The sequence below is a fragment of the Pedobacter nototheniae genome (genome assembly GCF_004335085.1).
GTDB classification, from domain to species: Bacteria; Bacteroidota; Bacteroidia; order Sphingobacteriales; family Sphingobacteriaceae; genus Pedobacter; species Pedobacter nototheniae.
This window is the reverse complement of sequence record NZ_RQRS01000002.1, coordinates 1-115,343: the sequence shown is the minus strand read 5'-3', so window position 1 is coordinate 115,343 and position 115,343 is coordinate 1. Positions and strand designations below refer to the sequence as shown.

104 protein-coding genes and 1 tRNA gene are annotated in these 115,343 nt (G+C 35.0%); 65 read left to right on the top strand and 40 right to left on the bottom strand.

The genetic code is table 11. The annotated features are described in order from the left end of the window. Positions 1-65 precede the first annotated feature (65 nt). From mraZ to EHC72_RS02350, 16 genes are all read left to right on the top strand, one after another. Positions 66-533 carry a division/cell wall cluster transcriptional repressor MraZ gene (mraZ, locus tag EHC72_RS02425; protein WP_131535895.1) on the top strand — a complete coding sequence of 156 codons (468 nt, stop codon included), beginning with the start codon at positions 66-68 and terminating at the stop codon, positions 531-533. After that, positions 523-1,428 (top strand): 16S rRNA (cytosine(1402)-N(4))-methyltransferase RsmH, encoded by a 906-nt coding sequence (gene rsmH / locus EHC72_RS02420; RefSeq protein WP_131535894.1) that lies wholly within the window; start codon positions 523-525, stop codon positions 1,426-1,428. The genes mraZ and rsmH overlap by 11 nt, the downstream gene beginning before the upstream one ends. After that, complete coding sequence (locus EHC72_RS02415; RefSeq protein ID WP_131535893.1) at positions 1,425-1,847, top strand: FtsL-like putative cell division protein; 423 nt, start codon at positions 1,425-1,427, stop codon at positions 1,845-1,847. The genes rsmH and EHC72_RS02415 overlap by 4 nt, the downstream gene beginning before the upstream one ends. Further along, positions 1,837-3,939 (top strand): penicillin-binding protein, encoded by a 2,103-nt coding sequence (locus EHC72_RS02410; protein ID WP_131535892.1) that lies wholly within the window; start codon positions 1,837-1,839, stop codon positions 3,937-3,939. Before EHC72_RS02415 ends, EHC72_RS02410 begins: the two co-directional genes overlap by 11 nt. 201 nt (positions 3,940-4,140) lie before the next feature. Continuing rightward, the gene (locus tag EHC72_RS02405) at positions 4,141-5,598 is read left to right on the top strand and encodes a UDP-N-acetylmuramoyl-L-alanyl-D-glutamate--2,6-diaminopimelate ligase (protein ID WP_131535891.1); all 1,458 of its coding nucleotides are present in this window, start codon (positions 4,141-4,143) and stop codon (positions 5,596-5,598) included. Beyond that, entirely contained in the window at positions 5,598-6,845 is a 1,248-nt protein-coding gene (gene mraY / locus EHC72_RS02400; protein ID WP_131535890.1) for a phospho-N-acetylmuramoyl-pentapeptide-transferase, read from the top strand. The genes EHC72_RS02405 and mraY overlap by 1 nt, the downstream gene beginning before the upstream one ends. A 54-nt stretch (positions 6,846-6,899) precedes the next feature. Further along, positions 6,900-8,288 carry a UDP-N-acetylmuramoyl-L-alanine--D-glutamate ligase gene (murD, locus tag EHC72_RS02395; protein WP_246029358.1) on the top strand — a complete coding sequence of 463 codons (1,389 nt, stop codon included), beginning with the start codon at positions 6,900-6,902 and terminating at the stop codon, positions 8,286-8,288. A 13-nt stretch (positions 8,289-8,301) separates the two neighbouring features. Beyond that, a complete protein-coding gene (locus EHC72_RS02390; RefSeq protein ID WP_170311706.1) occupies positions 8,302-9,495 on the top strand; it encodes an FtsW/RodA/SpoVE family cell cycle protein in 1,194 nt (397 codons plus the stop codon). Positions 9,496-9,641: 146 nt separating this feature from the next. Next, entirely contained in the window at positions 9,642-10,016 is a 375-nt protein-coding gene (locus tag EHC72_RS02385; RefSeq protein WP_131535889.1) for a four helix bundle protein, read from the top strand. A gap of 189 nt (positions 10,017-10,205) precedes the next feature. Then, a complete protein-coding gene (gene murG / locus EHC72_RS02380; protein ID WP_131535888.1) occupies positions 10,206-11,312 on the top strand; it encodes an undecaprenyldiphospho-muramoylpentapeptide beta-N-acetylglucosaminyltransferase in 1,107 nt (368 codons plus the stop codon). A 3-nt stretch (positions 11,313-11,315) separates the two neighbouring features. Next, positions 11,316-12,671 (top strand): UDP-N-acetylmuramate--L-alanine ligase, encoded by a 1,356-nt coding sequence (gene murC / locus EHC72_RS02375; protein ID WP_131535887.1) that lies wholly within the window; start codon positions 11,316-11,318, stop codon positions 12,669-12,671. Then, complete coding sequence (locus tag EHC72_RS02370; RefSeq protein ID WP_131535886.1) at positions 12,664-13,761, top strand: cell division protein FtsQ; 1,098 nt, start codon at positions 12,664-12,666, stop codon at positions 13,759-13,761. Before murC ends, EHC72_RS02370 begins: the two co-directional genes overlap by 8 nt. Before the next feature lie 44 nt (positions 13,762-13,805). Further along, positions 13,806-15,164, top strand: coding sequence for a cell division protein FtsA (gene ftsA, locus EHC72_RS02365; protein ID WP_131535885.1), 1,359 nt, complete (start codon positions 13,806-13,808; stop codon positions 15,162-15,164). A gap of 131 nt (positions 15,165-15,295) precedes the next feature. Continuing rightward, positions 15,296-16,927 carry a cell division protein FtsZ gene (gene ftsZ / locus EHC72_RS02360; RefSeq protein WP_131535884.1) on the top strand — a complete coding sequence of 544 codons (1,632 nt, stop codon included), beginning with the start codon at positions 15,296-15,298 and terminating at the stop codon, positions 16,925-16,927. Between the two features lie 169 nt (positions 16,928-17,096). Further along, positions 17,097-18,338 (top strand): aminotransferase class I/II-fold pyridoxal phosphate-dependent enzyme, encoded by a 1,242-nt coding sequence (locus tag EHC72_RS02355; protein WP_131535883.1) that lies wholly within the window; start codon positions 17,097-17,099, stop codon positions 18,336-18,338. A gap of 258 nt (positions 18,339-18,596) precedes the next feature. Continuing rightward, positions 18,597-18,773 carry a histone H1 gene (locus tag EHC72_RS02350; protein WP_131535882.1) on the top strand — a complete coding sequence of 59 codons (177 nt, stop codon included), beginning with the start codon at positions 18,597-18,599 and terminating at the stop codon, positions 18,771-18,773. A gap of 63 nt (positions 18,774-18,836) precedes the next feature. Here the strand turns inward: EHC72_RS02350 and EHC72_RS02345 are convergent, their stop codons facing one another. The 4 genes from EHC72_RS02345 to EHC72_RS02330 form a co-directional block, all read right to left on the bottom strand. Beyond that, on the bottom strand, positions 18,837-19,115 hold the full coding sequence (locus tag EHC72_RS02345; protein ID WP_131535881.1) for a hypothetical protein: 279 nt from the start codon (positions 19,113-19,115) through the stop codon (positions 18,837-18,839). Between the two features lie 196 nt (positions 19,116-19,311). Continuing rightward, entirely contained in the window at positions 19,312-20,199 is an 888-nt protein-coding gene (dapA, locus tag EHC72_RS02340) for a 4-hydroxy-tetrahydrodipicolinate synthase (protein WP_131535880.1), read from the bottom strand. A gap of 72 nt (positions 20,200-20,271) precedes the next feature. Further along, positions 20,272-22,284, bottom strand: a complete 2,013-nt coding sequence (gene ligA / locus EHC72_RS02335; protein WP_131535879.1) for an NAD-dependent DNA ligase LigA — start codon at positions 22,282-22,284, stop codon at positions 20,272-20,274. Between the two features lie 148 nt (positions 22,285-22,432). Next, positions 22,433-23,116, bottom strand: coding sequence for an ACP phosphodiesterase (locus EHC72_RS02330; RefSeq protein ID WP_131535878.1), 684 nt, complete (start codon positions 23,114-23,116; stop codon positions 22,433-22,435). A gap of 227 nt (positions 23,117-23,343) precedes the next feature. On the opposite strand from EHC72_RS02330, the gene tyrS reads away from it, so the two are divergent. The 3 genes from tyrS to EHC72_RS02315 all read left to right on the top strand — a co-directional run bounded on the left by tyrS (position 23,344) and on the right by EHC72_RS02315 (position 25,664). Then, positions 23,344-24,630 carry a tyrosine--tRNA ligase gene (gene tyrS / locus EHC72_RS02325; protein ID WP_131535877.1) on the top strand — a complete coding sequence of 429 codons (1,287 nt, stop codon included), beginning with the start codon at positions 23,344-23,346 and terminating at the stop codon, positions 24,628-24,630. A gap of 107 nt (positions 24,631-24,737) precedes the next feature. Further along, positions 24,738-25,205 carry a type II RES/Xre toxin-antitoxin system antitoxin gene (gene parS, locus EHC72_RS02320; RefSeq protein WP_131535876.1) on the top strand — a complete coding sequence of 156 codons (468 nt, stop codon included), beginning with the start codon at positions 24,738-24,740 and terminating at the stop codon, positions 25,203-25,205. Next, the gene (locus EHC72_RS02315) at positions 25,206-25,664 is read left to right on the top strand and encodes an RES family NAD+ phosphorylase (protein ID WP_131535875.1); all 459 of its coding nucleotides are present in this window, start codon (positions 25,206-25,208) and stop codon (positions 25,662-25,664) included. It abuts the gene before it with no gap. On the opposite strand, the gene EHC72_RS02310 is transcribed toward EHC72_RS02315, so the two are convergent. Genes EHC72_RS02310 through EHC72_RS02300 form a run of 3 tightly spaced genes read right to left on the bottom strand, consistent with a single transcriptional unit; the run spans position 25,650 to position 29,447 of the window. Next, positions 25,650-26,633, bottom strand: coding sequence for a LuxE/PaaK family acyltransferase (locus tag EHC72_RS02310; RefSeq protein WP_394346874.1), 984 nt, complete (start codon positions 26,631-26,633; stop codon positions 25,650-25,652). The two genes, EHC72_RS02315 and EHC72_RS02310, sit on opposite strands and share 15 nt — an antisense overlap. 28 nt (positions 26,634-26,661) lie before the next feature. Next, positions 26,662-27,012, bottom strand: a complete 351-nt coding sequence (locus tag EHC72_RS02305; RefSeq protein ID WP_131535874.1) for a hypothetical protein — start codon at positions 27,010-27,012, stop codon at positions 26,662-26,664. A 2-nt stretch (positions 27,013-27,014) separates the two neighbouring features. Further along, positions 27,015-29,447 (bottom strand): penicillin acylase family protein, encoded by a 2,433-nt coding sequence (locus EHC72_RS02300; RefSeq protein WP_131535873.1) that lies wholly within the window; start codon positions 29,445-29,447, stop codon positions 27,015-27,017. Between the two features lie 187 nt (positions 29,448-29,634). Here EHC72_RS02300 and EHC72_RS02295 point away from each other — a divergent pair, with 187 nt between their 5' ends. The 10 genes from EHC72_RS02295 (at position 29,635) to EHC72_RS02250 (ending at position 45,701) form a co-directional block, all read left to right on the top strand. Then, positions 29,635-32,526, top strand: a complete 2,892-nt coding sequence (locus tag EHC72_RS02295; protein WP_131535872.1) for a TonB-dependent receptor — start codon at positions 29,635-29,637, stop codon at positions 32,524-32,526. Between the two features lie 239 nt (positions 32,527-32,765). After that, the gene (locus EHC72_RS02290; RefSeq protein ID WP_131535871.1) at positions 32,766-35,228 is read left to right on the top strand and encodes a glycoside hydrolase family 31 protein; all 2,463 of its coding nucleotides are present in this window, start codon (positions 32,766-32,768) and stop codon (positions 35,226-35,228) included. A gap of 60 nt (positions 35,229-35,288) precedes the next feature. Next, a complete protein-coding gene (gene glgB / locus EHC72_RS02285) occupies positions 35,289-37,253 on the top strand; it encodes a 1,4-alpha-glucan branching protein GlgB (protein ID WP_131535870.1) in 1,965 nt (654 codons plus the stop codon). 113 nt (positions 37,254-37,366) lie between these two features. Continuing rightward, positions 37,367-37,735, top strand: a complete 369-nt coding sequence (locus tag EHC72_RS02280) for an RNA polymerase sigma factor (protein WP_131535869.1) — start codon at positions 37,367-37,369, stop codon at positions 37,733-37,735. 208 nt (positions 37,736-37,943) lie between these two features. Further along, on the top strand, positions 37,944-38,828 hold the full coding sequence (locus EHC72_RS02275) for a lysophospholipid acyltransferase family protein (protein WP_131535868.1): 885 nt from the start codon (positions 37,944-37,946) through the stop codon (positions 38,826-38,828). 72 nt (positions 38,829-38,900) lie between these two features. Further along, positions 38,901-39,473, top strand: coding sequence for an MliC family protein (locus EHC72_RS02270; protein ID WP_131535867.1), 573 nt, complete (start codon positions 38,901-38,903; stop codon positions 39,471-39,473). A 638-nt stretch (positions 39,474-40,111) separates the two neighbouring features. Continuing rightward, a complete protein-coding gene (locus tag EHC72_RS02265) occupies positions 40,112-43,006 on the top strand; it encodes a DUF11 domain-containing protein (protein WP_211660264.1) in 2,895 nt (964 codons plus the stop codon). A gap of 29 nt (positions 43,007-43,035) precedes the next feature. Then, positions 43,036-43,728, top strand: a complete 693-nt coding sequence (locus EHC72_RS02260; RefSeq protein WP_131535865.1) for a hypothetical protein — start codon at positions 43,036-43,038, stop codon at positions 43,726-43,728. A gap of 31 nt (positions 43,729-43,759) precedes the next feature. After that, positions 43,760-44,704 (top strand): T9SS type B sorting domain-containing protein, encoded by a 945-nt coding sequence (locus EHC72_RS02255; RefSeq protein WP_131535864.1) that lies wholly within the window; start codon positions 43,760-43,762, stop codon positions 44,702-44,704. A 16-nt stretch (positions 44,705-44,720) separates the two neighbouring features. Next, a complete protein-coding gene (locus EHC72_RS02250) occupies positions 44,721-45,701 on the top strand; it encodes a PorP/SprF family type IX secretion system membrane protein (RefSeq protein WP_131535863.1) in 981 nt (326 codons plus the stop codon). A 744-nt stretch (positions 45,702-46,445) separates the two neighbouring features. Here the strand turns inward: EHC72_RS02250 and gap are convergent. The 3 genes from gap to pfkA are packed head-to-tail and all read right to left on the bottom strand — an operon-like array spanning position 46,446 to position 49,286. Then, positions 46,446-47,447 (bottom strand): type I glyceraldehyde-3-phosphate dehydrogenase, encoded by a 1,002-nt coding sequence (gap, locus tag EHC72_RS02245; protein ID WP_131535862.1) that lies wholly within the window; start codon positions 47,445-47,447, stop codon positions 46,446-46,448. A gap of 8 nt (positions 47,448-47,455) precedes the next feature. Further along, positions 47,456-48,298 (bottom strand): hypothetical protein, encoded by an 843-nt coding sequence (locus EHC72_RS02240; RefSeq protein WP_131535861.1) that lies wholly within the window; start codon positions 48,296-48,298, stop codon positions 47,456-47,458. Position 48,299: 1 nt separating this feature from the next. Further along, on the bottom strand, positions 48,300-49,286 hold the full coding sequence (gene pfkA, locus EHC72_RS02235) for a 6-phosphofructokinase (protein WP_131535860.1): 987 nt from the start codon (positions 49,284-49,286) through the stop codon (positions 48,300-48,302). 111 nt (positions 49,287-49,397) lie between these two features. Between pfkA and EHC72_RS02230 the strand changes: the two genes are divergently transcribed. Further along, the gene (locus EHC72_RS02230) at positions 49,398-50,087 is read left to right on the top strand and encodes an NUDIX hydrolase (RefSeq protein WP_131535859.1); all 690 of its coding nucleotides are present in this window, start codon (positions 49,398-49,400) and stop codon (positions 50,085-50,087) included. An 87-nt stretch (positions 50,088-50,174) separates the two neighbouring features. On the opposite strand, the gene EHC72_RS02225 is transcribed toward EHC72_RS02230, so the two are convergent. Next, positions 50,175-51,038: an N-acetylglucosamine kinase gene (locus EHC72_RS02225; protein ID WP_131535858.1), complete on the bottom strand. Its 864-nt coding sequence runs from the start codon at positions 51,036-51,038 to the stop codon at positions 50,175-50,177. Between the two features lie 220 nt (positions 51,039-51,258). On the opposite strand from EHC72_RS02225, the gene EHC72_RS02220 reads away from it, so the two are divergent. From EHC72_RS02220 to EHC72_RS02205, 4 genes are all read left to right on the top strand, one after another. After that, on the top strand, positions 51,259-52,284 hold the full coding sequence (locus tag EHC72_RS02220) for a threonine aldolase family protein (protein ID WP_131535857.1): 1,026 nt from the start codon (positions 51,259-51,261) through the stop codon (positions 52,282-52,284). A gap of 108 nt (positions 52,285-52,392) precedes the next feature. Beyond that, a complete protein-coding gene (gene accC / locus EHC72_RS02215; RefSeq protein ID WP_131535856.1) occupies positions 52,393-53,877 on the top strand; it encodes an acetyl-CoA carboxylase biotin carboxylase subunit in 1,485 nt (494 codons plus the stop codon). A 114-nt stretch (positions 53,878-53,991) separates the two neighbouring features. Continuing rightward, a complete protein-coding gene (locus EHC72_RS02210; protein ID WP_131535855.1) occupies positions 53,992-54,579 on the top strand; it encodes a riboflavin synthase in 588 nt (195 codons plus the stop codon). Between the two features lie 161 nt (positions 54,580-54,740). Then, complete coding sequence (locus EHC72_RS02205) at positions 54,741-55,202, top strand: DUF4268 domain-containing protein (protein WP_131535854.1); 462 nt, start codon at positions 54,741-54,743, stop codon at positions 55,200-55,202. Here EHC72_RS02205 and EHC72_RS02200 read toward each other — a convergent pair. Further along, a complete protein-coding gene (locus EHC72_RS02200; protein WP_131535853.1) occupies positions 55,199-56,350 on the bottom strand; it encodes a tetratricopeptide repeat protein in 1,152 nt (383 codons plus the stop codon). The genes EHC72_RS02205 and EHC72_RS02200 overlap by 4 nt on opposite strands. A 134-nt stretch (positions 56,351-56,484) precedes the next feature. Here EHC72_RS02200 and EHC72_RS02195 point away from each other — a divergent pair, with 134 nt between their 5' ends. The 3 genes from EHC72_RS02195 (at position 56,485) to EHC72_RS02185 (ending at position 57,752) form a co-directional block, all read left to right on the top strand. Continuing rightward, a complete protein-coding gene (locus EHC72_RS02195; protein WP_131535852.1) occupies positions 56,485-56,781 on the top strand; it encodes a hypothetical protein in 297 nt (98 codons plus the stop codon). 25 nt (positions 56,782-56,806) lie between these two features. Then, on the top strand, positions 56,807-57,394 hold the full coding sequence (locus tag EHC72_RS02190) for a porin family protein (protein WP_131535851.1): 588 nt from the start codon (positions 56,807-56,809) through the stop codon (positions 57,392-57,394). A gap of 82 nt (positions 57,395-57,476) precedes the next feature. Next, positions 57,477-57,752: a hypothetical protein gene (locus EHC72_RS02185; protein WP_131535850.1), complete on the top strand. Its 276-nt coding sequence runs from the start codon at positions 57,477-57,479 to the stop codon at positions 57,750-57,752. A 62-nt stretch (positions 57,753-57,814) separates the two neighbouring features. On the opposite strand, the gene EHC72_RS02180 is transcribed toward EHC72_RS02185, so the two are convergent. The 6 genes from EHC72_RS02180 to EHC72_RS02155 form a co-directional block, all read right to left on the bottom strand. Beyond that, positions 57,815-58,729 carry a YihY/virulence factor BrkB family protein gene (locus tag EHC72_RS02180; protein ID WP_131535849.1) on the bottom strand — a complete coding sequence of 305 codons (915 nt, stop codon included), beginning with the start codon at positions 58,727-58,729 and terminating at the stop codon, positions 57,815-57,817. 72 nt (positions 58,730-58,801) lie between these two features. Beyond that, positions 58,802-59,200 carry an META domain-containing protein gene (locus EHC72_RS02175; protein ID WP_131535848.1) on the bottom strand — a complete coding sequence of 133 codons (399 nt, stop codon included), beginning with the start codon at positions 59,198-59,200 and terminating at the stop codon, positions 58,802-58,804. 94 nt (positions 59,201-59,294) lie between these two features. After that, positions 59,295-59,507 carry an alkylphosphonate utilization protein gene (locus EHC72_RS02170; protein ID WP_131535847.1) on the bottom strand — a complete coding sequence of 71 codons (213 nt, stop codon included), beginning with the start codon at positions 59,505-59,507 and terminating at the stop codon, positions 59,295-59,297. A gap of 49 nt (positions 59,508-59,556) precedes the next feature. After that, positions 59,557-60,078: a GNAT family N-acetyltransferase gene (locus tag EHC72_RS02165; RefSeq protein WP_131535846.1), complete on the bottom strand. Its 522-nt coding sequence runs from the start codon at positions 60,076-60,078 to the stop codon at positions 59,557-59,559. 2 nt (positions 60,079-60,080) lie between these two features. Beyond that, the gene (locus tag EHC72_RS02160; RefSeq protein WP_131535845.1) at positions 60,081-60,458 is read right to left on the bottom strand and encodes a VOC family protein; all 378 of its coding nucleotides are present in this window, start codon (positions 60,456-60,458) and stop codon (positions 60,081-60,083) included. A gap of 77 nt (positions 60,459-60,535) precedes the next feature. Further along, complete coding sequence (locus tag EHC72_RS02155; protein WP_131535844.1) at positions 60,536-60,901, bottom strand: hypothetical protein; 366 nt, start codon at positions 60,899-60,901, stop codon at positions 60,536-60,538. Positions 60,902-61,135: 234 nt separating this feature from the next. Here EHC72_RS02155 and EHC72_RS02150 point away from each other — a divergent pair, with 234 nt between their 5' ends. Then, the gene (locus EHC72_RS02150) at positions 61,136-61,480 is read left to right on the top strand and encodes a single-stranded DNA-binding protein (RefSeq protein ID WP_131535843.1); all 345 of its coding nucleotides are present in this window, start codon (positions 61,136-61,138) and stop codon (positions 61,478-61,480) included. Between the two features lie 68 nt (positions 61,481-61,548). On the opposite strand, the gene EHC72_RS02145 is transcribed toward EHC72_RS02150, so the two are convergent. Together EHC72_RS02145 and EHC72_RS02140 are read right to left on the bottom strand one after the other, a co-directional pair. Beyond that, the gene (locus tag EHC72_RS02145; RefSeq protein ID WP_131535842.1) at positions 61,549-63,603 is read right to left on the bottom strand and encodes a TonB-dependent receptor; all 2,055 of its coding nucleotides are present in this window, start codon (positions 63,601-63,603) and stop codon (positions 61,549-61,551) included. A gap of 72 nt (positions 63,604-63,675) precedes the next feature. After that, positions 63,676-64,986, bottom strand: a complete 1,311-nt coding sequence (locus tag EHC72_RS02140; protein WP_131535841.1) for a PQQ-dependent sugar dehydrogenase — start codon at positions 64,984-64,986, stop codon at positions 63,676-63,678. Positions 64,987-65,330: 344 nt separating this feature from the next. On the opposite strand from EHC72_RS02140, the gene EHC72_RS02135 reads away from it, so the two are divergent. Together EHC72_RS02135 and EHC72_RS02130 are read left to right on the top strand one after the other, a co-directional pair. Next, complete coding sequence (locus tag EHC72_RS02135) at positions 65,331-67,550, top strand: NADP-dependent isocitrate dehydrogenase (protein ID WP_131535840.1); 2,220 nt, start codon at positions 65,331-65,333, stop codon at positions 67,548-67,550. 168 nt (positions 67,551-67,718) lie between these two features. Next, the gene (locus EHC72_RS02130) at positions 67,719-68,126 is read left to right on the top strand and encodes a hypothetical protein (protein ID WP_131535839.1); all 408 of its coding nucleotides are present in this window, start codon (positions 67,719-67,721) and stop codon (positions 68,124-68,126) included. Between the two features lie 46 nt (positions 68,127-68,172). On the opposite strand, the gene EHC72_RS02125 is transcribed toward EHC72_RS02130, so the two are convergent. Continuing rightward, on the bottom strand, positions 68,173-70,023 hold the full coding sequence (locus EHC72_RS02125) for a DNA polymerase III subunit gamma/tau (protein WP_131535838.1): 1,851 nt from the start codon (positions 70,021-70,023) through the stop codon (positions 68,173-68,175). Positions 70,024-70,202: 179 nt separating this feature from the next. Here EHC72_RS02125 and EHC72_RS02120 point away from each other — a divergent pair, with 179 nt between their 5' ends. The 4 genes from EHC72_RS02120 (at position 70,203) to rplI (ending at position 72,148) form a co-directional block, all read left to right on the top strand. Further along, the gene (locus EHC72_RS02120; RefSeq protein ID WP_131535837.1) at positions 70,203-70,949 is read left to right on the top strand and encodes a DUF3108 domain-containing protein; all 747 of its coding nucleotides are present in this window, start codon (positions 70,203-70,205) and stop codon (positions 70,947-70,949) included. A 124-nt stretch (positions 70,950-71,073) separates the two neighbouring features. Then, positions 71,074-71,430 carry a 30S ribosomal protein S6 gene (gene rpsF, locus EHC72_RS02115; protein WP_131535836.1) on the top strand — a complete coding sequence of 119 codons (357 nt, stop codon included), beginning with the start codon at positions 71,074-71,076 and terminating at the stop codon, positions 71,428-71,430. Then, positions 71,430-71,693, top strand: coding sequence for a 30S ribosomal protein S18 (rpsR, locus tag EHC72_RS02110; protein WP_131535835.1), 264 nt, complete (start codon positions 71,430-71,432; stop codon positions 71,691-71,693). Before rpsF ends, rpsR begins: the two co-directional genes overlap by 1 nt. An 11-nt stretch (positions 71,694-71,704) precedes the next feature. Further along, the gene (rplI, locus tag EHC72_RS02105; protein WP_131535834.1) at positions 71,705-72,148 is read left to right on the top strand and encodes a 50S ribosomal protein L9; all 444 of its coding nucleotides are present in this window, start codon (positions 71,705-71,707) and stop codon (positions 72,146-72,148) included. A 91-nt stretch (positions 72,149-72,239) separates the two neighbouring features. On the opposite strand, the gene EHC72_RS02100 is transcribed toward rplI, so the two are convergent. Continuing rightward, complete coding sequence (locus EHC72_RS02100; RefSeq protein WP_131535833.1) at positions 72,240-72,944, bottom strand: SDR family oxidoreductase; 705 nt, start codon at positions 72,942-72,944, stop codon at positions 72,240-72,242. A 142-nt stretch (positions 72,945-73,086) separates the two neighbouring features. On the opposite strand from EHC72_RS02100, the gene mtgA reads away from it, so the two are divergent. Next, complete coding sequence (gene mtgA, locus EHC72_RS02095; RefSeq protein ID WP_131536144.1) at positions 73,087-73,809, top strand: monofunctional biosynthetic peptidoglycan transglycosylase; 723 nt, start codon at positions 73,087-73,089, stop codon at positions 73,807-73,809. Positions 73,810-73,942: 133 nt separating this feature from the next. Here mtgA and EHC72_RS02090 read toward each other — a convergent pair whose 3' ends face one another. Next, a complete protein-coding gene (locus tag EHC72_RS02090; protein ID WP_131535832.1) occupies positions 73,943-76,363 on the bottom strand; it encodes an AsmA family protein in 2,421 nt (806 codons plus the stop codon). 120 nt (positions 76,364-76,483) lie between these two features. Between EHC72_RS02090 and EHC72_RS02085 the strand changes: the two genes are divergently transcribed. After that, positions 76,484-76,915, top strand: a complete 432-nt coding sequence (locus EHC72_RS02085; protein ID WP_131535831.1) for an energy transducer TonB family protein — start codon at positions 76,484-76,486, stop codon at positions 76,913-76,915. Between the two features lie 12 nt (positions 76,916-76,927). Here EHC72_RS02085 and EHC72_RS02080 read toward each other — a convergent pair whose 3' ends face one another. Then, positions 76,928-77,407: an ABC transporter ATPase gene (locus tag EHC72_RS02080; RefSeq protein WP_131535830.1), complete on the bottom strand. Its 480-nt coding sequence runs from the start codon at positions 77,405-77,407 to the stop codon at positions 76,928-76,930. A 51-nt stretch (positions 77,408-77,458) separates the two neighbouring features. On the opposite strand from EHC72_RS02080, the gene EHC72_RS02075 reads away from it, so the two are divergent. After that, entirely contained in the window at positions 77,459-77,941 is a 483-nt protein-coding gene (locus EHC72_RS02075) for a hypothetical protein (RefSeq protein ID WP_131535829.1), read from the top strand. Between the two features lie 2 nt (positions 77,942-77,943). Here EHC72_RS02075 and EHC72_RS02070 read toward each other — a convergent pair whose 3' ends face one another. Together EHC72_RS02070 and EHC72_RS02065 are read right to left on the bottom strand one after the other, a co-directional pair. Further along, the gene (locus EHC72_RS02070) at positions 77,944-78,732 is read right to left on the bottom strand and encodes a (Fe-S)-binding protein (RefSeq protein ID WP_025144610.1); all 789 of its coding nucleotides are present in this window, start codon (positions 78,730-78,732) and stop codon (positions 77,944-77,946) included. 67 nt (positions 78,733-78,799) lie between these two features. After that, complete coding sequence (locus tag EHC72_RS02065; protein ID WP_131535828.1) at positions 78,800-80,095, bottom strand: (Fe-S)-binding protein; 1,296 nt, start codon at positions 80,093-80,095, stop codon at positions 78,800-78,802. A gap of 246 nt (positions 80,096-80,341) precedes the next feature. Here EHC72_RS02065 and EHC72_RS02060 point away from each other — a divergent pair. Then, positions 80,342-80,414 (top strand) — tRNA-Phe (locus tag EHC72_RS02060). Between the two features lie 207 nt (positions 80,415-80,621). Continuing rightward, positions 80,622-82,217 (top strand): S41 family peptidase, encoded by a 1,596-nt coding sequence (locus EHC72_RS02055; protein WP_131535827.1) that lies wholly within the window; start codon positions 80,622-80,624, stop codon positions 82,215-82,217. Between the two features lie 53 nt (positions 82,218-82,270). On the opposite strand, the gene EHC72_RS02050 is transcribed toward EHC72_RS02055, so the two are convergent. Together EHC72_RS02050 and EHC72_RS02045 are read right to left on the bottom strand one after the other, a co-directional pair. Further along, positions 82,271-82,873, bottom strand: coding sequence for a Rossmann-fold NAD(P)-binding domain-containing protein (locus tag EHC72_RS02050; RefSeq protein WP_131535826.1), 603 nt, complete (start codon positions 82,871-82,873; stop codon positions 82,271-82,273). Positions 82,874-82,929: 56 nt separating this feature from the next. After that, entirely contained in the window at positions 82,930-83,160 is a 231-nt protein-coding gene (locus EHC72_RS02045) for a hypothetical protein (RefSeq protein ID WP_131535825.1), read from the bottom strand. A 105-nt stretch (positions 83,161-83,265) separates the two neighbouring features. On the opposite strand from EHC72_RS02045, the gene EHC72_RS02040 reads away from it, so the two are divergent. Then, the gene (locus tag EHC72_RS02040; RefSeq protein ID WP_131535824.1) at positions 83,266-83,748 is read left to right on the top strand and encodes a GNAT family N-acetyltransferase; all 483 of its coding nucleotides are present in this window, start codon (positions 83,266-83,268) and stop codon (positions 83,746-83,748) included. A 4-nt stretch (positions 83,749-83,752) separates the two neighbouring features. On the opposite strand, the gene EHC72_RS02035 is transcribed toward EHC72_RS02040, so the two are convergent. Both EHC72_RS02035 and EHC72_RS02030 read right to left on the bottom strand, forming a co-directional pair. Then, positions 83,753-86,161, bottom strand: coding sequence for an outer membrane beta-barrel family protein (locus EHC72_RS02035; RefSeq protein ID WP_131535823.1), 2,409 nt, complete (start codon positions 86,159-86,161; stop codon positions 83,753-83,755). 30 nt (positions 86,162-86,191) lie between these two features. Then, a complete protein-coding gene (locus EHC72_RS02030; protein ID WP_131535822.1) occupies positions 86,192-87,046 on the bottom strand; it encodes a DUF5694 domain-containing protein in 855 nt (284 codons plus the stop codon). Positions 87,047-87,249: 203 nt separating this feature from the next. Here EHC72_RS02030 and EHC72_RS02025 point away from each other — a divergent pair, with 203 nt between their 5' ends. From EHC72_RS02025 to EHC72_RS02005, 5 genes are all read left to right on the top strand, one after another. Continuing rightward, positions 87,250-88,257, top strand: a complete 1,008-nt coding sequence (locus EHC72_RS02025; protein ID WP_131535821.1) for a sensor histidine kinase — start codon at positions 87,250-87,252, stop codon at positions 88,255-88,257. 39 nt (positions 88,258-88,296) lie between these two features. After that, positions 88,297-89,022: a LytR/AlgR family response regulator transcription factor gene (locus EHC72_RS02020; protein ID WP_131535820.1), complete on the top strand. Its 726-nt coding sequence runs from the start codon at positions 88,297-88,299 to the stop codon at positions 89,020-89,022. 612 nt (positions 89,023-89,634) lie between these two features. After that, entirely contained in the window at positions 89,635-90,108 is a 474-nt protein-coding gene (locus tag EHC72_RS02015) for a pyrophosphohydrolase domain-containing protein (RefSeq protein WP_131535819.1), read from the top strand. Positions 90,109-90,219: 111 nt separating this feature from the next. Then, on the top strand, positions 90,220-91,080 hold the full coding sequence (locus EHC72_RS02010; protein WP_131535818.1) for an alpha/beta fold hydrolase: 861 nt from the start codon (positions 90,220-90,222) through the stop codon (positions 91,078-91,080). A gap of 128 nt (positions 91,081-91,208) precedes the next feature. Continuing rightward, a complete protein-coding gene (locus tag EHC72_RS02005) occupies positions 91,209-94,598 on the top strand; it encodes a DEAD/DEAH box helicase (RefSeq protein ID WP_131535817.1) in 3,390 nt (1,129 codons plus the stop codon). A 104-nt stretch (positions 94,599-94,702) separates the two neighbouring features. On the opposite strand, the gene EHC72_RS02000 is transcribed toward EHC72_RS02005, so the two are convergent. Together EHC72_RS02000 and EHC72_RS01995 are read right to left on the bottom strand one after the other, a co-directional pair. Beyond that, entirely contained in the window at positions 94,703-95,521 is an 819-nt protein-coding gene (locus EHC72_RS02000) for an NAD(P)-binding domain-containing protein (RefSeq protein ID WP_131535816.1), read from the bottom strand. A gap of 11 nt (positions 95,522-95,532) precedes the next feature. Further along, complete coding sequence (locus EHC72_RS01995; protein WP_131535815.1) at positions 95,533-96,114, bottom strand: thymidine kinase; 582 nt, start codon at positions 96,112-96,114, stop codon at positions 95,533-95,535. A gap of 216 nt (positions 96,115-96,330) precedes the next feature. Between EHC72_RS01995 and EHC72_RS01990 the strand changes: the two genes are divergently transcribed. After that, positions 96,331-97,545: a hypothetical protein gene (locus EHC72_RS01990; RefSeq protein ID WP_131535814.1), complete on the top strand. Its 1,215-nt coding sequence runs from the start codon at positions 96,331-96,333 to the stop codon at positions 97,543-97,545. Between the two features lie 84 nt (positions 97,546-97,629). Here EHC72_RS01990 and rodA read toward each other — a convergent pair whose 3' ends face one another. The 7 genes from rodA to EHC72_RS01955 form a co-directional block, all read right to left on the bottom strand. After that, complete coding sequence (rodA, locus tag EHC72_RS01985) at positions 97,630-98,892, bottom strand: rod shape-determining protein RodA (RefSeq protein WP_131535813.1); 1,263 nt, start codon at positions 98,890-98,892, stop codon at positions 97,630-97,632. Further along, positions 98,889-100,901: a penicillin-binding protein 2 gene (mrdA, locus tag EHC72_RS01980; RefSeq protein WP_131535812.1), complete on the bottom strand. Its 2,013-nt coding sequence runs from the start codon at positions 100,899-100,901 to the stop codon at positions 98,889-98,891. The genes rodA and mrdA overlap by 4 nt, the downstream gene beginning before the upstream one ends. Then, positions 100,901-101,416 (bottom strand): rod shape-determining protein MreD, encoded by a 516-nt coding sequence (locus EHC72_RS01975; RefSeq protein ID WP_131535811.1) that lies wholly within the window; start codon positions 101,414-101,416, stop codon positions 100,901-100,903. The genes mrdA and EHC72_RS01975 overlap by 1 nt, the downstream gene beginning before the upstream one ends. Next, positions 101,409-102,248, bottom strand: coding sequence for a rod shape-determining protein MreC (gene mreC, locus EHC72_RS01970; protein ID WP_131535810.1), 840 nt, complete (start codon positions 102,246-102,248; stop codon positions 101,409-101,411). Before mreC ends, EHC72_RS01975 begins: the two co-directional genes overlap by 8 nt. A gap of 78 nt (positions 102,249-102,326) precedes the next feature. Further along, on the bottom strand, positions 102,327-103,349 hold the full coding sequence (locus EHC72_RS01965) for a rod shape-determining protein (RefSeq protein ID WP_010601761.1): 1,023 nt from the start codon (positions 103,347-103,349) through the stop codon (positions 102,327-102,329). A gap of 231 nt (positions 103,350-103,580) precedes the next feature. Further along, positions 103,581-105,107 (bottom strand): bifunctional phosphoribosylaminoimidazolecarboxamide formyltransferase/IMP cyclohydrolase, encoded by a 1,527-nt coding sequence (purH, locus tag EHC72_RS01960; RefSeq protein WP_131535809.1) that lies wholly within the window; start codon positions 105,105-105,107, stop codon positions 103,581-103,583. A gap of 190 nt (positions 105,108-105,297) precedes the next feature. Further along, positions 105,298-105,669, bottom strand: a complete 372-nt coding sequence (locus EHC72_RS01955; protein WP_131535808.1) for a winged helix-turn-helix transcriptional regulator — start codon at positions 105,667-105,669, stop codon at positions 105,298-105,300. A 77-nt stretch (positions 105,670-105,746) separates the two neighbouring features. Here EHC72_RS01955 and EHC72_RS22995 point away from each other — a divergent pair, with 77 nt between their 5' ends. Further along, on the top strand, positions 105,747-106,304 hold the full coding sequence (locus EHC72_RS22995) for an MFS transporter (protein ID WP_246029357.1): 558 nt from the start codon (positions 105,747-105,749) through the stop codon (positions 106,302-106,304). Further along, positions 106,189-107,151: an MFS transporter gene (locus tag EHC72_RS01950; protein WP_246029366.1), complete on the top strand. Its 963-nt coding sequence runs from the start codon at positions 106,189-106,191 to the stop codon at positions 107,149-107,151. The genes EHC72_RS22995 and EHC72_RS01950 overlap by 116 nt, the downstream gene beginning before the upstream one ends. A 38-nt stretch (positions 107,152-107,189) precedes the next feature. Here EHC72_RS01950 and purN read toward each other — a convergent pair whose 3' ends face one another. Further along, positions 107,190-107,768 carry a phosphoribosylglycinamide formyltransferase gene (purN, locus tag EHC72_RS01945; RefSeq protein ID WP_131535807.1) on the bottom strand — a complete coding sequence of 193 codons (579 nt, stop codon included), beginning with the start codon at positions 107,766-107,768 and terminating at the stop codon, positions 107,190-107,192. A gap of 350 nt (positions 107,769-108,118) precedes the next feature. Between purN and rpsT the strand changes: the two genes are divergently transcribed. The 7 genes from rpsT (at position 108,119) to rny (ending at position 115,105) form a co-directional block, all read left to right on the top strand. Further along, positions 108,119-108,373: a 30S ribosomal protein S20 gene (gene rpsT, locus EHC72_RS01940; protein WP_131535806.1), complete on the top strand. Its 255-nt coding sequence runs from the start codon at positions 108,119-108,121 to the stop codon at positions 108,371-108,373. A gap of 69 nt (positions 108,374-108,442) precedes the next feature. Further along, positions 108,443-109,144 (top strand): RadC family protein, encoded by a 702-nt coding sequence (radC, locus tag EHC72_RS01935; protein ID WP_131535805.1) that lies wholly within the window; start codon positions 108,443-108,445, stop codon positions 109,142-109,144. Positions 109,145-109,225: 81 nt separating this feature from the next. Next, complete coding sequence (locus EHC72_RS01930; protein WP_131535804.1) at positions 109,226-110,065, top strand: endonuclease/exonuclease/phosphatase family protein; 840 nt, start codon at positions 109,226-109,228, stop codon at positions 110,063-110,065. 128 nt (positions 110,066-110,193) lie between these two features. Beyond that, entirely contained in the window at positions 110,194-112,593 is a 2,400-nt protein-coding gene (gene pheT, locus EHC72_RS01925; protein ID WP_131535803.1) for a phenylalanine--tRNA ligase subunit beta, read from the top strand. A 31-nt stretch (positions 112,594-112,624) separates the two neighbouring features. Then, positions 112,625-112,915, top strand: coding sequence for a hypothetical protein (locus EHC72_RS01920; RefSeq protein WP_131535802.1), 291 nt, complete (start codon positions 112,625-112,627; stop codon positions 112,913-112,915). 32 nt (positions 112,916-112,947) lie between these two features. Beyond that, a complete protein-coding gene (locus EHC72_RS01915; protein WP_131535801.1) occupies positions 112,948-113,238 on the top strand; it encodes a cell division protein ZapA in 291 nt (96 codons plus the stop codon). A 295-nt stretch (positions 113,239-113,533) separates the two neighbouring features. Beyond that, entirely contained in the window at positions 113,534-115,105 is a 1,572-nt protein-coding gene (rny, locus tag EHC72_RS01910) for a ribonuclease Y (protein ID WP_131535800.1), read from the top strand. Positions 115,106-115,343: the final 238 nt, after the last annotated feature.

The window sequence follows — 115,343 nt, the reverse complement described above, 5'->3', positions numbered from 1 at the left end:
TAAAAAGTGGTAAAATGTGGTAGAACTATTTACTTTTACACTACATAAAAAGTGTAGATACCACTATGACTCAACTTTTAGGAGAATTTGATTGCAAACTTGACGCGAAAGGTCGCCTTATGGTGCCTGCTTCGCTTAAGAAGCAATTGCCTGAAGCGGAGCGTGATGGGTTGGTAATTAACCGGGGTTTTGAGAAGCATTTGGTTATTTATCCTAAAAAAGTATGGGATGAAATTGTAGCTGATTTAAGTAAGTTGAATCAGTATGAAAAGAAAACCCGTGAGTTTATTCGCTTTTTTACACGTGGAGCGTCAGAGTTAACACTCGATGCCTCTGGTCGTGTATTATTACCAAAATCTTTATTGGAGTTTGCTGGCATCAGTGGTGATGTTGTTTTGGCTTGTCAATTTAATAAAATTGAAGTTTGGGCTAAATCTGCTTACGATGATTTACTTGATAATGAGCCTGAAAACTTTGCTAACCTGGCAGAGGAAGTGATGGGCGGAAAGAAAGGAGTTGTAGATGGAGAATAGTTATCATGTGCCGGTAATGTTGCAGCCTTGCATTGAAGGATTGAATATAAAGCCTGATGGGGTTTATGTTGATGTTACTTTCGGTGGGGGTGGGCACTCAAAAGAAATTTTAAAACATTTAGGTCCTAACGGAAGGTTGATCGCTTTTGATCAGGATTTAGATGCGCAAAAGAATATCCCTGTAGATGATCGATTTATTTTTATCGATCAAAATTTCGGATTTCTTAAAAATAACCTTCGCTTAAAAGGTTTCAGACAAGTAGATGGTATTCTGGCAGATCTTGGTGTTTCATCACATCAGTTTGATCAGGCAGATCGTGGTTTTTCTATTCGTTATAATGCTGATTTGGATATGCGGATGGATCAGCACGGAAAATTAACCGCTGCAGAAGTTTTAAATACTTATCCTGAAGCGCAGTTGCATAAAATTTTTGGCATTTATGGCGAGGTTAAAAATGCAAAATCTTTAGCGCGTGCTGTTGTTACTGCCCGTCTAGATAAGCCTTTTACGGATATTGATAGCTTTAAAACGGCTATTTCTGGTTTCATTCCAAAGGGAAAAGAAAATAAATATTTAGCGCAGGTATTTCAGGCTTTACGTATAGAGGTAAATGCTGAAATGCGTGTTTTGGAAGATTTTCTGTTGCAAACCGCTGATGTGTTGAAACCTGAAGGTCGTTTGGTGGTAATGTCTTACCATTCATTGGAAGATAGGCCAGTTAAAAACTTTATGGCGAAAGGAAAATTTCAGGGAGAGGTAGATAAAGACTTTTTTGGTAATCAGCAAAAGCCTTTCAATGTAATTACACGTAAGGCAATTGTAGCAACGGATGCAGAAATTGCGCAAAACAACCGGGCAAGAAGTGCAAAGTTAAGAATTGCAGAAAAGATATGAACAGGTTTAGGGAAGATATAGAAGAAGAGGAAGTAGGGCCCGAACCAGAGTTGAAGGCACCTCCAAAAAGGGCTAAAACAGCTGAAGAGAAAATGGATAGTAATTCATTTATCAGTAAGCTTTTTAATGATGGATTAGTAACGAAAGAGGCGGCAACAAATGCTTTGCCTTATTTGTGTTTTTTAGCCTTTTTGGGTATGGTTTATATTGCTAACAGCCATTTTGCTGTAAACAATGTGCGCCGCATAGATAAATTAAATAAAGAAGTAAAAGAATTAAGATGGGAGTATAAATCTTTAAAAGCCGACCTCATGTTTAAAAGCAAATTAACAGAGGTTGCTAAAAAGGTAGATACCCTTGGAATAAAAGAATTAATTGAGCCACCAAAAAAAATAATTGTTAAAAGCGATGAATATTAGAGCAAACATATTGCTTCGTGTATATCTGGCATTTGGCTTAATTGTGCTTTTTGCTTTGGCGGTATTTCTTCGCCTTGGTCAGGTGCAATTTGTACAGGGGCATAAATGGAAAGCTATGGCTGATAGTCTTTCTACAAGATATGTAAATGTTGAAGCTACACGCGGCAACATTTATTCTAACGATGGCAGTTTGTTGGCTACTTCGGTGCCTGAGTATGAGTTGCGTATGGATATGTATGCCGGTGGAATTCAGGATGATAAAGTTTTTAATGAAAAGGTGGATTCTCTGGGTATGAAATTATCTCAGCTCTTTCAGGATAAAACCCCTAAGGAATATGCCCGCTATTTGCGTACAGGCCGACAAGATAGTGCCCGTTATTTGTTAATTCATCGTAAGGTTGGTTATGCGGATTTAAAAACTATCAGAACTTTTCCACTTTATAATATTGGTAAGTTTAGTGGAGGTTTAATAGCTGTGCAACAAAATAAGCGCATTTTGCCATTTAAGGCGCTTGCAGCACGTACCATTGGTTATAAAAATGAAAATGTAAAAAATGGCGTTGGTTTAGAAGGCGCTTATAAAGAATATATTAATGGTGAAACCGGAAGAAGGTTAATGCAGCGTATTGCCGGTGGCGTTTATATTCCTGTTAACGAAGAAGCAGAGGTGGCACCTAAAGATGGAGCCGATATTATTTCTACCATTGATATTAATATGCAGGATTTGGCGCAAAGTGCGTTAGAAAAACAGCTTATTAAGAGTCAGGCAGATCACGGTGCGGTAATCGTAATGGAAGTTGCAACGGGCGAAGTAAGAGCGGTAGCAAACTTCTCAAAGGTATCTGAAGGTGTTTATAAAGAGCAGTTTAACTATGCAATTGCAGGTAACCAAGACCCTGGTTCTACATTTAAGCTGGCCTCCTACATGGCTTTGTTAGAAGATAAATTGGTAGATACAGGAACCTTAGTTGGTACCGGAACTTACCAAATTCCTGGGCACACTATCAAGGATTCTCATGGAAGTATTGGAGTGGTTACAGTGAAAAAGGCTTTTGAGCTATCTTCCAATGCTGCTATTGCTTATCTAGTAAACAATAGGTATAAAGACGATCAGTCTAAATTTACCGATCACTTATATAATTGGCATCTGAACGAAAAAATGGTGTTGCAAATTCCTGGTGAAGCACAGCCAGTTATTAAAACTCCTAAAAATAAAAGCTGGAACAAAAACATGACTCTTCCGCAAATGGCTTATGGTTATGAAATGCAGCTTACACCATTAAAAATGCTTTCGTTTTATAATGCTGTAGCAAACAATGGTAAGTATATAGCGCCAATTTTTGTTAAGGAAATTAGAAGATTAGGTAATCCTATTGAGCAGTTTAAAGCCAGGGTTATTAATCCCAAAATATGTTCTGATTTGACATTGAGTAAAATCAAAAAGATGTTAGAAGGGGTAGTTGTTGAGGGTAGTGGTAAGCAGTTTGTGTACAATCCTTTATATAAAATTGCTGGTAAAACTGGTACTGCTCAGGTGGCTGATGGCAATAAAGGTTACAAAGCTAAAAGACAATATCAGGCTTCTTTTGTGGGGTATTTTCCTGCCGAAAAGCCTAAATATTCTTTAATTGTAGTAATCAATGATCCCAGTAAAGGTTCATATTACGGTGGAGCAGTTTCTGGAGCTGTTTTTAGAGAAATTGCCGATAGAATTTATGCCAGTGATATGCAGATGTATAACGATGTGCAAACAACTTTGGTAGGTAATACTGGTAATCCACCAACTAAGGCAGGACAAAGCAAGGCCACTCAAAAAGTATATAAAGCATTTGGATTTAAACCACTTTTTGCGTCAAAATCCGAATACTATAATACAATTGATACCAGTGCTGGTACCGTATTTCAAGAAAATAATGAGCATAAAGGCGTAATGCCAAATGTGGAAGGCATGGGCTTAAAGGATGCTCTATACCTTTTAGGAAATGCCGGATTAAAAACAAAGGTAATTGGCTCGGGCAAAGTAGTTACTCAATCTGTACTAGCCGGCACAAAGGTTGGTAAAGGCTTGGGCGTAGAAATAATGTTAGAATAAATAATGATAGAATAATTGAATTAGAGAATGACCGAATTAGAGAATGATAGAATTGGCAAATGCCTGTAAACATTCACTCATTCAAAATTCATTCATTCAATAATTAGGAAAAAAATGATAGGACTAGAGAATGATAGAATTGGCAAATGCCTATAAACATTCACTCATTCAAAATTCATTCATTTAATAATTAATATAAAAATGAAATTACAGGATTTACTTTATGGTGTAACGATACAAGAGTTGGTTGGCAAAACCGATAGAAGTATTCATGCGCTAAATTTTGATTCTCGTAAAATAGAAAAAGACGATGTTTTCTTCGCTATAGTGGGTACTGTAGTTGATGCGCATTCGTATATCGATCAAACCATTAATTTGGGCGCTACAGTAATTGTTTGTGAAGTTTTGCCTGAAAATATCAATCCTCAAGTTACCTACGTAAAAGTTCAAAACTCTTCGGTAGCGCTAGGAATTATGGCTGGCAATTTCTTCGGAAATCCTTCAGCTGCTTTAAAACTGATTGGCATTACCGGAACCAATGGTAAAACAACTATTGCAACCATACTATTTAAGCTTTTTAAAGATTTAGGCTATAAAACTGGTTTATTATCTACCGTAGAAAATTATATTCATGATGTGGTTGTTGCCGCCACGCACACTACACCAAATCCAATTGCATTAAATGCTTTGCTAAAAGATATGGTAGATGCAGGCTGTGATTATTGCTTTATGGAAGTAAGTTCTCACGCAGTTTCGCAGCATAGAATTGAAGGCTTAACATTTGCTGGCGGAGTTTTTTCTAACCTAACACACGATCATTTAGATTTTCATAAAACCTTCGATAGTTATTTAAAAGCTAAAAAGGCATTTTTTGATGGTTTACCTAAATCGGCTTTTGCCTTAACCAATATCGACGATAAAAACGGTATGGTGATGTTGCAAAATACAAAGGCCTATAAAAAAACGTATGCACTTAAACAGCTTGCAGATTTTAAAGCAAAAATAATAGAAAATCAATTTAGCGGTTTGCACCTCGATATTGATAATGAAGATGTTTATTTTAAGTTAGTAGGTTCTTTTAACGCATATAATTTGCTTGCCGTTTATGGTACTGCTATTCTTTTAGAACAAGATAAACTTAAAGTTTTAACCTTACTGAGCCGTTTAAGCGGTGCAGAAGGTCGTTTTGATTACATTACTTCGGCTGATAATATTATCGGTATTGTGGATTATGCACATACGCCAGATGCCGTACAAAATGTTTTGAGCACTATCGCAAATATCCGTAAGGGTACTGAGCAGGTTATTACCGTAATTGGTTGCGGTGGTGATCGTGATAAAACAAAACGACCAATTATGGCTCAGGTGGCCTGCGATTGGAGTGATAAGGTAATTCTTACATCAGATAATCCACGTACAGAAGATCCTCAAAGCATCATCACAGAAATGGAAGCTGGTGTATCGCCAACAAATAAACGTAAAACGATATCCATTTTGGATAGAAAGGAAGCAATAAAAACCGCTTGTCATTTGGCAAAAAGTGGAGATATTATTCTTGTAGCCGGAAAAGGTCATGAAAAATATCAAGAGATAAATGGCGTAAGAAACCATTTTGATGATAAAGAAATATTGATTGAACAATTAAACCCAATACGCTAATGTTATATTTATTATTTGAATACCTGCATAAGCATTATGACATTCCTGGATTAAGGTTGTTTCAATACATCACGTTCCGTGCATCTATTTCTATTATCCTATCCCTAATTATTACAACTGTTTATGGACGTAGAATTATCGATTTTCTACACAAAATGCAAGTGGGAGAAACAGTAAGGAATTTAGGTTTAGAAGGACAAATGCAAAAACAAGGTACCCCAACAATGGGTGGTATCATGATTTTGCTTGGTATTTTAATCCCGACAATTTTATTCGCCAATATTACAAACGTTTATGTTATCCTGATGATTGTAACCACCATTTGGATGGGCGCAATTGGCTTTTTAGATGATTATATCAAAGTATTTAAAAAGAATAAAGAAGGTTTAGCCGGTCGCTTTAAAGTGGTTGGTCAGGTTGGTTTAGGCTTAATTATTGGCTGGACAATGTATTACAACCCAAATATTGTGGTTAGAGAAACCGTTCAGGATAATGTTAAAAATACTTCTTCAGCGCCAATGGTTTTGCGTCAAAAAGGAGAAACCTTTTATTATACACAAGACGTAAAATCGACCAAAACCAATATGCCCTTTTACAAGAACAATGAGTTCGATTACGCAAAGGTACTTAAGTTTTTAGGTGATGGGTACGAAAAATATGCTTTCATTGTATTCCTTGCTTTCACCGTTTTTATCATTACGGCGGTATCAAATGGAGCAAATATAACCGATGGTATTGATGGATTGGCAACCGGAACATCAGCCATCATTGGCACTACACTCGGTATTTTGGCTTATGTTTCAGGTAATACTGTTATGGCCGATTACCTCAATATTATGTATATCCCCAACTCGGGCGAGCTCATGATTTTTGCAGGTGCCTTTGTGGGGGCTTGCGTAGGTTTCTTGTGGTATAACTCTTATCCAGCTCAGGTTTTTATGGGCGATACCGGAAGTTTAGCCATTGGAGGTATCATTGCAGCGTTTGCCATTATGATCCGTAAGGAACTTTTGATTCCTATTTTATGTGGTCTCTTTCTGGTTGAGTTGGTATCGGTAATTATGCAGGTTTCCTACTTTAAATATACCAAGAAGAAGTTTGGCGAAGGTCGAAGAATTTTCCTGATGTCGCCTTTACACCATCATTACCAAAAGAAAGGTTACCACGAAGCTAAAATTGTTACCCGTTTCTGGATTATAGGAATTATGCTAGCCATTATGACCATTGTAACATTGAAATTAAGATAAAAGCAGAAGCTTAAAGTAAAAACATAATAAAGTAAGAGAGATAAAATTGAAATAATGGACACCAATAACATCACATCAAACACAACTAAGTTAGCAATGGCAGGGCAGGGCCGTGTTGTTATTTTAGGCGCTGGCGAAAGTGGTGTTGGTGCAGCGAAATTAGCTCAAAAACAAGGTTTTGATGTATTTGTATCCGATTTCGGAGTAATTACAGATAAATACAAAGCTGCTTTAGAAAAGCTATCAATCGCTTTTGAATCTGAAAAACATACGGAAGAATTAATTCTGAATGCAGATCAAGTAATAAAAAGCCCAGGCATACCGCCAACGGCATCCATTATTAAAAAACTGGTAGAAAAAGGAATTCCTGTTATTTCAGAAATTGAATTTGCAGGAAGATATACCAATGCGAAAACCATTTGTATTACAGGTTCCAATGGTAAATCGACAACAAGTTTGCTTACTTATCATATTTTGAAAAAAGCAGGACTAAACGTTGGTTTGGCTGGCAACATTGGGCAGAGTTTTGCAGCTCAGGTGGCAACTGAAAATTTCGACTGGTATGTTTTAGAAATATCAAGTTTTATGCTCGATGATATGTTCAAATTTAAGGCTGATGTAGCTGTTCTGCTTAACATCACACCAGATCATTTGGATCGCTACGATTATAAGCTTGAAAACTATGCTGCATCAAAAATGCGGATTATTCAAAATCAAACAGAAAATGATGTTTTTGTTTACTGTGCCGATGATGAAGAGACTTTAAAAGCTTTAAAAAATATTACCCCTTTGGCTAAAACATATCCATTTTCAATCATTAAAAAAGTTGAAACTGGAGCGTTTTTAGAGAATAATACAATACACATCCTTATAGAACCAAATAACGAACTAACCATGTCTATTTCAGATTTAGCCTTACAAGGCAAGCACAACATTTACAATTCTATGGCTTCAGGCATTGTATCTAAAGTTTTAGAATTAAGAAATAGCTCCATCCGCGAAAGCATGGGAGATTTCAAAAATATTGAGCACAGATTAGAACATGTGGCTAAAATTTCAGGGATAGATTTTATTAACGATAGCAAGGCAACCAATGTAAACTCTACCTGGTATGCTTTAGAAAGTATGAGCACCGATGTAGTGTTAATTATGGGCGGCGTAGATAAAGGAAATGACTACAACATGCTTAAAGATTTAGTTAAAAGCAAGGTAAAAGCTATCGTTTGTTTGGGTAAAGATAATAAACGCATTCATGATGCTTTTGAAGATGATGTAGACGTAATTGTTAATACTTTTTCAGCTGATGAGGCAGCGCAAATTGCTTACCACTTGGCTAAACGTGGTGATACCGTTTTACTATCACCAGCATGTGCAAGTTTCGATTTGTTTAAAAATTATGAAGACCGCGGTAATCAATTTAAAGCGGCTGTAAAAGAACTATAAAGGAGGTTGTAATATGTTGCAGGCACTACTTAATAAAACAAAAGGCGATAGATGGATTTGGTTAATCATCATCCTGCTTTCGCTTATATCTGTAATGGCAGTGTATAGCGCAACGGGTACTTTAGCTTATAAAAAAGGAGAGGCAGTTGAAAAACTACTATTAACCAAGCACCTTATTTTTGTGCTACTCGGTATAGGGATGATTTATATAGCCCACCTGCTCGATTACCGTTATTATGCAGGCATTTCTAAAGTGCTGATGATTGTAACAATCCCGCTTTTACTTTATACATTAATATTTGGGACCAATTTAAACGATGCATCTCGCTGGGTTAAAATTCCAGTAATTGGTTTAACTTTTCAAACGTCCGATTTAGCTAAACTAGCTTTAATTACCTTTTTAGCAAGGATGCTAACCAAAAAACAAGAGAATATAAAAAATGTAAAAGAATCATTCATCCCAATTATGGGCTCTGTGTGTGTGGTTTTCGTTTTAATTGCTTTAGCAAATTTATCAACAGCGTTGATGTTATTTGGAGTAAGTATTTTACTGCTTATTATAGGCAGGATTAGTATAAAACAAATTGCGATAGTTTGTGCCGGCGGATTGGTTTTGCTCATGTTCGTGTTCTTTTTGGGACCAAGAAGAAAAACGTACATGTCTCGTATTAATTCGTTTATGCATCCAGAGATGCAGCACTCAGATAAAACTTTCCAGGCAGATCAGGCAAAAATTGCTTTAGCTACTGGTGGTGTTTTTGGTAAAGGACCAGGTAATAGCACGCAGCGCAATTTCCTTCCGCACCCATATTCCGATTTTATTTTCGCCATTATTATTGAGGAATGGGGAACACTGGGGGGAATTGTAATTATGATGCTTTACCTGGTGCTCCTATACCGATGTATAAAAATAGTAACGCGGGCACCCAAGGCATTTGGCGCCTTACTGGCGGCAGGGTTAAGTTTTAGCTTAACCATACAGGCGTTTGCAAATATGGCCGTTGCAGTAGGTTTAGGGCCAGTAACTGGTGTGCCATTGCCATTGGTAAGCATGGGAGGTACATCTATGATTTTTACCAGTGTAGCCTTTGGGATTATTTTAAGTGTAAGCCGTGACGTGGAAGAAAATGCCAGTATCGGAACGAAAGAAGATAAAGAGAAAATAAAAAATAAAGTAATTGTTGGAGAGATTCCAGCGATAGCGTAAGGTTATAATTATTGAATGATACAATTAGAGAATGATTGAATGAGTGAATTTTGAATGAAGTAATTACTAAATATTCACACATTCAAAACTCACTCATTTAAAATTAAATAGTAACATCCCACGGTTTAAACATTAAATAATAAGCTATGGAGAATGTAAGTAAAGTAGATTTTGTAACAATGGTAAAAGCAAGAACAAAGAAGTTCGTGCTAGATTCTATTAAATATTATCAATTATTACCTAAAACAGAAGAAGCGAAAATAATAGGAAGGCAGTTTATAAGATCTTCATCTTCAGTTGGAGCAAATTATAGAGCTGCTTGTAGAAGTAGATCAAAAGCTGAGTTTTATGCAAAACTTAGTATAGTTGTAGAAGAGGCTGATGAAACAGCATTTTGGATTGAAATTTTAATAGAATCGGAAATAGCGAATCTTGTTAATGCTCAACCTCTGTTAAAAGAAATAAATGAAATTTTAGCAATTGTGGCTAAAGCAAGAAAAACAGTAAGTAATAATAAATGAGAGAATGATAGAATTTTGAATGACAGAGTTAGAGAATAAAACATTAGTTGTTGAACATTCACTCACTCAAGATTCACTCATTCAATAATTAAATAATAAAAATGAATAATGATAAAACTTGAAATGTAAGATTGTTCTGTAAACATTCACTCATTCAAAATTTACTCATTCAATAATTAAATAATAAAAATGAATAATTCCCCAAAAATTATCATATCAGGTGGTGGCACTGGCGGGCATATTTTCCCCGCCGTGGCCATAGCCAATGCGCTTAAACGCATTGTGCCCGCTTGTGAAATTTTATTTGTGGGCGCCACAGGTCGCATGGAAATGGAAAAAGTTCCTGCTGCCGGATATAAAATTGTTGGTTTAAATATTAGTGGAATCCAAAGAGGCTCGATTGTTAAAAATCTTGCCTTGCCGTTCAAAGTAATAGGAAGTGTGCGCAAAGCCATCCAAATTATTAATGAATTTAAACCCGATGCAGTAGTTGGGGTAGGTGGTTACGCTTCTGGCCCTTTGTTGTATGCCGCATCTTTAAAAGGTATTCCATATTTAATTCAGGAACAAAACTCTTATGCAGGTGTAACCAATAAATGGCTCGGTAAAAAAGCCTCAAAAATTTGTGTTGCTTTTGATGAGATGCAACAGTTTTTTCCTGTCGATAAAATACTGAAAACAGGCAATCCCGTGCGTACGGATGTGGTTGATATTAAAGGTAAACATTATGCAGGTGCAGAGTTATTAAAACTCGATCCACAAAAGAAAATTATTTTGGTTACAGGCGGAAGTCTAGGAGCCGGAACCTTAAATAAAAGCATTGAAAAACACTTGCCAGAAATTCTTGCAGAAGATGTGCAGGTGATTTGGCAAACAGGTAAGTTTTACTACAAAGGAATTATTGAAAGATTAGGCTTAGATTATCATCCTAATGTGCGAATTCTGGAGTTTTTAAATAAAATGGATTTAGCTTATGCCGCGGCTGATGTAATTATTAGCAGAGCTGGAGCTGGAACTATTGCAGAACTCTGTTTAATTAAAAAGCCCGTTATTTTAGTGCCTTCGCCAAATGTGGCAGAAGATCATCAAACAAAAAATGCAATGGCATTGGTTAAAAATAATGCCGCAATTTTAATTAACGATCGCTCGGCAGAAGATACACTGGTTGCTGAAGCTTTAAAAATGCTTAAAGATAAATCGCTTTGCGAAAAATTATCTGAAAACATTGGTAAAATGGCCTTGCCACAAGCTGATGAGATTATTGCAAATGAAGTTTTAAAACTGATTAAAAAATAAAAAATGGAATTAGACAAAATAAATAGAGCTTATTTCGTGGGTATCGGTGGTATCGGTATGAGTGCGCTTGCTCGTTATTTTGCTAAACGTGGCGTGGCTGTTTGTGGTTATGATAAAACCAGAACAAAGCTTACCGAAACATTAGAACAAGAAGGCATTTTAATTTCCTACTTGGATGAATCGGGTACATTGCCATGTGCATTTTTGGATAAACATGATGATACACTGATTGTTTATACACCAGCAATTCCTAAGGATTCGAAAATCTTAAATCATTTTATAGATAAAGGTTTCAGCTTAAAGAAACGTTCCGAAGTTTTAGGCATAATCAGTAAGGGCATGTTTTGTATCGCAGTTGCGGGTACACACGGTAAAACCACCACATCATCAATTGTGGCACATCTTTTAAAAGATACAGGCTACGATTGCACTGCTTTTTTGGGCGGCATTACCAGCAATTACAACAGTAATGTATTGTTTGGTAATAATAATGTTGTGGTTGTTGAAGCTGATGAATACGATCGTTCGTTTTTAACGCTTCACCCTGATGTAGCTGTAATTACCTCCATGGATGCCGATCATTTGGATATTTATGGTGATAAAACTCATTTAGAAGAATCATTTCATCTATTTGCTAATCAATTAAAAGAGGGTGGTAAATTATATGCCCACGAAGGGCTTCCATTAAAAAATGGAATTACCTATGCCGCAAGTTCAACAGCAATTGCCAAATCAGAAAACCTTCGGGTAGAGGGCTCTAAGTTTGTTTTTGATTATTCGGATGCTTCGCATAATATAAAAGATTTAAGCCTAATGTTGCCAGGCAAGCATAATGTTGAAAATACTACCGTTGCAATTGCAATTGCTTTACAGCTTGGTATTGATGCTGAAAAGATAAAACAAGCCGTTGCAAGCTTTAAGGGAGTGAAACGCAGATTTGAATATGTGGTTAATAACAATCAGCAAATTTATATTGATGACTATGCACACCACCCAGAAGAATTAAAAGCTTGCTTTAATGCGGTTAGACAGCTGTATCCAGATAAAAAGCTTACAGTTGTGTTTCAACCACACTTATTTAGCCGTACGAGAGATTTTGCTGATGATTTTGCAAAGATTTTAAGTACTGCCGATGAATTGATGCTCTTGGAGATTTATCCAGCTAGAGAATTACCCATAGAAGGAATAAATTCAACTTATTTGCTTGATAAAATTACCGCAAGCAATAAGAAAGTTTGTACAAAGGAATTTGTACTTGAACATGTTAAAGAAGCAAAGCCCGAACTGATTTTAACAGTTGGCGCAGGCGATATTGATACATTAATAGAACCATTAAAAAACACCCTAAACAATGCTTAAACGGATCAACTGGAAAGCTATATTTTTTGTGTTCGCTTGGCTGATAAGCTTAAGCGGGGTGGTGGTGCTATTGAGTTTTATCAACGTTAAAAAACAAACTGTAAAATGTACCAACATTAAAATTTTAATACCCGGTGCCGATAATTTTATAGAACGTGAAGAAATTGATGAGATTTTAAAGGAAGATCAAGGTGTACTTTTAGGTAGAAACCTTGAAAATATTAATATCCATCAAATTGAGAAAAAGCTGAGATCTAATCCATATATCGGCTTTGCCAAAGTATATGTTGATATGGATGGTGTAATGCATATCGAAGTAAAACAAAGACAGCCAATATTACGTATATTAAATAATGCCGGACAAGATTTTTACATTGATAATGATGGATTAAAAATGCCTATTTCATCAAACTTTACTGCAAATGTATTGGTTGCTACTGGAAACATTACCGAAGTTTTTGGAAGTCGTGTAGATACTTTACATACGCAATTGGCAAAGGATTTGTATAAAACGGCACAGTATATTAAAAGAGATACTTTGTGGGATTCACAAATTGAACAAATTATTGTTGATGCTAAAAGCGATATGGTTTTGATACCTCGAGTAGGTGACGAACACATTATACTTGGCGATGCAGATTCACTTGATGTGAAAATGAAAAATCTGAATATTTTTTATAAAAGAGCAATGCCACAGGTTATCGCAAGACAATATAAAACCATTAACATTAAGTACACCAATCAGGTTGTTTGTGAAAAAAGAGATTCAACAGCTGTAAAAAAAGCAAAGGTAATTTCAAACGCAGAGGTTACAAAAATAAGAAATCAGGTAACAGACTCTTTAATTAATAATGTAATTGAAACTGCCATAAAAAATAATGAAATACCAACTGAAGCTAAAAAAACAGTGGCAACTAAACCAAAAACGGTCGAAAGAAACGAAGTTCCAAAGCCCAAGCCGGTAGAAAAAACAACAGTTGCAAAACCTGATGTTAAAAAGGATAAACCAGTACAAACAGTTGCAAAACCCAAGCCCGTAAAACCTGAAACAACACAGAAGAAAACGGCAACAGAAAAAAAGAACAAATAGATCCCTAGAAAAACAATATATATAACTCAACAAAATTAACGAATATGGACAAGGCAAAATTTACCAGTCAGTCGCCCATTGTAGTAGGCTTAGATATCGGTACTACAAAAATCTGTGTTATTGTAGGCCGCAGAACACAACACGGTAAGGTAGAAATTTTAGGAATAGGAAAGGCAGAATCGGCGGGTGTTACACGTGGAGTGGTATCTAACATTCAAAAAACCGTACAAGGCATTGCGCAGGCAGTAGAAGTAGCCAGCGGACAATCGAATGTAGAAATTCAGGTTGTAAATGTCGGTATTGCTGGGCAACACATTAAAAGTTTGCAGCACCGCGGTATTTTAACGAGAAGAGAATTAAATAACGAAATTGGAAAAAAAGATATCGATAAATTAATCGATGATATGTTTAAGTTGGTTATGCCGCCCGGAGAAGAAATTATCCACGTGCTACCACAAGAATTTACCATTGATAATGAGCCAGGAATTAAAGATCCAATTGGTATGGCGGGTGTTCGCCTTGAAGCCAATTTCCATATCATTTCGGGGCAGGTTACAGCTGTGAAAAATATTATCAAATGCGTAAACAATGCAGGATTGCAAACTCAGGATTTGATTCTTGAGCCATTAGCTTCTTCTGAATCGGTGTTGAGCGACGAAGAAAAAGAAGCTGGTATTGCTTTGGTAGATATTGGTGGGGGTACTACAGATATTGCTATTTTCCATGAAGGAATTATTCGTCATACTGCCGTTATTCCATTCGGTGGTAACAGCGTAACAGAAGATATCCGTGAAGGCTGTTCTGTAATGCGCAACCAGGCTGAGTTATTAAAAACACGTTTTGGATCAGCATTAGCTGAAGAAAATAAAGAAAATGAAATTATTTGTGTACCGGGACTTCGTGGTCGCGAACCAAAAGAAATTTCAGTAAAAAATCTGGCTTATGTTATTCAGGCCCGTATGGAAGAGATCATAGAACATGTTTACTATGAAATTAAATCTTCAGGATACGAGAAAAAACTGATCGGTGGTATTGTAATTACCGGTGGTGGTGCTTTATTAAAACACTTAAGTCAGCTGGTAGAGTATGTTACCGGTTTAGATTGCCGCATCGGTTACCCGAATGAGCATTTATCTAAATACGAAGACATGCCAAAAACCATTTACGATGACTTAAAAAGCCCAATGTATGCAACCAGTGTTGGTTTGTTAATTAAAGGTATTTTAAAAGCAGAAGAGCTGATTGAAGAAATGAAACAGCCAGGTGTGTTTGTAGAAAAAGCTAAAGTAGCGAAAGAAAAAGAAAAAAGAGGACCTGGTTTGTTCGATAAATTATTGGCAAAAACAAGAACTTTCATTCAAGATGATATGAACGTTAGCGATGAAGATTATCTAAAAAGCTAATTTATTTTTCAACAAAAGGTGAGTTTTCCACATTTTTAACACTTGTGGAAAACGTGTGTTGAAAAAGTGTTAATATTACATTGAGTAATGAACAGGAATTAAGAATTTTTAAACAACTGATTCATAAGATTATGCAGTTCGAAATGTTAAAAGATAAGTCATCAATCATCAAAGTTATTGGTGTTGGAGGCGGTGGCGGCAACGCAGTTAACCATATGTACCTGTCGGGTATTACTGGTGTAGATTTTATTATTTGTAATACAGATGCTCAGGCCCTCGAGTCTAGTCCTATACCTAACAAGGTACAATTAGGCGCTAGCTTAACAGAAGGTATGGGTGCTGGCTCTATTCCTGAGGTTGGTAAAAACTCGGCTATAGAAAATATTGACGATATTAAAGCAATGTTAGGTAGTACAACCAAAATGCTATTTATTACAGCAGGAATGGGCGGTGGTACTGGTACAGGCGCAAGTCCGATTATTGCAAAAGCCGCCAAAGAACTTGATATTTTAACTGTTGCTATTATTACTACACCTTTCTCTTTTGAAGGAAAAAGACGTCGCCTACAGGCTGATGAAGGTATGGAAGAACTAAAGAAGTATGTAGATTCTTATTTAGTGATTTCAAACGATCGTTTGCGTGAAATTTTTGGAAACCTAACTTTAGGTTCCGCTTTCGGTCAGGCCGATGATATTTTAACAACTGCAGCAAAAGGCATCGCCGAAATTATTACAGTACCAGGTTATATAAACGTGGATTTTAAAGATGTGCGTACCGTTATGAAAGATAGCGGTGTAGCCATCATGGGTAGTTTCGCTTCAGAAGGTGATGATAGAGCTTTGCAAGCTGTAGAAGGCGCATTAGCATCTCCGCTACTTAAAGATAACGAAATTGAAGGAGCCCGTTATATCTTATTAAATATTAGTTCTGGTGTGCGTGAGGTAACTATGGATGAGGTTTCTATCATTACCGATTACATTCAGGAAAAAGCAGGTTTATCTGCTGATTTAATTTGGGGTAACTGTACGGATGAATCTTTGGGCGATAGACTTTCAGTAACTATTATTGCTACTGGCTTCCAAACCTCAGAAGAACGTGTTAACGAAGAAAAAAATAAAAAGAAAATTTCTTTATTAACTCCTGAAGAAGCTCCATTAGTGCGTGTTGTTGAGCCTGTTAATTCTTTTATTCAGCCAAAAGCTACGCCATCTTACGAGCCAGTTTTAAAAGCTAAAGAAGAAGCATCTCAAGCTGATTTATTTGGAGGCTTATTTAACAAGCCAGAGGCACCTAAAGCGCAAGAACCTGAAAATAATATTGTTCGTCACACTTTAATTGAAGAAGAACCACAAGCAGAAGCACCAGCAGAAAGCGGGTTTGAATTCGAAGTAAAACTAGCAGAAACCAATTATGTTTTTGAAACTCCAGTTGCAGAGATTCCTGCAATGCCAGAGCCTGAACCAGAAATAGAAATGCCTGCTGTTGGCTTAGATGATGATAAGAACGACGAATCAATGGAAGAGCAGCTTAGAAAATCTAAAGAACGTATTTTACGTTTAAAAGATTTAAGTATGAAACTGCGTACAACCAATGGTTTACAAGAGTTAGAAAACGAACCTGCTTATAAACGTAAACAAATGCAGTTACAACAAGTTCAGCATTCATCAGAATCTCAGGTTAGTCGCTTTACATTAAGCAATGATCAAGATGGAGGGACTGAAATTAGACCTAACAATTCTTTTTTACACGACAACGTTGATTAAAACCAACCAAATATAATTTTAAAGCCCCGATGTTAAATCGGGGCTTTTTTGGCATAAAATTAGCTTATAAGATTCCCGAAATTGACGTAGCGAAGAAAGAAGGATGTTGATTTTGAGCCAAATAAACGTTAAATTTGCAACATTTTAAAGTACATAAATACATATTACATTGGATATATTTGATAAAATAGCAAAACACATGGGACCTCTTGGTCAACACCAAAAATGGTCTCATGGGTATTTCTCTTTTCCAAAACTAGAGGGAGAAATTGCACCACACATGCAATTTCGTGGAAAAGAGCATCTGGTATGGAGTTTAAACAATTATTTAGGTTTAGCGAATCACCCTGAGGTTAGAAAGGCAGATATGCAGGCCGCTGCAGATTTTGGCATGGCTTACCCTATGGGCGCTCGTATGATGAGTGGTAACTCTAAATACCATGAGCAATTAGAACAAGAATTGGCTGCTTTTGTAGGCAAACCAGATGCATTTTTATTAAATTATGGCTATCAGGGCATGGTATCAATTATTGATACTTTAGTTGATAGAAATGATGTTGTTGTATATGATGCTGAATCTCACGCATGTATTGTTGATGGTTTACGCCTGCACATGGGTAAACGTTTTGTTTATAAACACAATGATATTGAAAGTGCCCGCAAGCAATTAGAGCGTGCTACCAAATTAGTTGAAGAAACTGGAGGCGGTATCCTTTTAATTACTGAAGGTGTTTTTGGAATGAGTGGTGCGCAAGGTAAACTAAAAGAGATTGTTGAACTTAAAAAGGAATTTAACTTCCGTATTTTAGTTGATGATGCACACGGTTTCGGTACAATGGGTAAAACTGGTGCAGGTACACACGAAGCCCAAGATTGTATAGATGGTATTGATGTATATTTCGGTACTTTTGCAAAATCAATGGCTGGTATTGGTGCATTTGTAGCTTCTACAGAGCAAATTACTAACTTTTTGAGATACAATATGCGTTCTCAAACTTTTGCCAAGGCTTTACCAATGCCAATGGTAATTGGACTTTTAAAACGTTTAGAATTATTAAAAAGTCAGCCTGAATTAAAAGATAAACTTTGGGAAATAGCAATGACCTTACAAAAAGGTTTACGTGAACGTGGTTTTGATTTAGGTGTAACGGATTCTGTTGTAACTCCAGTTTTCTTAAAAGGCGAATTGAGTGATGCTACAGCTATTACGTACGATTTACGTGAAAATTATAGTATTTTCTGTTCTATAGTTGTTTATCCGGTAATTCCGAAGGGAATGATTGAATTGCGCTTGATTCCAACCGCAGTACATACTTTAGAAGATGTACAACGTACGCTGGATGCCTTTAGCGAAGTAGCAGAAAAACTTGAGAGTGGTTACTATAAAGAAAATCAGTTTGCTACAGCATAACTAGAAAATAAGATTAAAAAAGCCCTTTAAAGTTAATTTAAAGGGCTTTTTAATTATAGTTATTTGTAAGTTGTTGCTTATTAGTGTTTTGCTTATTGTTTTTTTGGCTTTAATGTTTATAAATGACTAAAATGTGGAAAAAAAGCACTTTTGACGAGTTTTTTTATTTTGGCAAAAATTTTTTTATTTGATTAAACACATTAAATTAGAGTAAGTATTATTAAATCTTAACTTAAACACTTAGAGGAGTTATTAAACATGAAAAAATTTGAAGAAGTAAAAAGTCTGATCACAGCTTTAGAAGCAGATGCTGATAAGTTTTATAATAAAGGAAACAGTGCTGCCGGTACACGTATTCGTAAAGGAATGCAAGATTTAAAAAATTTGGCACAGGCAATCCGCTTAGAAGTTCAAGAAACTAAAAATAAAGCTTAAGACCTAAAAAATATTTGGAACCCAATAAAAACCCCCTGAATTTCAGGGGGTTTTTATGTTTTATTACGATCTGATATACTGAAAATCGTCAGAATTTATTCCTTCTTCAAATCGTACCAATTTGCCTTTTTTAAAAAAGAAGAACTTATATCGATCCGTAAGTTGATAGAACGTTCTGTAGATGTTATCTCCGTTTTCGGTTGCAGAAACTAAAGTCGCTTTGTTTTTAGTCATGAAATCCGATTCGGACATTCCTATTGTAAAATTGGCATCTGTGCCATAAATTACTTTGCAGCCAGAAGCTGCCACTGCCAGTAAGCAGATTAAAATTAACTTTTTCATTATTGTGTTTATTTGTGTGTGTATTTAAATATAAAACAATAATAATAGGTTGGCGAATTAATATTAGAAAAATAAGTTACTTGAAGATTTTCTTGTAGTAGTATTAAATTATGAAAAAGTTGGAACCTAAAAAAAGCATCTAATGAATATCAGATGCTTTTTAATAGAAGTTATTTTGAGTTATTTCGATTTTGAATTATGCTAGTTGGGTTAATTTTTCAACTTCGTTTATAATTGAATTTTCCAAAGAATTAGAAACACCCACTAATGGCAATCTAACCGTATCTCCACAAATATCTAAATGTTTTAATGCTGCCTTAACACCAGCGGGGTTGCCTTCTGCAAAAACCATTCTGGTAAAGTCTACCAAACTTAAGTGAGCTGGAATGGCTGCTTTAAAATCGCCTGAAAGACAAAGATTAACCATTTCAGAAAATTGTTTAGGTAAAGCATTTCCAATAACTGAGATAATTCCGGCAGCACCCATGGCAATCATAGGTAAAGTAATAGGATCATCACCAGAAATTAGAAGGAAATCCTTTGGCTTATCTCTCATAATTTGGTTAAACTGATCAAAACTACCAGAAGCCTCTTTAGTGGCTATAATGTTTTTAAAATCGTGTGCTAAACGGCAAGTTGTTTCCGGGCTCATGTTGCTTCCGGTACGCCCTGGTACATTATATAAAATTAAATCCAACGGACTAATTTCACTAAGGTATTTATAGTGTTGATAAATACCTTCTTGCGTAGGTTTGTTGTAATAAGGACTAACCGATAATATGGCACTGTAGCCTGTAGTATCAAAAGTTTTAATATCTTCGGCCACAGCTAAAGTGTCATTACCGCCAATACCGGCAACCAAAGGCAATCTATTATTGTTAATTTCAGCAGTATAAGCCCAGATCTTCTTCTTCTCATCCTTGGTCAATGTAGCGGTTTCGCCGGTTGTACCTAAGGAAACGAGATAATCTATCCCTCCATTTATCAAATGATTAATCAAGCTTTTTAAGCCATTATAATCAACTGATCCATCTGTGTTAAAAGGTGTAATTAAAGCTACACCTGTACCCTGAAATTTGTTCATTATATATTGTAATTATTAAATTTTTGAATGAGAGATAGAACGAATGCTTTTATAGTTCCATCATTCTCTCATTTATTTTATCATTTCTAAAAGTTCAGCATCACTTATCATTGGAATATTTAGCTTATTTGCCTTTTCCAATTTTGATGGTCCCATATTATCACCAACAACCAGGTAGTTTAATTTTCCTGAGATGCCGCTTAATATTTTCCCTCCGTTTGCCTCAATTATATCTTTTAGTTCATCGCGACTAAAGTTTTCAAAAACGCCCGAAATTACGAATGTTTTTCCAATAAGTTTATCACTTGCCAGTGTAATTACCTTTTCTTCAATTTCAAAAGCTAATCCTGCTGATTTTAATAATTCTATTTGCTTTAAATGCTCTGTTTTTCCAAAATACTCAACAATGCTCTCTGCAATGCGTTGTCCTATTTCATCAATAGCAATTAATTCTTCTATCGTGGCAGTAGCCAATTTGTCGATATTTTTAACGCCAGCAGCTAATTTCTTCGCAACGGTTTCTCCGACATAGCGGATGCCTAATCCAAATAATACCTTTTCGAAAGGCATTTCTTTAGATTTTTCTATTCCTGCAAGCATATTTTCAATAGATTTTTCGCCAAAACGATCTAAAGTTTTTAACGCAGCAGATTTTTCATAAAGTGTATATAAATCACTGATGTGATTTACAAGTCCATTTTTATAAAACGTTTCTATAGTTTCATCGCCTAAGCCATCAATATTCATGGCTTTTCGGCTAATAAAATGTTGAATTTTACCAACGATTTGCGGTGGGCAACCTTCATCGTTAGGGCAATAATGAACTGCTTCGCCTTCTTTTCTAATTAATTCTGTTCCACATTCTGGGCAGTTGTGTAAATAATGCACTTTGGCTGCACCTGGTAAACGTTTATCTAAATTAACTTTGATAATTTTAGGAATAATTTCACCACCTTTTTCTACAAAAACCGTATCGCCCTCATAAAGATCTAAACGTTCTATTTCATTAGCATTGTGTAAAGTAGCCCTTTTTACTGTTGTACCCGCCAGTAAAACAGGTTTTAAATTAGCTACGGGTGTAACAGCACCTGTACGCCCCACTTGATAGGTAACCTTATCTAAAACGGTTTCTACTTCGGCGGCCTTGTATTTATAGGAAATTGCCCATCTGGGAGATTTAGCCGTAAAGCCCAATTCTTGTTGTTGAGCATAACTATTAACCTTAATTACGATGCCATCAATATCATAGCTTAATTTAAAACGTTCATTTTCCCAATGGTGAATAAAGTTTAAAACATCATCAATATTATTAACCAATTTGTTGTGCTCGCAAACGTGAAATCCCCAATCTTTTACTGCATTTAAGCTTTCCCAATGGGTTTTAAATTCATTTTTATCAGTATAAAGAAAGTAAATAAATCCGTCTAATGGACGTTTAGCAACTTCTGTGCTATCTTGCATTTTTATCGTTCCCGATGCAAAATTTCTAGGGTTGGCGTAAGGGATTTCGCCTAATTCTTCTCGTGCTGCATTTAACTTTAAAAACGCTGCCTTATGCATAAAAATTTCTCCACGAATTTCGAAATGTTCAGGAGCCGCTTTAGTTTTTATTTGATGTGGAATAGTATGAATGGTTTTTACATTATTGGTTACATCATCACCCTGTGTACCATCACCTCTGGTAACAGCTCTTAAAAGTTTTCCATCCTGATAGGTTAAACTGATTGATAAACCATCAAATTTTAACTCGCATACGTATTCAAAATTATCTCCAATTGCTTTACGTATCCGTTCATCAAAATCGCGTAAATCCTGCTCATTATAAGTATTGCCCAAAGATAACATTGGGTATTTGTGCTTAACCGTGATAAAGTTTTTGGTGATATCTCCACCTACACGTTGAGTTGGGGAGTTTGGATCAGCAAAATCAGGATTTGCTTTTTCCAGTTCAGCTAAATGTTTCAGTTTTTTATCAAACTCATAATCGCCTATGGTCGGCATAGCCAATACATAATAATTGTAATTGTGCTGGTTAAGTTCTGCAACCAGGGCACCCATTTCTTCTTTAACTGTAAATAGCGACATGAAACAAAGATAAAAAAAGGAAGGATTGATTTAATAACTAAAACAAACTACTAATTCGTTTAATGATTATGATATGGATATTATATCATAATCCCGTTTTCAGATTATAAAAACTGAAATAAATTTAAGGGAACGGAAAAATATTTGCTTATGTGATACTTATTAATTTGCTTTCTATTTCATGAAATATCTTCATATAATCCTTTTCAAGTTGTTGTTTATAAAAAGTTATTTGAACGGTTAAATCTAACAACTGCTTTTCATCAAGGCTTTGTGGCCAAAGGCGCATGCAAATTCTATTTAAAGCATAGCTAATGTTATCCAGTTTTTGGTAACTTAATAAATAGCGGCTGCTGATAAATTTTTCAAGGAAATTAAAAAAAACATCTGGTTGTTTAAAATTACAGTGCTCAAGAAAATCAGCTAAAGAATCTTTTTCTACTCCGTTTAAATGGTCGTAGAAATGAGGCACATGAATTAAATTATGCTCTATTAGTAAATGGTCTAAAAGTAATTCTAAACCAATATGGGCCAAAAAAGACGGTCGAACAGGTGTACCTTCAACAACGGGCTTAATTAATATTTTTAGTTCTGCTGTTTTTTCTAAAAAGAAATCCGATGAGTGGAAAAATAAATCTACTGCCAAATGCCGTTTCCAACCTCTTAATAAGTTCTCTTCATTAGGATTTCCTTTAAATAAAAACTCATTTTTTTGGGGATACAAATTGGCTTCTTTTGAAGCATTTTTAATAAGATCGGGCAAAACGGTACCCATCACAACATTTGAGTTGGTCGATAATCTGTCAAAATAATAGTGTGATAGGAAATTCATTCTTTATAATTAATACTTCGGATTAAGCCAAGTTAGTTTTGGCAAGATAATATTTTAAACGTTTAATTTCTTTTAGTGGAGCAGCAAAAAAGTAAAAATTACAGTAGTTAGTCTTTCCTATTATTATAGAAGACAATTTGTTTCGAGTATTCTCTTACTAACTAAAAACTCCAAACTTCTTTAACCTTTCAGCTTAATAATTATCTTTGCCCAATTAATTTTATACCATGACAAATTTTGTTGAAGAGTTACGTTGGAGAGGCATGTTGCACGATATTATGCCGAATACTGAAGAAAAGTTAAATGAAGGTATGACTTCTGGTTATATCGGTTTTGACCCGACTGCAGATTCGCTACATGTAGGCCATTTAACTCAGATCATGACTTTAATTCATTTCCAAAAGGCTGGTCATAAGCCATATGCGTTAGTGGGTGGTGCTACAGGAATGGTTGGTGATCCATCCGGGAAATCGGATGAGCGCAATCTTCAAACAGAGGAAATGATTGAGCATAACCTTGCGGGAATGAAACGTCAGCTTGCAAAATTCCTGAAATTTGAAGATGCGGGGAATGGTGCTGTAATGGTTAATAATGCAGATTGGTTTAAGGATATGAACTTATTTACCTTCATCAGAGATGTGGGTAAGCATATTACCGTAAACTACATGATGGCAAAAGATAGTGTTAAAAGACGTTTAGAAGGTGATTCTGGACTTTCCTTTACTGAGTTTTGCTACCAGCTAATTCAAGGATACGATTTTTACCATTTATGGAAAAATAATAATTGCTTAGTACAAATGGGCGGTTCTGATCAATGGGGTAATATTGTAACAGGAACAGAGTTAATTAGAAGAAAAGATCAAGGAACTGCTTACGCTATAACTACGCAATTAATTAAAAAGGCCGATGGTACCAAATTTGGTAAAACCGAAAGCGGAGCCGTTTGGTTAGATGCAGAGAAAACATCACCATATAAATTTTACCAGTTTTGGTTAAATGCTACTGATGACGATGTTAAAAAGTGGATTCGTATTTTTACTTTAAAAACGAAAGAAGAAATTGAGGCGCTAGAAAAAGAACACGACGCTGCACCGCATTTACGTATTTTGCAAAAAGCATTAGCTGAAGATATTACTGTAAAAACGCACTCGGTTGAGGCTTTAGAAACTGCTATTAAAACTTCTGAATTTTTATTTGGAAATGGATCACTTGAGTTTTTAAAAAGTCTATCATCAGCGCAGGTTTTGGAAATGTTTGAAGGTATTCCTCAATTTAATATTTCTAAGGCTGAGTTGGCTAATGGCATTGATGTAGCATCTTTATTGGCAGAGAAATCAGCTGTGTTTCCATCAAAAGGAGAAACTAAAAAATTAATTCAAGGTGGTGGTGTATCTGTAAACAAAGAAAAAGTTGGAGATGCAAATCAAATTTTTAACAAAGAACACTTAATAAATGATAAATTTATTGTAGTACAAAAAGGTAAGAAAAACTATTTCCTCTTAATTGCTGAGTAAAAAGCTAATAATGTATAGATTAAAAAATCTCAATATAATTATTGAGATTTTTTTTTGTTTAGTAAATTACCAGACAAAATGCATATATTTAGGGATAATTGTCTGGTATGAAAAACAAAAATATAGTAGAAGAACCAGCTGTGGCTTATACTGCTATGGTTTCAAAGCCCTTAACTGTAATAATGGGAAATCAATTTGCTGATCCAAGCGATTTTGATTTACTTAGCGTTGCCCGTAAAGGCATACAGAAAAAATCTTTAACGGCTCTTGCAAAGCAGATATCTTTAACAATTGAAGAAATTGCTGGTGTTTTGCATATATCTGGGCGCACACTTCAGCGTTATACGCCAACTACTTTGGTTAAAACAGAGTACGCCGATAGGGCGATAGAATTGGCTCGTTTATATGAGCACGGTATTGATGTTTTAGGAGATACAAAAACATTTAACACCTGGATGCGCAGTCCAAATAAAGCCCTTAATGATGAAATTCCATTAAATTTATTAGATACTTCAATCGGCTTTGAGCTTGTGTTAAAGGTTTTAGGCAGGATAGAATATGGTGTTTTTAGCTAAATGATTTTATATCGAATTTCTAATTGCAAACATGCAAAAGACGTTAGTGGAACGGGAGCCAAGTTATTTGGTGGCCGATGGAATTCTGTAGGAACGCCAATGCTTTATATGGCAGAAAATAGGGCTTTGGCAGCATTGGAAGTTTTGGCTAATAAAAACTCAATGAACTATTCAAAGAATTTATGCTTAACAATTTTTAATCTACCAAAGGTTGATTTTGAAAGTGTTGAAATAAAAAGCTTACCAGATCATTGGAAAACTTATCCTGCACCTATGCAACTTCAAAAAATTGGGGATAGTTTTATAAGAGAGAATAAATTCTTGTTGTTAAAAGTGCCATCAGCAATAATTGATGGCGAATTTAACTTTATAATGAATCCATTTCATCATTTAGCTTCCGAGATGACTGTTTTAGAAGTTAGTCCTTTTAGTTTTGATTCTCGTTTACTGAACCAATAAATTGCAGCCTCTAATATCAGCGTTATCAAAACGACCTAAAACCTCAAAGCTACCGTCGTTATTTATTCTACCTAAATCTTGAGTGGCTATAAATGAACAAGAATTAATATTAGCCAAATCGATTACATTAATGCCCCCGGTTTTTCCTTTTTCAATTAATGTTAAGGGATCATTTGTATCTCGAATAAGAACCTGCATCCAGTTTGGACAATTAAAAACACCCTCACCTAAAGAGTAAGCTTGAGAGAGTAACTCTGTCATTCCATATTCGCTATGGATAGATTTAATGCCAAAACCTTTGGTAAGTTGTTCGTGCAATTCTTCACGTACCATTTCTTTGCGCTTCCCTTTCATGCCACCAGTTTCCATTACAATTAAATCAGGGAAATTAACGTCGTGTTGCTCAATAAAATCAAGTAAGGCATATGTAACCCCAATTAATACCGTTTTTTGGTTTTTTGATTTTAAATCTAATAAGGTATTGAGTAAATCATCATGATTATAAAGAAAATAACCACTTTTTGAGTGCTTACTTTTCTCTATTAAATCATTAACCATATAAATTAATGAAGAACCAGATCTCTGTTGGTAAGAAGGAAGTAAAGCTAAAAAGCAATAATCTTCTATGTTACCGTAAAACTGATTAAAAGCTTGGAGATAACTCTGTTCATATAGTTTTACATCCGTTACATGATGACTACTTGTAACCATTCCGGTAGTGCCAGAGCTGCTAAAAGTAATTTCAATAGGATTCGTGCTACTTAAAATATTGTGGCTTTTAAAAAAGCTAATGGGTAAAAAGGGAATCTGCTCAACCCGATTAACCGATTGAACATTTACACCTAAATGGTGGATATACTCTTTATAAACAGCACAATTATTTGCCTGAAATTTAAAGGTTTCTAATGCAACGACGTTAAACTGGGCCGTATTTTGAATGGAAAATATATCTTCTGAATGCTTTATCACAAGGCAAAAATACGAAGCATAATGCTATTTAAGCGTCAGATTTTTTCACAAGCATCGCTTTGCGGAATTGATAGCCACAATAACCACTTATTCCTGCTGCTAAACCACTAAGTATACCTGTAACCAAAAGTAATAACCACCAAATTTTTACACCCGTCATAATCGCTACGCGACTAGCCAAAACGTTATCATTAGGTAAACTTTTAAAAAGTGAATAACCTATCCATAGAAAAAATATGGCAAAGAAAGACTGCCAGAAAGCTATTTTGCCAGTTTTACCAATAATGCCGCAAGTGGCAAACGAAATAACGATAATAACCCACCAGGGTAAAACCATTTGTAAAAGGAAACAAATTATTAATATTACGATGAAGACCATTTTTATTTTTTAGATATTTTTAAACGAGAAATAATTGTGCCCGACTTATCATCGGGTGTTTGCATGTAAAACAGATCGTATAATTTGCCATTTGCCCAGGTATCAACCATGTTGTCATAAAATTTACTTCCTGGATTACCAGATTGTCCGCCTGGATAAACTCCATGTCCTTTAGGTGTTTTGCCCAGTTCAATAACCATTCGCCATGATGGACCGTTGCTTTCGCTGATGGCATTTATTGTGCTTTTTGCCCCGCCAATCATTAAAACTTTCGATCCAAAACCTGGTATTTTGGCCAAATGCGGAACATTGGTTTGTTTTACATTTGCCCAGTTCCAATCTTGGTTAATTGGACCAAAACGTTTTTCTAAACTATCGCAGCTGTATTTAAAAGATTCATTAACCAAATCGGCAAGGGTTTCTTTTTTACTGGTTTTAACATTATCGTACCATTTAGCATTGGGTTCTTTCAAAACCATTTCTACCGTTCTATCTCTTGATGGATAGCGCATTGGAACACCTTCTACTTCAAATTCATCATTCCAGATGTCAAATGATAAACGTTTTGTCCATATTTCGAATACACTGGCTGCAATTTGATTGGCATCGTATCTTTTATTCCACTTATTTAAATAGCCAAGTGCTTCTTTTTGCGTGGCATTTAATTGTTCGGTATTAACTAACGGAAGTATGGCAGGTAATAAATTTTGAGCCATAATACTGTAATTGTCCGTTTGCATTAATCTAATGCTATCAGCTGTGGCGTGGTTCATTACGGCAAGGCGATCATTAATTCTTTTCCCTCTTTCGTACGGAGAAAACTCCCAATTAATGTAATAAGGATAGGTTTTATCTGTTGAAGATTGATTTGCTGAACTTACAAAACCTCTTGGCGGATTTTTAACTGTTGGATTTTGCGCTGCAGGAATCCATCCTTGCCAATCGTAAGCTGGATCCGTTCCATCCAAAATAAACTTACCCTGATCTTTCCATTTTAACGGAAACTTACCATTAGGTGTAATGGCGATATCATTATCTATACTAGCAAAAACAAAGTTTTGTGCAGGAGCGGTATAAAAAGTTAGGGCTTTTCGATAATCGTTATAATTTTTACCACGATTTAAATAATAAAAAGTCATCAACTCATTTGATTCTTCATGCGCAATCCACCTTAAGGCATCGCCAACAGGAACATTATTTGCTCTACTGTATTTTGGTTTTTGAAAATAAACAACCGGACCGTGGTGTGTATAATAAACGGTATCAATTTCTGGTTTGGAACCACGAATGTTGATGGTTTCTAAACGTTTAGTGGTTTTATTCCATTTATTGTTGTACCAATACTCGTTGTGCGAATTATCTTTAAATTTAATCTGATAAAAATCCAGCACATCGGCAGCCACGTTGGTAACGCCCCAAGCAATTTTTTGGTTAAAGCCAATAATTACACCTGGTGCACCAGGAAGCGATACGCCATAGGTATTAACGCCCGGGGCATGCAGTTGTATTTGATACCAGATAGAAGGTAGGCTTAAATCTAAATGTGGATCATTAGCTAAAATTGGATAACCAGATTTTGTTTTTGAGCCAGAAAGTGCCCAATTATTACTGCCAATACCTTCTACTTTTTCTTTTGTTTTTACATCACCAGTTATAGCTTTAGTAAAAGATTCAGGCGTTTTTGGAATTGGTAGGGGGCTGAAATCCCATTTGGTGCCAACCGGGATAATTGGATCTTCACGAAAAGGATAATCTGGGAAAAGATCTTTTGTTACTTCAGGACCAAACTTCCTCAAAATATTAGTCATATAAAATTCATCAGATCCCATTGCTAAAACTGCCGACATTTGCTTTAATAGTAAGGCGCACTTTATGGGTGTCCAGTCTTCTGGTTTAAAATCTAAAATTTTATATTCAATAGGATAATTTGCCTGATTTAGTGTTTTAATATAAGCATTAATTCCTTCGGTATAGGCCTCGATCATTTCTTTGGCCTTTGGATCAGCCATCATTCCTTTTAAAGAATTTTCTGCGCCATAAACCATGCCCATGCGGCGCTGATACCGATCTACTTCAATGGCTTTATTGCCAACAACCTCACTTATTCTTCCTGCAGCAAAACGAGTTTGAAAATCCATTTGCCATAGGCGGTGCATTGCCGTAACGTAGCCCTGCGCAAGATAAAGATCGTGATCGTTTTGAGCAAAAATATGCGGAATCATCCGGTCGTCGAAAACAATTTGCACCTCATCAATTGCTCCTTTAATTTTCGCTTTATGGTTAAACATAAAATGATTGTTCTCCGCATTTTGCCAAAAACCCATAAAAGGATTCAAAAATTTTAGTAAGGGTGGCGTACTGCCTATTTTAGTATTGAAGAGGAAAGCTATTGCGATTGGAATGATGATGCAAAAGACAGCTTTAATTTTATTCATATGGTTAGCGAAAAAATCCAGGCATCATTTAATTATGAGCGGATAGATACAAACTGCAAAATACAAAAAAATATCTATCTAGAATATATTTACATTTTCAAAATTATTATGCATACATAATTTGTTAAAACGAAAAAAAGCAGTTAAGTTTATATAACTAAAAACCAATAACCAAACTATAATATTTATGAGCAGAATTTTTACAAAGATCTTCTTTGTGCTTTTTCTTGTATGCGCAACGGGGATTGTGGTACACGCACAAAGCATTACGGTAAGTGGAACCGTTAAAGATAAGCAATCTAAAGAGGCGTTGGCCGGGATTAGTATTACCATAAAAGGTCAATCTGGTGGTGCAGCCACAAATGGTAATGGTATATTTTCTTTTACCACCACAGCAAAGGTTCCTTTTACTATTGTAGCCTCATCAGTAGGTTTTGGTACGGTAGAGCAACAGGTAACTGGTAGCACAAGCAATGTTAATATAGAAATGGAAACTGCTGTTGTTTTAGGCGGTGATGTAGTTGTATCTGCATCCAGAACACCAGAACGTATTTTGGAGTCTCCTGTTTCTATTGAAAGGTTAAGTGCTGCTTCGATAAGAGAAATTGCTGCTCCGTCATTTTATGATGCTTTGAGTAATATGAAGGGCGTAGAAACCAGTATGCAAAGTTTAACGTTTAAATCTATTAATACACGTGGATTTAACTCAAATGGAAATACTCGTTTTAACCAATATATTGATGGAATGGATAATCAGGCACCAGGATTAAATTTTTCTGTTGGTAATATTGTTGGTATTACCGAGCTTGATGTGGATAATGTAGAGCTTTTGCCAGGCGCTTCATCTGCATTATATGGTGCTGGCGGAATTAATGGAACTTTATTAATGACTTCAAAAGATCCTTTTAAATATCCTGGAGCTAGTTTTCAATATAAAACAGGTGTAAACCACGTAAACGATGCAAATAGCAGTGTACAGCCTTTTAATCAATTGGATGTTCGTTTGGCAAAATCATGGAACAATAAATTTGGTGTAAAAGCAGCTTTCTCTTTTTTACAAGCTAAAGATTGGTTCGCCAATAATTATTCAAACTATGATCGTGTAGCAAATAGTGTTAAACCTGGCGATCGTAACTCAGATCCAAATTATGATGGTGTAAACAGTTATGGTGATGAGGTTAATGCAAACCTTCGTTTTGTAGCTGCTGGAATGGCAGCTAATCCTCAACTTGCACCAGCTATTGCAGGCTTTAATAATGTTATGGGGCTTTTCCCTACATTAAAATATGGCGATTTGGCTACTTTAATTAATACAAATCCTGCGTTTGCAGCATTAAAACCAGGCTTGCCATATCTTGGTTTAGCTTATGGATTAAAGAATGGTTTAATATCAAATCAAGCTGTATCCCGTACCGGGTATAACGAAGCAGATTTAGTTGATTATGATACTAAATCAATGAAATTATCTGGCGGCTTATACTATAATTTTACACCAACAATACAATTGGTAGCACAGGCAAATTGGGGAACGGGTACATCTGTTTATACAGGTTCAGATCGTTACTCTTTAAGAAATTTTAATATCGGCCAATATAAATTAGAATTAAAAGGACAAGATTTCTTTGTTAAAGCATATACGACCCAAGAACGATCAGGAGATTCATATATATCTTCAATCTTAGGTAGTTACATTAACGAGAAAATAAATCCTTCAAAAGCAAGCTGGTTTCCAACTTATACTGCAGCTTATGCAACTGCAAAGGCTCAGGGCGCTTCTGATGCAGCCGCAAATGCAGCCGCAAGATCAGTTGCCGATGCAAACAGAGCATTACCAGGTTCAGCGGCTTTTGAAACAACCAAACAGGCAATTATGAACACAAATATCAGTGCAACAAATTTTGCTACTGGTGTTTATGGGGCAAAATTTGACGATAAAACAAACTTATATCATTATGAAGGAATGTATAATTTTACAAATGCCTTTAATAATGTGATTGAATTTCAGGTAGGTGCATCATCAAGGTTATTTCAATTAAGATCTGCAGGAACAATTTTCGATGATTTAAATCGTAAAATTGATATTAACGAATATGGCGCCTTTGCTCAGGCAGGAAAGAAATTTGGCGAATTTTTCAAATTAACAGTTGCTGGTCGTTACGATAAAAGTACCAACTTTGAAGGTCGTTTTACACCAAGAATTACTGGAGTATTTACTGTAGCTAAAAACAATAACATTCGTTTATCTTACCAAACAGGTTATCGTAATCCTACTACACAAAATCAATATATTGATCTTTCTGTTGGTGGCGGTTCTCAAAGGCTTATTGGTGGCTTGCCAGAGAGTTTAGCAAAATATGGTTTAGGTACCGAAGCTACTAAAGGGTATACAGAAAGTAGTTATAGAGCTTATCAGGCTGCACAAGTTAGTGGTTTGCCAACTGCCGGAATTTTACAGAAATATACTTTCGATAGCAGAGGGGTAAGACCAGAGAGTGTGCAAGCTTTTGAAATTGGTTACAAAGGCTTGTTAGGCCCTAAATTTTTAATTGATGCATATGCATATTACAACCAATACAAAGATTTTATTACTGCAGTAAACGTTTACCAACAAGTTGGCGCAACAACAGATTATGTTAAATATGGCGTTCCAGTTAATGCTACGGGCAAAGTAACCTCTTACGGTGCAGCATTAGGTCTTGATTATCTGATTGGTAAATACAACGTTAGTGGAAACGTTTCTTACAATAAAATTGGTGATTTACCTGATAATTACATCAATGATTTCAATACACCAAAAATCCGTTACAACCTAGGCTTAGGAAATAAGGAAGTAATCAAAAACTTTGGCTTCAATGTTTCTTACAGATGGCAGGATAAATTCTATTGGAATTCTTCTTTTGCAGCTGGCGATGTTCCAGCTTACAGCTCTTTGGATGCTCAAGTTAGTTTAAGAGTTCCATCAGTAATGTCTGTAATTAAATTAGGTGGTTCAAATGTTTTGAATAAATACTATAACACATCTTTTGGTAATCCAGAAGCTGGTGCCATTTACTATTTGGGCTTTACATTTAATCCATAAACATATTTATTTCTCTCCAAAGCCTCCGCACTTTTAAAGTGTTGGAGGCTTTTTTATACCCTTAATTTTTACTGCAGTATTAAACTTAAATCAATTTGAACCACACATAATGTTAAATTGTTTGTTTTTCCTTTTTTATGATTTAATACAACCCTTTTATAAAATATTTGTATTATAGTACTTTCTTAAGCACATTCCGGTTTGAGAGTTGGATATTTTTAAATTTTTGAAAAAATAGGATGGAACCGCAAAACGACAAGCAAGACGAAATCAATGAGTTAATTGAGAAAGAGCAAGAGATACAGCACTTAAATAACCCAGTAGATATATCTGTAAAGCCAATTGTAAAGCAATACCTTGGCGAAGTAAAAAAAGTAAAAAAAGAAGGAAATAGATTCTATTTTTCTGATGGAGATGCCCGCGTCGAAATTAGGGTAGTAAGTGATGATATTATCCGAGTTCGCTTGGCACCACACGGTGTTTTTTTAGATGATTTTTCTTACGCAGTACCTGAAGTAGATCAAAAAGTATCCTTATTTAAAATGCAGGAGCATGATGATAGTTATACCGTATCTACACATTCAGTAACCTGCAAAATTGAAAAAGCTAATTTTCATATTTCCTTCCATGATAATATCACCAATTTATTAATGGTTGATGAAGCCAATTCTATGCATTGGGAAGAAAACGTAGATTTTGGCGGTTACTATATTTTTGCAACAAAAAAATGCCATCCAGAAGAAAATTTCTTTGGCTTGGGCGATAAATCTGGAAACTTTAATCTCCGCGGACGTAGGTTTGAAAACTGGAATACAGATGCCTATTCATTCGGCTGGAACCAAGATCCCTTATACAGAACCATTCCATTTTATATGGGGATCCATAATCAGGCAGCCTATGGAATATTTTTCGATAACACTTTCAAATCTTATTTTGATTTTGGTGGCGAAGATGTAAATAAAACCAGTTTTTGGGCAGATGGAGGCGAATTGCAATATTATTATATCCATGGCCCACACATGATGGATGTTGTAAAACGTTATGCAAGTTTAACAGGTACACATCCTATGCCTCCAAAATGGACATTAGGATATCAACAGTGCCGTTGGAGCTACTATCCTGAAACTAAGGTAAAAGAAATTGCAAAGCAGTTTAGAGATCGTAAAATCCCTTGTGATGCCATTTATCTGGATATCGATTATATGGATGGTTACCGCTGCTTTACTTGGAATAAAAAATACTTTCCTGATCCAAAAAGGATGATTAAAGAACTATCTGATGATGGTTTTAAAACTGTAGTAATGATTGATCCTGGAATAAAGGTTGATGATGATTACTGGGTTTTTAAAGAAGGAAAAGAGAAAAGATTTTTCTGTCGCAGAAGCGATGATTATTATATGGAAGGGCATGTTTGGCCTGGTCGTTGCCAATTCCCTGATTTTACAAACCCTAAAGTTCGTACTTGGTTTGGTAATTTGTACAAGGAGTTAGTAGAAATGGGCGTTGCAGGTTTCTGGAACGATATGAATGAACCAGCAGTATTTGGATCAGGGACTTTCCCTAATGATGTTCGCCATAATTACGATGGTTTCAGGGGTTCACATCGCAAAGCGCATAACGTTTATGGTATGCAAATGGTTCGTTCTACTTACGAAGGTTTGAAAAAACTAATGCGTAATAAACGCCCTTTTACCATTACAAGAGCGGGTTATTCGGGTATGCAGCGTTATGCAAGTGTTTGGACAGGGGATAATATCGCAACTTGGGAGCATCTGAAAATCGGAAATATCCAATGCCAACGTTTATCTGTATCTGGTGTTCCTTTTTGTGGTACCGATATTGGTGGTTTTAGTGGCGAGCCTGATGGAGAACTCTTCTCTCGTTGGATTCAGTTAGGAACTTTCTCTCCTTTTATGCGTGCACACTCTGCAGGAGATACCGCAGAACGAGAACCATGGAGCTTTGGAGAGTTTTTTGAAGATATTAATCGCAAGTTTATAGAATTAAGGTACCGATTAATGCCTTATTTATACTCTGTTTTCTGGGAACATCACCGTTATGGTTTCCCAATATTGCGCCCACTAGTCATGTTGGAACAAGAAAACATTAGTAATCACTTCCGTCAGGATGAATTTACCTACGGTGATAAACTTTTAATTTGCCCTGTTTTAGAGCAAGGTGCAATATCTCGTGTTGTTTACCTGCCAAAAGGTAGCTGGTATAATTATTGGACTAATGAGGTGCTTGCCGGAGAAAGTGAGCACACTGTGGAAGCCAAAATAGATAGCATGCCTATTTTTGTAAGGGCAGGATCGGTTATTCCTGAATATCCAGTGATGCAATATGTGGATGAAAAAGCAATTTCTGAAGTAACCCTAAATATTTATTACAGCGATTATGAAGTAAATTCATTTATGTATGAAGATCATGGCGATACTTTCGCCTATGAGCAAGATATTTATTTGGAAAAGAAATTTACAGTAAAAGGTGATACCCAAAACTTAAAAATTGTACAGCTAAGCGAAGGTTTGTATACGCCTAATTATGAGCTGTATGCATGTAAATTAATGGGTGTTAAATTTCAGGTAAGAAAAGTTATGGTGGATGATAAAGAAATTAAAGATTTTTACACCGACGATAAAAATTGCGTACAATTTAAGTGCAATAAAAACTTCTCCGAAATACAGATTTTCGGTCTGTAAATCTTTTAGCCCCAAATGCTGTTTAGTATTTGGGGCTAAAATTATCTAGCCAAAAAAAATATGTCAGCAGTTAAAAAAGTTCCTGCAAAAAAAGCAGTAGTACCACAAATTGATCAAAGCCAACCAGTTTGGGCTTATAGTTTGTTTAGTAATTACGATGTTGACTTGTTTTTGGTAGGAAAACATTTTCGTTTATACGAGAAGATGGGTAGCCACCTTTTAACGGTAGAGAATACTGCGGGCACCTATTTTTCTGTATGGGCACCAAACGCCATTAAGGTTACCGTTATTGGAAATTTCAATGGGTGGAATCGTGGAAGCCATATTCTAAATAAACGCTGGGATGCATCAGGTATTTGGGAAGGATTTATTCCGAATGTAACCAAAGGAGAAGTTTATAAATATTTTATTAAAGGCTTTGACGATTCGGAGCACGAAAAAGGAGACCCTTACGCAAGGCGATGGGAGCACCCGCCGAAAACCGCTTCTATAGTTTGGGATACCGATTATAGCTGGAAGGATAAAGCATGGCTTAAAAAGCGCCCAAAATTAAATGCATTAGATCAGCCAATTTCCGTTTATGAATTGCATTTAGGTTCTTGGCAGCGCGATCCTGAGGACCCTGAACGGGTTTTAAATTGTAGAGAAGTTGCAAAAACATTGGTTCCATACATTACCGAAATGGGTTTTACCCATGTAGAACTAATGCCAGTAATGGAATTTCCTTATTTCCCTAGCTGGGGATATCAAATTACAGGGTATTTTGGAGCCAGCTCTCGTTATGGCTCACCACAGGATTTAATGTTTTTAATTGATGAACTGCATAAAGCAAATATTGCGGTTATTTTAGATTGGGTACCATCACATTTTCCTGGTGATAGGCATGGATTGTATGAATTTGATGGTACACACCTGTACGAACATGCAGATATGCGCAAGGGTTTTCATCCCGATTGGAAATCATATATCTTTAATTATGACAGAAATGAAGTCAGATCTTTTTTAATTAGCAATGCACTATTCTGGTTAGATCAGTACCATGCAGATGGATTAAGGGTTGATGCAGTAGCCTCTATGCTTTACTTTAATTTTTCGAGAGAAGAAGCAGATGCGGCAACAAACGAATATGGTGGAAGTGAAAATTTAGGTGCCATTCAGTTTTTAAAAGATTTGAACGAAGCTGTTTATGGTAATTTTGAAGGTGTACAAACCATAGCCGAAGAAAGTAGCACCTACCCAGGTGTAACGCATCCTGTTTATGCCGGCGGACTTGGCTTTGGTATGAAATGGATGATGGGCTGGATGAACGATACCTTGAAGTATTTTAAAGTTGATCCCATTGGCAGAAAACACCATCAAAACCAGTTGAGTTTTAGCATGACTTATGCTTTTACGGAAAATTTCATGCTTCCTTTCTCTCATGATGAAGTGGTGCATGGAAAATCGCCGATGTTGTATAAAATGCCAGGTGATGAGTGGCAGAAATTTGCAAACTTAAGAGCACTTTACGGCTACATGTTTACGCACCCCGGTGCGAAGCTTTTATTTATGGGGAATGAATTTGGAGATACAAACGAATGGAACTTCACTCAATCCTTAGACTGGCATTTGCTCCAATATGCGCCACATAAAGGTATGCAGGAAACAGTAAAAGCTTTAAATTTTTTATATCGTAAGGAACCTGCACTACACCACTATAATTTTAGTTATGAAGGTTTTGAATGGTTAGATGCCGATAATAGCAACGAATCTGTATTTGTTTATATGCGTAAAGGTACAAAGGCAAAAGATACTTTAGTTATTGCTTTAAACTTTACGCCAGTTATTCGAGAAAATTATAAAATAGGTGTACCATTTCAAACTAAATGGAAGGAGTTATTTAACAGCGATTCTAAAGAATTTTATGGAAGTGGTAAATCAAATACAGGTGATATCATTCCAAGCAAAGAGGACTATAATAATCAGCAGTTTTCAATTACTGTAGATTTACCTCCACTTGCTGTAGTTATTTTTAAAAGTAAATAATATTGCATAAAAACTTTTAGCCTTGAATTTAGTGATTCTAAATTCAAGGCTTTTTCATAAAATAAAATAAAAAAAAGCCTTTTATTCTTTGTAGTTGTTTGATTATTAGTGTAATGTTAAACAATTGTGTCCTAAATAGAGTTGATGATTTATATAAGGGCAAAACGATTACCATGGTTACAACTTCTACAAATTATACTGAAAAAGAAAACTTCAAACCTTGGTTATCTCACCAAACTTCATTTTTTTATGAGCTTAGAAGTCAGGATTTAAAAGCCTTTAAAACTTTATACCAGCAATATGCTGCAGCATTGTACGGATCTATCTCCAGAACCTTATCAAATCAGCAGCATGCCGAATATGTTTTAGAACAAACATTTATTGAAGCTTGGAATTGCATTTCAACTTTTGATGAATCTAAAACTAAAATCTTTACCTGGTTAAGCAAAATTGCCAAAACTCAATGCTGTAAGTTCTTGTAGCGAAATTCAAATATTTTAATAAACCAATAGGGGTAGAACAATATCTGAGTGTCTCATTTTAAAATGAAACCTTATGATCTGTTCAGAAATATTTATAATGCTTGGCTCCATCGGACTAGTAATTCTAATCATTCTATTTTTAGCAATTTATCCAGTTGTAAACAGTATTCATGATACTGACGACGCAAAGCATTAAGCCATTTTATATATGTTTCTATTTAAATTGGTTGATAAAATAGGTCAATATTTTGCATATTGGATTATTTATGCTGTTTTGTTATTAATTAGTTTGCTGCCTCTTAATTTTTTAAAATACACCTTCGGTAAAGTATTATATAAATTATCTTATTCAGTTTTAAAGTATCGTTACCCAGTTATCATTCAGAACTTATCACGCTGTTTTCCAAAAAAATCCTATGCCGCCATTAAGCAAACAGCTTTAGCATTTTATGCTAATTTAACTAATATGGTAATTGAAACTATTAAACTCCTTAGTATCTCCAAAAAAGATTTATTAAAGAAGGTAAGAATCGATAATATCGAGCTTTTAGATTTTTACTTTAAGCAAGAAAGGGATATAATCGTTATGCTTGGTCATTATGGAAATTGGGAATATCTTAATATTTTACCAGAAATAATTCCTTTTCAGGTTAATGCCGTTTACAAACCGTTGAGTAGTTTGGTTATGAGTAAGCTGATCGATAAGTTGAGAACCAGGTTTGGAATGAAAATGATTCCTGCAAATCAGGCACTCCGAACTTTATTAAGGGAAAATAATAAACCGCAAATGTCGCTATTTCTGGCAGATCAATTTCCAGGAGTAGCTGTAAAATCTACTTTTAGCTTCATGAATCAGCTCACCACTTTTTTTACTGGAGCAGAAAAATTAGCTAAAGCAACAAATTCAGTTGTATTGTATTTAGAAATAATAACAAAAAATAACAGTAATTGGGCGCTTAAATTTTCATTAATTACAACCGATCCAAAGCAAACCGAAGAAAATGAGATCACACAATTATTTATTAATAAACTTGAGCAAAGCATTTTTTGCGATCCAGCTCAATGGTTATGGTCGCATAAACGATGGAAATAACTTTCTACATTAAAATTTAATTTTTGGTCATGTTTTTGTTGTTTAACTCACATAAATTAATGAAAACTTATTATGATGAAAAGAGTATTTACAATAGCAATTATAGGTGGTTTGTTTTTGGCATCCTGCAATAGCGACTCAAAAAAAGGAGAAACAAATAATACCGATACAACTACAGTTAAGGAAGAAACTATAACAGATTCTTTAGTTAATGAAGACGGTTCAAAACTCGTGATGTTTTTTAATAATACGAAAAACACAGCTACAATTCTTTTAAATGGAGAAAAGATCGAATTGGAAGGGCAAAAGCCAGCTTCAGGCATTTGGTATAAAAACGATCATTATGAATTAAGAGGTAAGGGTAGAGATTTAGAATTGACAAAAGATGGCAAAATTGTTTTTACTCATAAAGATGATGTGGTAGAAAGTACAGTGATCGATAAAAATGGGAAAAAGTTGCAAATGTCTTTCAATAATACCTTAAACCAGGCTACGTTTTTGCTTGATGGGCAAACCATAGAATTAAAAGGAGATACAACAGGCTCCGGTATACAGTATCATAATGAAAACTACATTTATACAGAACACCAAGGAAATATGGAGCTAAAAAAAGATGGTAAAATCGTTTTTGAAATAAAGAAATAATTTTGTTTTATTTTAGAAAAACAAGTTCGTGATGAGATAAATTACGGACTTTTTTTTGCCTCATATTCTATTATTTCTCATGGAAATTGTAGATATTCAATTATAAAGAAAGAGAAAAAGGTTAAGGTGTTTTGGGATAAAAAGCGAACCTTAAATGCGTTAATTGCTAAAAGGGTTTACTAAAAAATGAAAATTAGAATAAAAAATAATTTTATTTTCATTTTTATGTTTTCAAAAGGAAAATTAGCCTAGTTTAATACCTGTTTTTAGCTTTTTTTAAAGTGGTTTTTAGCCTAATCACCTAGTTTTTAGGTAGTTTTGAAATGCTTGGTTTTTGATTGATAAGAATGGCTAAAAACAATAATGTTTAATAGTTGTATAAGTAAGAATACATAATTTATTTTTTGTGCAAACGTTTATTAAACAGCAAGTTATGATGTTGTTAAATTTAATATTCACTGCATTTTTATTAATGGATTTTTGATTATTTTCGACTGAAAAATCCCTTTTTTCGGTCTGTTTAAGCTAAATAAAAACCACTTTTTTAAAGTCTTTTACTTAGTTAAGTCGTGTGTTGAAATTGTAGGAAAGCCTTCGTGCTTTTTGAATAATTTTTAGCCACGCAAACACCTCACTTAGTGGATTTTGATCAATTGCTTATGGTTAAAAATCTACTTAATTACTTCTATAACGTATTGCTGGTTTTTTTATTGCTGGGAACAGTTAATAAAGCCTTTGGTCGTTATATAACTAAGCCAGATTTTAGCCAAAATAACAGTGTAAATTTTTTTGCTGTTAAGAATAAGATTACACCTCCAAGCTATTCGAAACATTATATAGCGCCAGCCCCGTGGCAATATTGGAGCAAGGCAAATGAAATTGTGATTACTTCGGATGTGGGCACGGTTACTGGAACAATCTCTAAAAGCGATGGTACGGTTTTATTTAATTTTACGTGTACGCAAGGCACGCCTTATGTTCAGCGCTTTGCTGGATTACCAAAAAATGCACCGGCACATGCTTTAAATACAGTATTAAATGCTGCGGGTTTAATTGTTCAAGCTACAGGATCTATTTCTGTTAATTTAAGAAACGTTGCTTCTGATAATTTGGGTAGTGATGGTGCTGATTCAGACATCAAAGGAAATGCATCTCTTTTTAGCTTTGGTGATGCCGCGATCGGTACTTCTTTCCGAGTAGGTTATTACCGCGATGGAAACCTTTCGGGAAGTACTCACGTGCCAATTTATAGTATTATGGCAGTTGAAAATAACACCATTGTTAAAATTGGAGGAGTAGCTACAGCAACATTAAATGCGGGGCAGAGCTATTTGTTTAATGCGCCGATAGGAACTTTGGTAGAATCTTCAGGCTCTGCGGTGATGAATACATCAGCAGATATTGATGCACCAGGAGGCTGTGGTGATGGTGCATTTAATCCAATTCCGCCAATTGCTTCACTAGGAAAAGAGTATGTAATTGTTAGGGGAGAAGGTAATTTGATTGCCGAGCAAACTACAATAATTGCAACTGAAGCAAATACCAGCATTACAGTAATACATTTTGATCAAAGTGGAGCGCAAAAAGGAACAGCAACTTACGTTTTAGCGCAACCAGGGGATAAAGTAACCTTTAATCATGGGTATTTGAATGGCGCATATAATTCGGCAACTAATACAGGAAGATATTCTTCGACCTGGATTTCAGCAACAAAAAATATAGAAGTTTTCTCTGGTACTGCAGGTGCATCAGGTGGTGCTGGCTGCGAAGTAGATGTAGCTACTCTGGTTCCAATATCGAGCTGTTCTGGATCAAAAAGGGTTGAAACTACAAAGTTTACAGCTTACGTTCAAACAACTAATCTTGATTATTTTGGATATATCCTGACCAGAAGTACAGATAAAATCTTTTTAAACGCAAATGGTACGCCACCATATCCTAACACAGATATTGAAACGATAACAGGAATTGGTACCCGTCGATCTTTAGGAACAACTGGTTTATCTCTAATTAACTTTACAAACAGTAACATAGGTTCGCCAAGTACAATTATTATAACCAGTAACAGTAGGCTTACGGTTTCTATGGTGCAGCAGAGCAGTGCATTCTCTATGTCTAACTTTATTTCTCGTTTTCCGGAAAAGGCAGAACAACCTATTGCAAGTCAAACCGATTGTACAACAGCAACACTTACAGCAACAGCAAATGCAGGTCCATATCAGTGGTATTTTAATGGTGTGGCTATAAATGGAGCAACAGGAAATACTTACGTAGCTACCGCATCAGGAAGTTATGCAGTGGCAACACAATTAGAGTGTGGTATAAGTGCGCCATCCTTACCGGTTAATATTTCACTTTGTAATATAGATAGGTCTATTATTAAAACGGTGGATATTGCTTATCCTGAACTTAATACAAATGTCGTTTTTACCTTAAAGGCAGAAAATTTAGGCAATGGTAATGCAATAGGTGTATCCGTTTCAGATAAACTTCCGGCTGGATATTCTTATGTATCAAATGTTCCATCAGCAGGTACAAGTTATGATCCTGTTTCTGGTATATGGACCATAGGCGATATGGCTGGTGCAGCGGCAGCAACTTTAAAAATTACGGCTAAGGTTGTGCTAACAGGAATAAATACCAATACCGCTACAATAACAGGTTCGCAACCCGATCAGGTAAGTAGTAACGATCAAAGTACTGCAACAACAACAACGGGCTCAGGAGATCGCATTGTTTGTGTAAATACATTAATGAACCCAATTGTTTATAATATGCCTGCAGGCACCTCAGGAGTTACAGTAACTGGGCTGCCAACTGGCATTATAGGAAATTATTATTCAAGTACTAGGAAATTAACCATTAGTGGCACGCCTACCGTAGCTACTTCAGCAATGACTTATACTGTTTCTTCTAATCAAGGTACAATTAATGGCAAAATAACTGTAAATAATAATGTAACAACGCCAGTTTTTAACACTGGTTTGGTAGATAAACGTTGTATTGGCGCTGGTACAAATACTTATGTGGCTACAGCAAGTAATACAAACGGTATTGTGTATTCTATAGCACCTTTGCAGGCTGGAATAATAGATGCAGCCACAGGAGTGGTTACTTGGTCTGCAACATTTTCTGGTACAGCAACTATCACTGCAACAGCAACGGGATGCGATGAGAAAAAGCAAGATTTTATAGTTACCGTTAGTGGCTTGCCAAATTTAACTTTAGGTGCTAATCCCGAAGTTTGTGCAGGCTCTGCAAGCTCCTCATTAACCTATACGGATGCTGTTAACAACCCCGTAACATATAGCATTAACTGGACTAGCGGAGGTTTTGATCCTATTGTAGATCAACCTTTACCAATAGGAAATATTCCATTCAATATTCCTGAAAGCGCAACAGCTGGCACTTATAATGGTGTTTTAACCATTAAAAATGCAATAGGTTGTAGTAATCAAATCAATTTTAGCGTAAAAATTAATCCAAAACCGGGTGCTCCACATGTGTTTGTGCATCCAACTTCACAATATTAAATTATTAAACAAACTAAAAAATCATCCCCATGAACAGTAAAATTTCAAAAACCATTTTAGCATTAACTTTCTTGTTAATCTGCAACGTTTACCGTCTTTCTGCACAAGTAACGGTACTGCCAACCACCCCTGGTGTTAACTTATTTTGCCAAGGATCAGACCTTACTTTACCTGCACCAACCGGTGATGAAAGCTGGATTGTAAAGTATAGTGCAACACAAACTACTATGCCAACACTTGGTGTCGCATTAACTGGTAATAAAATTTCGGCCACCGATTTAAAAACTGGTTATTACTATTTAAGCTCAAAATCTGCCGCAGCTGGTGCCTGCGAATCTTCTATGCAAGAAATTCCTGTTTATGTGCTTAAACCATTGGTTCCAGCTTTTACACCAGCTGGTTTTTGTGTTGAAACGCCAGTTGCCCAAGTGGGTTCGGTTACCAATCCCGAAGATCCAACAATTACTACACTTGCTTACCAATGGTATACCGTTTCTGGTAGTACAGAAAGCATTATTGCTGGTGCAACTAATCCTAGTTATACACCAACTGCGCCAACTGTAGGTACAACAACATACCGCTTAAAAGTTGGTTACGTAATTAATGGCAATAAGTATTGTGCTCAAATTGTAGATCATGATGTAAACATTACAGCTAAACCAACCAAACCAACCATTACTATTGGAACGGTTAACGGTACTGCTGCTGCTGTTACTTTCTAAGGTTTATTGCATTTTATCTAGTAAACTATAAATGAGGCAAAGGCTGTGTTCCTTCCTGTTTTTGGTATTCTTGTTGTTTTTTGTAACAGCAGGATTTAGCCAAGCGGTGCCCAATGAGCTCCAAACCGTCAGCATCCGTAAAGGATCGTCGGCAGTTTTGCGTGCAAATTCGGCAGGGGCAAGCTCGTACCAATGGTTTAAGGATGATATTTTAATAAAAGGACAAAATAAACAGATGCTCATTACGGCAACAGCCGGCGTTTATAAGGTAATGGCATTTAATAGTTTTGGGTGCTCATCCGATGCTTCAGAGAAAATCAGGCTTCTTGTTTTGCCAGAAATTTCTGCAGATGTATCCATTACAAAGCGATCGGAAAATAGAACGGTGCTAAGTAATCAGGTTTTTGACTATTATTTAAATGTTAGAAATAATGGTGTAGATGATGCCAATCAGATTAATGTTAAGGATGCATTACCGGATAATTTGGTATTTGAAAGCCTTGGTGAACCAACGGATGGTACTGCAGTTTACAACACCGCTACAAGAACAATAAATTGGAATATTGCATTTTTAGCCAATCAGAAATTTGCAGAATTAATTATAAAAGTCCGCTCTAAGTTACCAGGTACTGTTAGCAATACGGCCACGGTAACGGCTAATGAGTATGATCCTAACTTATCCAACAACACTTCTACTGATAATAAAGAGATCTCAGGTTTAAGAATACCAAATGTATTTACGCCTAACGGGGATGGGAAAAACGACAGTTTCTATATCGAAAATCTAACCTCTTTTGAATCAAATGATGTAACAGTAATTAATCGCTGGGGAAGCACCGTGTTCCAGTCTAACGGTTACCTTAACGATTGGACAGCTTCAGGATTAAGTGATGGAACATATTTCTATATAGTAAAAGTTAGAAACGGAACATCTGCTTGGTTAGAGTATAAAGGTTATATAACAATTATCAGGTAAGTAAAAACAAAATAGGATGAAGATTTTGAAAAGGATATTTTTTGTTTTGATAATGATGACAGCATCTTTCAAACTTTTTGCACAACAAAATGCGCAGTTTGGGCAATATGTTTTCAACGGAATGTATATTAATCCTGCTTATACCGGATATAAGGAAGAACTTTATGTACAGGCATTTGCTAGGGCACAGTGGACCGGTGTTAGGGGAGCACCGCAAACTTTGTCAATTTCTGCGGATGAAGCCATAAATAATGAAAGTCTTGGAATAGGATTAATTGTAACTAAAGATAAAATAGGGGCGCAAAGTTCCTTAAATGCATCGGCAAATTTTGCTTATAGAATTAAGCTTGACCGTACAGAAACCAATGTTTTAGCCTTTGGCTTGGGTGTTGGTGTAATGCAAACATCGCTAAATGGAAGCATGCTTGATGCTATTGAGCAAGGCGATAACAGAATTCCGGCAGGTTTCGTAAGTCAGGTAATGCCCGATATTCGAGCAGGAATTCATTACTCGAATGAAAAGTTTTATATAGGTTTCTCTGCCGATAATCTTTTATCCAAATCGTTATCTGTTTTTAAAGATTATGAATCGCTTAATGTTAAAGTAGAACCTCATTTTTACTTAAGCGCAGGTATGGCTTTTCCATTGAATGATGACTTTGTTTTTAAACCTACATTTTTAATTAAGGATGATTTACATGGTCCAACCTCGCTGGATTTAAATACATTTCTGTTAGTTAAAGAACGTTTTTGGATTGGCGCAGTGTATAGAACATCGGTAAAAATATATCCTAAATCAAACCTTCAAAATGACTTAAGTAATAAAGCCGCAGTTGGGTTTATCAGTGAACTATTTGTAAGGTCTAACTTAAGGTTAGGCTATGGTTATGATTATAGCTTAAATAAACTGAGTAATTACGATTATGGATCGCATGAAATTTCTGTTGGTTATTATATCGTTACTAAAAAGAGTAGAAGACCGAAGTGTTATTTCTAACGGAAAATTTCAATTAGGATTAAAGATTAATTTGTTAATTAAAATAAGAACGCATCAATAATGTTGTAATAACTTGGTGTGAAATTTTATAAAATGAAACGGTTTAAAGAAGCTAGGAACTAATTAATCCACAGGAACATAAGACGCATTTTGCCCTAAAATAAGAAAAGAGACAATCTATCCAGACTTGTCTCTTTTTTCTAACCAAATATAAACCTGTTATGAGCCAGGCTTTGTCTTAAATTTCTATTCGAGCTTTCGCTTTGCAAGAAATGATTTATCTTTTTAATACTTAATAAAAGAATCTCTTCGTTTATTACTCTACAAATATAGGAAAAAATTTGATAGTGTAAAAAATACACTAAGAAAGTTTTACGTATTTTTTTTGTCATTTTTTAATTGCAAACTTTTTTTAGAAGTATTTTGGGTTCAAAAACAACTGCCTCACAAATATAATATAAAAAGTAAAGTGATAATTGTTAAATATTGTCAAATAATTAAATTTTATATTCAAATAGTCTCAATTTTAATTTAGTATTAGCTATTTGTGAATTTTTAACTTCATAAATTCTTGTTTTTGATTTTTTTAATACGTTTTTTGTTGATATTATTATGATTAAGTTGTTTTTGATATGAAAATTGTCATTATTAATTTTGAAAAAAATATAATTGCACAAAAAAAGGTGTCAATATTTAATATTGACACCTTTTTTATGATATGAAAATGCTTATTAAGCCATTTTACTATTTTAAGCTACCGTAGTATTCTACAAATTTAGCAAGTGCAGAAGAATATCCCCACTCGTTATCGTACCAAGATACAACTTTAACGAAGTTATCATTCAATGAAATACCAGCTTTAGCATCAAAAATAGAAGCGTGGTCATCACCAATAAAGTCTGAAGAAACAACTTCGTCCTCAGTATAAGCCAACACGCCTTTTAATTCGCCTTCAGAAGCTGCTTTCATAGCTGCTTTAATTTGCTCGTAAGTAGCTGGTTTTTCTAAACGTACAGTTAAATCTACTACAGATACATCAGCAACAGGAACGCGGAAAGACATACCAGTTAATTTTCCTTTTAATTCAGGAAGTACCATACCTACAGCTTTTGCAGCACCCGTAGAAGAAGGGATAATGTTAGAGAAACCACCACGACCACCTCTCCAATCTTTAGCAGATGGACCATCAACTGTTTTTTGAGTTGCAGTTACCGCGTGGATTGTGCTCATTAAGCCTTCAACAATACCGAAGTTATCATTTAAAACTTTAGCAATAGGAGCTAAACAGTTTGTAGTACAAGATGCGTTTGAAACGATAGTTTGATCTGCAGTTAATTTATCGTGGTTAACACCCATAACGTAAGTAGGAATGTCGCTATCTTTAGCAGGAGCAGAGAAAACTACTTTTTTAGCACCAGCAGCGATGTGTTTTTCAGCATCAGCACGGGTTAAAAATAAACCAGTAGATTCAATTACCACTTCAACACCAACAGCATCCCATTTCAAATCTGCTGGGTTACGCTCAGCAGTAACGCGAATAGTTTTGCCATTAACAACTAAATTACCATCAACAACTTCAATTGTACCATCAAACTTGCCGTGGGTAGTATCATATTTTAACATATAAGCCATATAATCTGGCTCAATTAAGTCATTTATAGCTACGATATCTAATCCTCTTTTTAATGCAGCTCTGAAAACCAGTCTGCCGATACGGCCAAAGCCGTTTATTCCAATTTTGCTCATTGTTTTTGTTAATTAGTGTAATGTTTTAATAAATTTAATATTGGTTCTTTTATAATTGTTTTAATTTCCAGGTTGTGCCTGGCTGCGGTAAGTTGTAATCTGCCTTCCAATTCTGCAGCTACTTTACCAACAAAATGTAAATCCTGATAACCATATTTTGCAACTGTGGGTAAAATATAGATCTGGAAATATTTTTCAAATCCTTCATCAATCATTTTTATGATGTAAGGATGTTCTGTATTCTGTGTGAAAAAGTCAAAAAAGGACGTTAAAAATATATTCGCCTGCGGCTTATTATATATCCTTTCTAATATTTGAGGGCGATCCAGGTTATAAGCCCGAATAAATTTAAATTCAAGATCTGCAGGTAGCTTTTTGCTTAAGAAATTTTTAAGCAACATTTTACCTAAATAATTTGCTGATCCTTCATCACCAAGTATATAGCCCATGCCAAAGTTATTGGCTACGGGTTTTTTACCATCGAAATAAGCGCAATGTGATCCGCTACCCAATGTGCCTACTATACCTGGTTTATTATGACATGCGGCTTTTGCAGCACCAAATAAATCATCTTCTACAACAACTTTGCTATATCTAAAAAATAAAGATAAAGTGTCTGCTAATTCTTTTTTCCTTTCGGGAGAAGAAGCTCCGGCTGCAAAAAAATAAATCTTTTTAATACTTTCTGCATTGTTTACCAAAACCACCTTCTTATTTAAGATTTGAAGAATGGTTTTAGAATCTACAAAACATGGATTAATACCAGCTGTATTGCAGTGCGCAACTACTTGTCCATTTTGAGTAAGTTTCCAAAATGCAGTTCTCGATCCGCTATAAACAACTGCTACCATATTATATAGAAAGTACTTCTGTCATTTCCATTAAATCGGGTTCCAGCTTAAAAGTGTGTGCAGTTAAAGCATCAGCAATACTGGTTAACTTAATTTCGTTACCATGTAAACCAACCATTTTCTCTGTTTCTCCTGCAATTAGCGCGTTTACAGCTGCATAACCCAAACGACTACCCAAAATACGATCAAAACTGCTTGGGCTTCCACCTCTTTGTAAATGGCCCAGGATGGTTACTTTAGTATCGTAATGGTCAAAGGTTTCTTTAACTTTTTTAGCAATATCATAAGCGCCGCCCTGTTTATGCCCTTCGGCAACAATAACAATACTTGATGTTTTTTTAGTTGAGGCACCTAATGCTAATTTGGTAATCAACTCATCAATGCTGGTTGCCCGTTCTGGTAATAATACCGCTTCGGCACCACTTGCTATTGAACTTCTCAAAGCAATACAACCAGAATCGCGACCCATTACTTCTATAAAGAATAATCTGTCGTGCGCATCTGCAGTATCTCTGATTTTATCAATTGCTTCTATAACCGTATTAATGGCTGTATCGTATCCTAATGTAAAATCCGATCCACTTAAATCATTATCAATTGTGCCCGGTATACCAATTACTTTAACGCCAAACCTTTCCGAAAAGAGTTTTGCGCCAGTAAAAGTACCGTCACCACCAATAACGACTAATCCATCTATGTCGTTCTTTTTTAAATTATTGTAGGCAATCTCCATGCCCTCAGGAGTTTTGAATTCTAAACAGCGAGCCGTTTTTAACACGGTTCCGCCCAAGTGTAAAATGTTACTTACAGAACGGGCGTCCATCGGTTTTATATTATCGCTGATTAGACCCTGGTAACCTTGCATTACTCCGAACATATTTAGTCCATGGTAAATGCCCGTACGAATAACCGCTCTAATGGCAGCATTCATTCCTGGAGCATCTCCGCCTGAAGTAAGTACAGCTATGTTTTTAATATTTGGCTTCATCTTTATAATACGAATATAGTGTGTAATTTTTACACTAAGTAATTTTTTTTATTTTTTTTACTTAATATTGAAAGTACTACCTTTATCTGCTTAAAATAACGAAATTTTACCTTGGAACAAATTTTACCACATTTAGATTCCGTATTCTCTATAGATTGCGTATTGTTTGGATTTGATGGGAAGGAATTAAAAATCTTACTTATCGAAAGGAATGAAGAACCTTTTAAAGATTGGTGGGCTTTGCCCGGTAATATAGTTGGTCATGATGAAAGTTTGGATCAATCGGCATCCAGGATTTTATATGAACTTACCGGTTTACGTGGAATTTATATGGAGCAATATTATGCTTTTGGAGATCCGAATAGGCACCCGCAAGGTAGGGTAATTACGCTGGCTTATTATGCTTTGATACGTTTAGGGGGAGATAAAGAACTCCGCCCGATCAGTAATTATGCTAAACAGGCTAACTGGTTGCCAATTTCTGATTTGCCTAAACTAGCCTTTGACCACCAGAAAATTTACGATAAAGGTTTAGAAAAAATAAAAAGAAGAATTAAGCATCAGCCTATTGCTTTTGAATTATTGCCTGAGAAATTTACACTAACTCAGCTGCAACATGTTTATGAATTGGTATTAGGGAAAAAATTGGATAAACGTAACTTCAGGAAAAAGATTACCAGTTTTGGTGTTTTAAAGGAACTTGATGAAAAACAGAAAGGTGTTTCTTATCGTGCAGCTACTTTATACAGATTTGATAAACGTAAATACGCCAAGTTATTTGGTAAAGAAATATCTTTTTAAACTAAAATCGTTGAAAAGCAAAAAAGTCCTGGTTTGATATTCAAACCAGGACTTTTTATTTATTGTTAATTGATGTTTTAAACTAAACTATCCTTCTTTTGGAGATAATTCTAAGTGGTAGTGTACCAAATCATCTATAGGAGAACGGATAATTTTACCAACGCCCATTTCATAACGATCTGCAACGATGCTTAAAATATCACGGAAACTATAACCTACAGAACCTACACAGTTAAGTTTATGATCTTTATAGTTAGGGTAGTGAATAACTAGGTTTTCGAAAAATGCCGTAAAAGCATAATCAATTGTACTGAAAGTATAATCTTCGTAGCTTTCTTTAAAGTCGTACAAAAATTTACTAAAGCTTGCGCAAAAACGATTTGGAAGCGGTTTATTGTAAATATTATCGAAAATATCTTCGTTAGTTAAAGCGTAATTGTCATAAAAAGCTTCACGCAAGCCCTTCGGCATATAGCCTTTCATGTAATCGCTTAAAATGCGTTTACCGATGTAAGAACCACTTCCTTCATCACCTAAAAAGTAACCTAAAGAATCAATGTTCATGGTAATATCGGTTCCATCATATAAGCAGGAGTTTGTTCCGGTGCCTAATATTGCAGCAAAACCCGGCTCGTTACCAAGTAATGCTCTGCACGAGGCAAGTAGATCATGACCAACAAAAACACTGGCATTTGTAAAAATTTGTTTCATAGCATCAGCTACAATTTTCACGTTAGCAGGAGTAGAACAACCGGCACCGTAATAATAAACACCCGTTAATTTCTCTCTTTCCAAGTGGTCTGGTAGAGTCTCATTTAATGATTTTACAATGTACTCCGTTTTTGAGAAATAGGGATTGTAACCTTCTGTATTAAAATAAATTTTTCTGCCGGCCTCGTTAATCAAGCACCAATTTGTTTTGGTAGATCCGCCGTCTGCAATTACTATCATTTTATTTATTTTTGGTTTTAGCACGATAAAAGTATAAAAACTCTTATATTTTGTATCTTTTTTTTTAATAATTTTTTAACAATTTGTTGTTGTTGAAAATTAAGTGTGTAAAAAATACACTATATATGGCGTTTAAACCGCTAAAAACCTTAAAATTATACCAGAAAAGGCAATAGTCTTTTTTTTGAACATCAAAAACTTTTTACAATTCATAGAAAAAATGAAGAACGATTTTTTAGATTTTAGGAGTGATACGGTAACCAAGCCAACCGCTGGAATGATGGATGCCATGATGCATGCGAAAGTTGGAGATGATGTTTTTGGAGAGGACGAAACCGTGCATGCACTGGAAACAAAACTGGCTGCAAAATTTAATATGGAAGCGGGTTTATTTTGTCCTTCGGGAACCATGACCAATCAAATTGCAATAAAATGTTTTACCCAACCTATGGATGAAGTAATTTGTGATCAAACGGCGCATGTTTACCGTTATGAAATTGGTGGTATCGCTTTTCATTCGGCAGCTTCCGTTAGGTTACTTTATGGCGAACGCGGTATTTTAACGCCCGAGCTTATTGAGCCGGAAATTAATGAGGACAATATTCATTATCCTAATTCTACTTTAGTTGTACTTGAAAATACAGTAAATAAAGGTGGAGGGAGTTGCTATACATTGGATCAAATTGCAGCCATTCATCATCTTTGTAACATAAAAGGACTGAAATTACATTTAGATGGGGCCAGAATTTTTAATGCATTAGCCAAAACAGGAGATAAGGCACACGATTATGGCCATTATTTTGATGGCATTTCTGTTTGTTTATCAAAAGGTTTAGGAGCGCCCGTAGGTTCAGTATTATTAGGAAGTAAAGAAACTATAAAAAAAGCCATTAAAATCAGGAAAGCTTTTGGTGGTGGTATGCGGCAGGCTGGTTTTTTGGCTGCAGCAGGTATTTACGCATTGGATAATCATGTAGAACGATTACAAGAAGATCATCAGCATGCAGAAGATTTGGCAGATGCACTACTTAAAACTGGTTATGTGAAATCGGTAATGCCTGTAGAAACCAACATTGTGATTTTCGAAGTCGCTAATGGATCGGCATCAAAAGTTGTGCAACAGTTTAAAGATAAGGGTTTGCTTTGTAATACCACAAGCGCTAGTACCATTCGTTTAGTTACACATTTGGATCTTAGTGCAGCAATGATTGATCGGGCAATTGATATTATAACACATTTACAATAGCTTATACATTCACTAAATCTTTTGAAAATGTGGTAGTGTTTGCTGAATGAACTCATCTTCTTTTTGATTTTTTCATTAAGTTATCTACATTGTACCTGTTAATTAATTATGAGAAAAATTCTGATTGCCAATCGTGGAGAAATTGCCTTACGTATTATGCGTTCGGCCCGCGAAATGAATATTAAAACTGTAGCTGTATTTTCTGAAGCCGATCGTAACGCTTTACATGTTCGCTATGCGGATGAAGCCATTTGCATTGGCCCGGCACCTTCAAATCAATCTTACTTAGTAGGTGAAAAAATCATTGATGCTTGCAAAAAAACTGGTGCAGAAGCCATACACCCTGGTTATGGGTTTTTATCAGAAAATGCAGGTTTTGCCAAAATGGTTGCCGATGCAGGACTGATTTTAATCGGACCATCGCCAGAAGCCATGGAAATTATGGGTAATAAGCTTTCTGCGAAAGCGGCAGCCTTAAAATATAATATCCCAATGGTTCCGGGTACTGAAGAGGCCATTACCAACGTAAATGAGGCAAAAGAAAGAGCAGTAGAGGTTGGCTTTCCAATTTTGATAAAAGCTGCAGCAGGCGGTGGCGGCAAGGGAATGCGCATTGTAGAGAAAGTGGAAGATTTTGAAGAACAAATGCAATTGGCAGTAAGCGAAGCAACTTCTGCTTTTGGCGATGGTTCTGTATTTATAGAACGCTACGTAACTTCTCCACGGCATATAGAAATTCAGGTACTGGGCGATAATCATGGTAACATTGTACATCTTTTTGAAAGGGAATGTTCTGTTCAGCGTCGCCACCAAAAGGTTATTGAAGAAGCTCCATCTTCAGTACTTACTGAAGAAATTAGGCAAAAAATGGGGAAATGTGCAGTAGATGTTGCCCGATCTGTAAACTATACGGGAGCAGGAACGGTAGAATTTATTTTAGATGAAAACCTTGATTTCTTCTTTTTAGAAATGAATACTCGTTTGCAAGTTGAACATCCTGTTACAGAGTTGATTACAGGAGTCGATTTAGTAAAAGAACAAATTAAAATCGCATCGGGCGAAGCCCTAAGCTTTAGTCAGGAAGATTTAAAAATAAACGGACATGCCATTGAATTAAGGGTTTATGCTGAAGATCCAAATAATAATTTCCTGCCGGATATAGGCACTTTACAAACCTATAAAACTCCAAAAGGAAACGGCGTAAGGGTGGATGATGGCTTTGAGCAAGGCATGGAAATTCCAATTTATTATGATCCGATGATTGCTAAACTCATCACTTTTGGTAAAGATAGAGATGAAGCTATTGAGCGAATGGTTAGGGCAATTGAAGAATATGAGATTACCGGGATAGAAACTACCTTGGGTTTTGGTACTTTTGTAATGCAACACGAAGCTTTTAAAACAGGTAATTTTGATACTCATTTTGTAAATAAGTATTTCAATGCCGAGAGTTTAAAAGTAGAAAATGAAAACGAAGCTTTAATTGCTGCGGTTATTGCTGCAAAACTATTTCAGAAAGATGCTGGTGGAACGATTAACAACGAAATCGTTAAAAATTCATCAGATTGGAGAAAGAACAGATTAAAGTATTAATTAGAAAATATCGTCTTTGCGGAATGTTTTTTCACCTGATGAAGCAATCTTATAAGATAAATTGATGAAGAAGGAAGATTTTGATATTCTTCCTTACGATTATAAACAAAGAACATGTTTACCGGAATTATAGAAACCCTTGGCGAAATTACAGCCATCAAAAACGAACATACTAACGTTCATTATACAATTTCTTCGGCCATTAGCCACGAGCTTAAAATAGATCAAAGCGTTGCCCACAATGGGGTTTGCTTAACCATTGTAGCCTTAAACGATGGTATGCACACCGTTACAGCAATTGATGAAACGCTAAATAAAACTAATTTAAGTGCTTTAAAAGTAGGTAGTAAAGTTAATTTAGAGCGTTGTATGCAAATGAATGCCCGTTTGGATGGACATATTGTGCAAGGACATGTAGATCAAACGGCTGTTTGCGTAAAAAGAGAAGAATTAGACGGCAGCTGGGAATATCGTTTTAAATATGATGCCAGAGCAGGTAACGTAACGGTAGAAAAGGGTTCTGCCTGTGTAAACGGCATTAGCTTAACGGTTGTAAACTCCGGAACCGATGAGTTTTCAGTTTTTATAATTCCTTATACTTTTGAGCATACCAATTTACACCAGGTTAATGTTGGCGATACCGTGAACCTTGAATTTGATATCATCGGTAAATATGTTGCCCGTTTAATAGGAAACAAATAGTTTAAACACCAGTTGTATTTGAAAAGCAAATGTAGCCTTTCAATTAAAGTTGGTTCCCGCTATTTGCTATTTCCGATAAAAATCAGAATCGCTACTATCGGGTTTAATTTACTCGGGCTTGTACCAGGATTTTCGTTTCCAGCTCAAACTCAATAATATTAATGTACAGTAAAGAAGAAGCGGCAAAATTACGCCAGCAGTTTTGGATTAGTTTTGGTCAATACATGAAACCTGTTCCATCGGCAAGTGGTTCTACCGTAAATTGGATTAACTATAAAACTGGTGTTAAGCACATTTTTTTTAAAATGGATGTAGATCAAAAAAAAGCATCTATTGCCATTCAGCTTACACATCCTGACGAAGGCATCCGCCACTTAATTTTTAACCAGTTTGAAGAATTTAAGCTTATGCTAACCAATACCTTAAATGAGGAATGGGATTGGAGTATAAATTTTACAGATGATTATGGCAAAACGGTTAGCCAAATTTTTATTGAACTAAATGGTGTCAATATTTATAATAAACAACATTGGCCCGAACTTATATCTTTCTTTAAACCAAGAATTATTGCCCTGGATGATTTTTGGGACAATGTAAAACCTGTATTTGAAAATTTAAACTAATCGGTTTGATTTAACTGTTCAATTCTGGCTTTTGTATATTTAATTTCTTCCGCATCTCTAAAGGTATCTGGTTTGTTTTTAAGGTATAAGCTATAATAACTCAATGCGTTTTTCTTGTGTTTATACTTTATATCGTAAAGAATTCCTAAGTGATAGTAAATGCTTGGATTAGTTTTATATTGTAGTCCTTTTTTATATGCAGCAGCAGCAAGGCTAAGTTGGTTGTTCTCATCATAAATAAGTCCCAGCAAATCATAATAGTTGGAAGTATTGGACGAAATGCCCTCTTCAATGGTTTTCTTTGCATAAATTCCTGCATTTTTATAATCTTTCAGCTGTCTGTAACTTAAAGTTGTATAATATAAAGTTGCTTCATTTTGCATAGTTAGCGATTCTAGCATTTTAAGTAGCGTAATGGTTTTCTGATACTTTTTGGTGTAATAGTAAGCCATTGCAACATCCTTCAATACATTTCCATCAGCACCATCTTTTAATAAATTCTCGCCAGTTTTAATTACTTCATCATATTTCTTTAAAGCATTAGCAATAGGTAGCTTCGCTCTTTGCAAAAGTAAATTTCCTGAATCTGCTGCAATAGCTATGCTTAGGGTTTTATAAGCCAAATCATTATTTTTTAATTTTTGATAAGACTCAGCCAAATCATAAGCAACATCACCTTCCAACGGATTTAATTTATTAGCTTTTTGCAAATACAATAATCGCAAGCTATCTGTAGGTATAGGATATAAATTAGCCAGTTGTTTATAAACGTTGAAGTTATTGCTATCAATTTTCACAATCTCTTTGTAATATAACTTTGCTTTGTCATTATTGCCCCTTCTAGAGTTTATACTGGCTAAACTAAACAGAATAGGCAGATTTTGCGGTTGCTGTTGGTAGGCTTTAGAATAATATTTCTCAGCTTCAACGTAATTACCAGCCATTAAGGAACAATAACCCAACTGCGTTACCGCTTTAATATCCATTACATTTTCTCCGTAAGTAGCCTTTAAATATTGTGCCGCTTCGGCATAACGTTGGGTTTGGTAAAAATCGTAAAGTTTTTCTTTATCAATAATTGCATTTGTTTGAGCGAAGGCAGAAAGAATTGGAAAGATTAACAACAACAATAAATAGGGCTTTTTCATGTTAGTTTAATTTTAAACTAATTTATTAGTTGTTTTTCTTGAATCCAAATTTATGTTGTGATTTTTGATGAAAAAAACAAAATGAGATGGTTATTGGTTGTTATTATTAGTTATACAATTAAAAACAAAGACTTATGAATACTTTAAAGAAGTTTGAATTAATGGAAAAGATTGTGCGTGAATTAGAGGATTTACAGAATTCACAACAGGCGCTGATTCAAAAAATCGGTAAGATTGAAGTAGATAATATTGAACTTGGTGATAAAAGATTAGAGAAAGATTTACCAGATATGCACCAACGTTTGGCAGATAACTTAGATACAATTGTTTCAATTTTAGATTATTTTGCAGATAAAACAAGTAACTTTGGTGATAAGAATAACGTAGATGCGTTAAAAGAGCAGCAAGCTATTAACGATGCTACAAGTTAATTTTAAAACCAAAACATTTTAATTTATGAAATCGATTTACATCACCCTTGCCTGTTTATTTTTAGGCTTCTATGCAAGCGCACAGGTTTTACCAACTTTTCAACTAGGCGTTAAAGCCGGAGCAAATTTTTCGAAATTTGATACAGAAAACACATTTAGCAGCGATAACCGCACAGGTTTTTATGGTGGGCTTTGGGCGAGGGTAGGTGCAGCAGGTGTTTATTTTCAACCAGAATTATATGTTTCTGGCAAAAAAACAAATCTTGTTGATGCAAGTGGACAAGTTAATTCTGTTCGTTTTACAAGTTTAGATGTGCCTTTATTAATAGGAACTAAATTTGGTGCAGCTGGTATTGGCTTAAGATTAAATACAGGACCTATGTTCTCTTTAATTTTAGATGATAAACAAAGTTTTAGTCAGGCTGCAGGAAATGTTTTTAAAGCAGACTTTAAAGATCAGGCAGTTTCTTGGCAATTTGGTGCAGGACTGGATATTAAAAAGCTCAGTTTTGATGCTCGTTATGAACTTGGATTATCAAAAGTTAATAAATCTGGCTACCCAGGTACTAAACTAAATCTATTTACTATAGGTTTGGGTTACAGGATTTTGTAAGTTATCAACATTTTAACTTTTTAGAGCTGATTTGGACTAATAATTGTATTTACAAAATAGATCTAATCAAAATATCAGCCCTATGAATTTAAAAGAATTATTATTGAAAGGCCAAAATTTTATCGCCTTACTTAATCAGTTCCGGATTGATGTAAATGATTTGATTATTAAAGATGAGGAAACAATTTTTAATAATCAATCTCATCAAAACAACGAAGTGGTTAAGGAAACGGTTTGGATAGAAGGCAAAAGTAACGAAGGTTTGGTAAACCTTTTTGGTACATTACATTACAATTTTTTAAATAAATTGGCAGTATTTGAAATGCAAGGATACGAAAAGGTTAATGCATTAAACTAATATTAGCTATTAAAACAAAATGGGCAAAATCAACATCTGATTTGCCCATTTTGTTTTTTAAGTTAGTGTTCTACCTGAGTTAGTTCATAAGCATAAGCCCCATTTTTTGGTATAATTGGAGTTTCCCGCTGCTCGCTTAAAGCTTTAATATACGATGCTCCAAAATAAAATATTAAAGAGGAGTAAAATACAAAAAGCATAATTACAATTATGGAACCAGCTGATCCATAGATATTACCAATATTGCTTAATGGTAATAAAATACGCAGTAAATATTTTCCTACGGTAAAAAGGCACCCCGTTAGTAAACCACCAGATATAGCAGCTTTCCAGGTGGGTCTTCCATTGGTTAAAAACCTAAATAATATGGTAAACCAAGTGGTTACAATAATCACAAACATTATTTGGTTAATAACCGATGTGATTACAAGTTCAAATGAGGGTGAATTTGTGGTAATAAACGAACCAATAATAGCTTGCAAACTATCGGCAAGTAAGCCTATAAAGAATAAAATACCCGCTAATAAAATTATTGTAACAGAAATTGCTCTTGATTTTAATGTATTTAAAATTCCTTTACCACGCTCATTTCCAATATTCCAAATTTGCTCCAATGAGTTTTTAATTACGTTAAATAACGTTGTAGCTACAAATAAGAAAAAAATAAAGCTGAATAAGGTAACATACCATGCCTGATTTATTCCTCTGATATTTTTTAGTGTAAGCCTAATTTGTGCAATACTACTATCGTCCAAAATATTAGCTAATCGTTCAAAAATGTGAGTTACGAGCAAACGTCTATCTGTAAAAATACCGAATAAACGAATAAGGATAATTAAAATAGGGGGAAGGGCAAAATTGGTGAAAAAAGCTGTTGCACCAGCTAATCGCAAAGGATCGTTCTTTTGAAATAGTATAAAAGCTTTTCTAGAAGTAGAGAAAAAGAACTTTAAATCTCTTTTAATTGTTAATGGCATCCTTTGTTAGATAAACTAAAAAGCCCGAAAATACTAAAAATAGATTATTCAGGCTTATTTGTAAATGTTAATTTACTGGGCTATTTTGTTAAAAATTAAGACTGTTTTAGCTCCATTTAGCAAATGTAGCTTGCCATTTTCTAGCTTGGCATTAGTAGTTTCTTTCAGCGCAGTTAAATATGCCCTTTCCAAAGCTTCAGTTTCCTGACAAAACATTTTTGTACTAAAAACATTTTTAACCACAACTTTATTGTCTGCAATTTCGGCCTGTCCGCCATAATTATTGCAGAAAGATTTACCACTAATTCTTAGCTCTTCACCAAAATTTAAAGTCGCTTTAGTATTAGGTAATTTTAAACCTGGCAATTCTATCAATTCCCACTTGGTGTTAGTTAATTTAGAAGGATCGATTTTTTCGAGGCAGGCACTGAATAACCCTATAACAAGCCCACAGATAATTAGATTTTTCATAGGTAGTGATTTTCATTTTTATCAACAAAAATTAATCCAATGCAAATTGTAATTTAATAAACGTGAGCAAGAACAAGGTTTGTTCTTTGAGTTTTTAGTTTTTCTTTTTTAAAAACATGGTTTTAAGCACTAAAACAGTACCGTTAACACGACCTTCAATAGCGCCTGGATCATTAGTTAACCTAATATTTTTTACCGCAGTTCCCATTTTAATATCGGATGCCATTCCTTTTACCTTAAGGGTTTTTATTACTGTTACAGAATCTCCTTCGTTTAAAATATTGCCGTTGCTATCTTTTACTTCCATGTTATCATTATTTAAGATCGCGAAATTAAAACATATATTCAATAAATGATTATTGTTTCTCAATCTTTAGCCAATGATGTGGCTTGCCATCGTATTGGAAAATGTTGACCCGCTTCAATCCTAGTTTCTCTAATATTTTAATAGATGCCAGGTTATCAATATCAGCAATTGCGTAAACCTCGTTTGCGTTTAGTTGGTTAAAGGCATAAGAAATTGAAGCTTTGGCAGATTCTGTTGCATAGCCTTTACCCCAATATTCTTTAATAAAACGGTAGCCTAAATCATAGTAATTTATATGCCCATTAGTTAAGTCTGTTATAAGTTTTAAACCAGACCAGCCTATAAATTGATTAGTTTGTTTTTCGATTACTGCCCATCTACCAATTCCATTATCAATATATTGCTGACGGATGTAGTTTAAGTTTTGGCTGCTTTCCTCAATAGTTGATATGGTTTTTTGTCCTAAATATTGATGTACTTCAGGGTCAGAGTCCAACTGAAGCAATCCATTAATATCTTCTGGTAATAATTCTCTTAATAATAGCCGCTCAGTTTCGGCAAATATTTTCATAGCTAAAACTGATAGAGTTTAATTAAATTTCCGAAACCATCATCAAAAGTAGCTTCTGTACCCCCATGAGTTTTTACTGGCTCATTTTTAAATTGAACACCCAAAGCCTTTAAAAGCTCATATTCTTTGTTAATATCATCAACAGAAAATACGATTACAGGAATGTTTGAACTGTAAATTCCTTCTTGATAAGTTTTTGCAATAGCATTTTCATTAGGTTCGAGCATTAGCGATGTTGAATTTGGTTCTTCGGCTGAGGCTACTATAAATAAATTAGCTTCGGGCATTTTTAACTTTTCAACGAAGCCTAAAATTTCTGTATAAAATTTAAATGCTGCTGCAGGATTATTCACAAACACGCTTGTTAAGGCTATTTTCATAATAAATTATATATATGGTTCTAACCAAAAATATAATAAATCTGTTAGAGCTGCAATTTAAAAGTCTTCGAATTAATTTAAGATAACCATAAAGATTCCTCTCTTTTAACTAATAGAAATTCCTCTTCATTTATAGTTAAATAGCCATATTCATAGCAAAAAATATAGAAATTTCCATTCTGCGCTTGATAGGTATGCGTATGATAATCAAAATTAAAACCAGCAGTTAATAACTTTTTTCTACGAACTTTAACTTTCTCTTTAGGGTTGAGTTTTGAAAGGATATTACGATTCTTTCTAAGGATAAAATTGATTCTTTTCAAAATTGCGCTATCCTCGCTTTTCAATCGGTTGTTATAGTTGTTTCGACATAAATCATCACAGAATTTTTTGTCAGTACGTCCTTTTAAAGGTAATGCGCAATCAAGGCACAAGCGATCCATATATATGTTGTATTTATATTATGGGATGCATTTAAAAGTAGTAAAAATATTTTTTCTTTTTTAGAAAAAAAACATCGTTAGAATGCTTAGGAAGAGTGTTATCCGTTTTTAAACGTTTATAAACGACTATAAATATTTAAAATACGGATATTTTTTAATTCCTTTTCACTTTTGTACTGTCGGTAGTCAGTTAGATTACTGTTCGTTAATAACTAGAAACTTAAATTAAAGATCATGGGTATCGTAACAAACAAAGTAGTATTAAGTGGTTTTGCAGGAGCAGATGTAGAAGTAAAAAAACTTTCAGGAAATTTAAAATTAGCGAGAGTAAATCTTGCGGTAAACGAAACATATAAAAATTCGTTAGGCGAAGAAGTTAAAAAAACGCAATGGTTTACCTTAATTTTTTGGAATGCAAAGGCAGAGATGGCAGAAATAGAAATAAAAAAAGGTACAAATATTACTGTAGAAGGTAGATTACAATGCGGCTCTTATGATGCAAAGGATGGTAGCAAGCGTTATACAACTGAAATTATAGTGCAAGAAATTTCATTTAAAGTACCTGGAATAGTTAACTAAAATTTGATAGTTATATTATTTTTTTGAGAAGTATCATAGATTTAGTTTACGATACTTCTCTTTTAAAGTTACAACTTTACTGAAACTCCAGCGTAAAAGTTAATTCCCGCGGCTGGGTTAAAGTATCTGTCATTAGCTGCGTTTAAATCATTTCCTAAGCTATATTTTTCATTAAATAAATTATTAATTCCTGCAAAAATATCTAATCCAGTTTTCTTAATTTTTAAAGATCTTATTCCGCCTTTCATTTCTACAATATGATAATGATTAGCATAGGTTGTATTTGAATCATTTAACGGAATGGCAGAGGTATAGTTGTGCTGCACAAAAAAGTAAAAACCTTTATTAAATGAAAACTCTAAATTGCTTATAACATTATATTCAGGAACACCTGTGAGCTTATTTCCACTGTAATTTGAAGTGCCATCAACAAAACCCTTAAATCGGAAATGAGAATAGGTATAGCTACTTCTCAGGTATAAATTATTAAGGAAAGCTTCGCTATTATTTTTAAGGATTTGAAAAACAGTTTCCACCTCAATACCATTTTGTTCAGTACCACCAGCATTTAAAAAATATTCAGTATCAATGTCTTTTTGTCGCCGTACAATTGCATCTTTTAGTTGAAAATTAAAAACATTAATATTGGCATAAAATCGATTATTTTTTGTTTTGAATCTAAATCCCGTTTCATAGTTCCAACCAGATTCTGCCTGTAAATCATTATTGATAATATTACCTGATGGACGAACTTCGGCTGTGGTTGGCGGAGAATAACCTTTGCTTGCAGATGCTCTGATAGAAAATTCTGAATTGATGAGATATGAAACTGCCACTTTCGGCATAAACTGTTCATTAAATCTTCTTTTTTCTTCATGAGAAGCTATCGGAAAGAAACGTTCATATTTATAATTGAAAAAGTTTAAGCTCGAAGATAATTCAATTAATAGTTTACGATCCAGATCGAAGTTTAAGCGCATAAAGGCAAAATCCTGATTAGCCTTTAAATTATCATAAACTTGCATGGTACTGGCTAAACCTGAATCATTTTTGAAATTTTTTATCTGAATCTTTGTGCCTGAACTTTCCAAACCAATTTGTGCATTCCAATTTACATGCTTATCTGCGGTAGTAAATTCTAAAAATGTTCTTAACCCAAGTGTACTTTCATACCTTTTTTCATAATTGGTAATAAATGGATTTTTGAAATCGGTGTATGAAGTGAATAAAGAAATAACGTGCTTAAATTTACTGTTAACTTGGTAGGTATTAGATATTCCTCCAAACACGGTTTTATTATAGATTGCAGCCTGTTGCGCTATTGCGCCCGGAGTTTTGGAGGTTGATGGTCTTGCAGACCTTGGATTTTGCATTGCCTGTTCTGCTGTTAATCCTCCTGGTGTTTGGTAATTTAAATTACTATAAAAGGCAAAAAGTTCTAAATTTCCGGCTTTACTGTAATCCCACTGATGAAAAGTTTGGAAATACTTACGATTTAATGCACTATTTTCTCTGAAGCCATTACTTTTTTGGTAACCCTCAGTAAAGCTAAAGCGATAATTTTTAAAACTTTGCTGGATATTACTCTTTTGATGAAATAAACCATAAGAACCAGCAATTATGGAAGCATCAATCTTATTTTGAGTTAAATCTGGTGTCGAAATTAAAACTGCTCCACCTGTATTTGCTCCAAATATACTAGCTTCTGGTCCTTTATAAATCTCTAAATTACCTACAGCGGTAGCGTCTAACGCATTTAAGTAAGTATTTCCGCCTGCATCAGTTAATGGGAAGTTGTTGACATAAATTTTAATGTTTCTAATGCCAAACGGCGATCTTAATAAACTTCCACGTAAAGATAATCTGTAGCTGCCCGGAGATCTTTCTTCCATTCTAACACCTGATGCAGTATTGAAAATGCCAACTAATGAATTGCTCTGCTGATTTTTTATTAAATTGCTATCAATAAGTACTACTGCAGAAACAGATCTTAAAATTGGCTGTTTATTGTAATAACCTTTAATTACAACTTCATTTAATTTTAGTGAATCAGTAGGTGAAACTTGAGAAAAGGTAACAATTGAGCTTGATAATAAAAGGAGAAACAGTAGTGTTGATTTCAAAATATGGCGTTTAAAAAAATGCATACCCATAAAGATATGCATTCTGTAATATTGTAATTAGTAAAATTATTTCTACTTAGCTGCAACTCTCCAAACAACCCCACTTACATCATCAGCAACCAATAGTGCTCCATCTTTTGTAAGAGTTACGCCCACTGGCCTGCCATATACTTCTGCCTTATTTGCATCGGCTATAAAGCCAGTTAAAAAATCTTCGGGCTTTCCTGTTGGCTTACCATCTTTAAAAGGAACAAAAGCTACTTTATAACCTGAAATTTCTGATCGGTTCCATGAACCATGTTGACCTATAAATGCGCCACCACGGTATTTTTCCGGGAATTTCGTTGCTTTATAAAATGCTAAGCCTAAAGATGCAGTATGCGAGCCAACGGGTACATCTGGAACTATGGCTTTTTTGACCATTTCGGGGTTTTTCCCTGCTAAACGTGGATCTTCATTTTGTCCGTAATAAGAAAATGGCCATCCGTAAAATGCCCCTGGTTTAACACTTGTAATGTAATCAGGCACTAAATCATCTCCCAAACCATCCCCTTCATTTACAGCAGTCCATAACATGTTAGTGCCAGGTGCCCAATCAACTCCAACAGGATTCCGCAAGCCGCTGGCGTAAATCTTTTCTCCCGTTCCATCCGGATTTATTTCTAAAATATTGGCTCTTCTTACTTCATTTTCAAGCCCATGCTCGGCAACATTACTGCCAGAACCTACGGTTACATAAATTTTTGTCTGATCGTTATTCGTAATTAAATTTCTTGTCCAATGATTATTATACCCTCCGGCAGGCAAGCTTAAAATCTTTTTACCCGTTCCGGTAATTTTCGTGTCGCCAGTTTTGTATGGGTATTGCCAAACCCCATCTGTGTTAGCCACATAAAATGAATTACCAATAATAGCCATACCATAAGGCTGATTTAGGCCCGATAAAAATGTTTCTGTCGTTTCTGCTACTCCATTATTATCGGTATCTCTGTATAATAAAATGGTATTAGCACTTTGTCCTGGCACTTCAGATTTTGCCTTACCTGTAACTGCATTTGCAACAGCCTCGGCCTTGCTTCTTTCAGAGTTTGATAATACAACTAAAACATCGCCATTGGGGGTAATAATCATATTGCGTGGACTTTTAATCCCTGATGCGAATTTGGTTACTATGAAACCTTCTGGTGCTATTGGAGTTTTACCTTCTGGCCAGCCTATTACTTTGCTAAACTTAGTTTTTGAAGCTTTTGTATCAGGCGCAGGAAGATTTAATTCTCCTGTTTCTGTTTTTACTTCTGTTTGCTGTTGCGAATTAGATTTAGATTGACAGCCAAATAAAACTGCGGAAGAGAATAATGTAGCGTATAAAAACTGATTTTTCATAGGATTATGTTATTAGATTGAGAATGGGATGTTTCACAAAACAAATAACACAGAGAATGCTAAGAAAGTTTGTATAACGTGAATAAGGCTATATGGAATATGGAATTTTTTCATCTTTAATTTTGATATTGCAAAATAATAGCGATTAATATATTGGTGATGAATGCTGAAATTGATTTCGGGAAAATGAAGGATTATTTGTAAAAATGACGAGTATCATTGAACTAATTTAACCTGTGGATGTTACTTAATTCATTCGTTTATTTTATCTTTAGGCGATTTTGAAATCAATGGTTTAAATACAAACCAGTTGATAGATTAACTTAATAGCAAAAAATTAATATATGTCAAACACATCAAAAATCATCTATACAAAAACAGATGAAGCGCCTATGCTGGCCACTTATTCATTTTTACCTATTGTACAAGCTTTTACCGCTTCAGCTGGTATTGATGTAGAAACCAGAGATATTTCCTTAGCCGGAAGAATATTAGCAAACTTCCCTGAGTACTTAAAAGACGATCAAAAAATTGGTGATGCTTTAGCTGAGTTAGGTGCCTTGGCAACTACCCCAGAAGCAAACATTATAAAATTACCAAATATTTCTGCATCTATTCCTCAATTAGTAGGTGCAATTACTGAGTTACAATCGCAAGGTTTTGCAATTCCAAACTACCCGGATAATGCACAATCAGAAGAAGAAAAAGCAATAAAAACTAAATATGCTAAAGTTTTAGGCTCGGCTGTAAATCCTGTTTTACGTGAAGGTAACTCAGATCGTAGAGCACCTAAAGCCGTTAAGAATTATGCAAAAACAAATCCTCATTCAATGGGCGCTTGGTCTGCAGATTCTAAAACTAAGGTAGCAAGTATGAGCGAAGGTGATTTTTATGGTTCAGAAAAATCAGTAACATTATCTGATGCAAGTCAGTTTAAAATTGAATTTGTTGATGCAAATGGAGCAGTAACCGAATTAAAAGGATTATCGCCTTTAAAAGCAGGTGAAGTAATTGATAGCTCTGCACTGAGTTTATCTGCCTTAAAAGCTTTTGTTGCAAAAGAAATTTCTGAAGCTAAGGCTGCAGGTGTTTTATTATCTGCGCACTTAAAGGCAACCATGATGAAGGTTTCTGACCCGATTATTTTTGGTGCGATTGTAGAAGTTTATTTTGCTGATGTTTTTACAAAATATGCTGATTTATTCGCTTCGCTAAACGTTGATACCAGAAATGGCTTAGGTGATGTTTACGCAAAAATTGCTGGTAACCAAAAACAGGCTGAAGTTGAAGCGGCAATTGCTGCAGCAATTGAAAATGGACCAGCTTTGGCTATGGTGAATTCTGATAAGGGAATTACCAATCTTCATGTTCCATCTGATGTAATTGTTGATGCTTCTATGCCGGCAATGATTCGTACTTCAGGTCAAATGTGGAATAAGGATGGTAAAGCGCAAGATACAATCGCTTTAATTCCAGATCGCAGTTATGCTGGTGTTTACACGGCTACAATTGATGATTGTAAAGCACATGGCGCATTTGACGTAACTACAATTGGTTCTGTACCAAATGTTGGATTAATGGCCCAAAAAGCTGAGGAATATGGTTCTCACGATAAAACTTTTCAAGCAACTGGAAGTGGAACTATTCGTGTAACTGATGCAGATGGAAAAGTTTTCTTCGATCAAAAAGTAGAAAAAGGAGATATTTTCCGCATGTGCCAAACTAAGGATGCTCCAATTCAGGATTGGGTTAAACTTGCGGTAAACAGAGCTCGTTTATCTGATACTCCAGCAGTTTTCTGGTTAGATGAAAACAGAGCACACGATAGAGAAATTATCGCTAAAGTGAATAAATATTTGCCTGATTATGATACAAATGGTTTGGATATCCGCATTTTATCACCAATTGAAGCTACTAAATTTACTTTAGAAAGAATTCGTAAAGGGTTAGATACTATCTCGGTTACAGGTAATGTACTTCGTGATTACTTGACAGATTTATTCCCGATTTTAGAATTAGGAACTTCGGCAAAAATGTTATCTATTGTACCTTTAATGAATGGTGGTGGTTTATTTGAAACTGGTGCAGGCGGATCAGCTCCAAAACACATCGAACAGTTTATCGAAGAAGGTTATTTACGTTGGGATTCTTTAGGCGAATTTTTAGCGCTTCAAGCTTCTTTAGAGCATTTATCTCAAACTCAAAATAATGCAAAAGCCCAGGTTTTAGCTGATGCCTTAGATGAAGCAAATGCGAAATTCTTAGCTACAGATAAATCTCCTGGCAGAAAACTTGGATCAATTGATAATCGTGGATCACACTTCTACTTAGCTTTATATTGGGCAGAAGCATTGGCTGCACAAACTAAAGATGCTGAATTACAGGCTAGATTTGCACCTTTGGCAAAAGCCTTAAAAGAAAACGAATCGAAAATCAACGAAGAGTTAATTGGTTCTCAAGGCAAGCCCCAAAATATTGGTGGCTATTACAATCCTAACGATGAATTGGCAAGTAAAGCAATGCGTCCTAGTGAAACATTAAATTCTACTTTAGCATCACTTTAATAAGTTTTATTAATCAATAATATAAGCGTTCTGGTTTAAAATCAGAACGCTTTTTTCGTATAAGCGGAATATAAAATGCTTAATCTTTTTGTTGTTAAACCTTTAATGATACTAAAACCTTATTGGTACCAAGTTGTTATATTTATATAAATTAAAAGAAACTATATCATGGCAAATAACGAGAATAAACCAGCAAAAGATAAATTACACAGTACAACAGAAAGTAGTGAAATTAACAATGAAAACTTATCTTATGATGAGACTAAGCAGAGTTATGAGCTGGATGTGAAAGGTACCGATAAAGATTACGATCACCCGATGGGTTATGAAACTGTAGCTGTAGGTGCCAAAGATGATGACTCTACCTATGATGAGGCAAATCCTTATGTTGGCGACGAATATGCTAACGATGATGAAATTGCTAACGATAATTTAGAAGAATTAGGTATGCATGTTGATAATGGTGAGAGTGTTAAACTAAGTCCTGAGGACGAAATTTTGGCCCGTACTCCAGAAGATAATCGTGATGACTTGGATGAAGAAGGCTACCCAATTAACGATACACCACAAAAATAAAAAGAAACCCCATGTAGATTAACTGCATGGGGTTTTTTATAACATTTTAAGGGATAAGATCCAAGCCAAATTTCCGGCGCAAATCTTCCAGCTTTGGATTTTTATTTACCAGATAATCGTAACGCTCTTTAGAAGTATATAATCTTTTCTCATGTGCCCGTTCTGCATGTTTATAAGAAATTTCAACACCGAAATTTTTCAGGTTATTACGCAAAAAGTTCATTAACTCAACCGATTCACTCTGTACAAAATCTTCTTGTGCTTTACCTTCAACCGAAATTACAATATGCTCTTTCCCTTTTAAAGTGGGAGCGAAGTTGTTTAAAATTGTGTAAAGATTAATTTTGTTCTCCCTCTTTAATTTTTCAGCATAACTACTCCAAACTTCCAGTAACCTTTCATATGTAAAATCTTCACGGGCTTCGCCAGTTACAGTTTGTGGCCCTTTTGCTTCTTCAGCACTTGATACGCGATCCAAATCATTTAATGAAGGAATTAAAATGCTTCCAGCATTACTTTTTGAAAGGTTAATTTTAATGGTTGTAGCCGAAGATGCTAAAGTTGGCCTTTGGATTTCAGAAGGTTTATCGGGTTGGTTACTTTTTGGAATTTCTGCTTTAACTTCTGCATCAATCGCTTGAGGTAAAATAGCAGTATTTATAGCTTTTTGCTCAGTTGGAGAAGTATTTTCAGCCTTTTGAACTTCGTTACTACCGCCGACTAAATTAGTTTTTTTTTTATCCTGATCTTGGTCAGTTGCTGTATTTGAGGTCGGGCTTAGAGGTTGCTGTGCAAGTTGCACAACCGATCGGATATGACACATCTTAATCAGTGCCAGCTCCACTTGTAGCCGTTGATTTTTGCTGTTTTTATAGTTTAAGTCGCAAGTATTTGCCAGGTTTAAAGCCGTTAACAGAAAGGAAAGCTCTGTTTGCCTACACTGCTCCAAATACTTTTGCTTAATATTTTCACTTACTTCTAGTAATTTAATTGTTGCAGCATCTTTACCAACTAGCAAATTACGGAAGTGGGTTGATAAACCATTGATAAAGTTATTTCCATCAAAACCATTGTTTAATATTTCATCAAACAAGAGTAAGGTTTCGCTAACCTGTGCTGCGGTTAAATATTGTGTAAGCTTAAAAAAGTAATCGTAATCTAAAATATTCAGGTTATCAATTACTGCACGATAGGTGATATTCTTATTGGCATAACTGGCAATCTGATCAAACATTGAAAGCGCATCACGCAAACCACCATCTGCCTTTTGAGCAATAATATGTAACCCGTCTGATTCAAATGCAATGTTTTCACGTTGTGCAATAGTTGCCAAATGGCTGGCAATGTCTTCAACCTGTATTCTATTGAAATCAAAAATTTGACAACGTGATAAAATGGTTGGCAAAATTTTATGTTTTTCCGTCGTAGCCAAAATAAATATAGCGTACGAAGGTGGTTCTTCCAATGTTTTAAGAAAAGCATTAAATGCACTTTGAGAGAGCATGTGCACCTCATCAATAATATAAATTTTATACTTTCCGGCTTGTGGCGGTATCCTAACCTGCTCAATTAAGCTACGGATATCATCAACAGAGTTGTTTGATGCCGCATCTAACTCATGTACATTAAAAGAATGACCATTTTGGAAGGACAAGCAATTATCGCAAGCTCCACACGCTTCCATTTCCGCTGTAGGGTTAGTACAGTTAATGGTTTTGGCAAGAATACGTGCACAGGTGGTTTTACCAACTCCCCGCGGACCGCAAAATAAAAATGCTTGTGCAAGTTGATTGTTTTTGATGGCATTTTTAAGTGTACCCGTAATATGCTGCTGACCAACTACGGTTTCAAACGTGGCTGGACGGTATTTACGGGCAGAAACAATAAAATTTTCCATCGCCACGAAAATAGGAATTTTTGTTAGATGTTAGGTTACAGAAATGTTTGATTGTGGAAAAAATTAAATCTTAAATGTACAAACCAAACATCGTAACATTTAAAACAAGTGATTATCTAAACTATAACTCGCTTGCTGCAAGTGTAATTATAAAACATAAATCAAACCCTAAACAAAAAATGAAAAAAATTATTCTATTTACACTCGTCCTTTGTTCTTTTGGAATTTACTCAAAAGCTCAGGTCGATACCATTAATGCTGCCAACAATAAATTAAAAATTGAGAATTTAAAAGAAGGTAAAAGTACTTATCTGGTTTACTTTACCGATACGCTTGATAAGAAAAGAACTGTAGGCGATTTGTGGGAAAGAAGTACAAAGTTTACTAAAGTTAATGGTGCCGATGTGGTGGCATTCGATTGGAAGTGGATTCATGCAGATACGGTACTGGCTAACATTCTTAATATTTGCGATCATAAAACCTTAGCACCTATTTATCATAAAGCAGATTATAAAAAGAGAGGCATTTTTGCATACGATTATAGAGATGGCTTCATGGTTCCTTCAGATACTATAAATAACAATGAAGCGGTAAAAAAAGGTAAAGTTAAACTGGATATTCCTATTATTAGCTGGGAATTGGATTTGGAAACTTATCCGTTATTACCAATAAAAAAAGTAGGACAGAAGTTTGATGTTTCCTTTTTTGATCCAAACGAAAAAGTTGCTACCTACCACAGGTACGAAGTAATTGGTAAGGAGGATTTGGTTTTGAACAGTGATACAAAAGTGAAATGCTGGTTACTTAAAATAGATTATAATAAGGAAAGCTACGCTACTTTTTGGCTTACAGAAAAATCTAAAGAAGTAATTAAGATGAAGGAATACTTTAAAGGCAATTACAGAATAAAAGTTAAACAATATTAATTAACTAGATTATTCTATAATTATCTCATCTTTTTCTTGATTAATCATTTGATTTTAAGAAATATATTGCTACATTTGCAGCCCGAATTATATCGGAAAATAAACAAAAATTAATTAAATAACAATGAATCAGTACGAAACTGTTATCGTTCTAACCCCGTTGTTATCAGATGAAGCTGCGAAAGAGGCATTAGCTAAATTCAAAAACATCATTACTGGTAGCGGAGCCGAAATTATCCAAGAAGATAATTGGGGTTTGAGAAAATTAGCGTATCCGATTGACAAAAAAACAAACGGATTCTTCAACTTAACTGAATACAAAGCTTCAGGAGAGTTGATTAGCAAATTAGAGCTTGAATTAAAACGCGATGAGCGTGTGTTACGTTTCTTAACCATCAGGTTAGATAAACACGCTATTGCTTACAATGAGAAAAAGCGTAGTGGTGCTTTTAACAAAAAAACTAAGGAGGTTGCAGCGTAATGGCAAGAGAACAAATACAATACGTTACTGCCCCTAAAGTAGAGGATAACCGTAAAAAATATTGCCGTTTTAAGAAAAATGGTATTAAATATATCGATTACAAAGACGCAAACTTTTTGTTAAAATTTATTAACGATCAAGGTAAATTATTACCACGCCGTTTAACTGGTACATCGTTAAAATTCCAACGTAAAGTGTCACAGGCTGTTAAACGTGCCCGTCACATCGGTTTATTACCTTTCGTTGCTGACCAATTAAAATAGGAGGATTTGATATGGAAATTATTTTAAAACAAGATATTAAATCATTAGGCGAGAAAGATGATATCGTTACAGTAAAGGCTGGTTACGGCCGTAACTATCTAATTCCGCAAGGATTTGCTACTTTGGCTACTTCTTCTGCTAAAAAAGTATTAGCAGAAAACTTAAAGCAAGCAGCATTTAAACAAGATAAAATTAAGAAAGATGCTGAAGGTATCGCTGAGCGTTTAACTAGCGTTAAATTATCAATCGGTGCTAAAGCTGGCGAAAGCGGTAAAATCTTTGGAGCAGTTAACACTATCCAAGTTGCTGAAGCATTAAAAGCTCAAGGCTTTGATGTAGATCGTCGTCGTATTACTTTCGAAACTGAACCTAAATTTGTTGGCGAATATGTTGCTAACTTAAACTTACACAAAGAAGTGAAAGTTCAGGTTCCTTTTGAAGTAATAGCTGAATAAGCATTCTTTTTAAGAAAATAAAAAAGGGTTTTGCATTTGCAAAACCCTTTTTTGTGCCATGTAATATGGAATAATCGAGCAACTATTGTTACTATCCTTTAGGTGTTGTGGGCCTAATTTCTATTTTACTCGGGAGTGTTCTGGCAGGCATCTTAAGTAAATCCACAATAAGTTGTCCCATATCTTCTGGCTGTATTTTCCAGGCATCTTCGGCTGTATTTGGATTATGATCATTAAAATGGCTAGCCACAGATCCTGGCATAATTGTGCTTACTTTTACACCATACTTACGCAAGTCAAGCATTACAGATTGTGTAAAACCAGTTAAGCCAAACTTACTGGCATTATAAGCCGAACCATTAGCGAAAAAGTTTGCACCCGCTAAACTTGAAATTGTAAAAATGTGGCCTTTAGATTTTTTTATCTCTTCAACAGATGCTTTAATGCTGTAAAATACACCGGTTAAATTCGTGTCTATTGTTTCTTGCCAAATATTAATGTCCATTTCATCAATAGGTGCAAAATGCCCAACTCCAGCGTTTGCAATTAATACATCTAACTGCCCCCACTTATTGATTATAGCCCTTAATGCATTTTGTTGCGAAGCATAATCTTTCACATCAGCTTCCAGTGCAAGTATATTTTCCGAATTGCCAAGTGATTCGGCCGCTTCATCCGCTGCCTTTTTTGAACGACTTGTAATGGCTACTTTATAACCTTCTTTTAAAAGTGATTCTGCTATTCCAAAACCAATTCCTTTACTTCCTCCAGTAATGAGGGCAACTTTTATACTCATATTGATTTCTTTTTATAATGTAACGAATGGAGAACAAATATGTTTAAATGAAAATCGTTTTTAGTTACAAAAATGTCATTCTCTTAAAACATAGATTTATCTGTTTCAATTGGAGATTAAAGATTTTATTACCTTTGTTGCTATGGCTAAAACGCGATCATCTAAAACGAAAACCAAACGTCCTTTATTAAAGAAAATAACCAACATTGCTTCAAAAGTATTTATTTATTTTTTGTTGGTTTCAGTGATATGGGTTATCGCATTGCGATTTATAAATCCTCCAATTACCTTATTAATGGTTTTGCGCAATATAGAGCGAAAATCTGATGGGAAGCCTTTTAAAACAGAGAAAAAGTGGGTTAAGTTTGATGATATTTCCGATAATATGAAACGTGCTGCTGTATCAGCGGAAGATCAATTGTTTTTAAAACATATTGGATTTGATGTGAAAGCGATTGAAAAGGCCTTTGCCAGTAATGCTAAAGGAAAAAAGGTTAAAGGTGGGAGTACCATTTCGCAGCAAACAGCCAAAAATGTTTTTTTATGGCCTGGGCGTTCATACATAAGAAAGGCATTTGAAGCTTATTTTACCTTGCTAATTGAGTTGTTTTGGAATAAAGAACGTATTTTGGAAGTTTACTTAAATGTAATTGAAATGGGAGATGGTATTTATGGTGCTGAAGCTGCTGCTCAAGAATATTATGGAAAATCTTGTACTAATCTTTCTAAAAACCAAGCTGCTTTAATTGCTGCATGCTTTCCTAATCCAATTCGATGGACACCAAAAAATGCCACGCCATATATTAGACATCGCCAATATTTGATTTTAAGAAATATGAACAGGTTGGGACCGCTGGATTTTTAGTGAATAACTAGAGTTTTTTTTGAATGAATGAATGATAGAATTTTGAATGATAGAGTGCATTACAGATCGTTAATTACTCTTCGAGATTTTACATTCTTTAATTCACTCATTCTGTAATTTAATGCTTCTCTAACTAATCATGGTCTTTGTTCCACCTGATTTTTATTCCACCTTTTTCATCATCTACCGCTTTAAGATGAAGTACAATACCTTTCATTCGTGCTTCTTTTTTCTGCTGGCTATCAAGGTTTTCATCGCCCTTAGGATTTCGTAACGGAATATCCATTGCAATATTTGTACCTGTACTTAAAGCGTAAATTCCTTTAACATTAAAATTTAAAGCTGATGAATTAACTTGCATCGGGCTTATAATTACTTTGTCGCCTTTTACGGTTAAAGTGCCATCTAATTTTGGTATTTGGATGTCGGATAAATTTCTTCTTGGAAAAGCAAATTTCCCCACATCAGCAATTGGCGCAAAATTAACCAAAGCAGCATTTCTCAGGTTAAAAATTACTTTACCATCCATTGATCGCGGTAGGATTGTACCTGTATTGGAAATTCTACCAGATATATTAACCAGCGAAGATAAAAAACCTTTTAAGTTTTTGTTGGTAATCGTATTCTGTCCGAAATTATCAAAAGAATAAAAGAAATCTTTAACATTTACATTGCTTATTTTGGAATTAAGCATAAACCTGTTAGAATTTCCTTCTTGTTTTACATTTCCATTTAATGTTAAACTGCCACCTGCATTACTTACATTTATTTTGTTGAAGAAAATACCTTCACTGCGTAATGATATATCAGCATTAAGGTTTTTTGCTACAAACTTTTGATAAATAGCCTTATCTACATTTAACAAAATATTCATTTTAGAAACCTCTAAAACGTTGCTTAATTGAGCGGTAGTTTCTTTTAAAGAGCTTTTTGATTTAGACTTACTTTTACGCTCACGAGGACCAAGAAAAGGTAAAAATTCATTTAAGTAGAGTTGTGGACTACTCATTTTTAAGTTTACCAAAATCTTATCGGGTGCAGTATAATATAAATTGAGGAAATTATCTATGGTACAATTTAAATTCAAAATACTTTTACCTAATTGGAAGTGTCCATTTTGAATAGATAAATTGTTTTGTGTGAAATTAATATCTAAAGCACTTTTAACTAAACGAAGTTTGCGTGGCAGGTACATTATATCGGCATCAATAACGCGTACTTTACCCGAAACAACAGGTTTTGTGAAGTTGAAATTATCGATATCAGCTTTGCAATATAATCTTACGTCAGCTGTTCCATTTTTGAAATCGAAATTTTCACCGCCTAAAGAATTATTAAGATTTGATAACGGGAAATTAGACGTTACAAGTCCTGTTGCAATTGGTCGCGATAAATTTGTAACTAGAAATGTATCAACTTTAATAGGGGCATTAAAGTAGTTTGCATTAAGTTTTAAAAGTTTAATAATAGAATTTTCATCTCCAATAATTCCTCCTAATGTATCTTGATTAGTGAAAGAGCCATCAAAACTGCAATCGGTTAATTTAATTGCTGGTAACATAGAAACTACGTTATCTCTTACCGTCATGCTAACTTTAATTAATGGATCTCCGTATTTGCCACTTCCATCATCAATAATATTACCACGAATATCAATTGGCTTGTCGATTTCAAACTTTAACAGTTTAGACGATATATTTGGTGCTAATAAAAGTGCTACTTCTTTAAAAAGGATTTTATCAACGGCTATATTTATAGCAAAAGCGGATTTACTTAAATCTATTTTGGCGCCAATTTTAAAAGGAGAACCACCAATGTTTAATATTTCTGGATTGATAATCACCGCATCCTCCGCCTTACTGTAGTGAGCAGAAAGTGTGCCCTCTAAAGTTTTATCTTTCAGGAAACTGCCCTTTCTGGTGTTAAATGCAAAGCTTTTTACAAAAGTTTTAAGCTTAATTTTTCCTGTCCAGCCACTATCTGGGTATTCAATTCTACCTTGAATTTGATCAATATTAAAGTTAAATAGCTTAAAGCGTTTTTGATTGTCCACAACAAGATTTACCTTGTTAAAATCAATTTTGCTGATTTCTAATGGTGCAGATTTGGATGTTGATTTCTTTTTATCTGGTGCTTTACTTTTAAAAATACTCGTATTGCTATATCCAGAAGAATCGGTATAAACATATATTGAGGCATTATTAATAGATATTCGACTGATTTTTACATCTCCAGCGATAAGTGAAAAAACATTTAATGACACGTCAATATCCTGCGCATTTAAAAGATCGTGTTTGTGGTTGGCCCATAAACTATCACGTAAAACCACCTTATTTAAGGAAACCGAAACTCCAGGAAAGCCCTTTAATAGAGTAGGCTCCATACTACCAGCAGAGATTTTACCATTAAGATTTTTATTTAGCTGTTCTAATATTGTACTGAGAACTTCTTTTTTATTTCGATTGATATAAAATGCTCCTGCTACCCAGATTAGAATAATAACAGACGCAAAAACCGCAAGAATTTTGAGAGAAATTTTTAACCACCGAGCCATACAGATTGTTTGATTGAACAATATAATACTTTTAAAGCCATAATTGTTTTTGAAATGGTTGATTTTTTTCTTTATAATTTTGATAAATTATTGGTAATTAAATGTTTTTATATTTGAAGAATGAAACGCATACTCTTTATTCTGCTTCTTTTCCCTTTTATGGTAAAGGCCCAAAAGGTTGAAACAGCTCCAGTTAAATCTCCTGTTGTAGCTACTTCTGTAGAAAAGCAACCCGAATTTAATGGTGGTATAGCTGCCTGGAGAAAGTTTATACAAAATAATCTTGATGCATCTAGAGCTGCCGAATTGCAGGATAGCGTAACTTTTGCCAAATATGGTATTCGTCAAATGGCAATTGTTAGATTTACGGTATGTGATGATGGAAGCCTCTGCGATTTTGAGGTTGTAAACAAAAACAAAGTGAGTCCTGCGGTTGCTAATGAAGCTTTAAAGGTTATGAAAAAATCGCCTAAATGGGTTCCAGCCCAAAATAATGGAGTAAACGTTAGGGCATTATTTCAACAGCCTATTGTTTTCTACTTTGGTAATTGATATAAAAAATGTTTACAAAAGGTGGGCGAAAACTGTAGAGTGCCAGCTATTTTTAAAGGCAACTTCCCATTTGTTTTCTAAATCGGCAAGGTTTTGAACCATATTATTAAACACAATGGTTTCTGGAGTAACCTGTTTTATATTTACAAGCGTTTCAAAATCTTCTTTGCTTTGTACTTTAACTTCATCATCTATTTTATAGGCGATGTTAAAGCGATTGAATAAATCAACATTGTATTCTTGTTCAATCTCTTTAATTAAACGTACAGAGCTATCAATAGAGCAACCAGTTACATTAGCTTGATTTTCATCAACGGTTAAAATGATGAAAAAGCCGTAGCGAATCTCAGCTTTAGCTAACAATTCATTACCATGGGCTTTCCATTGACTGGTAAATGCAGATAGCTTTTGAAGAATTTCGGCTTCTTCAGTCTGACTAAATTTTCTATCGCTTTGGTAAATCCAAACTCTTGATTGTGGAGAAAAACTCATATTACAAATTTAATATTTTAATTAATTTGGTCTATCTAAAACTTCATCCTTATGAAAAAGTTTACATTAAGCTTGAAATTGCCTGTTATGATGGCTTTCAGCCTGTTTTTATGTGCTTTTACTACTCTCGATACTACTGATGAATATGTTAATTACCTCCAAAAAAGTTTTACAGATCATTATGATTTTAACCAGGAGAGTAATCAAATTAAAAAATACGAACTTAATGTTACTAACAATGGGTTTTGCCGCTATAAGCGCTATTTTAATAATGGAAAGATAGAATATTTTGCTTTTAAACTGGCTAAATTTAAAGATATGGATTATATTGGTTCAACAACATCTGGCAGGCTTTATTTGCACACCAAGAGCGATGATGTAATTGTGCAAACCTACAATGATAAGCGTGGTGATGTAGATTCTATGGGGACTTGTATTGCTATACCGATTAAGAATATTGAGGCCGAAGACTTAAATATGATTAGAGAAACATTAGTTAAATTAACGCCAGAGGCGCAAGTTATAAAGCCTTAGCCTTATAACCCGTTTGCTCTTGCTGTAATTTCGGCAATATCCAAAACCTTTACTTCTTGTTCTTTATCTTTTAATTTAATACCATCGCTAAGCATAGTCATGCAAAATGGGCAACCAGCTGCAATAACTTGAGGATTGGTTTCTAAAGCTTCGTCAATTCTTTCAACGTTAATATCTTTATTTCCTTTTTCAGGCTCTTTAAACATTTGTGCGCCACCAGCACCGCAGCATAAACCATTGCTTTTGCAACGTTTCATTTCAACCAACTGAGCATCTAAAACTTCTAAAGCTTTTCTAGGTGCTTCGTAAATTCCATTACCACGCCCTAAATAACAAGGATCATGGTAAGTGATTTTTTTGCCTTTGAAACTTTCGCCACCTTCAGCTTTTAATTTGCCTTCATTTATTAAATCCTGGATAAGTTGTGTGTGATGGATAACTTCGTACGTACCACCAAGGCCAGGATATTCGTTTTTAATAGTGTTGAAGCAATGTGGGCAGCCAGTAACAATTTTTTTAATGTTGTAAGCATTCAAAACCTCAATATTGGTCATAGCTTGCATTTGAAATAGAAACTCGTTGCCGGCACGTTTAGCAGGATCGCCGGTACAACTTTCTTCTGTACCTAAAACGGCATACTTTATACCTACATGATGTAAAATTTTACAAATGTCGCGGGTAATTTTTTGCGCTCTTTCATCGTAACTTCCAGCACAGCCCACCCAAAATAATATCTCTGGTTCTTCACCTGCAGCCATTAATTCGGCCATTGTAGGTACTTTAAATTCCATTTTTTTAAGTATTTTAATTTAAACCTTCCGTATTACTACTTTCGATTTTTTAACTTCCAACTGTTTATTAATTCCCTTCTGCCCAGTTAAAACGATCAGCTGGAGAATATTTCCATGGCGCCTGGTTATTTTCTATATTACCAAGCATAGCATTAATACTTCCCGGAGCTTGCGATTCTTCCATAACCGCATAACGGCGTAATTCCATGATAATTTGTAAAGGATCAATATTTACAGGGCAGGCCTGTACACAAGCATTGCAACTAGTACAAGCCCAAATTTCTTCTCTACTGATATAGTCATCCAATAATGATTTGCCATCCTGATGTTCGGCGCCATGCTTGTCTATATTTTTACCAACTTCGGTAACCCGATCACGGGTATCCATCATAATTTTTCTGGGAGATAGTAACTTTCCTGTAATATTGGCTGGGCAAACAGACGTGCAACGACCGCATTCGGTACAGGTGTAGGCATTCATTAAGTTAACCCAGCTTAAATCTGTAACATCCTTAGCGCCGAATTTACCAGGAGCCGTTTCGGCAGGTACGAAGGAAGGATCAAGCATTGCTTTAACCTCATTAGTAACCGATTCCATATTATTAAACTCTCCCTTTGGTTCTAAATTTGAAAAGTAAGTATTTGGGAAAGCAAAAAGAATATGAAAGTGTTTAGAGTAGGGCAGGTAATTTAAAAAAGCTAGTATTCCAATAATGTGGAACCACCAGCAACCACGCTCAATATAAACTAAAGCACTTTCTGTGTTGGGTAATAAATTTTGTAAAAACTGACTAACAGGAAAAGAACCTGCATTAACGTAATGGCCTGCGCCTAAAGCTTGAAGTTTTGCATCAGCGGCATTCATTAATAAAAAAGCAGACATTAACAGGATCTCGGTTATTAAAATATAATTCGCATCAGATTTTGGCCAGGTTGTCATTTCTACCCCTCTAAAGCGTTTGATTTTTAAAATATTTCTACGAATTAAGAAAATAGCACATGATAACCAAACACTTAAAGCGAGTATTTCAAAAGATCCAATTAAGAAATTATATAAGCCACCTAAGCCATGAAAAATTCTGTGAGTGCCAAATAATCCATCGATCATAATTTCGAGCACTTCGATATTGATGATAACGAAGCCCACATAAACAAAAAAGTGAAGGAAAGCCGGGATAGGGCGAACAACCATTTTTGACTGTCCAAAAGCAACTCTAATCATCGTTAAAAGCCTTTTTTGCGGTTGATCATTACGATCCACCGATTTGCCTAAACGGATATTGCGAATGATTTTACGGAAGTTGACCGTAAACAATGCAACCGCTGCAAGTGTAAGAAGTAGAAATAGAATTTGAGCCACCATACAATTATAATGATTGTTTAAACGCTAAATTAGGATATTTAATTTAAATAAATTGCTATGCATGCATAAAAAAAAGCTTAAAATTATTAGTTTGTACTGATTCTAAGTAAGAATGAATTATTTTTTGATACTAGATGAAAATTTAATTAATTGATAATCAGAGTAGGGGTGTTTGGATGGCTGTTTTTTTGAATAAAAAATTTTGTCTTTTAAAAAAGAACACTACATTTGCAATCCCAAACGGATGGTGCCATAGCTCAGTCGGTAGAGCAAAGGACTGAAAATCCTTGTGTCCCTGGTTCGAATCCAGGTGGCACCACATCCAAAAGCCTTTCAGAAATGAGAGGCTTTTTTGGTTTCTAAGGGTTTCATTAATAGATTTTTATCGTCAGATATTTCCTTTTTAACGACACATTTTTGTGTGTATAATTTTTTAAAATCATATTGGATTAATATATAAATTAGCTGTGTCACAATTTTTTAATTGATTATTACGTATATCTATAAAAATATTCTAAACATCTATATGAAAAACAATAAATTTAATGTCTTGCCAATTGCTTTAATGCTTTGTATTGGGATATTAATATCCTGCAAAAAGAATAAAGCTACGCCTGATGATACTGGCACTACAACTGGCACTGTAACGCCTCCAGGTAATCGCACTGAATTAACAAAAGATTCTATCTTTTTATATGCGAAAGAATTTTATTACTGGAATACTTCGTTACCAACTTACGATGCTTTTAACCCACGAAGTTTCTCTTCTAATGAAACAGAATTATATGCAATTACCCAATTTTCCAATAATCCAACCACAGGAAAGCCTTATGAGTATGTAGCCAAATCTACCAACCCAAAATATTCATTTATAGATTATGTAAGTACAGCAGGGAAAACGGGTGCTTTAAAAGCCGATATAAATACAGAGAATGATTTTGGATTTTCCGTTTTATACGATGCCTCAGGTGCAAATTTGTATGTAAAATATGTTTATCAAAACTCCTCTGCAGCAGCACAGGGTTTGGTTAGAGGCTGCAAGGTTACCAGTATTAACGGTCGCACCAATTTGGCGTATAGTGATGATAATGTCGATTTCTTAAACAATGCAATTTTTGGAAGTAATACAAGCATTGCTTTAACTTTTAATGATTTAAGCGGAGTATCTAAAAGTGTAACAGTAAATGCTACTTCTTATACAGTAAACCCGATATTGTTTACCAGTGTTTATACGGTTGATGCGAAAAAGGTGGGCTATATTGTTTTTAATAGCTTTACTGATAATCAAACAACAGCATTAAATGCAATTTTCGCCAATTTTGCTGCACAAGGTGTAACGGAGTTGATTGTAGATTTGCGCTATAATGGAGGTGGTTATATCTCTACCGCTGCCCAAATAGTAAACCTTGCAGCCCCTGCCGCAGAAACCGGTAATACCATGTTTACATATTACTACAGCTCTTATTTGCAAAATTTAACCACAGCGCAGCGTAAGTCCTCAGTTTTAATACACCAACCTTTATTGGATGATAACGGGAAATTGCAAACGGGCAACTTTGTAAATGGGAAGTATGCTACCTATGCGGATGTTGATTATACACCTGCTGCAAGCGATAACGTGGAGAAATTTGCTAAACTTGGCGCATTAAATTTAAGTCGTGTTTATTTTATTGTAACAGGTTCTACGGCTTCTGCGAGTGAATTAACTATAAATAGCTTGCGACCAGTTATGGATGTTAAATTAATTGGTTCTACTACTTACGGAAAGCCTGTTGGGTTTTTCCCGGTAAGAATTGATAAGCTTGATCTATATATTCCTGAGTTTGAAACTAAAAATAAAGTAGGCTCAGGTGGTTACTATTCTGGCTTAACTGTTGATAAAGTAGCTTCAGAAGATTTAACTAAATCATGGGGAGATACGAGTGAACCATTATTAAGCTATGCTTTACAGTATGCTAAAACTGGAAACTTTACAACGCCTGCAACTAAAACCGCAAGTTTAAAAGTTGGCTCATCAACCATAGCGGAAAAATTATCTGATGAGGAATTTAAGCATGTTTCTGGTAGTTTGGATGCCCACAGTTTTAACGGAATGATTAGAGAGACTAAAAGAACACATTAATAAACTTTAATTATAAACAATAAGGGCTATCTAAATTAGATAGCCCTTATTGTTTATAGCAATATTTTACTGCTAATATCTTTATTTATGGTAATGTAACCCGGATATTTAACTGGGGTATTACCGAGCATAAACGTTGGTTTTATTTTGATGGTTAGCAAACCAAGTTTTTCATCTTTGGATGTTCCGCCTTTTTTTACAGCCTTAATGATGTCGTTAAACATGTTTCCATTATTAATTAAGCCATAAATATTACTAGTTAATTGCACAGGTACAGTAACGGTTTGGCCTTGGGCAATACTTACATTCTGATTTACAATGCCTTCGGCTAAGTCGGTGTTGTTTACTAAAATTTTATATTCAAACTGATTGATTGCTGCAAGTTTTGAAGACGGATTTGAAATTTCGAGATTAAGGTTAGCCCTCAACGGAATATCTTTTCTTAATAAACCTAGGGCGACACCTGGTAAACTTGTTAAGCTAAAATCCTGCTGATCGAGCAAACGTTTAATATCAGTGCCTGCAATTGAAACCTGCTGTACACTGGTAATTTTGTAGGTACAATCCTCTAAAGCCTTTATTTGTTGTGCCTGCCTGTTTATTCCACAACCAAACATGGAAATTGTTAAAAGGCAAAGCAATATTTTTTGTTTCATGTTAATCATAACGCCAAAATAGTAAAACTATTTTAGATGAGCTATAAGATGTTTTTTTAAGGTGCTACTGTCTCAATATCATCTGCCTTATCATCTTTTGATGAATCTTCTTTATTGCTTTCTGGTTTAGCTTTATTCTCGTTGTTTTTAGCTTCATCTATTTCTTTTCCAGCGTTTTTCTCCGTTTCGGGTGTAACGGTTTCAATATCTAATTGTACATCATCAGATGGTTTTGGATGCGTTTGATTTTTTGAGTTGTGCTCGATTGCTTTTTTGTCGTTTTCCATATTTTTATCTAATTATCTATTTAATAAATAATTTAAATGCACATTTTGTTTGAGCTTTTTTAATAAGCTTTATTCGCATTTTATAACTTTACAGAAAAAATTACAATGGCTATTACTTTTCGTAAGATAGAAGAAAGAGATAATAAAGCACTTGCAGGATTGATTAGAACTGTATTTGAAGAATTTAATATTGAGAAGGTGGGTACGGTTTATTCTGATCCTACAACGGATTATCTATCCATCGTATTTCAAAACCCACAATCGGCTTACTGGCTTGCAGAAGAAGATGGTATTTTATTAGGTGGTTGTGGCATTTATCCAACTGAAGGTTTACCGGATGGTTGTGTAGAACTGGTTAAATTTTATCTTTCTTCAGCATCAAGAGGGAAGGGAATTGGAAAAGAGCTAATGCAAAAGAGTATAGAATCCGCACAACAATTAGGCTATAACGAAGTGTATCTGGAATCTTTCCCTGAACTTTCTACAGCAATAGGAATGTACGAAAAGGCCGGATTTAAAGCTTTATCCGGCCCTTTGGGTAATTCAGGTCATTTTGCTTGCAATGTATGGATGCTGTTGGTATTGTAATAAGTTAGCCACCAACTCTGCTTTCTTCATCTCCTGTACCTGTTTTTCTGTTTCTGGCGGTTTTTATTTTCATGTTGCCAAATTTATAGGTAAAGGTTAAAGATACTTTACGGCTTTCCCATTCGTTTTGCCAAAAGGTTTTAATGTTATTGTACTGTAAATTAGCTCTGAATTTGCTGTTGTTAAAAATATCATTCACTTTAAAAGCCAGCGTAGCATTTTTGCTCCAAAAAATCTTTTTAGCGCCTACATTAACCTGCGAACTTTCTAAACTGTGAAATAAACCCGAAACATTTGGTGAATCATAATATGCGTAAACTGATAGGCTGTAGTTTTTAGGTAAGGTAATGGTGTTATCGGTACTTACAGACCAGCTCCAGGCTTCGGCGTTATAACCGCTGCCCTGTATTGGAGATTGCGTTTTATTATAAGATGCAGAAAAATCCGTATTGGTATTCCACCACTTGGTTACATTAAAAGGGCTACCAGTTGATAGATAGAAATTGGTGGTCTTACTTAAATTTTCTGGTCTTGAGATGCTTTCCTTTGTAGAATTGTTTTGATAAATAACTTCTGAAATAAAGCCATTTCCTCTAGAATAGCTTAATGTTAAAATCCTAAAATCCTTATAGCTATAATTAAATTCAAAGCTATTTGAGTATGAAGGTTGCAACCAAGGGTTACCTTGTAAAGCGGTATAAGGATCGGTGTAAAATGTAAAAGGATTTAAGCTGCTGTAAGACGGTCTGTTGATGCTTTTGCGGTAGGCTGCGGTAATCAAATTGTTTGAATCAAGCTTAACCGATACGAATAAGGTTGGAAATAATTTCCAGTATTTTCTTTCTATTAAAGCATTTGTACCCGTTGATACGCCGTTGCCTACGGTTTGCTCAGCTCGTAAGCCTCCTTTTATTTGTATGTTTTTAAAAGATTGATCTAATGAAAGGTAGCCCGCATTAATATTTTCATTGTAAGAAAATAAATTGGTTCTTCGTGGATCATTAATCCAGCCTTCATTTTTTAAAGAATCGAAGCTTACATTGCTTAACGATTTTACCCAGCTGCTTTTTAAACCTGTTTCTAGCTTTAAAGTTTTAGAAAAATTAAGCGAATAATCTGCTTTTAGCGAATAGATAGAAACATTGCCCATTCCATTATTGCGTAAATTAACTGGGGCACCAATAATGTTGTTGGCAGCATCTAAGTAAGTATTAACAAAAGTTTCGTTCTTACTATTGTCGTATCTAACGTAATCAGCATCAAAGCCAAATTCGCCGCCAAGTGTATCCGTTTTAAAACGATAATTAAGATTAACGGCATGATTTTTTTCGGTATTGCTTTGCGGGTTAAACATTTCTGTACCGCCAGCTTTTGCACCTGCGGCATTATAATTTACCGAGTTGCTATTTACCTTAGTTTCTTCTGGTGCGGTAAAACCCTTTACCATTAAACCAAGCGTATTTTTATCGTTAATAAAATAGTCGGCACCGGTAGAGTAGTTAAGACTATTGGTGATTGGGTTCCAGAAATTAACCTGGTTGTATTGCTCATCGCCAATGGTTCTGTTTAATGTTAAGCGATTATAAGATCCATATCGCCCTGCGTTAAGCCTTAAAAAGGTGCTTAACTTACCTGTGTTATAGTTTAAATTGGTACCACCGTAAATTTTTCCATACTTGCCGTAGCCACCACCCAAATTCATGTTGCCATTAAAGCCTTGTATTCTGTTTCTTTTCAATTTAATATTGATAATTCCTGCAGTACCAGCCGCATCAAAAGAGGATGGCGGATTAGAAATTAACTCAAGTTTACTTAAAGCATCAGCAGGAAGCGATTTTAGATAGGTTGTTAATTCCGTTCCGCTCATGTAACTCATTTTGCCATCAATCATAACATTAATGCCCGATTTTCCCTTCAAAATAATATTCTCGTCTTTATCTAATTTTACACCGGGCGCTCTGCTTAAAACCTCAAGGGCATTATCGCCAGCGGTATTCATTTGCTCTACATTAACGATAACACGATCTGCTTTTTGACTAATAACGGGCATTTTAGAGGAAATTGTAACTTCTTTTAACTGTTGGCTCATCTCTTTAAGTGTAATTAAGGGAATATTAACATCGCTACTGGCGATTTCAAAAGCTGCTGATTGGTTTTTTTGATAACCCACGGCAAGTGCTTTAATTAAATACTTGCCAGCTTTTGCTTTAAATTCATAAGTTCCATTTTCGCTGGTTGCTCTTAAACTCACCGAGGCCGAATCTGGCAAATGAATCAGTGAAACTGAAGCATAACTTAATGCTTTTTTATTTTGATCGGCTACGATGCCACTAACTTTAATGCTTTGTGCTTTGGCATTTTGCAGGCACAACATTAAGGCAATTGAGAAAATAAGCTTTAATAGAGTTTTCATTATGACGTTAGGTTATTATATGAGATAATTTTATTTTAATACTTCTTTCAGTTCTACAACTTTAAATTTGCCTTCAACATCTATAAACTGTTTAAGCATTGCAATGTGCCCCGAGCCTAAAAGAATTACAATTTTCTTATCGGTAGATTGAGTAATTTTTTGAATCAAAGAGTACATATATAGGTTTCGGCGGTACCACTCAGAAACCAGGTAAGCACCAGCGAAGTTATTTTTAGCCCCCGCTTTATTAAGCATTTGAAGATAAAATCCGGCGTTCTCTCTTCTGGATTCTTCGGTGTTTTTATCCAGGATAAGGTCAGTAAGACCCATAGTTTTTCTCTTTAGGTTTTCTACCTTTCCAGCCGCTTTAAACATGCTGTCAATCTCTTTAATAAGTGTAGTTTGCTTAGCGACCTGCATGGCAGTCATTACAGAATCAAATGGAAGATCGAAAGGGTAATCTATTCCGTAAATGTTTTTTAACCCAGCTTTTTTACCTGCACGAAATGCCAATTGGAAGCCTTCAAACTCATTGTACATTGCATACTGATTAGTGCCTTTATATTTACTGTTAATGTATTTGTTGTAAGTGCCATTTATATACAGCTTATATAGGCTATCTAACTCCGCTTGTTTATCGTACTCCCACTCTATAAATATTTTATCAGGACCAAAAGCTTTAATCTTATCAGTTATATTTTCAAGCTCTTGCTGCGGTTTGCTTCCCAAAACATTAAAGGCATCTGTTTTAATGGCATCAACATTTGGATTGCTGAAGTGAAAGGTGCCAATTAAAAGCACTTCTTTTTGCTCTTGTGCCTTTAATGGAAAGTATAAGCTTAATGCTGTGATAAGTAATGCGAAGGTTTTTACAATTGATTTCATAATATTGTTTTTGATTATGATTCAAAGGTGCAGCCTTACCGTTTACCCTGAAATTAAATAATCTCAACCCCTCAAAATATTATCCCAAAGCCAAATTTGGTTCATTTTGGGGTTTATATACAAAAAGAGGGGGTTGGGATAATTTTTTGCAGGTTTGGAATAAGAAAATAGGTAGTTGAAAAACCTTTTGATAGTTTTAAACCATGAAAAAAACACGCATTGTTTTAATCCACATTATTTGTTGGATACTTGTTTTGGGATACTTTTACGGTTCCGATATAATAAATGGAGTTCCATTTAAGCAAGCTATATTTAGCTACTCCATGAACTTTATTCAAATAGTAGAATTTTACATCTGCTTTCTTTGGGTGTATCCTAAGTTTTTAAAGCGTGGTAAGGCCCTTCAACTTATTGGTGGTATTATATTTACAATTGCCATATTTATTTGCATGCGCTACCTTTTAGAAGAAGTTTTGTTTTTAAAATGGTTCGGGTTGCACAATTATTCTGATGGCACACCAATTTGGTACTACATAACCGATAATATTTATTTCAGTTTAGCATTTATTGTTGTACCTGCCGCTATATATGGCGCAAAATTGAGTTTTGAAACAGAACGTACCAATCTTAAACTAAAGGATGAAGTAGTTAAATCTGAATTGGCCTTTTTAAAGTCGCAAATCAATCCACACTTTTTATACAATACATTAAACTATGTGTATTCATTGGCTATCCCAGTTTCTGATAAGCTGGCAAATGCAGTATTGCGCCTTTCTGATTTGATGCGTTATACCTTAACCGATAGCCCAGATGGCTTGGTGAGATTAGATAAAGAAGTAGATTATTTAGAAAGTTATATCGAGCTTTTTAAAATGCGCTTTGAGCCAAAATTCTTTGTTGATTTTAAAACTGAAGGTATTTCCGACCAGAAAGTAGCCGCTTTGGTTTTAATTCCCTTTGTAGAAAACGCATTTAAACATGGTGTAATTAATGATGAAGCACAGCCCGTACGCATTACCTTAACCGTTCAAAATAAAAGATTAAGCTTTGTGGTGAGTAATAAAATTAGCCATGCCCAAAAAGATCATTCAAGCGGGGTTGGTTTGGTTAATATTCATAGGCGGTTGGATTTAATTTATCCCGATAAGCACGAACTGTTAATTTCTAACAACGGTAATACTTATAAAACAACGTTGATTATAAATCTATAATTCTTTTCTCTTAGTTTTGAATAACCTAAAAATAAAAATATGATCCGCTGCCTTGCCGTTGATGATGAATCTTATGCATCAGATATTATTGCTGCATTTATAAATAAAACTCCCTTTTTAGAGCTTGTAGGTACCACTACAAGTGCTTTTGAAGCTTTAAACCTTGTTCAGGATGGTAAGGTAGATCTTGTTTTTCTGGATATTCAAATGCCTGAGCTTACAGGTATACAATTTCTTAAAATTTGTGGTAATAAATGTAAAGTTATCCTTACTACCGCCTATCCAGAATATGCTTTAGAAGGCTTTGATTTAGATGTTGTTGATTATTTACTTAAGCCAATTTCTTACGAACGTTTTTATAAGGCAGCCTCAAAAGCACAGCAAATATTAGAACCCGTTATGCCTGCGCAGTCTGAAAATGTGGTAGTAGCCACACCGCAAACAAATGATTTTATCTTTATTAAGGGCGACACTAAAAATAAGTTTATCAAAGTTAATTACGACGATATTTTATACATCGAAGGACTAAAAAACTATGTTTCGGTTTATACTGCAACCCAACGCATTATTACCTATCAAGCTTTGCGAGAGCTGGAAATACAATTGCCACAACCACCGTTTTATCGCATTCATAAATCTTACATCGTTTCTATTGAAAAAATTAGAATGATTGATGGAAATACCGTTTTTATCAATGAACAGGCTATCCCGATAGGCGAAACTTATAAAGAGGATTTTTTCAAGATTATTAAAGAAAGTAAGTAAAGTTTAGTCGAAAGCAATATTAATTGGATGATTTGTAAGGCATAAAGTAGTCAGTTTTTAAACCCTGTAGGATATTTGTGAACATTTAAGGCGATCGACAATGTAATGACGATCGTTTTTTGTGTTTATGTAATTCATTATTTAAGTAGGTTAATTTAATAGCCATTGTACAGGTACAAAGGGTGAATTCGGTTGTCGTGAGTTCATCTATAAAAGTTAATTTAGCGATCGCTTACCCCACATATAAGTCCAAACCACTTTTCTTTGTTAACCGCTTAATCGGCATGGTCAATTATTCGGGAAGCACAAGCCAAGCCTAACCCCTAGCTTAAACAGAAAAATTGCGAGCCGACACTTTTGGTTCTTTTGGTGGCAAAAGAATAGAAGCCCCCGCGGCAGCGAATAAAGCACTTCAAGGTAATGATGGATAGTAAGTAAACCATGTAAGACATAGAAGAACATTTAAGCTATTCGTTTTCTTTGAACTGGAAAAAGGGTTTAATTTCGACACTTTTGATGCCAAAAGAATAAAAGGCCCCGCTATGTTTATAAATTAACGAAATTATATAATGCTATTTTTTTAAGTTTGCCAGCAATAAAATCAACATTGTTATGCAAGAAACGAATTCATTAAACCAGGTTGCTGAATTTCATACAACCTTTAAACATCCAATATTAGCTACCCCAGTAATTCCATCAAAGCAGAGGGCAAATCTGCGTATTTCGCTATTAGCCGAAGAATTAAAAGAATTGCAAGAAGCTGTAGAAAATGATGATTTGGTTGAAGTTGCAGATGCATTATGCGATTTGCAATACGTTTTGGCAGGCGCTATCCATGAGTTTGGATTAGGCGGAAAATTTAAAACTTTGTTTGATGAAGTACACCGTTCTAACATGAGTAAAGCCTGTAAAACGGTAGAAGAAGCAGAGCAAACCATTCAGTTTTATTTAGATAAAGACCAAACAGAATCGTACTATAAAGAAATAGATGGCTTGTTTTTGGTATTCAGAAAAGCGGACGATAAAACCCTAAAATCTATCAATTACTCTCCTGCAGATTTAAAAGGATTGTTAAATAATGCATAAATCCTAAGTTAGGCTCAGCATAGCGGTTCTTTAATTTTATGTAATCGTTATGCTGAATTTATTTCGGCATCTTTCCTTTCAAAATATATTTAAACTCAAATTTATTCCAGGTTGAAAAAGCTAAAGCAAATTATTGCAGATATAAACAATGCTCGCCTTCAAGGCATCAATGCAGATAAATTAATTCGGAGTTTTGTATTCTACTCGCCCAAAATGCCACTCAGATTGCAGCAACAACAGTTGTTGGATGAAGCGAAGAAATTTACGCTGGAGGTTTACGATACCTATTTTACCCAAACTAATTTAACGATAAACGGCTTTAGTTGGGGTAATGGAAAAAATAAAGTATTGCTAACACATGGCTGGGCATCAAAAGCAGCAGATTTCTCTGAGCTGATTACCGAATTAAGAAGTATAGATGATTTGGAAATTATCGCTTTCGATGCACCTGGAAATGGCAGTTCTGTTTCTGAATTTTCCAACCTGATGTTGTATGCAAAATCTGTTGAAGCTATTGTAAAAAACTATGCCTACCCAGATTTTATAATCGGACATTCGCTAGGTGGAATGGCTAATGTTTTGGCTGTACAGGAAACTGAAATTGAGCCGAAAATTTTGATTAGTATTGCTCCTTTAATTCGGTTGAAAGAAAATTTTGAGCAAAGTTTAAACTCCATAAATATAGAACAAGGCGATCAAGAAACCTTTTTTCAAAACTTTAGTAACGAATTTCCTGTACCTGCAGAGTACTTTAATTTAGTTGACTTATACCATGCTGCAAAACATCCAAACCATTTCTTAGCATTTGATCCCGAGGATCACATCGCCCCATGGTCTTATCTCAACGAGTTTTTAGATGCAAATAGCTCAATAAAATCCCGTTCTTATGAAAAAATTGGACACTTTAAGATTTTAAAATCAGTAGATGTAATTGGAGATATTGTTGGGCAAATTAAATCTGCCATTGCTTAGCAAAGTAAACGGAATCTTAAATTTAAGTGCGTGACTTTAAAAATTAAATAGTTGGTAAAAATATCTCACTAAGAATCTTATTAATTTTTATAAATCCTTACTTTTATTGCCTAAATAATTTAGCATAAATGAGGGAGCAGTTTGCAGATAATAAACCAATAGAAGAAAATCCTTACGATTATATTTTAAAGGATTTTAACTTGAAGGATTTAAGCAATCTGGTTATTTTAAAACACCTCAATCAACAAATTTATACCGATACTAAAGGTTATTACAACATTTTTCCTGAGCAGTTAGAGGTTGATTTTGGTGCTTTTAGTCATGAAAGTTCTGCCTTGCCATTCCCAATCGTTCAGGTGCAACAACATGCAAATTTTGTTAAGCTTTCTTGCCGTTGCAATACGCCTAAAAATAAGCTTTGCGAGCATCAGGCGCAGGTTTTATACAATATTTTAAAGAGATCTGAATTACAGATTTTCTTTGATGAAAACCTGCGTAAAGAAAGGATAAAAAAAGTTGCTGCCGATTATGGTTTGGAGCAAGAACCACAGTTAGATATACTTTTTAAAGTAAGCTATGATAACGGCATTACAGTAATTAAACCGCGAATGGATGGCCTGCAGCCTTTTGATAAAGAATCTCAACAAGCCCTGTCTTCTATTTTATTGCCACAGGCGAAAGCTAAAAAGCCAAATAAAACGGATAGAAACGATCAGCTTAAATTGCTTGCCGTTTTGGGTTATCACCGCTATTATAACAACCTTACTATAGAACTTTATGAAGCCGAAACAACCAAAAGCGGTAAGGTTAAAAACCCTTTAAACCCAATTCATCCATCGGCTTTGATGTTTAAAACTGATAATAGTGATGAATTAAAATTTTACAGCGGAGTGGCAAGGTTTCAGCAAAATTATAATGCTGAACAAAATGATGCTGACCTGGAAGCTTTAAAAGCTGTGGTTAAAAATCCATTAGGTATTTCTGTTTATCTGCACGATGCCAAGAAATCAGCTAATGTACAAGCTTCTTCGCTTATTGCCGTGCAGGTTAAAGTGCTGGATACAGATTTACGCCTTTCTGTAAATCAAAAAGGTGATTATTATGATATCAGTGGCAGGTTAATGATTGAAGGAAAGACTTATGAGCTAGATAATCTGGTAATTAAGCACGATTATTTTGTGCAATTAAAGGATACGCTTTATTTTATAGATCGGGCGGATTTTGTTAGGGTAATCGGTTTCTTTCAAAAGCAAAGTAACCGTTTGGTTTTGCATAAAACGAAATACGCCGAATTTCAAAAAAATATTCTCATCCAGCTAGAGGGCAGCATTCATGTAGATTATTCTTATTTAAAACCTGCTACAAAAAGTCAGATTGAAGAAAAGGGATTTGATTTGGAAAACGAACAACTGGTTTACTTGTCAGAATCTGAAGATTATATTCTCATTACACCGGTAATGCGTTATGGTAATATTGAAATTCCAGTATTATCTAAAAAACAGATTCAGGCGCAGGATAAGCTTGGAAACCTTTTTACACTTTATCGAGATGAAGAAAAGGAATTGCAGTTTATAGGGAATATTTTAAAGCAGCATCCCTATTTCTACGATCAGGAAACGAATGATTCTTTTTATCTCCACAGGAAAAGATTTTTAGAGGAAGGTTGGTTTTTGGATGCTTTTGAAACTTGGCGAGCGAAAGAAATTCATATTTTAGGCTTTAACCAACTTAAAAATAATAAACTTAACCAGCATAAAGCCGAAATTAATATTGAGGTTTTAAGCGGTACCGATTGGTTTGAAACAAAAGTTAAGGTAAAGTTTGGCAAGCAACGTGTATCACTTAAACACCTGCATAAATCTATTCGCAATAAAAGCAAATTTGTTACGCTTGATGATGGTACACAAGGTATTTTGCCTGCAGAATGGATAGAAAAATTTATCGGATACTTTAACGCTGCAGAAATTGTTGAGGAGAGTTTGCTTACCCATAAAATTAAATATGCAACCATAAACGAACTTTATGAAGATGCCCTGCTTAATAATGAAGTACAGAATGAACTGAGAATATTTAAAAAGAAATTTGAAGGTGCAGATGCGATTCAGGAAGTTGAATTGCCAAAAGCTTTAAATGCAGAATTAAGGCATTACCAAAAAGATGGGTTAAACTGGCTTAATTTTTTGGATGATTTTAATTTTGGTGCCTGTCTTGCTGATGATATGGGGTTGGGGAAAACCATTCAAATTTTAGCATTCATTTTATCACAGCGTGAAAAAGTTAAGCACAATGTAAACCTGGTTGTAGTACCAGCCTCCTTAATTTTTAATTGGAAGGCCGAAGTAGAAAAATTTGCACCTTCCATTAAAGTCAAAACTATTTATGGCGCAGATAGGGCGAAAAGTACCGCAGGTTTTGAGCATTACGAAATCATTTTAACATCTTATGGTACGCTATTATCTGATATTCGCTTTTTAAAAGACTACCATTTTAATTATATCTTTCTTGATGAATCTCAGAATATTAAAAACCCCGAATCGCAGCGTTACAAAACGGTTAGGATGTTGCAGGCACGTAATCGTGTAGCCATTACAGGTACTCCTGTAGAAAATAATACCTTCGATTTATACGGACAACTTTCTTTTGCATGCCCAGGTTTATTTGGTAGTAAACAACAGTTTGCAGATTTATATTCTACACCAATAGATCAGTTTAAAGACAGTAAAAGAGCTGCAGAACTGCAAAAAAAGATTAAGCCATTTATTTTAAGACGTACAAAAGAGCAGGTTGCAAAAGAACTTCCTGATAAAACTGAAATTGTACTTTATTGTGAAATGGGCGATGAACAACGCGAAGTTTACGAAGCAAATAAAAAGGAAATTCAAGATTATATTTTAGGTAAATCAGAAGATGAACTGCCTAAAAGCTCCATGCATGTTTTACGAAGTATTACCCGTTTAAGACAAATTTGTAACTCGGCGGCATTACTGGCAGATGGTAAATCTTATTTGCAGGCTTCATCTAAAATAGAAGTTTTAATGGAGCAGCTCGAAAGCAAGGTGCAAAATCATAAAATATTGATCTTCTCTCAGTTTGTAACCATGCTCGATTTAATAAAGAAAGCACTAGAGAGCCGCGGAATTAAGTACGAATATTTAACAGGACAAACAAAAAATAGGGGAGAAGTGGTGGAGTCTTTCCAAAACAATGTAGATATTCCTGTTTTTTTAATCAGTTTAAAAGCAGGGGGAATTGGACTTAACTTAACAGAAGCTGATTACGTTTACCTGGTTGATCCGTGGTGGAACCCAGCTGTAGAAAATCAGGCTATCGATAGAGCATATAGAATTGGACAGCATAAAAACGTTATGGCTGTGCGCTTAATTTGTCCTGATACGGTTGAAGAAAAGATTATGAAATTGCAGGCTACAAAAAAAGATCTGGTAAAAGATTTAATTCAAACCGATGGCAGCATGTTTAAAAACTTAACAAAGAAAGAACTGCTTGGCTTGTTGAGTTAAATATGTTGTTTTTAACTGAGAGAACACAAAGGTTGGATTCATAATTACCTAGCGTTTCTTTGCGGAAAACTTAGCGTACTTAGCGGTTAAATCTGCATCAAAAATCACAAACTTATCTCAAATGCGTATCGCAAAAACTTTGGCACATTTAAACTCTCTACGATCTTCCAGTTCTGTTTTTCCTCCACAAATTCAGGTTCAGGCAAGGCCGAAATTTTAGCCGCATTTGTATAAAAGTCCTTCCTTAAAGGATGATTTGGATTGCAGGCATTATATGTTTTTCCGAAAGCTTTTTTTGAGATAATTGCAGTTGCAATGCCAACGGCATCACTTTGATGAATTAAATTAACGGGTGCCAACCCATTAGGAACTTCTTTTTTACCAGCAAAAAATTTACCCGGGTTACGGTTTGGACCAATTAAACCTGCAAAACGAATAATTGTTGCACAGAAAGAATGTGGCATATTAATTAGCTTCTCGGCTTCTAGCACCATCTTTCCTGAGTCTGTATCTGGAACTGGATTGGTGTTTTCATCTACATTTTCGTTCGTATCGCCATAAATACTGGTGGAGCTTATCAAAATTACATCTTTACTTTTGCCTTCAGCTGCGGTTAAAATGGCTTTTATTTTATTTGGGTATTCACTAAACTCGTGTGAATTGCGTTTTGGAGGAATGCAAATAAACAAAACATCAGCCTCAAAAAATATCGGGTCAGCAGTTATATTTTCTGTAGAAAAACTGATTAGAAAGGGCTGTATTCCTTCCGATTTTAAAGTAGCTAATTTATCTTCAGTAGTAGTAGAGCCACTAACTTTATAATTTAAGGAGATCAATTTTTTAGCCAAAGCAAAACCAAACCAGCCACAACCTAGTATAGAAATGCTTTTAATAGAAGGGTTTTCGATAGAGTTAAGGCTCATTAAAATATAAATTAACCTTTACCAAGGTTATAACAAGCTCTGCATCTCGGCTCGTAGCTTTCTTTTTCTCCCAATAAAACTGTAGAATCGTTGGCTACCGTTCTGTAACTATAAAGGGCAGGATTGCCACAACAAACACAAACGGCATTTACTTTGGTTACATGCTCTGCAATAGCCATTAATGCGGGCATTGGTCCAAAAGGTTTGCCTGTAAAATCCATATCTAAGCCAGCAACAATTACTCTGATTCCTTTTAATGCTAATTTATTACAAACATCAGGCAGCTCATTATCAAAAAATTGCGCTTCATCAATTCCAACTACCTGCGTGTTGGTTCCCAAAAGTAAAATGGCCGAAGCACTTTCTACAGGTGTAGATGGAATAGAATTTAGATCGTGAGAAACCACGGCTGTTTCATGATAGCGGGTATCGGTACGAGGTTTAAAAATTTCGACATTTAACTTAGCAATTTGTGCACGTTTTAACCGACGGATTAATTCTTCCGTTTTACCCGAAAACATAGAACCACAAACCACTTCTATACTTCCTGAGAATTCGCCTCTTCTTCTAAAATTTTGTTCGCTAAATAACATGCTCAATATTTAATAATCATTTAGTAGGTAAAAGCAGGATGTTTGCTTTTTATTTTTTAAAATGCCCGTACTTAAATGAAGATGTACTATCCGGTATGAATCTTGAATTTTTCAACACCGAACTATAATTTTTAAACCGAACAAATATCATAATTATGTGTTATTTTTGAAGACTTAGTTACCAACATAAATCAGCTAAAATTTCGTTTTAACTTTATGATGAATCAACAGGATATTTTTAGAAAAATAGGAAATATTTTAACAGAATTAAATGAGCAATATCAATTTCTTGCTCAAAATCCCGATAAATTGAATGATTTAGAGGTTGAGCTTTTTCTGGCAAATGCCAATTTTCTTTCAGATCATGTTCATATCGTACAGAAACTTAATGCCAACAAGGTCGAAAATAAGGCTCATCAAATTGTAAGTACGCCCGTAGTTGAAGAAAAAGAAGTTCACAATGAATTTTTTGCTACACCTGCAGATGAAACCATTAAAGAATTTAAACCTTCTGAAAACAACTTTTTTACGGAAAATCAAACCGCTGATTTAGAATTAGAAGAAGTTGCTGCCGCCGAAGAGGAAGAAGAACGTATAGATATTAAACCTGAACAGGAGATTTTTGACGAAGAGAAAATACACGAGGAAACGACGGAAACTTTGCTGAAAAAGGACTTTTTTAAACCCGATCAGGAAGACCACACTTTCGAGTTTATTTTAAGTAATCATGATGGAAATGATAAGTTTGATTATGAGGAAAAATCTGTTGAACAAATTTTCGACAGACCTTTAAGTAAGGAGGAGGAAGAAATCCTGGCGCAGAAGAAAAGGATTCATGAGAAAGAAGATGTGCCTGCTAAGATTGAAGGTGAGGTTTCTGCTGCGGATGAAGATGAAATTGGTCCTGAACCGTTTTTAATTTCCGAGGAAATAGAAGAACCTAAAGAAATTGAAAAACCAATTATAGAGGAAAAAATAGTGGAGGAAAAAGTTGAGGAACCAATCGAGCAATTGAAAGGTGTTGATTTTAATGAGCCAATTATTTCACCACCAGTAGAAGAGCGTCCAATTTTTACTCCTGAGGCTGTTCCTGTTAAACCTATCGTGCAGCCAATTGCCGAAAAACCTATACCTACTTTAAATGATTTATTGTCTAAAACAAACAATAATCAAAACGAGCAAATTAAAGCCCCAATTCAGGATTTAAAACAAGGAATAAATTTAAATGAGAAATTGCTTTTTATTAAAGATCTATTCAGTGGTTACAATATGGCATATTCTGAAGCAATTGATTTAGTAAACAGAATGAATAGTTTTGAAGCAGCTGATAGTTTTCTGCAGAAAAATTACGCCATTAAAAATAACTGGGCAGCAAAACAGGCTACCGTAGATCAGTTTTATGAATTGCTAAATAGAAGGTTCACTTCTTAAAATATTCTTTTGAAATAATAAAAAAGCCCTGAAGTAATTCGGGGCTTTTTTCGTTATAGATATTTATAATAAGTAAAAAGCTTACTAAATAAAGCCCATTCTGTTAGAATCCAGTTTAAGGAATATAAAAATCAATATGGTAAAGCTCCATAGTGATGAACCTCCATAACTGATTAAGGGTAGTGGAATTCCAATTACAGGAATAATCCCAATCGTCATCCCGATATTAATAAATACGTGAAAAAATAAGATGCAAGCAACGCTATAGCCGTAAACCCTCGAAAAAGTAGACCGTTGCCTTTCTGCCAGATTTATTAATCTTAAAAGCAAGAAAATATACAAACCAATTACCACAGAACAGCCTGCAAAGCCCCATTCCTCACCAACGGTAGAGAAAATAAAATCGGTACTTTGCTCAGGTACATAACCATATTTAGTTTGTGTGCCCTGTAAAAAACCCCTTCCGGTAGCCTGCCCAGAGCCTATTGCAATTTGTGATTGAATTACATTATAGCCTGCACCTTTATTATCCGTTTTAAGCCCAAGCATTAATTCAATACGTGTACGTTGGTGTGGTTCTAAAACCTTTGTATAGGCAACTTTAACTAAAAATAAATAGCCAATGGCAACCAGGGTTACCAAAACTGTAGAGATAATTATTTTTTGTTTTCGCTTGTTAGCATAGATAAATAATCCGCCAACGGTTAATAAAATAAGAATTAAAATATAAGTTGGAACGAGGAAATCGGCTACGAAAAGTACAATCATCCCCATAAAAATTAAAAGGAAATAACCCGATAAGCCTTCACGATATAATGGAAACATAAAGGCTAGAAACACCAATGCAGAACCGGTATCAGGCTGGAGCATAATTAACATTAGTGGCGCCAGTACAATTAAAGCTGCAATAAATATAGATTTTACATCTCTAAATTTTGGATTAAAAGTACTTACATACCTGGCTAGGAGTAGTGCTGTGCCAAACTTAGCAAATTCGGACGGTTGCAGCCTAAATGAACCTAATGGAATCCATGCTTGATTACCACCTACGTTTCGACCAACAAATAATACAATAACAAGTAAAACCAACGTAATGCCATAAATAAAGGGTGCAAAAACGTTGAAAAGCCTTCCATCAAATAAAAGGATAGATAAGCCCAAAATTAATCCAGAGATAATGTAAATCATCTGCTTTCCATAATTACTGGCAAAATCAAATTCACCAGGTATTTTATGCGGAATAGAGGCATAAATATTTACAAAGCCAATGGTGCACAGCGCAATATAAATTAACACCGTAATCCAGTCTACATTAAAAAAGAAGCGATTTCCCTGTTGTTGAATCATTTTTTAGTTGTTTCTGGTTTAGTAGTTATTGCTCCGCTGGTGGTTTTGGCTTTTGGTGAAATGATTTGTTTTAATTTAATGGATTTCACTTTTAGGCTATCTTTTATTCTCTTTACAGAATCCGCTTTTTTAGATGCAATACTATCTAATTTCGTTAACTTAATTTTTTTTGGCTTTTCTATAATTGCAGGTAAAAGATTTGTTTCTGCAAAGGCTTTCACGGTATACCCGTTTGATCTTGGTTTAATGCTATCTGTTAAATATTTTTCTACAATAAAACTAGAAATTGGTGCTGCGTATGTTCCTCCGAAACCTCCGTTTTCTACAATTACAGCAATAGCGATTTTGGGATTATCCATTGGCGCAAAACCAATAAATACGGAGTGGTTTTTACCGTGTGGATTTTGTACCGTTCCAGTTTTCCCACACATAGTTATGCCTTGAATTTGCGATTGCTTTGCAGTTCCCCATGGGCTATTTACAGCATCACGCATGCCATCAATTACTGGTGCGAAATATTTTTCATCAACTCCTACATAGTTTTTAACTACATACTCTTTCTTCACCATTTTTTTATCACCAATTCCTTTAATCAGGTGTGGCTTAATGTAATACCCTCTGTTTGCAATAGCAGCCATAACATTAGCCATTTGCAACGGTGTAGAGGTAATTTCGCCTTGACCAATTGCTTGAGAAATTACAGTTGTATAACCCCAACGCTTTCCATAAATTTTATCGAAGTGATCTCCAGTATAAAAAATCCCCCCTTTTTCAAACGGCATATCAATACCCAGTTTTTGTCCGAAACCCCATTTAGCAATTTGCTCATGCCAGTGTGCAAAAGTTTGGCGTTGGTTTTTCATTCCATTTTTGGTGATAATATTTTGGAAAACATGACAAAAATAGGTGTTGCAACTTCTGGCAATACCACGTTGCATGTTAATTGTGCCATCAATGTGTTCACATTTAACTTTATGGTTACCTGCCATATAATAACCTGGGCAGAAAAAGGTGGTTGATGGATCTATTGCACCATCCTGCAAGGCAACTAAGGCATCAACAGGTTTAAATGATGAACCAGGAGAGTAAAAACCTTGAATAGGGCGTACAATTTGAGGGCGATAAGGGTTACGCATTAAATCCATATAACCGTTGCCCCAGTTTTTGCCGACAAACTTATTTGGATTAAAGCCTGGGCTACTTACAAACGCTAAAATCTCACCAGTTGAAGGTTCAATAGCTACAATTGCACCAACTTTATTTTGCATCAACTCTTCGCCAAGTTTCTGAATCCTTATATCTAATGAAGAAATTAAGCGATCACCTGAAACCGCATTAATATCATATTTCCCACCGGCATAACTCCCTTGTGCTACGTTTCGGGCATCATATAAAGTGTTAATTACTCCACGTTCGCCGCGAAGAAATTCTTCATAAGAACGCTCAAGACCACTTTTGCCAATAAAATCTCCTGGTTTATAGTAGCCCTCGGATTTATCAATATCATCTTGACTTACTTCCTTAACCCAGCCAAATAATTGGCCGCCAACACTATCAGGGTAATGCCTTACTGTTCTATCTTGCGTTCGAAATCCCGGAAAACGGTACATAATTTCTTGCAAGCGGGCATAACTTTCTACAGAAATTTGTCTTTCAAAAAAAGTAGATTGATAATTGGATTGAATCCTGGCTTTATTTAGTCTTTTACGAACCCCATCTGGTGTTATACCCAAAGCATTGGCAAGTGCTAAAGTATCAAATTCCTTAACTTCGTTAGGGATAACCATTAAATCGTAAACAGGTTCATTTTGTACAATAACCTTCATGTTTCGATCAAGAATTGCACCACGGGCAGGATATTTATATACTTTACGTAATACATTACTTTCTGCAGAAGCAAAAGCTTTATCGCTTATAATTTGGATATAGAATAACTTACCTAATAAAATTAGGGCGATTACAATAAATAATCCTTGGATAACATATTTTCGATTAAATAATTGCTCCATTAGCGGGATGTTCTTCTATAGAATATAAACTCTACCAATAAAATAATAAGCAGTGTAAAGATACAACTTAGGCCGCATCTCATTAAGGTGTAACCAATCTCTGTTAACCTAAATGTTTCTAAAAAGAACAAAACCAGGTGGTGTGCTATCACACAAAGCAATGCGTACAAAGAAAACCATTGAAAGCCCATATAGCTTAATGAAGGCTCGGGATCATCAATTGCATCGCGGTTTAGGCTGATAGAAATAAAAGAAATCCTTACAAAAGCCAATACAACGCAGGCTGTAGCATGTACACCCATGGTATCATAAAAGGCATCAAGTGTTAAGCCAGTTCCAAAAGCCAATAGATATAATAAAATATTAGGAATGCCAAAAGGCAGAAGTAATAAAAAAAGTACGTAGATGAAAGGGGTAGAAAGATCGTAAAAACCCATATTTTTGAGCAGGAAAATTTGCACAAAAAGGAGTAAAATCCATCTGATAATATTTACGATTATAATTCTGCTATTCATTCGGTTTAACCAGACTTTCTAAAGCTTTTTGTTCTTCAGCTGTTTTATCTTTAACTACATATACATATTGCAATGTGCTAAAATCGGTAAATAAATTTATTTCTGCTGAGAGGAAATTATCATTTGTTGCAACATTTGTTTTACTTATTCTACCAACTAAAATTCCCTTAGGGAAAGAGCCATAGCCTGAAGTTACAATAGAATCGCCAATAGCCATTTTAATATGGTTGGGCACTTCTTTAATTAAAGCCTTTCTAATATCAAAATTCCCATCTCCCCAAACTAATGATCCTAAAGCCTGGCTATTTTTAACAATAACACTAATTTTAGTGTCTTTATGTAATAAGGATTGGATGGTAGCTAAATGATCAGAAACGTCTCTTATAAAGCCTACAACACCTCTTTGCGGTGCAATTACAGCCATACCACTTTTAATGCCGTCCAAAGTACCTTTGTTAATCGTCATTACATTATTGCGAAGTGTAATGGAGTTTTTAACCACTTTAGCAGCAAGATAAGTGTATTGTTGCTTGGTAACAGTATCTATAACTTTAGTGTCTTTGGCAGAATCAACAGTTGTTAGCGCCAATAAATTAGTTTTAAGCCTGGCATTTTCTGCCGCCAAACTATCGTTTACCATTCCTAAATTTAAGTATCTTTTAAAAACGTTTAAACGTTCATAAGCTGTACCCACCACTTCATTACTGGAGTTTAAGGTTACGCTGCGTTGGTAGGCATTATTTTTTAATGTGAGTGAAATACCCAGAATAAAAAAAATGATAAACAAGAAAAATGCGTTGTATCTGCTTATAAAAATCCAAAGGTTACGCATTTTGATTAACGGATTTTAGATTTACGATTTTAGATCTGGCCTATTCGTCAATCTAAAATCGTAAATCGTAATTTAAAATTATTGCATTAAGAATTTATAGCCACCAATGTTTTTAAGGGCAATACCTGTACCTCTAACTACGGCACGAAGTGGATCTTCGGCAACGTGAACAGGCAATTTGGTTTTAGCTGCAACGCGTTTGTCCAAACCTCTTAATAATGCACCACCACCAGTTAAGTAAATACCTGTTTGGTAAATATCGGCAGAAAGCTCAGGAGGAGTAATCTCTAAAGCTTTTAAAATCGCTTCTTCAATTTTAGAAATTGATTTATCTAAACAATGTGCAATTTCAGTATAAGAAACGGTAATTTGTTTTGGTACACCAGTCATTAAATCACGTCCTTGTACTGCAAAATCTGCAGGTGCATCCTGTAATTCAGGTAAAGCAGCCCCAACTTCAATTTTAATTTTTTCAGCAGTACGGTCGCCAATCATAATATTATGCTGGCGGCGGATGTAGTTTACAATATCCGAGTCGAAGTTATCTCCCGCAACGCGGATAGATTGATCGCAAACAATACCCGATAGTGCAATTACAGCAATCTCTGTTGTACCACCACCTATATCGATAATCATGTTACCCATAGGTTCTTCAACATCAATTCCAATACCTACGGCAGCAGCCATTGGCTCATGAATTAAATAAACTTCTTTAGCACCAGCAATCTCGGCAGAGTCACGAACGGCACGTTTCTCTACCTCAGTAATGCCCGAAGGAATACAAATAACCATACGTAAAGATGGAAACATCCAGCCTTTACCGCCATTAAGCATTCGAATCATACCTTTAATCATCGCTTCAGCAGCGTTGAAATCAGCAATTACTCCATCCTTTAATGGACGAACGGTTTTGATATTATCGTGGGTTTTCCCCTCCATTTGCATCGCCTGCCTACCAATGGCGATTACTTTGTTTGTTGTACGATCGAAAGCTACAATAGATGGTTCATCTACAACCACTTTGTCGTTATGTATAATCAGGGTATTCGCTGTGCCCAAATCGATGGCAACTTCTTGCGTAAACCAGTTAAATAATCCCATGTATGAGGTATGTTTTATTATTTTGTCAAATCTATACTATTCCTAATGTAAAAATAGCTTTTTTATTGTTTTAAGTATTATTTTCTTTATTCATTCCATTGTTTTTAAGTCAATTAAAATGATTTAGAAAATAAAAGGCTAAAAGACCAAAGCTGAAAGACCAAAGTTTTAAGTCCTTAAATTTAATAATGACCTTCGCCTTAAGCTTTAGTCTTCAGACTTTACGCTCAATTAGTGTTTAAAATGTCTTACGCCTGTAGTTACCATTGCAATACCTTTTTCATTAGCTTTTGCAACAGAATCTGCATCTTTAATAGAACCACCTGGTTGTAAAACTGCTGTAATACCAGCCTCTGCAGCAATTTCAACGCAATCTGGGAAAGGGAAAAACGCATCTGATGCCATTGAGGCACCTTTAACACTGAAACCAAATGCAGCCGCTTTTTCAATTGCCTGTCTTAAAGCATCAACACGAGAAGTTTGACCAACGCCACTAGAAATCAATACGTCATCTTTAACCAAAACAATAGTGTTAGATTTTGTATGTTTTACAATTTTATTCGCGAAAAATAAATCTTTTAATTCTTGTGCTGTAGGTGCTTTATCGGTTACCGTTGTCATTTGCTCTGGGCCTTCGATAATTAAATCTTTATCCTGCTCAATTACACCATTTAATAAGGTTTTGAATTGTTTTTTACTCAACTCAACATTATTTCGTTGTAAAATAACGCGATTTTTCTTTTTGCTGAATAATTCAACAGCTTCTGGCTGATATGAAGGTGCGATTAAAACTTCAAAAAATAAATTATTAATTTCTTCAGCCGTTGCTAAATCAACTTCAACATTGGTAATTAATACACCACCAAAAGCAGAAACAGGATCACAAGCTAAAGCATCAATCCAAGCTTGTTTAACGGTTGAACGAGAAGCAATACCGCAAGCATTAGTGTGTTTCAAAATTGCGAAAGTAGGATCTTCAAATTCATCGATCAAACTCACAGCAGCGTCAACATCCACCAAATTATTATATGAAAGCTCTTTACCGTTTAATTTGGTAAACATCGCATCTAAATCGCCATAAAATACACCACCTTGATGAGGATTTTCGCCATAACGCAAAGTTTTAGCTTCGGTTACGCTTTGTTTAAATACATCAAGCGGTTCTTCTGTATTAAAGTAATTAAAAATTGCTGTATCATAGTGAGAAGAAGTGTGGAATGCTTTTTTAGCAAAAGCCTTACGCTGTGCTAAAGTAGTTTCTCCATTTTGCTCTTCTAATTGTGCTTGTAACGTTGGGTAATCATTTTTAGATGCAATAATTACGACATCATTAAAATTTTTGGCAGCTGCACGAATTAATGAAATTCCACCAATATCGATCTTTTCAATAATTTCATCAGCTGCACCGCCAGCTTTTACGGTTTCCTCAAATGGGTAAAGATCTACAATAACCAAATCAATTTCTGGAATTTCATACTCTGCAATTTGTTGTTGATCGCCCTCTAAACCTCTACGGTTTAAGATACCACCAAATACTTTTGGGTGCAATGTTTTAACACGACCGCCTAAAATTGAAGGGTAACCCGTTAAATCTTCAACCGCTGTTACCGGCAGGTTTAAATCTTTAATAAATTGTTCGGTACCCCCGGTAGAAAATAATTGTACGCCTTGTTCGGCTAACAATTTTACCAATGGTGCTAAACCATCTTTATAATATACTGAGATTAAAGCGTTTTTGATTTTAATGGATTGACTCATTCTACTGGAAATTTTGAGCCGCAAAGGTAGTAAAACAGGGGCATTTATTTAGTTGTAGAATCTAATAAAATTGAAATTATTTGTATATTTTTCTTTAACGGTTATTTTTTCTTCTTCAACCACATTGTTAAACGGTATCTAATTATTTAAAGCTTGAGAGTTAAAGGATAGAAACAGTTTAATTATTAGACTACTTAGCTGCTTGGAAACTTATCCACCAATCTTCCAAAACAGCAATTACTGGAATAAGAGTTTTGCCAATACTAGTTAATTTATACTCTACACGTGGGGGCGATTCTGCAAAAGCTTCTCGTATAATTAATCCATCACGTTCCATTTCCTTTAATTGTGTTGTGAGCATTCCCTGACTTAAAAAGTTCATTTCGCGTTTAAGCTCTCCAAACCTTTTTGGGCATTGAGAGGCAATGGCTTTAATGAGTACAATTTTCCATTTACCGCCAATTACCTTAAATATACTTGTCAATGATGAGTCATTTAAAAATAAATCCTGATTTTCTGTATTTGTAACTGCTTTATACTCATTATTGGTACTGTTTTGCATACTAAGTATGGTTTTTATGACTACTTGATTGCCTGCGTGGCGTTTTCTTTCTTTGAAGATTAAATATAAGAAAAGCTATGAAGAAAATCCCAAAGTGGTTCCTGTTCCTGATTGTATGTTCGGCTATATTTTTATCGGTAATTGATTTATTTATCGTTAATGTAGCACTTCCATCTATTAAAAATGGGATTAGCGGTACCGATGCTGATATGCAATTTGTAATTGTAATGTACATTATAGGTTATGCATCCTTTTTAATAACGGGAGGAAAGGCAGGAGAATATTTCGGCAAGAAAAAGGTGTTTTTAATTGGGATGTTAGTTTTTACTGTTGCTTCCTGTTTGTGTGGTTTTTCCCAATCGGCAACACAACTAAATTTAGCGCGCTTTATTCAAGGGATAAGTGCCGCCTTTATGGTGCCTCAGGGAGTAGCTTTTATGCCCGATTTATTTCCTGATGCTAAAACAACGCATAAAAATGTTGGGCATTTACGGCAGCATTGCAGGCATTGCTTCAGTTATTGGTCAGTTTTTAGGTGGTTTAATTCCGGATATTGCCATTATTCCAGAAAGTTGGCGGTTAATCTTTTTAATAAATGTACCAGTAGGATTAACTGCCATCATTTTAGGCTTTAAATACCTTAAAGAATCTCCATCAAAAGTTGCCCAAAAATTTGATTTTACTGGTGGATTATTGTTAACGATTACATTAACAGCCTTTATTTATCCGCTCATTCAGGGTAGAGCGTTAGATTGGCCACTTTGGAGCATCGGTTTACTGATTTTCTCTGCAATTTTACTGCTTGCTTTTATTTATTATCAACGTTTTAGCGTAAGGCAGGGGCGAAGTCCGCTAATCAATACTCAGGTTTTTAAGAATTTCGATTTCCGAATGGGACTTTTAGTTTCCTTATTTTATTACTTAGTACAAGATTCTTACTTCTTAATTAATACCGTTAACTTACAAATCGGAATGGGCTTAAGCTCCGTTAGTACTGGAATTTACTTTGTTTGCCAAGGTGTAGGTTATGTGTTAGCATCTATGTTTTTTGCATCTCGTGTGGCTCGTTACGGTAAATACGTATCGCTTATTGGAGCAACAATTATGATTATTTCACTTTTATTGCATTTACTGGTATTTAATAAAGGTGCAATTAATCCAATATATGTAGCTACAGTACTATTTATATATGGTATGGGTTGTGGTACAATTTTACCCTCTTTAATGACGATCTCCTTAAAAAGTATTCCTGAAAGTATGCTTGGTGCTTCAACAGGCATATATTTAACGTTGCAGCAAATTTCTGTAGCTATTGGAGTTGCGATAGTTGGAGGCGTGTTTTTTCAGCAACTGGGAAATCCACCAATACTAAATAGGTTTCCAATTGCCTACCAATGGGGTACCATATTTAATGTAGCCTTTCTTATTATAGTATGTGTATTGCTACTGCTGATGCCTAAGGCAAATAAAAAATTAAGCTAAATATTTATGAAGCGAAAATTTAATGGCAATTATTGTGGTTACTTTTTGATCTTTTTAACTAAGCTTTCAACAACTCTTGGGTAGTGTAAATGTTCAAGTTGCTGGCCTTTAAATTTTACCATTTCCAAATTGTCGTTTTTATCGATTTTATAGCGTGCCTGATAAATGTATTCCCCTTCATCATAATTTTGATCTACATAATGAATGGTAATACCACCTTCAGGTTCTCCGGCAGCCATAACGGCATGATGCACATGATCGCCATACATGCCCTTGCCACCAAATTTTGGTAAAATAGCAGGGTGAATATTAATAATTCTACCCGGATAGGCATCGATTAAATTTTTAGGGATTAGCCATAAGAAACCTGCAAGTACAATAAAATCTATATCCAGATTTTTAAGGAGATCGATTATATTATCGGTTTTGGTAAACTCATGTCTATCGAAAATATGACTGGGAATTTCGAAATTATCAGCTCGCTGCAGTACATAAGCATCGGCATTATTGGTTAAAACCAATGAAATTTCTATCTCTGGATTGGATTTAAAATGCTCCATTAACTTTTGGGCATTAGATCCGGAACCTGAAGCAAATATGGCTATTCTCTTTTTCACTAAAAATTCGATTTCCCCAAAAATAACATTTTTAATGCGCTATCCTAAAATAAGAGTGTAATTCTGTAAATTTGATTTGTTTAAAAAGGCATTTTCTGTTTAGAGCACTCGCCAGACTAAAACTTACTATTTATTTCCTTATAATATTTTTGCATAAGTTATAAGTCTAATACAAATAGAATGATCTGGTAAAAGGAACGTGTTTTATTACTAGAAAATTAAAATATTGGAACACAGAATAATTAAATGAAATAAAAAAATAAAAGTGTTTTGTAATTTGAAAATATTAATCCTATATTTGCAACCCGAATTATAGGAAACGAATAAGAAAAATAAAAGGCTAAATAGAAATGGCAAATCATAAATCTTCATTAAAGAGAATTAGAGCAAACGCTACAAAACGTTTACGTAACAGATATCAGGCAAAAACTACACGTACCTTTATTAAAAGACTACGTGCTGCTGAGGACAAAAAAACCGCATCAGAATTATTGCCTAAAGTGATCTCTATGTTAGATCGTTTAGCTAAAAAGAATGTTATCCACAAAAACAAAGCGGCAAATAACAAATCGAAATTAACTAAATTTGTTAACGGTTTAAACTAAGCTGTTTTTTTACGATATTAGTAACGGCATCCCAACCAAAAGTTGGGATGCTTTTTTTTATCTAAAAAAATGGAAAATTATACGCAAAAACTCGGGATAAAGTTGTGGGCTGAAGAGGATAGACCTCGAGAAAAGCTTTTACAACATGGCAAAAGGTATTTAACCGATGCTGAATTAATTGCAATTTTAATAGGTTCTGGCAATAGAATCGAAACTGCTGTTGATCTTAGTAAACGCATTCTGGCGTTTTATGAAAATAACCTTTCCAAACTTGGCAGAGCGAGTGTACAGGAACTATCAAAATTTAAAGGTATAGGTGAAGCTAAAGCCATCACAATTATTGCAGCGTTAGAATTAGGTATAAGGCGTAAAGAAACTCTTGATGATGCAGTTGTAAAGGTAACCAGTTCTATTGATGCCTACAGGTATCTGGAGAGCACTCTTACCGATTTAACCCACGAAGAATTTTGGGTAATTCTCCTCAACAGATCCAATCATATTATTGGCAAGTACTTAATTAGTAAAGGTGGGCAGGCGGGCACGGTTGCAGATCCGAAAGTTATTTTTAAAATTGCTCTAGAAAACAACGCTGCCAATATTGTTATGGCGCATAATCATCCATCAGGAAACCGAAAGCCCAGTGATAATGACCTTAAACTAACCAGAGATATGGTGGCTTCAGGGCGCTTAATGAGCTTATTGGTTGTAGATCATCTTATTTTTACAAGTAGTGGTTACTATAGCTTCAAGGATGATAATTTGATCGATTAGCACTGTTCAATAATCCCAGCTTAATAATTTTCTAACAATTAGGTTTTATTCTGTTTTTAAATAATTTCCTAAATTGCCAGGATGAAAACCCTAAAACTATTTTATCTTTTTTTGTTGATTTCCATAGCTGCTTTTGCGCAGAAACCTGGAAATCCTATAAACGTAATTTCGTATAATATTCGTTTAAATGTTGCATCTGATGGTGTAAACGCATGGCCAAATCGTAAGGATAACGTTAAGGCATTGGTTAAATTTCATGATGCTGATATCTTGTGCGTTCAAGAAGCTTTGCCAGAACAATTTGATGCTCTGCTCGAAAATTCTAATTTCGATGTAGTAGGCGTTGGTCGCGATGATGGAAAGCGCAAGGGCGAATTTTCTGCCGTATATTTTGATAAAACAAGATTTACCAAAAGGAATGGAGGAACTTTCTGGCTTTCCGAAACACCTGATGTGCCATCAAAAGGATGGGATGCCGCTTTAAACCGTGTTTGCAGCTGGGTTAAACTTTACGATAAATTAAATAAGAAAGAATTTATCGTTTTTAATACGCATTACGATCACATTGGTGTGCAAGCCAGAATAGAATCGGCTAAATTAATTAAAAAGAAAATTCAGGAAATTGCACCAACACTTCCCGTTATCCTTACCGGCGATTTAAACGTAACGCCAGAAACTGAAGCTATATCTACCATTAAATCATTTCTTTTGGATACTAAAGAGATTACTGTAGAACCTCCTTATGGTCCTACAGGAACATTTAATAACTTTAATTTTAATAGCGAATTGAAAGATAAAATTGATTATATTTTTGTTAATAAAGGTTTTGGAGTACAGAAATTTGCCGTATTAACAGATAGCAAAGATCAGCGTTATTATTCGGATCATTTACCAGTTTTCGTAAAGTTGTTTTTTAAGTAAAAAACTGTTTATAAAACCTCGCTATACTTCAGCCTTTCGGCATTAAATATTATCTTTGCGTTTTATAAATTTTGAGCAACAATCAGGATTCAATCTCTGGTTGTTAGCTCGCTACTTGATACTCCAACATGAAAATATCATATAACTGGTTAAAACAGTTTGTACAAATAGACAAAACTCCTCAAGAACTTTCTTTAATCTTAACCAATGTAGGTTTGGAAGTGGAAAGCGTTGATAAAGTTCAACCCGTTGCTGGCGGACTTGAAGGGCTCGTTATTGGACATGTTTTAACTTGCGTTCAACATCCTAATGCCGATCGTTTACGGATTACCACGGTAAATGTTGGCGGTGCAGAAAACCTTCAGATTGTTTGTGGAGCACCAAATGTTGCTGCCGGACAAAAAGTTGTTGTGGCAACAGTGAGTACAACAGTTTATCCTTTAGAAGGCGAACCTTTTAAAATAAAGGAATCAAAAATTAGAGGAGAAGTATCTCAAGGGATGATTTGTGCTGAAGATGAAATAGGTTTAGGTAAATCGCACGATGGGATTATGATTTTAGCTGAAGATACTCAAATTGGTGTTTTAGCTAAAGATCATTTCAAAATGGAGGATGATTTCCTCTTTGAAATTGGTTTAACACCAAACCGTGCTGATGCGGCATCGCATTTAGGTGTAGCAAGAGATTTAGCTGCTTATTTCAGAACTAATTACAAAACGCCAGATTTATCGGGTTTTAAAGTTGATGAAGAAAGTTTAAATATTCCCGTTACCGTTGAGGATGAGGAAGCTTGCCCACGCTACAGCAGTTTAACTATTTCTGGTGTAGAAGTAAAAGAATCTCCTGAGTGGTTAAAAGATAAGTTAAAAGTAATCGGCTTACGCCCAATTAATAATATAGTAGATATTACCAATTTTGTTTTGCATGGTTTAGGTCAGCCTTTACATGCTTTTGATGCCGACAAAATTTCTGGCGGAAAAGTGATTGTAAAAAAAGTAGCAGAAGGAACACCTTTTGTAACTTTAGATGATGTTGAACGCAAACTAAATGCCGATGATTTGATGATTTGCAACGCAGAAACACCAATGTGTATCGCTGGTGTATTTGGTGGTAAATCCTCAGGTGTTGATGCAAATACTAAAAATATCTTTTTAGAAAGCGCTTATTTCAATTCAGTTTCTGTACGTAAAACAGCAAAAAGACACGGTTTAAAAACTGATGCTTCTTTCCGTTATGAGCGTGGTACCGATCCTGAAATTACAATTACAGCTTTAAAATATGCTGCAATTTTAATTAAAGAACTTGCAGGTGGTAAAATTTCATCTGCCGTTTCTGATCTTTACCCTAACCCGGTTAAACCGTTCGAGTTTGAGGTAAGCTATAAAAACATCAATAAATTAATTGGCGCAAATATTCCTTCAACTGAAATAAAAGAAATTATTTTGGCTTTAGGTATTGAAGCAACTAATGAAAGTGTTGAAGGATTATCATTAAAAGTTCCGGCTTTTAAAGTTGATGTAACCAGAGAGTGTGACATTACCGAAGAGGTTTTGCGTATTTATGGTTATAACAATATCGAAATCCCTACTAAGGTAAACGCCTCTTTATCTTACTCGCAAAGACCTGATAAAGAAAATACGCAAAATGTAATTGCCGATATGCTAACTGCAAACGGTTATGCAGAAATTTGGTGCAACTCTTTAACTAAATCTGCTTATTCTAAAAATTTAGATGAAGCTGTACATATTTTAAATCCATTAAGTAGTGATTTAAATGTAATGCGTCAAAGTTTGTTAATGCCAGCTTTAGAAAGTGTTGCCTATAATCAAAACCGTAAAAATGCGGATGTTAAGTTTTATGAATTTGGAAAAACTTATAGCTTAATTAACGAAAAATATATTGAGCGCCCACGTTTATTGCTTTTGGTATCGGGAGCAAAGCAGAGCGAGCAATGGAATCAAAATACAAAGCCCTCAACATTTTACAACTTAAAGGCTGCGGTTGATGCTATTATTTCTCGTTTAGGTATTGCAAGCTATCAAAGCGATGTGTTAAATGATGAAAACTTTGCTTACGGAATAAAATATTTTAGAGGTGATAAAGTGTTGGTTAGTTTTGGTGCTGCAACAAAGGCAGATCGTAAACTCGCAGATGTTAATGCTGAGGTATTTTATGCAGATTTCGACTGGAGCGCTTTACTGGATATTATTAAAAAGAATAAAATTGTAAACAAAGAAATTTCGAAATACCCGCAGGTACGTCGCGATCTTTCGATGCTGATTGATAAAAATGTAACCTTTGATTTACTTAAAGGAATTGCATTTAAAACCGATAAAAAATTAATTAAAGAAGTAAATGTTTTTGATGTTTACGAAGGTGATAAACTACCAGAAGGTAAAAAATCTTATGCATTAAACTTTATTCTGCTTGATGAGGAGCAAACCCTTACAGATAAGCAGATTGAGCAAACTATGCAGAAGTTAATTGCTAATTTAACCCAACAAGCAGGGGCAGAAATTAGGAAATAAAATATAAATTCGTATTTTTAGAAATAAATTCATGACTTCTGTTGCAGATCAATTAGATAAGGTAATACAAAAAACAACACGGTTAATCGAGTTGTGCAACGCCTTGCAAGAGGAAAATGATTTATTAAGGCTTGAAAATCAATCGTTAAAAGTTGCTTTTGATGCAGCAAAAGGGAAAAATGCAGAACTCGATGAAAAGATGCGAGTTTTGAAATTGGCCAAGAGTATCGAAGGAGCAAGTGAAAAGTCACTTGATATTAAACAAAAAATTAACGATTTTGTGAGAGAGATTGATAAGAGTATCGCATTGCTTAAAAAATAGGCAAGCGAAAACACAGAAACTAAGCTAAACAAATGGGAGAAATCTCGATTAAAATAACCATTTCCGACCGTATCTACCCCTTAAAGGTTAATATGGAAGAGGAAGAAATTGTGAGACGGGCAGCAAAAATGATCAATGAACGCATAAAAGACTATCAAGAAAATTATGCAGTCAGAGATAAGCAGGATTTACTCTCTATGTCGCTATTGCATTATGCAACGGCAGTACTAAGAACGGAGAATAAGGCACAAAACCAAGATACTGCAGTTGCTGATAAAGTTGAAGAATTAGATGTTATTTTAAACGGTTTCTTTTCAAAATAAAAAAGGTACGTTCTTTCAAAAAAGTCAATATTTTAAATCAGGCTTAAATCTGATTTAAACGAAGCTGTTAATCAGTATATTGATTTAAAACATATTAGCACAAAAATATAGCCGCAGCTAGTTTTTGAGTTTCAAATTTTATAAAACTTAACACTTCAATATCTATAGGGTTAAGAGGGCGTATTTCATCTGCTTTGGCACCTGAAAATGGCTTAAACCCTAATTATGCTTAGTTGAGGTTTAAAATGTATGAGACTTTAAAAATTAGTTGCGGTTTTTTTATTTAACAAACAAAATGGAAATAGCTGGAATATTAGGATATTTATCTGCCTTAATCGTCGGTTTAGGCATCGGCATAGTAGTAGGAAGATTTCTACTACGTAATTTACTTAAGCAACAAGAAATTGCTGCACAAACTAAAGTAAAAAAGATTTTAAAAGATGCAGAGAATAATGCAGAGATTTTAAAAAAGAATAAACTTTTAGAAGCAAAAGAGAAATTTTTGCAAATGAAAGCTGAGCATGAACAAGAAGTGAATGCGAAAAACAATAACATTAACCAACGCGAAAATACGATGAAACAGAAAGAACAATCTGTTAATCAGCGTATGGAAAATTTTAATAAAAAGGAACAAGAGCTTGATAAACAAAAAGCTAACCTTGAAAAACAAACTGAAATTGCTGTTAAAAAACAGGATGAGGTTGAAGTTTTAAAAAATCAACACCTTAAACAATTAGAAACTATTGCTGGTTTATCTGCCGAAGAAGCTAAAAACCAACTTGTAGAGAACCTTAAACAAGAAGCACGCACCCAAGCGATGATGCAGGTTAAGGATATTGTTGATGAGGCTAAATTAACCGCTAGCAAAGAGGCTAAAAAGGTGGTTATACAAACCATTCAGCGTACTGCAACAGAGGCTGCTATAGAAAACTCAGTGTCTATTTTTCATATTGAAAGCGATGAAATTAAAGGTCGTGTAATTGGTAGAGAAGGTAGAAATATTCGTGCTTTAGAAGCCGCGACAGGTATAGAAATTATTGTTGATGATACTCCAGAAGCTATTATTTTATCTGGTTTTGATCCAGTTAGAAGGGAAATTGCTCGTTTGGCTTTACACCGTTTAGTAACTGATGGTCGTATTCACCCGGCACGTATTGAAGAGATTGTTGCTAAAACTAAAAAACAAATTGAAGATGAAATCGTAGAAATTGGTGAGCGTACCGTTATCGATTTAGGTATTCATGGTTTGCACCCAGAACTAATTCGTATGGTGGGCCGTATGCGTTATCGTTCTTCTTACGGACAAAACTTATTGCATCACTCTCGCGAGGTAGCTAATTTCTGCGCTACAATGGCTGCAGAACTTGGTTTAAATGCAAAAATGGCTAAACGTGCTGGTTTACTACACGATATTGGTAAAGTGCCTGATGATAATCCTGAATTACCTCACGCAATTTTAGGTATGCAACTTGCCGAAAAATATAAAGAACATCCTGAAATTTGTAATGCTATTGGAGCTCACCACGATGAAATTGAGATGACTTCAATGATTTCTCCAATTGTACAGGCTTGTGATGCGATATCTGGAGCTCGTCCAGGTGCTCGTCGTGAGGTTGTGGAAAGTTACATTAAGCGTTTGAAAGACTTAGAAGAGCTAGCACTTTCTTATCCTGGTGTAGAGAAAACTTTTGCAATACAAGCTGGTAGAGAGCTACGTGTTATTGTAGAAAGTGAGCGTATTACTGATGCACAGGCAGAATTATTAGCTGCAGATATTTCAACCCGTATTCAAACCGAAATGACTTATCCTGGGCAAATTAAAGTTACAGTAATTAGAGAGACTCGTTCTGTAGCTTTTGCAAAATAATATTCATGTTTCCTATTCTGATTAGGATAAGGATTTATAAAATACTGAGCGGTGGGTTATCCCATCGCTTTTTTTGTTTTATAAGGGATGAAATTTTGTTTGGAATGGAATTGCAATTGGAATTGCAATATAAAAGTGGAGACATTTTATGCCGCTTCTGTTTTATTTTTCAGCATTGCTCTTTCAACCTGAACTGGGGTTCTGTAATCAAGTGCCGAATGTCTTCTTTTCCTATTGT

Coding starts and splice junctions, on each gene's coding strand:
- murG (WP_131535888.1), top strand. CDS start 10,206: ATGAATAATTCCCCAAAAATTATCATATCAGGTGGTGGCACTGGCGGG.
- purH (WP_131535809.1), bottom strand. CDS start 105,107: ATGAGTCAATCCATTAAAATCAAAAACGCTTTAATCTCAGTATATTAT.
- EHC72_RS02175 (WP_131535848.1), bottom strand. CDS start 59,200: ATGAAAAATCTAATTATCTGTGGGCTTGTTATAGGGTTATTCAGTGCC.
- mreC (WP_131535810.1), bottom strand. CDS start 102,248: ATGCGTAACCTTTGGATTTTTATAAGCAGATACAACGCATTTTTCTTG.
- EHC72_RS02405 (WP_131535891.1), top strand. CDS start 4,141: ATGAAATTACAGGATTTACTTTATGGTGTAACGATACAAGAGTTGGTT.
- EHC72_RS02075 (WP_131535829.1), top strand. CDS start 77,459: ATGAAAAAGTTTACATTAAGCTTGAAATTGCCTGTTATGATGGCTTTC.
- EHC72_RS02160 (WP_131535845.1), bottom strand. CDS start 60,458: ATGAAAATAGCCTTAACAAGCGTGTTTGTGAATAATCCTGCAGCAGCA.
- EHC72_RS02220 (WP_131535857.1), top strand. CDS start 51,259: ATGAAGAACGATTTTTTAGATTTTAGGAGTGATACGGTAACCAAGCCA.
- EHC72_RS01995 (WP_131535815.1), bottom strand. CDS start 96,114: ATGTTATTTAGCGAACAAAATTTTAGAAGAAGAGGCGAATTCTCAGGA.
- EHC72_RS02185 (WP_131535850.1), top strand. CDS start 57,477: ATGAATTTAAAAGAATTATTATTGAAAGGCCAAAATTTTATCGCCTTA.
- EHC72_RS02290 (WP_131535871.1), top strand. CDS start 32,766: ATGGAACCGCAAAACGACAAGCAAGACGAAATCAATGAGTTAATTGAG.
- ftsZ (WP_131535884.1), top strand. CDS start 15,296: ATGCAGTTCGAAATGTTAAAAGATAAGTCATCAATCATCAAAGTTATT.
- dapA (WP_131535880.1), bottom strand. CDS start 20,199: ATGAACAAATTTCAGGGTACAGGTGTAGCTTTAATTACACCTTTTAAC.
- pfkA (WP_131535860.1), bottom strand. CDS start 49,286: ATGAAGCCAAATATTAAAAACATAGCTGTACTTACTTCAGGCGGAGAT.
- EHC72_RS02190 (WP_131535851.1), top strand. CDS start 56,807: ATGAAATCGATTTACATCACCCTTGCCTGTTTATTTTTAGGCTTCTAT.
- EHC72_RS01955 (WP_131535808.1), bottom strand. CDS start 105,669: ATGCAAAACAGTACCAATAATGAGTATAAAGCAGTTACAAATACAGAA.
- EHC72_RS02050 (WP_131535826.1), bottom strand. CDS start 82,873: ATGAAACAAAAAATATTGCTTTGCCTTTTAACAATTTCCATGTTTGGT.
- ftsA (WP_131535885.1), top strand. CDS start 13,806: ATGGACAAGGCAAAATTTACCAGTCAGTCGCCCATTGTAGTAGGCTTA.
- EHC72_RS02275 (WP_131535868.1), top strand. CDS start 37,944: ATGTTTCTATTTAAATTGGTTGATAAAATAGGTCAATATTTTGCATAT.
- tyrS (WP_131535877.1), top strand. CDS start 23,344: ATGACAAATTTTGTTGAAGAGTTACGTTGGAGAGGCATGTTGCACGAT.
- EHC72_RS02055 (WP_131535827.1), top strand. CDS start 80,622: ATGAAAAACAATAAATTTAATGTCTTGCCAATTGCTTTAATGCTTTGT.
- EHC72_RS01965 (WP_010601761.1), bottom strand. CDS start 103,349: ATGGGATTATTTAACTGGTTTACGCAAGAAGTTGCCATCGATTTGGGC.
- gap (WP_131535862.1), bottom strand. CDS start 47,447: ATGAGCAAAATTGGAATAAACGGCTTTGGCCGTATCGGCAGACTGGTT.
- EHC72_RS01975 (WP_131535811.1), bottom strand. CDS start 101,416: ATGAATAGCAGAATTATAATCGTAAATATTATCAGATGGATTTTACTC.
- rodA (WP_131535813.1), bottom strand. CDS start 98,892: ATGATTCAACAACAGGGAAATCGCTTCTTTTTTAATGTAGACTGGATT.
- rplI (WP_131535834.1), top strand. CDS start 71,705: ATGGAAATTATTTTAAAACAAGATATTAAATCATTAGGCGAGAAAGAT.
- rpsR (WP_131535835.1), top strand. CDS start 71,430: ATGGCAAGAGAACAAATACAATACGTTACTGCCCCTAAAGTAGAGGAT.
- EHC72_RS02080 (WP_131535830.1), bottom strand. CDS start 77,407: ATGAGTTTTTCTCCACAATCAAGAGTTTGGATTTACCAAAGCGATAGA.
- EHC72_RS02120 (WP_131535837.1), top strand. CDS start 70,203: ATGAAAAAAATTATTCTATTTACACTCGTCCTTTGTTCTTTTGGAATT.
- EHC72_RS02155 (WP_131535844.1), bottom strand. CDS start 60,901: ATGGATCGCTTGTGCCTTGATTGCGCATTACCTTTAAAAGGACGTACT.
- EHC72_RS02270 (WP_131535867.1), top strand. CDS start 38,901: ATGATGAAAAGAGTATTTACAATAGCAATTATAGGTGGTTTGTTTTTG.
- EHC72_RS02165 (WP_131535846.1), bottom strand. CDS start 60,078: ATGAAAATATTTGCCGAAACTGAGCGGCTATTATTAAGAGAATTATTA.
- EHC72_RS02415 (WP_131535893.1), top strand. CDS start 1,425: ATGAACAGGTTTAGGGAAGATATAGAAGAAGAGGAAGTAGGGCCCGAA.
- EHC72_RS02085 (WP_131535831.1), top strand. CDS start 76,484: ATGAAACGCATACTCTTTATTCTGCTTCTTTTCCCTTTTATGGTAAAG.
- parS (WP_131535876.1), top strand. CDS start 24,738: ATGAAAAACAAAAATATAGTAGAAGAACCAGCTGTGGCTTATACTGCT.
- EHC72_RS02410 (WP_131535892.1), top strand. CDS start 1,837: ATGAATATTAGAGCAAACATATTGCTTCGTGTATATCTGGCATTTGGC.
- EHC72_RS02390 (WP_170311706.1), top strand. CDS start 8,302: ATGTTGCAGGCACTACTTAATAAAACAAAAGGCGATAGATGGATTTGG.
- EHC72_RS02030 (WP_131535822.1), bottom strand. CDS start 87,046: ATGAAATCAATTGTAAAAACCTTCGCATTACTTATCACAGCATTAAGC.
- EHC72_RS02240 (WP_131535861.1), bottom strand. CDS start 48,298: ATGGTAGCAGTTGTTTATAGCGGATCGAGAACTGCATTTTGGAAACTT.
- EHC72_RS02345 (WP_131535881.1), bottom strand. CDS start 19,115: ATGAAAAAGTTAATTTTAATCTGCTTACTGGCAGTGGCAGCTTCTGGC.
- EHC72_RS22995 (WP_246029357.1), top strand. CDS start 105,747: ATGAAGAAAATCCCAAAGTGGTTCCTGTTCCTGATTGTATGTTCGGCT.
- EHC72_RS02100 (WP_131535833.1), bottom strand. CDS start 72,944: ATGAGTATAAAAGTTGCCCTCATTACTGGAGGAAGTAAAGGAATTGGT.
- EHC72_RS02370 (WP_131535886.1), top strand. CDS start 12,664: ATGCTTAAACGGATCAACTGGAAAGCTATATTTTTTGTGTTCGCTTGG.
- EHC72_RS01920 (WP_131535802.1), top strand. CDS start 112,625: ATGACTTCTGTTGCAGATCAATTAGATAAGGTAATACAAAAAACAACA.
- EHC72_RS02135 (WP_131535840.1), top strand. CDS start 65,331: ATGTCAAACACATCAAAAATCATCTATACAAAAACAGATGAAGCGCCT.
- radC (WP_131535805.1), top strand. CDS start 108,443: ATGGAAAATTATACGCAAAAACTCGGGATAAAGTTGTGGGCTGAAGAG.
- murC (WP_131535887.1), top strand. CDS start 11,316: ATGGAATTAGACAAAATAAATAGAGCTTATTTCGTGGGTATCGGTGGT.
- EHC72_RS02140 (WP_131535841.1), bottom strand. CDS start 64,986: ATGAAAAATCAGTTTTTATACGCTACATTATTCTCTTCCGCAGTTTTA.
- rpsT (WP_131535806.1), top strand. CDS start 108,119: ATGGCAAATCATAAATCTTCATTAAAGAGAATTAGAGCAAACGCTACA.
- EHC72_RS02225 (WP_131535858.1), bottom strand. CDS start 51,038: ATGATAGTAATTGCAGACGGCGGATCTACCAAAACAAATTGGTGCTTG.
- EHC72_RS02210 (WP_131535855.1), top strand. CDS start 53,992: ATGTTTACCGGAATTATAGAAACCCTTGGCGAAATTACAGCCATCAAA.
- EHC72_RS02150 (WP_131535843.1), top strand. CDS start 61,136: ATGGGTATCGTAACAAACAAAGTAGTATTAAGTGGTTTTGCAGGAGCA.
- EHC72_RS02025 (WP_131535821.1), top strand. CDS start 87,250: ATGAAAAAAACACGCATTGTTTTAATCCACATTATTTGTTGGATACTT.
- EHC72_RS01915 (WP_131535801.1), top strand. CDS start 112,948: ATGGGAGAAATCTCGATTAAAATAACCATTTCCGACCGTATCTACCCC.
- EHC72_RS02350 (WP_131535882.1), top strand. CDS start 18,597: ATGAAAAAATTTGAAGAAGTAAAAAGTCTGATCACAGCTTTAGAAGCA.
- EHC72_RS02040 (WP_131535824.1), top strand. CDS start 83,266: ATGGCTATTACTTTTCGTAAGATAGAAGAAAGAGATAATAAAGCACTT.
- EHC72_RS02045 (WP_131535825.1), bottom strand. CDS start 83,160: ATGGAAAACGACAAAAAAGCAATCGAGCACAACTCAAAAAATCAAACG.
- EHC72_RS02255 (WP_131535864.1), top strand. CDS start 43,760: ATGAGGCAAAGGCTGTGTTCCTTCCTGTTTTTGGTATTCTTGTTGTTT.
- EHC72_RS02090 (WP_131535832.1), bottom strand. CDS start 76,363: ATGGCTCGGTGGTTAAAAATTTCTCTCAAAATTCTTGCGGTTTTTGCG.
- EHC72_RS02070 (WP_025144610.1), bottom strand. CDS start 78,732: ATGGAATTTAAAGTACCTACAATGGCCGAATTAATGGCTGCAGGTGAA.
- EHC72_RS01990 (WP_131535814.1), top strand. CDS start 96,331: ATGATGAATCAACAGGATATTTTTAGAAAAATAGGAAATATTTTAACA.
- pheT (WP_131535803.1), top strand. CDS start 110,194: ATGAAAATATCATATAACTGGTTAAAACAGTTTGTACAAATAGACAAA.
- rpsF (WP_131535836.1), top strand. CDS start 71,074: ATGAATCAGTACGAAACTGTTATCGTTCTAACCCCGTTGTTATCAGAT.
- EHC72_RS02300 (WP_131535873.1), bottom strand. CDS start 29,447: ATGAATAAAATTAAAGCTGTCTTTTGCATCATCATTCCAATCGCAATA.
- accC (WP_131535856.1), top strand. CDS start 52,393: ATGAGAAAAATTCTGATTGCCAATCGTGGAGAAATTGCCTTACGTATT.
- EHC72_RS02305 (WP_131535874.1), bottom strand. CDS start 27,012: ATGGTCTTCATCGTAATATTAATAATTTGTTTCCTTTTACAAATGGTT.
- murD (WP_246029358.1), top strand. CDS start 6,900: ATGGACACCAATAACATCACATCAAACACAACTAAGTTAGCAATGGCA.
- EHC72_RS02315 (WP_131535875.1), top strand. CDS start 25,206: ATGATTTTATATCGAATTTCTAATTGCAAACATGCAAAAGACGTTAGT.
- EHC72_RS02295 (WP_131535872.1), top strand. CDS start 29,635: ATGAGCAGAATTTTTACAAAGATCTTCTTTGTGCTTTTTCTTGTATGC.
- EHC72_RS02260 (WP_131535865.1), top strand. CDS start 43,036: ATGAACAGTAAAATTTCAAAAACCATTTTAGCATTAACTTTCTTGTTA.
- EHC72_RS02205 (WP_131535854.1), top strand. CDS start 54,741: ATGTACAGTAAAGAAGAAGCGGCAAAATTACGCCAGCAGTTTTGGATT.
- EHC72_RS02035 (WP_131535823.1), bottom strand. CDS start 86,161: ATGAAAACTCTATTAAAGCTTATTTTCTCAATTGCCTTAATGTTGTGC.
- ligA (WP_131535879.1), bottom strand. CDS start 22,284: ATGTCGCTATTTACAGTTAAAGAAGAAATGGGTGCCCTGGTTGCAGAA.
- EHC72_RS02170 (WP_131535847.1), bottom strand. CDS start 59,507: ATGGAAGTAAAAGATAGCAACGGCAATATTTTAAACGAAGGAGATTCT.
- EHC72_RS02015 (WP_131535819.1), top strand. CDS start 89,635: ATGCAAGAAACGAATTCATTAAACCAGGTTGCTGAATTTCATACAACC.
- EHC72_RS02125 (WP_131535838.1), bottom strand. CDS start 70,023: ATGGAAAATTTTATTGTTTCTGCCCGTAAATACCGTCCAGCCACGTTT.
- EHC72_RS02180 (WP_131535849.1), bottom strand. CDS start 58,729: ATGCCATTAACAATTAAAAGAGATTTAAAGTTCTTTTTCTCTACTTCT.
- mraY (WP_131535890.1), top strand. CDS start 5,598: ATGTTATATTTATTATTTGAATACCTGCATAAGCATTATGACATTCCT.
- EHC72_RS02065 (WP_131535828.1), bottom strand. CDS start 80,095: ATGGTGGCTCAAATTCTATTTCTACTTCTTACACTTGCAGCGGTTGCA.
- EHC72_RS02330 (WP_131535878.1), bottom strand. CDS start 23,116: ATGAATTTCCTATCACACTATTATTTTGACAGATTATCGACCAACTCA.
- glgB (WP_131535870.1), top strand. CDS start 35,289: ATGTCAGCAGTTAAAAAAGTTCCTGCAAAAAAAGCAGTAGTACCACAA.
- mtgA (WP_131536144.1), top strand. CDS start 73,087: ATGGCTAAAACGCGATCATCTAAAACGAAAACCAAACGTCCTTTATTA.
- EHC72_RS02250 (WP_131535863.1), top strand. CDS start 44,721: ATGAAGATTTTGAAAAGGATATTTTTTGTTTTGATAATGATGACAGCA.
- mrdA (WP_131535812.1), bottom strand. CDS start 100,901: ATGGAGCAATTATTTAATCGAAAATATGTTATCCAAGGATTATTTATT.
- EHC72_RS02385 (WP_131535889.1), top strand. CDS start 9,642: ATGGAGAATGTAAGTAAAGTAGATTTTGTAACAATGGTAAAAGCAAGA.
- EHC72_RS02200 (WP_131535853.1), bottom strand. CDS start 56,350: ATGAAAAAGCCCTATTTATTGTTGTTGTTAATCTTTCCAATTCTTTCT.
- EHC72_RS02020 (WP_131535820.1), top strand. CDS start 88,297: ATGATCCGCTGCCTTGCCGTTGATGATGAATCTTATGCATCAGATATT.
- EHC72_RS01930 (WP_131535804.1), top strand. CDS start 109,226: ATGAAAACCCTAAAACTATTTTATCTTTTTTTGTTGATTTCCATAGCT.
- EHC72_RS02130 (WP_131535839.1), top strand. CDS start 67,719: ATGGCAAATAACGAGAATAAACCAGCAAAAGATAAATTACACAGTACA.
- EHC72_RS02280 (WP_131535869.1), top strand. CDS start 37,367: ATGTTAAACAATTGTGTCCTAAATAGAGTTGATGATTTATATAAGGGC.
- rsmH (WP_131535894.1), top strand. CDS start 523: ATGGAGAATAGTTATCATGTGCCGGTAATGTTGCAGCCTTGCATTGAA.
- mraZ (WP_131535895.1), top strand. CDS start 66: ATGACTCAACTTTTAGGAGAATTTGATTGCAAACTTGACGCGAAAGGT.
- EHC72_RS02000 (WP_131535816.1), bottom strand. CDS start 95,521: ATGAGCCTTAACTCTATCGAAAACCCTTCTATTAAAAGCATTTCTATA.
- rny (WP_131535800.1), top strand. CDS start 113,534: ATGGAAATAGCTGGAATATTAGGATATTTATCTGCCTTAATCGTCGGT.
- EHC72_RS02195 (WP_131535852.1), top strand. CDS start 56,485: ATGAATACTTTAAAGAAGTTTGAATTAATGGAAAAGATTGTGCGTGAA.
- EHC72_RS02005 (WP_131535817.1), top strand. CDS start 91,209: ATGAGGGAGCAGTTTGCAGATAATAAACCAATAGAAGAAAATCCTTAC.